The organism is Chryseobacterium sp. GW821-FHT04C04, assembly GCF_059420365.1.
On the sequence record NZ_JBWKTO010000008.1, the window covers coordinates 1 to 115343 of the forward strand.

A 115343-nucleotide genomic window follows, 5' to 3' on the forward strand; every position below is an offset into this window, starting at 1 on the left:
TGTATAATGTATAATGTATAATGTATAATGAAAGGTACACCTATATATAATAGCAGAGGCTTTTTTAAAAACAAATATTTTTTATTTAAGTTTCGGCTAAAGCCAATAAGCTAGTTTTCTTTTTATTAAACGGGTTAAAACCCGTTTCTATTGAATTTTTACAATCTGGATGAATATTTGGATAAGGGTATCATGATTATTCGTTGATAGGATCATCAACCACAGTGAGCATGGATTTGCACAGAGGATGATGGATATAATATATAAGAGAGAAAGTTGATGATACAGAATGCACCTATTCATAACCCAAAACCTGGAATTGTAACCTTAAAACCAAAAAACCGAGCGCGAAAGCCGAAAATCATCATTCATCATTCATCATTCATCATTCATCATTTATAATTTATAATTACACCTCCCCTAGCCCTGATAGGAATGGTTACCCCCGCAGCTTAGCAAGGAGAGTTGGTGGGTTGGAGGGGTTGGAGATCGTTGGCGCGAGGAGTAGGAATGGATAGCAGGAATAGCTCCTAAGAAAGTTTGAGAGTTTGAAGGGTTTGAGAAAATTTGAATGTTTCTAAGAGGAAAGGTATGAAATGAAGTGTTGTTCTTTCCTAAGGGTATGTATGATAATTAAAAGAAACGTTTGACTAATACCTTATATATATAGTATCCTAATAGACATCCGATAGTGTCTGCTACGATATCCAGTGTTTCCATAGATCTCCCTAATCCCATTTCTTCCTGTAGGATTTCAGTAAGGAATGCATAGATAAGGATAATCTGAAAAAAGTATGAGAATTTTATTTTAGGGAATGCGGCAATGAAAGCGAAACCCAGCGCTCCAAATATGCTTAGATGCAATACCTTGTCGATCCCGCTGAACATGAACCAATATTCATTGTTTTCTTCTCCCGGCTTGAGAAGCATATAAGTAAGAAATGCCCAATAAATGGGCAGTATCTTACTAAATATTTTTGAAATCTTATCCAATGATTGCTTTGTAATCGTCTGCAGAAAGTAACTCTGACTGATCTGCCCCATCAGCAATTTCCAATTTGATGATCCATCCATCTCCATAAGGATCTGTATTTAACAGTTCTGGCTGAGCTTCTAATTCTGAATTAAACTCAATAACCTTCCCTGCAATAGGTAAGAATAGATCTGAAACAGTCTTTACCGCTTCTACACTTCCAAAAACATCTCCTCCATTAAGATCATCATCTACAGTATCTATATCTACGTATACGATGTCTCCAAGTTCTCCCTGAGCGAAGTCTGTAATACCGATTGTAGCAACGTTACCCTCGATTTTGATCCATTCGTGATCTTTGGTGTACTTTAATTCTGATGGTGTGTTCATTTTTAAATTTTTATTTTGTACAAATGTATTCAAAAATATAGTAGCTTCAAATATTGGAGATAAAAAAAGTCCTTCAAAACTGAAGGACTTTTAAGTTTGTATCATTTTTAGAATCCACCTCCGGAATCTCCGAATGTAAATGTGGCAGAAATACCTGCTCTAATTGTAGACAGCGGGAATGCTGTGGAAATTTTATACTTTGAGGTCATCTGTTCGTAGAACACTCTCAGGTTCAGATTCTCGGAAACATTGTAGTCTGCGGAAAGTTTGATATTCATCAATCTCTGTCCTCCCGTAACCTGTGCATCATTTAACAGGATATTCATAATGGATGTTTTACTGTCTCTTAATGAAATATCTCCTCTGATATTAAGGTCACTTCCTTTTCCTCTTGTTCCTCTTCCTCGGATATTCGCTGTTCCTAGTCTGAAATTTCTAATAATATATCCAAGTCTTACTACATATTCTGTATTCGCATCTTCAGTAAGAGTCTGGTTTACCAATCCCAACACCATCATTCTGGTTTTGTTATACTGTATCCCGAACTGCATATTGTTTCTCATGGTAACATCTACTCCAATAAGCGGTGAGAAAGATTCTACATATCCCACCTGTGCAAATGTATATGGATTGATTTTGTCCCCGGCATTTTTAATTACATTACCTGCATTATCCACGGTCTGATAGTATCCATTCGGGTTACCATGATAATCTACATTGCTTTGAATTCCTGTTGCGGTATAAGTCGCGGTATAAGCATGTAGAATATCAAACTTCGTGAACTGTCCACTGATCATTGGAATATTTTTTAACCCTGAATACGTAATTCTCCAGTTTGGTAATGGGAATCCTGACTTCTTCGGATTCCCCATTGGTGTCACCGATTTTCCTTCCATCGCTGCTCTAAAGGCAGGGATCAATACATAAGCATTTCCAATGCTATAATGCTGAGCAAATCCATTGTTATCCAATACAGCGCCTGGTCCTCCCAGCTGTTGTGAAAGTGCTCTTGCATTTTCCCTGATCGCCTGATAAACCGCTTGTCCATCTTTAAATGATGTACTAAGAAGCGATGTCGTATTGGAATACGTTATCATTTCGCTGGCAAATGTAAAATCCGTATTAGGAACCCCACCATTGGTATAGTTAAATCCTGTATGTGAGAAGTTACTGTTAAAGGTATGCAACACATTAAGATCTATTCTTAAATCATTCATCGGCACCACTTGTAAATCTGCTCTCAATTCTTTGGTAGACATCCTCACGTATGGATCTGTCATATAATTGGAACCACTCACCCATCCGTTTTCCATCACGGTTCTTCTGATATCAGCCTGTGATCCTAAAAGGAATCCAAGGGTTGGTCCTCCCAATGTCTGTCCTGAACCATACCAGTTTGGAGCTGATAATAATCCCGGAAGTACCGTACCGTTCGTTTCATTATAGCTTACATTCAATTGCTTGAAAGAAGTCAATAAGAATGCAGCGCTTTGAAATGGGGTAAGCTTATTTTTAAATTTATATTTCTTGTACCTGTATCTGTTCTTCTCCCATTGTTTTGTATAGACATTATTCAGAGAGTCCATCTCCTGTCTGCGTTTCTGAAGTTTAGCATTTATCTTTTTGAAATAGTTAAACTGTCCGAAGAACTTAGGAAGATCCGCTGAAGCTGTTGCCTGAATAACATTCGTATTCTGACCCACAGATCCTAAACTTGCTCCCTGATTAGTGTTAGGATCCACAAATCCAGTCAACGAAGTAGATCTTGCAGCCCAGTTGTAAGTAAATCCATATCCTACTTCTGCATCAATGAAATCCAGATAAGGAAGATACTGGAATGGCAATTTATAATTCAACTGTGCTCTGTGGTTATACAATACCGGCCTTCCCGCTCTGAATACATTTCCAAAGATCGACTTGTTGTCCATTGAATTTACATCCAGATTATCATTAAGGGTTCTGGTTGCAGAATTGATTTCCAGTTTTAATGATTTTGTGAAATTGAATCCTAACCCGTACTGCCACCCAAAGAAGAAGTTTCGGTTTCTGATGGCATCGAAATCACTGTTCATATTTCCATTCAGGATCGCCTCCACGTTTCTGAACTCAAGTTCATTGTAATTTCTATCGATTTCAGTTCTGAAAGATAATCTTGTAGGAATTGGATTAAAATTGAATTCCTTCACCCATCTCAGATACTTCGTAGATTTCGCAGTATCGCTGATCATTTTATTGAAAGGTTTGATAACCCACGGTTTGAACGTATAGTTATAATCAACATATCCTCTCAGATATTGTCTGTAATTTCTCTTGGTATAAATATCTCTGAAATAGTCATCGTTATAAACAGCCGTTACCGAAACGTTTTCGATATCGTAAAACTTAGGTTTTTTATTTGGATTTACTCTTTCCTTGTGCATATTCACGACTCCTATACTTCTCTGCTGAGTATACGTTCTCGCTACTTTTTTCAATTGTTCTCTGTTGGGTGCCTTACTGAATTCTACATCGGTATCCAGAGGATTATATTTCGGATCTTCAATGGTTTGTGAGTAAGAATAGTTTAAAGGAATTTTCACCCCTGTTTTTTCAGGAAGGAATTTATCTACATTGATCGCCGTATTAATGCTAAACGCTGATTGAGTAGACTGAGTCCTTTCTGCAGGTTTTGAATCAATATTTCCAAAACCAACGGATGTATAAGAAGCATTGGCATTTACTGTTGCCAGATCTCCCATGTTAAAGTTTAAGCTGGCATTTCCTGCATATCCACCATCATTTTCAATTTCAGAAAGACGGACTTCATTCACCCATAATATCCTTGTAATTCCGGCTCCTCCTCTTACATCTGCATTTCTTACCCCAATCATAATCGTGGTAATATTTCCTAAACTTGGTCTACCTTTGATATAAATATTCTTAAAAGGTTCCTGGTAGGCCGGATCCACTGTTCTGTCGGTAATTTTCACCCCCGATTTATCTCTTCTAATCTTAGCATCTACAAAGTTCTGAACATCAAAATCCACCTCATTTTCCATTGGCCAAATTTCCATAGGAGCTGTTGCCGTTGTAGGTGTCATTTTTAAAGATGATTCATATTCATAATAGTTATCAGTAGCATCACTTCCGAAACGGATAAAGAATTTGGTTTTCTCATCCATTCCTATTACTCTATTCAATGGATCATGAGCATGTACAAAAAGTTTCAACTTTTTATATCTTCTCATATCCAGTGTTGTATTCTTGAATACTCCTCTTGCTTCAGATTTAAGGTCATTTACTTTCATGTAAAGTGAAGCCTCATTTTGCCTTTGAGCTCCAGCATTTCCACTTAATACCTGTCTGTCAATACCTGGAGGCAATACATATGGGGGCTGATTTAAAGCATTCTCTTCAATATTCACACTTCCTACTTCAAAATTCGGATCTACCACTTCTCCTATCCCTTCTTCAGGACCTGAAACAATTGTACTGGCAATTTTATTGTTATATTTTCTCCAGTCTGATCTTACAAGATCCATTGTTCCAAATCTTAAAGTGGATGTTTGGTCGAACCCTGCCAACATTAATCTTGCAAATCTTACATTATTGAGTACCGAAGCATCATGTGTTCCTTCCTGCAGATCATACTTAGATACTGGAATTCTAAATAAGAACCATTTGACATCTGCAGTCTGTCCATTCTGAAATGCTGCTTTTACGGTCTTTACATCAACAATATTGTTTTGCCCTAATGACAAACTTGGCTGATCAAGCTTTACAACATACTGATTATAATTTTCAGTCTGATCAAGGTTGTAATCTTTATTGATATCTTCCGCATCCGGAGTTTGTGAAGCCACATTCAGAGAGTTTGCTTCAGAGTTTCCTTCAGGATTTCTGAAATATTTGTATCGTTCCACAACTGAAGCAGCCTGGCTACCCGTAAATTTATCAGAAAGATAAAATACAAAGTCATCCACTGCCGGGTCAGCAATATTGGTTACCGGGTTTACAAATGTATTTCCGAACCTCATGGCTTCCTGGTCAGAAGTAAGACCATCATACCCCGCATCCTGTACTTTTCTGTCCTCTCCTTCTGTAGAGAAAGCATATAAAATTGGTGGCTGTTTTGGCTGTACCCCCCAGGTCGAATTCGTAGTTGATGATGGGGTACCAGAAGTTGGAAGTCCATTTTCATACTGCATTTTTCCATCTTTCAAAACATCTTCTGATACGTTTCCTAAATGAAGTAAAAGTTTTGGATCGGTCCCCAATGTTTTACCATCCGCATAAGGATCCATCATCCAGAATTCAACGTATTCGATGTTTGAAGTAACAAAGTTTGGAACACTGATGGATCTCATAATCCCTGCCCATCTGCTCTGTGCCTGCTCCGTTACCGGGTTTACATTGTATGGTCCTTTTTCTTTAGGGAAATAAGAGATATCAAAAGTATTGGTAAAGGTCTGTTCCCCTGCAACGAAATCTCTGTTGTTGTAAATCTCCGAGTATTGTACTCTTCTTGAAGCGTGATTGGATACAGACTGAGGTGTAATTCCTGTAGGAGCTTTCCCTCCTACTCCCCAGAATCTAGGGTCGATATTATACCATGTTAATAGTCCTCTTCCATATCCGCTTGTTATATCGTCATTGGCTGGCACCGTATTAAACGGCGGCAGTGTATTTTTTTCCGGTTTTGAAGCCAAGCTCCATGCTGCCGGTTCTTTTAATGATATTTTGGAAGTTGTTTGCTCAAAATCGTCAATATAAGACTGGTTATTGGTCCCTTTATTCAGTCCAGGCATTAAATAAGCTGCTTCCATCTTAAAGTTTAAGTTAGATGGTGCTTCGGTTTTTACCATAGGAAGCTTATTGGTAAGCCTTGTCAGATAAGGAGCCTGATTGTTATACATCAAGTTGATTCCCGCCATGGTATTGTTTACCGCTTCCTGTCCGAAGTTTACTTTCTGGGTCAATGGAGACTCTGAGTAATTGATTACTGTTCCTCCTAAGATAAAGTTCTCACTGAATCGTCTCTCTAAATTTAATCCTAAGAATCTTTTTCTTTGGGTATTAAATGTCAATTGGTTTTCCAGTGAAATATTGATAGCCTGTCCGGACTGTTTTACATTTTCATTGATGATAGTAACTGTCCCCAGCATATAGTCTACGGTATAGTCTACCCCTTCGGTAAGCTGTACTCCGTTTGCTGCTACTTTTACCGATCCCTGAGGCACGTTTACTGCACCTAAAGAAATACCTTGTCCCTGAACTCCTTTATAACGGCCTTCCATTGTATATCTCTGTGAAAGGTTACTGGAAAGAACAGCTTGTTTTTGCTTGGTATAAAGATCCTGGAAAACATATTGAGGATCAAAAGTTCCCCCTAAAACCTTTTGCATATAACTTCCGAAAGGCTGTACTTTGGTAAAAATAACCCGCCCTGTTTCCGGTCTGATGGTAATCCCGTTTACAAAGTCGAATATTCCATCTCCTTTACTGCCATCTTTATTATTCTGGATGTCCCCATTCATATTAAGACGGTCCCAGTTGAATAATTTCAGTAAGTTCTGATCCTTTACAGGCGTATCCGGAAGGTAGTTTACCTTTCCTCCTGTTTTGGGATCTCTGTAGTATACATTCAGGATAAATCCATCCGGTGCTACCTGTCCTGCATCCATAGAATAGATATTCTTCATCATCAGGTCCCACATCGGAGATTGAGTGTTCACTTTATTGTTTACTCTCAATACTTTGGTAACAAGCACAGGGCTTTCTTCAGAAAACTCCCCTACTTTGTATACTTTATTGCTTCCGTTAACGGTATAGGAATATGAAACAGCTAAAAGCTGTTGGTCATTCAATTTTTGATTTAATGAAATATACCCTAGCTGTGGTTGAAAGGTAAATTCGTTAGCATTCAGTTTTCTGGCTTTTGTATTGTATATGAATTGCTCTCCATTATCATAAGGAGTGGGATCTGTCCCAATTACCTGTCCCTGGAAAATAGTACCGTAGTTTTTACCGGCTTCTCTGGATCCTGCTACTGACGAAACTGCATCATATAAACCGTTCAGTGAGTTATCCGGTAAAGTAACACCACCAGGACCTTCTCCAAGGTCTCTGATTCCGATAATACTTTTCTGATAGGCAAGATTACTGTTCCCCTGATCAAGTACCCATACTTCTAATCTGGTAATATTAATGGTGGAATTGATCTGTGGGTAATTAAGTAAGGCATCATCATATTTGTTCAAGAAATAGTGTCCTAAGAAGTAGTGCTGATTTTCTTCATAGTCAATAGCGTTGACTTTAAAGTTATTCATAACACCACCACCCTGTACTACAATATTACGAGCCTCACCCTGCTGTTGGGAAAGGACCACTGTTCCAAATGTTTTTCCTAGCTGGAATTCTGTTTTCACCCCAAACAGTGATTGCGAACCACGGATCAGACTGGTTGAAAGCGGCATATTTACGTTACCAAATTCAACTCTTTTGATGATTTTATCTTCTCCTCCTTCGTTGGGCTTATCTACATTTCCAAGGCCTTTGCTTTGAAGATCTTTCCAGCTTCCTTTTGCCTGCCAAACGAGATTCATTCTGTTTTCAAAAGCAAACCCACTCTGGGTATCATAATTGGCTTTTAACTGCAGGTTTTCCCCTACTTTACCCAATAATCCCAGCTGAATTCTCTGATCGATATCAAAGGTAAAGCTGGTCCTGTTTTGTGGCAGGATCAAAGGGTTATCAATTTTTTGATATAATCCGGCAAAGTCCAAAGATGCATACCCTGAAGGAATAATTTCAATTTTATTACCCCCGAAAATCGTTTCAAACAACCTGTTATTGATCAAAAGTGAAGGAATAAGTCCTTTCTTCCTTGCATCTGATCTGTCTCTTCTGAAAAGAAGGTTGTATTTATCAGATTTCTCCTTATAATAAGCTTTTGTCTGGGTAGCAAGCATATATTCTTTATACTCTTGCGGAGACATCGCTGTAGGAGGGCCTGTTATGGTATTTCCGATTTTAGGATATACATAGTACATCCCGGTTTTTATATCGTAATAGGCTTCGTACCTCGTAGGGTCGGCCACTTCATATTGTTTTCTTATGATCGCTGTATCATTCCGTACCTGCGCAAACGCGCTGACAGACATACACAGAAACGACAGGAACAAAAATATGTTAAGATGCTTACTTTTCGCCACCAAATGTTAAATATTTTTTAAGATTTGTTTAACCAATTCTTCTACCGAGATGCTTGGATTTTGTTTTATTATTCTATCCGCAATCTTCTCGCTCGCCCGCTTAGGAATTCCTAAAACTTCTAATGCAGATAACGATTCTTCCTTAATTTTATTATCCACCATCACAGAAATATTCGCGTTAGGATCACTGAATTTCTGTACTTTATCTTTAAGATCTACGATGATTCTTTCGGCAGTTTTGGCACCGATTCCTTTTGCTTTTTGGATGAGTGCACTGTTGCCTGAAAGTATGGCAGTAGCGATCTCATCAAGGCTTAGTGTTGACAGCAGAATCAATGCAGAAACAGCCCCTACTCCGTTAACGCTAATTAACAGATTGAACATTTCTTTTTCTGAACGTGTGTTAAAACCAAAGAGAAGATGAGCATCTTCACGGATGATCTGCTGGATAAATAAAATAGTCTGCTGATTCAAAACCAGCGTCTGTGAGGTCATCAAACTGATTCCCACGTAGTAACCAACCCCTTGTACATTGATTACCGCATAGGTAGGCGTAAGTTCTTGAACAGTGCCTTGTAAAGAAAATATCATTATTAATTTTTAAAACTCCCAAATATAGCAATTTAAACTAATTAATGTTTTCATTTCACGCGCGAATGATTTTTAACTTAAATTTCAAATAAGAATTCAATGAATTAACATAAAAGCAAAAGACTCCAAAATATGGAGTCTTTTCATGATCACAACACAGTTTAAAGTGTCATTTTTTAAATAAGAAAAATCTGATCAGAGCTTAGTGATTACTACTCATAATCTCAATTTTTAGATTTATTTTTTTTCTCTTCTTTGGGCATCAAGAACAGCAATCGTAGCAAGATTTACGATCTCGTCTACGCTTGAACGCATTTGAAGAACGTGTACCGGCTGTTTTAATCCCATTAAGATAGGTCCTATAACCTGTGCTACTTTCATACCTCTCAGAATTTTGTAAGAAAGGTTTGCGCTTTCCAGATTCGGAAAGATGAATGTATTTGCTGGCGTTGTCCCTAATTTTGAGAATGGATAATCGCTCAGGTGATCCGCGTTCATTGCAAAATCAGGTTGAATTTCTCCATCTACAATCATTTTAGGATATTTCTCATGAAGGATGCTAACTGCTTTAGCTACTTTCTTGGAGGTTTCAGAAATAGCAGCGAAGTTTTCGAAACCAAGCATTGCAATTCTAGGTTCAATAGCAAAAGATTTCACTGTAAATTCTGCCATTTTAGCAATATTCACAAGGTCTTCAGAGGTAGGGTTCTGATTGATGGATGTATCTGCAAAGAAGATAGGTTTCTTTTCAGACAGGATCATCATCATTGCCGCTACTTTGTCTACTCCTTTATCTTTTTCAATAACTTCCAACACAGGACGCAATACTGAAGTATAGTTTTTAGAGAATCCTACGATAAGACCATCCGTATCCCCATGTCTTAGCATTAGAGGTCCAAAATAATCTCTCTGACGAACATATCTCTTCGCTTTGTACTCGTTCATTCCTTTTCTCTGACGAAGTTTCCAAAGGGTTTCTCTGTATTTTTTTCTGTTTTCTTTCTGATCATCATCACTTGGATCAATGATAGGAACATCCAGAGTAATTCCGTAGCGCTCCATCTGCTCTTGGATGTATTTCTTATCTCCTAAAAGGCTTGGATAAGCAATTCCTTCTTCATAAAGAATCTGAGCAGCTTTCAATACATTGTATTCTTCAGCATTCCCAAGGGTAATTCTTTTCGGATTGGATTTTGCACGGCTCTGCATCATTCTTACCAATCTTTCATCTCTTCCCATTCTGTCTAAAAGCTGGTGCTCATACTCTTCAAAATCAGCAATCGTTTTTCTAGCAACACCACTTTCAATAGCCGCTTTTGCTACAGCGCTTGATACTTTTGTGATCAGTCTGTTATCAAATGGTTTTGGAATGAAATACTCTCTTCCAAATTGCATATTTTGAACGTTGTATGCTAAAATTACAGCTTCCGGTACCGGTTCTTTTGCCAAGTCAGCAATAGCATGTACGGCAGCAAGCTTCATTTCTTCATTAATTCCCGTAGCCTGTACATCCAATGCACCACGGAAGATATAAGGGAATCCTAATACGTTGTTTACCTGGTTAGGATAATCACTTCTTCCTGTTGCCATAATGACATCTTTACGAGTCTCAATAGCAAGATCGTAAGCGATTTCCGGATCTGGGTTAGCTAAAGCGAATACGATAGGATCATTATTCATGCTCAACAACATTTCCGGAGTCATCACGTTTCCTTTTGACAATCCCACGAAAACATCCGTTCCTTTTACTGCATCTTCTAATGTTTCAATATCTGTCTGAGCGATGAAGTCTAATTTTTCAGGAGTAAGATTTTCTCTTTTATGATTGATAACCCCCTTACTGTCGCACATCAGAACATTTTCTTTTTTCAGTCCTAATGAAATGTAAAGCTTGGTACATGCGATCGCAGCGGCACCTGCACCGTTCACCACCATTTTCACTTTATCAATATCTTTATTAGCAATCTGCAAAGAGTTGATCAATGCTGCTGCAGAGATAATTGCTGTTCCATGCTGGTCATCATGCATCAAAGGAATATTTAATTCCTCTTTCAGTTTTTGTTCTATATAAAATGCTTCAGGAGCTTTAATATCTTCCAGGTTGATTCCTCCGAAAGTAGGAGCAATACCTTTTACAATCTCAATAAATTTATCCGGGTCTTTTTCATCAATCTCGATATCAAAAACATTGATATCAGCAAAGATCTTGAATAAAAGTCCTTTTCCTTCCATTACCGGTTTTGAAGCTTCAGCACCGATGTCTCCCAGTCCAAGTACCGCAGTACCGTTAGAAATTACTGCTACCAGGTTTCCTTTTCCTGTATAATCGTAAACAGTTTCCGGTTTTTCATAAATTTCCATACAAGGAACAGCCACCCCAGGAGAGTAAGCCAGTGACAGATCTCTTTGAGAAGAGTGTGGCTTTGACGGGATTACTTCAATTTTTCCTTTGGGTTCTGCTTTATGATAATCTAGCGCGGCCTGGCTAAAGTTCTTTTCGTCACGATTGTTGTTACTTGACATAAAATTTTGTTTTTTGTTAAAGTATATATTTAATGTGGTAATCTACTAAGCTTTCAATTGGTTTCTGCACAACATGTCCCACATTTAAATTAAGTTCTGTAGCTACAGAACGTAGTATGTTTTCATAATAATAGGCAATAGAGCCGATGAAATTGATCTCGGCATCTTTTGCTTCCTCATAAGGAAGAACCTGGTATTCAAAGAAGTTTCTCATTTCTTCAAAAACCATATCCTGGAAATAAGGATGATCTTTTCTTTCGATCACAAATTTGGTAAAGTTTGCCAAATAGGCGTTTGGTCTTGGAGTATGATACATATTTCTCAATGCATCTTCTACGGTAAGCTGATAGTCTGCTTCAAATTCTTTGTGAAGGTCTGAAGGCAGTTTTTTCATGAAATATCTGCGTACTAATTGCTTTCCGATAGCACTGCCACTTCCTTCATCCCCAATCAGGAATCCAAGTGAAGGCAATTCAATCTTCAGATTTTCACCGTCAAAAAAACAAGAGTTTGATCCTGTGCCCAAAATACATACGATTGCAGGTTTTCCGCCATATGCTGCATATGCTGCGGCCATCAGGTCTTCCTTTACAATAATTTCTGCTTTTCCAAATACCTTCTGCAGTTCTTCTTCGATGGTTTCACAATTTTTTTTCACTCCACATCCGGAACCATAAAAAAAGACCTTGGTAATTGAATTTTTAACTGATATCAGATTGCTATTCTTCTGGATTTCAGGAGCGATAAGTTCTCTGTTGATAAAATTCGGATTGAAACCTATTGTTTCTGTTTTTAGAAAAACTTTTTTAAAGTCATCAAGTATTACCCAATCCGTTTTAGTAGAACCACTATCTACAATAGCAACCATATTTTAGATTTTAATTTAAGCTTGCTAAATTATGAATTTATCTTCAATTAGCATTTAAAAACAACCTGGAAGCTGTCTAAAATCATTAATGTTTAATCTCTGTTTTTTTTTCATTGAATTGTAAAAGCCAATCTTCTATTTCATCTTCCAGATAGGAAGTCTGTAATACCATTGCATTGATAAAATCATCGGGGACAGGTTCCCCGTTGGAGTTTTCAAGATTCCATAATTCGTTTGACATATTTTCATATTCAGAATACACTCTTTTGAAGCGGGAATTTTCTTTCTCAAGAGCCTCAATATTTTTCTGTTGAAGCTGGAATTTTCTGTATTTGTTTTGACGTTTCATACAAATATTATTAATAATTGGGTCATAAAAAATGGGAGTATATGCTCTTAATCGTGCACTACAAGATAGAAAAAACCATCAACACAAGGAGTTGAAAATGAATTTATTATCAGGTCATTATTACATCATTCTGAATATTAAAATTAGACATAATTTTTATTAAAAAAAATATTTTAACAACTTTTTTCAGTGTTTAACATATAGTTATAAATTTGCATATTCATATTATGAAGTTTTGTAATTATTGGCATTTTAAAACCATTATGAACAATCAGAGTACAGTAAGGTCTTCACCTGCTGAAATATAAACGCGCTCTCACTTCATACAATATGTACACAAATTTTTAGTTTTATATTAATTCAATGAAAGATATACTCATACGCCAGAAACAGGTTTTGTTCTTCATCATCGCAGGAGGACTGAGCGCTATTGTAGAAATAGGCAGCTTTAAGATTTTCAGCACCTCTCTTCCTCATTTCTTTGCAAGGGAAACCAACTTTCATGGTATACATTATCCTTTAAGCAATATTTTTTCTACGAGCTGTGGGATTATCACCAATTATTTTCTGAGTATCTGGTTTGTTTTTGAAAGAGGAAAGCATTCGAAGAAAAAAGAATTTGCTTACTTTATGGTCGTATCCTTCTTTTCAACATTACTCAGCTTAGGATTTTTCCAGATATTTTATAGTTTTATATTTAAAGACAATATCAATTTATTTTTTTATACCTTGAGCCCGGAAATGATCAGTAAAATTGCAGCAATATTGCTGGTTTCCATTCTAAATTATTCGGTAAAAAAGAAAGTAATTTTTAACGGTTAGGCTGTGACAAAAATTTTAAATTATCTATGGAGATTCTGGTTGCTGCTGTTGGCATTTTTTCTGACAGTTACCATTGGAATCCCGGTCTATATTTTATCTTTTAATAAAAAGCATTACAAGTACGGGTATAAACTTGTCAGACTCTGGTGTTTTGGAATGTTCTACGGAATGGGCTTCAGATATGATCTCATTAAACTTTCAGAACAGGAAAAGGACAAAAATATACCGTATGTCTTTATCTCCAATCATACTTCCATCATGGATATTATGCTTACCTGTATGCTATTACCGAATCATCCAATATGTTTTGTAGGGAAGAAAGAACTGGTAAAGATTCCTATTTTTGGAACCATATATAAAAGGATATGTGTCATGGTAGACAGAGCGAGTGCGAGAAGCCGCGCTGATGTATACCGGAGGTGTGCAGAGAAGATGGAGGAAGGCAACAGCATTGCTATTTTTCCTGAAGGCGGTGTACCTGATGACACTTCTATTATCCTGGATGATTTTAAGGACGGAGCATTTATGCTGTCTTCAAAACATCATTCTCCTATAGCTGTTTATACCTTTATCGGACTCAAGGAAATGTTCCCTTTTGAAAACTCAAAAGGCTATCCTGGAAGAGTAAAGGTGTATTTCAATGGAATCATTGAGCCTACAGATTCGCCAAAAGACTTAAAGGCAGAGGCTTATGAGAAAATAAAAAAAACCTTAATCAGGTATTCCGTTGAAAGGAAATAGTTATATTTGTTTGTGAAATCTATAATAAATATGTCAAATTATTCTAAACAAACCAATTGGGCCCAATTCATTCCGTTGGTTACTGTATTCTTCTTTTGGGGATTTGTAGCAGCCAGTAATGATATCCTGATCCCAGTTTTTCAAAAAGCCTTCAACTTATCACAAACTGAAAGTATGCTGGTCCAGATATGCTTTTATGTAGCATATACTGTAGGCTCTTTAATTTATATGGTCATATCAAAAAGCATTAAGCAGGATTTGATCAATAAAATAGGGTACAAAAACGGTCTTATTGTGGGACTTCTTATTTCTGCAATGGGAACCTTATTATTTTACCCGGCAGCCAATATGCATTCTTTTCCGTTAATGATCTCCGGATTATTTATTGTAGGGTTAGGATTCTCTCTTCAGCAGATTGTTGCTAATCCGCTCGCTATTGAGGTAGGTCCTACAGAAACGGGATCTCAGAGATTAACAATGGCTGGGGGAATCAATAACTTAGGAACGACAATAGGACCACTTATCGTTGCATTTGCTATTTTTGGTTCTGCAAGCGCAGCCAATACGGAAGCAAGTATCGAAAGTGTAAAAATACCTTATCTTATATTAGGAGCAGCTTTTGCTCTTGTAGCTTTAATGCTTAAATTTTCTTCCCTTCCTGCTGTAACGCCGACCAATAGTACGGATACAGATGATACAACTCCGGGAGAACACAGAAGTTCAGCTTTCCAGTATCCTCAATTGGTAATGGGAATGATCGCGATTTTCGTGTATGTAGGAGTAGAGGTTTCCACAGCGAGTAACCTTCCTGCTTATATGGAAAAAAACTTAGGATTTGAAACGAAAGAAGTAGCCCCTTACATCTCATTATACTGGGCATCATTAATGATTGGCCGTTGGACAGGTGCTGTAGAGGCATTTGACGTGAACGCAGGCTTCAAAAAGATCTTAAGATTCTTAGCGCCTTATCTTGCATTTGGTGTATTTTTATTCGTAAACGCGCTGGCTCATCATGATCTTTCTCCATTCTATGTATATGGATTTATCATTATTGCGATGATCATTTGTGATATCATGAGTAAAGGAAACCCGGCAAGAATGCTTTTAATTTTCTCATTAGCAGGAATTACAGCTCTACTTATCGGTATGTTCACTTCAGGTATGGTTTCTGTGTATGCATTTACCAGTGTAGGTCTTTTCTGCTCTACTCTATGGCCATGTATCTTTGCGCTGGCTATCAACGGACTTGGAAAGCATACCAACCAAGGATCCGGGTATCTTATCATGATGATTATGGGTGGTGGTATCGTAAGCTTTATACAAGGTTATATTGCAGACATTACAAATATTCACTTCAGTTATATCGTGGGGGTTGTTTGTTTTGCTTATCTTGCATTCTATGCGATCCGTGTGAGTGGGATTTTGAAAGCCCAAGGCATTGATCTGGATAAAGTATCTAAAGGTAATGGTCATTAATATAACAAGGAAAATATATAATAAGAAAAGATTTTGGGCAGGTGTATTACTTGCCCAATTTCTTTTATTTTACGGTTTCTCAAAATCCAACATGATGATTTGTTTTTTTGAAAGTTTCTTTGAGCTTCAGAAAGCAATACATCAGATGCTGTTCTACTGGATTCCGTTTTCTATGGGAGACCTTATCTATACTATATTGGGTGTTTTTATTTTGTATTATATAATCACTTTATTCAGAAAGCAACGAAGAAACGGTTCTATGATAAAGCTCCTGATTATTATTAATATCTTTTATTTTATTTATCAAATCTTTTGGGGGATGCTGTACTTCCAGACTCCTATCATTAAGAAGCTTTCAAGCCAGAAAGAACCGGATGTGGAAAAAGCAAAAAAACTGGCTCTTACCTATCTTGAAAAATGTAAGCTAACCCGACAGTCTGTTCATGAAAATGCTAAGGGAGTCTTTATCATCACAAATCTTACTGCTATACAAAAGGAAATTCTCGATCAGCAGGCTAAATTACCCTCTTATATATCAGATAAAAAAGCAACTCAAATATTAGCTATTAAACCAAGTTTATTCAAGAATGTCATGAGCTTTACCGGGATTTTGGGATATTATAATCCTTTTACCGCAGAGGCTCAATATAACTCTGAATTACCCCCTACTTTCATCCCTTTTACAACCGCTCATGAGAGTTCTCATCAGCTGGGTTTCGCCAGGGAACAGGAAGCTAATTTTGTGGGGTATTTAATAGGGATTCATTCCAGTAATCTGGAGTTGCGGTACAGCACTGAGCTTTTTACTTTAAAGAGTCTTTTAAGGTTCATTGTAGAGGAAGATCCTGAGTTTGTAAAAAATATTCTTCATCATTATTCTCCTGCTATGAAAAAAGACCGTGTTTATGAAAAAAGTTTCGTGTTCAGTCATCAGGGATGGCTTGATGACTTCTTTGGATATACCAACAATCTGTTTTTGAAAAGTAACCAACAGGAAGGCTCAGTCACTTATTCTTACTTCATAGATCTCCTCTTAAACTACGAAAAATAAACAAAAAAAAAGAATCGTATCAGGCGATACGATTCTAAAAACACAAATGATGAAAAAAAATTTATTACCTTGACTTGTTCCCTCATTCAAGGCGATGTAAAAGTACGACATATTTTATAAATACAAAAACATTTCTATCCTTTTTTAAAACTTTATGAAAACTTTATGATTTTTTAAGTTTTTTTGAGTTCATATCGAAACATCATAAATCGCAATTAATCCGAGATACACCGCGAAAAACATCAATTAAACACCATGTAACCTATAAAAAATTTAATAAATTAAACGATTGTTTAAATATATTTCATTGTACTTTATTCGATTTTTCACACTTTTAAAGTTGGAGTTATCATGCCAATTTTACATGATATCTCTAAAATTTGAGTCCAAAAAAACAGAGATATTTGGGTCAGAATGACGACATATATTTATCCTGTTTTTACCACAATTTATCCCTTGCAAAAACGCCCTATATTTTGTTTAAAAGAAGGCTCTTTTTGCTCCCAAAAGTAAAATTTAATGTAAACTTAACTCTGAAAGCTGAAAATATCTGCCTGCAAAAAACGATCCTCCATTTTGTCAAAAACATATCTTCTGAAAATCAGGTATTTTACTTAAAAACTTGTTTTATCAAGAAATAATCTAGCTCTGAAAACAGGGAAAATAAGCTAATTTTAATAAAAAAACATACTAAAAAATTTAATTTTAAATTCAAGTTTTGTAAAATAAAATACTGAGATTCAAATAAAATCTACCAACACCTGTTTATATCTCACTAATAAAGGAGATTTTTTTTTGTATATTTAAAACATCTGTGTATTTTAGATAAAAATATTAACATGATTTTTGACAAACTAATTAACCACCTAAAACTCGATAAACAGGAATTTATTTTCCAGTTCAACTCACATCCCAATTACCCATCTGCACTTGCCTTTAGTGATACACTCAACTTTATGGGGGTAAAAAATGATGCTTATGAACTTGACAAAGAGTATTGGGATGAGCTTCCGGAAGAATTTATTGCCATTGTTGAAAATTCATTCTCTCTGGTAAAAAAGTCAGGAAGCAACTATTCAGTATATTCAGAAAAGGCAAAAACTTTGGGTAAGGAAGAACTTTATACCAAATCAACAGACTTTGTGCTTTTATTTGAAAAAACAGAGAATGCAGAAAGCAAAACAGCTTTCAATTTCAAACCTGTCCTTTATTTGATTTTTGCTGCTGTTCTGGCCTATTCTTTTATAAGCCAAACGATCTATGAAGCCCTGTTCAATCTTCTTTCGTTAGCCGGCGTATATATTTCACTGGAAATTTTCAATCAGAAATTCGGAAATACATCCACTGTAATTGGAAGTATTTGTGGTGGTGGTGCTGCTGCTGCCAGCCAAACAGCCAATTCATGTGATAAAATTATAAAACAGGATAAAACAAGTATTTTAGGATTAAAGTTTTCAGACTTTTCTCTGATTTATTTTGCCGGGCTTGCTGTATTGGGTCTGTTTTTACCCGCAACAGCTTATATTGTAAAAGGATTTACTTTTGTCTCTGTACTTGCCATAGGATATTCTTTATACATTCAGGCATTTGTAGAAAAAACATTTTGTAGAGTTTGTCTCTTGATTATTTCAATCCTTGTAGGACAATTAGTCATCAGTAGTTTATTGTTCGAGAATCTCTCTTTCAGTATTGGAACACTTTTATTGACTGTTATTCTATGGGCGCTTGTTTTCTCTTCTATTATTTATTTTAATACTTTGCTTGAGCAAAAAGAAACGCTTCAGAAATCGAATGCTAAAAACCTTAGATTTAAAAGAAATTATGAGCTTTTCAAAAATCAAATGGAGCAGAACCAAAAAATAGAATTCCAGGATACTGAAACTTTCGCCGTTGGGAAAAAAGATGCTAAGCTTCGTATTTCCATCGTTTCAAATCCATATTGTGGTTTCTGTAAAGATGCTCATAAACTTGCAGAAGGTCTTTTAGAGAAATACCCGGATAACATCTCTTTACAGATGAGATTCAACTACAGCCCTCAAAGAGCTCCCGAAAAATACACTGGTCTTATTTCAGACTTAACTTATATTTATCATAACAAACCTGAAAAAGAGTTTTTACATGCTGTTGAAGAATGGTTTGAAACGAAGGATGAAAGCAAAATCAATGCTCTTTCCGGAGGAAATGTAACATCAGAAAACCTGAACCCACTGGTAGAGATGTCTAAGGAAAATAGTAATGCGGGATTAAGCTTTACTCCGATCTTTATCATCAACGGATATCAGTTCCCTGACAAGTATGATCGTGAAGATATTTTGTTCTTTATTGATGAATTAATTGAAGATGATGAGATTTAGTAAATAAATCTTATGCATTCAAAAATTTCACTATCTTAGGAAAAACAAAATAACCATCTGAAAAGGTGTAAAAGAGTAGAAAAGCGGTGATAAATGGACCTATTTCCGGTTCACCATTTCATTGAATTATAATTGAATTAAAGTAAAAATGTCGTCATGTATTGACGGCATTTTATAATGAGTATTAGTTTTGAAAAAAAAATTTCCTTTTTATAAGCAGCCAGATACCAAAGACTGCGGTCCTACCTGTCTCAGGATCGTAAGTAAACATTATGGTAAAAGTATATCCCTGCAGCAGATTCGTAATCTCTCCGAAACCACACGGGAAGGAAGCAGCCTTCTTGGACTGAGTGATGCTGCAGAAAATCTGGGATTCCGATCAATGGGAGTCCAAATTGACTTCAACACCCTCACAGAAGAGGTTCCATTCCCTTGTATTGCACACTGGAATAAAAATCACTTTGTTGTTGTTTATAAAATTGATAAAAACAACAAGGTATATATTTCAGATCCCAGTTATGGGCTGATTACCTATACACGGGAAGAATTTATCAAATTCTGGATCGGAGAAAATGCAAATGAGAAAACAGAAGAAGGAATTATCCTTATTCTTGAAACAACTCCGGCATTCTTCCAAACGGAATTTGATGCTGAAGAGAGCAAAGCCAGCTTTACTTTCCTTTCCAAATACCTTCTAAAGTATAAAACACTAGTTATTCAGCTTGCTGTAGGACTTTTGGGAGGAAGTTTACTATCCCTGATTTTCCCGTTTCTTACCCAAAGTATTGTAGACGTCGGGATCCAAAATCAGGATATCAACTTTATCTATGTGGTTTTACTTGCACAGATCATGTTGTTCCTGGGAAGAATGGGTATTGAAACCATTCGAAGCTGGATTCTTCTTCACCTTTCGGCAAGAATTAATATTTCGATCATTTCCGATTTCTTTATCAAATTGATGAAGCTTCCAATAAGTTTCTTTGACACGAGAATGACCGGAGATATCATGCAGAGAATAAATGACCACCATAGAATTGAGCAGCTTCTTACAAGCTCATCTTTAAATACATTATTTTCATTGGTGAATCTTATCATTTTCAGTATTGTACTTCTGTTTTATGATTACAGATTATTCATTGTTTATCTCGTAGGAGCGATATTGTATATCGGATGGATCAGCTTCTTTTTGAAAAAAAGAAAAGAACTTGACTACAAAAGATTCTCTCAGGTATCCCAGGAACAGAGTAAGGTAATAGAGCTTATCAACGGGATGCAGGAGATCAAAATGCATAATGCTGAAAAGCAGAAACGATGGGACTGGGAATTTCTTCAGGTAAAATTGTTCAAAATCCGAATAAAATCCCTTTCACTAGAGCAATGGCAATCTGTAGGAGGAAATTTTATCAACCAGATGAAAGATATTCTGGTGAGTTTCCTTTCAGCAAAACTGGTTTTAAGTGGAAATCTTACCTTAGGGATGATGCTTTCTGTACAATATATCATTGGACAGCTCAACAGCCCTCTTCTACAACTTATCGACTTTATCAAACAGACACAGGATGCTAAAATTTCCCTTGAAAGATTGGGAGAAATTCACGACAAAGATGATGAAGAAGACAAGAATGAACAATACGTCACAGATTTTCCAAAAAAAGACATAGAGATCAAAGATATGTCGTTCAGATATATCGGTTCTGATGTTCCCGTTTTTGAAGACTTAAACCTTACCATACCTTATCAGCAGACTACAGCAATTGTAGGAGCCAGCGGAAGTGGAAAAACAACTCTGCTGAAACTCTTGATGAAGTTCTATGATCCGGACAAGGGGGAGATCAGAATTGGAAGTACCAATATGAAAAACATTTCTCCAAGAAACTGGAGAGATCATTGTGGAGTGGTAATGCAGGAAGGATATGTATTCAATGACACTATTGCCAATAATATTGCGGTAGGTGAAGATCATATTGATAAACAAAAGCTAAGACGTGCCGTAGAAATTGCCAACATCAAAGAATTTATAGAAAGTCTTCCACTAAGCTATAATACAAAGATTGGAAATGAAGGTGTAGGAGTCAGCGGTGGTCAGAAACAAAGGCTATTTATTGCAAGAGCGGTATACAAATCACCTGAATACATTTTGTTTGATGAAGCAACCTCTGCACTGGATGCCAATAATGAGAAAGTGATCATGGAAAATCTTGAGCAGTTCTTTAAAGGAAAAACAGCTGTAGTTATTGCCCACAGGCTTTCCACAGTAAGACATGCTGATAAGATCATTGTGCTGGATCATGGAAAAGTAGTAGAAGAAGGAAGCCATGCCGATTTGGTAGATTTAAGGGGAGAATATTACAGACTTGTAAGAAATCAGCTTGAATTGGGAAGCTAGCCAATATACAGCGGAATCCGAAAAGCTTACAGAGTAGGAAAAATAAAAACTAATTTTAATCATGAAAAATCTAAAAAAACTTTCGAGAAAAGATCTGGCATTTGTCAGCGGAGGCGTAGTTATTCCGGACAACAACTGTTGTGGTTCTTGGTGTCTTGGCAGCTGGATGCCATGCCGTCTCCACCATATTGCATGTCCACCGGATGCAGATACTTCACCACCATCGTGGTATGACGGGAATTGCCCATTTGGTTAAATTATATTCCCCATGAAATATTGGGGAAATTTTATCTTAGAAAAATGAAAGAAGACGTTTTAGACAATATTGAACTCCGCTCAGAAAGCGTACAGGATATTCTTACCCAGCCTCCTCATTGGATGATCCGCTGGGGAAATACCGTTATATTTATTATCCTCCTGCTCATTCTCTTTATGAGTTATATTATAAAATATCCGGAATTTGTACCGGCTCCCATTATTGTAACTTCTCAGAATCCTCCAGAGAAAATAGAAGCAAGGACAAGTTCAAAAATTGAAAAAATATTTATAAAAGATCATCAGGAAGTTAAAAAAAATGATGTACTGATGGTCATGCAGTCTGCAGCCAACTATAAAGATATTTTAGAGTTGAAAAAACTGGTAGACTCTATTACTCCTGACAAATTGTACACCTTCCCTATTGCCCAGACTTCAAGTTTTAAATTAGGTGAATTACAGGGGGAATACAACAGTTTTGCCAAGGCATTTCAGGATGAGGCTTTATTTACAAGATTACAGCCTTATGCTCCGGAAAATCTGGCAGCCAATCAGAGTATTTCTGAATACAGGATAAGAATAGCTACCTTAAAACAACAGAAGAATCTTGAATCTATAAAATATGATCTGACAAGGAAAAACTTCAACAGATCTCAGGAACTTTTTAATCAAGGCGTTATTTCAGCGATGGAACTTGAGAATGAAAAAATCAAATTTCTTCAGGCTCAGCAAAACCTTGAAAATCTTAAAATTTCCATATCACAAATGGATGAAGGTATTTCCAACCTTAATAAAACCAAAAGCGGAACTGCCATTAACACAGAAAAAGACAGAATTACATACTCATCACAAACTTTACAGCTCCTTGAGCAGCTGAGAAAGTCTCTAAAGCAATGGGAACTGAATTACCTTGTCATCTCATCTACTGATGGTGTTGCCAGCTTTCAACAGTTTTTTGGTGAGAATCAGTTCGTAAAGTCAGGAGAACCCATTCTTTCTATTCTTCCTAAAAATAAAGAGCAGTTAGTAGGCAGAATGTCCGTTCCCACAGTCAATTCAGGAAAAATAATTCCGGGTGAAAAAGTACTGATTAAGCTCGACAATTACCGATTCCAGGAATATGGGATTATCGAAGGAAAAGTACAGAACATCTCTCTTATTCCCGATGAAAAAGGAAATTATTATGTAGATGTGATTTTACCAAAAGGATTAAAAACAAGCTACAACAAAACGCTTACATTCGATAAAGAACTAAGAGGGAGCGCAGAGATTGTGACACAAGATCTGCGACTGATTGAAAGATTCTTCTATCAAATCAGAAAGCTACTTGGATACCAGGTCTGATAAAGAACCTGTACAAAAAAATAAAAAAGCCGTTTTACAGACTGTAAAACGGCTTTTTTCATGATGGTTTAAGAAGTATTCTTCCAAGACTCTTTTAAAGGAAAAACTATCTATTACAAGCTATCCATTTTACAGATCAATTATGCGCTTTATCCGACCCAACAAGAATATTGATCAAAATAAAATAGTTCTTTCAAAAAAAGCCTATGAGAAATCAAATAAAAGGAATATATTAATTTTCCTTTATTATAAAAAGAATAAGTACTATGGTAAAAAGAGGTACAGACTTTATATCCCTCAATTTTCACTTGGAAAGTCAGAATCTATAAAAAAAAGAAATATTTTGGAAAAATTAGAAGATAATGTTTTCGACCATTCTAAAAATAAAAACCGCAATCATTAATCAATGATTGCGGTTTATTGTAGCGAAGACGGGAATTGAACCCGTGACCTCAGGGTTATGAATCCTGCGCTCTAACCAACTGAGCTACCTCGCCTTTTTGGTGGTGCAAATATAGAAAATATTTCTTTACCTCCAAAATTATTTTAGCTTAAAATATTCCAAAACATCCCCAACATGGTCTGGTTTACTGATTATCTTATTGTTAGCATCTAAAATAAAATACGTCGGAGTTGCATGAATATTGTACAAATCAGTGTAAGTACTGTTCCACCCTCTCAATTCTGAATCATTCACCCAAGGAAAAGCAGCAATTTTTTTAGAATAAGAATTTTTGTCAACATCCAGGGATAGCCCAACAATCTGAATATTTTTTGATTTCAGATCATTGTATTTCTCCAGAAGTTTCGGAAGCTCACTTTCACAATGTGAACATGTGGATGACCAGAAAACAACAACCTTCTTATCTGCCTTTATATCGTATAATGACTTTGCAGTGGTATTAACGGGTGACTGGAATTTGTAATTAGGAAAAGCAGCCCCCATTTCAATGTTTGCATTCGATTTTAATGTAGAAGCAAGCCTGTCATTAATCGTACATTTAAGATTCTTGGCAAGCGAAAGATATTTACTCTTGTATTCATCCATTTCATAAACGTCAAAGATATCGATCAGTTCTGATAATACAGTCTGCCCTCTTGGAGTTTCCACTTTCAAACGATCTAATAGTTTATCAACAGAAGCTGTAACATTAGTATTACCACCTGAGTTCAGATAGTTAACTAATACTGGTCTCAATAATGATGAGCTCTCAAGCATATCACCTGATTTATCCAGAAAGTTGATTATTTCTTCCTGATCTACTTTTTTGGTTGTACCCGCTGAGTTGGATAAGAACTTACTATAATTCGTATTATAATATGTAATGAACGGATGCTGTGCTGCATCAATAGAACTAGAACTCCCCGAAAGTCTGTCAATCTCTGTTTTCAAGGCTTTTCCGAACTCTGTGTTATCTTTATAATATTCTTTGATCTGAGATAAAGCAGGCAGGATAAGCTCTTTCTTTTGTGATCCTTCCTGTTGCTTACTCATCAGAGCATTAGCTTCGTCCAGATAAGTAACATCTTTAACCTTATTATTCTGGATATCCAGCTTAAAGTTGACATTTTTATTTTCAGAAATAAAGCTTACTGTATTATTAGAAACCGGGAAATAAACTTTCATCATTCCCATGTAGTTGCTTGGATATTTAAAGGTCCATGTATTATTCTTACCTTGTTCTTTAGTAACAATAATATCTTTTGAACCGTTTAATGTATATAGAATAGCATCCTGATCTTTAAAATCTGCCGGAGTCTGAATTGTAACCGTAAATTGAGCCTGTAGAGCAAATGCGGCCAAAACAGCAGATAGCGTATAAATCTTTTTCATAGAGTAAAAATAAAAAAACTCTCTGACTAATCAGAGAGTTTAATATTATTTTAATAAAATTTTATGCTTTTACGCTCTTATACTTTTTTGTAAAGTAAACAATAAATCCAATTGCTACAATACCAAGTATATATACATACATATCAATGGGTGCAGGTGCTCCGGTACCATTTCCTCCGTTTCCTCCTCCTCCTGGTGGCGGTGGAGCTGCATTTGCTAAAGATATAACGAAAAGAAAAAAGGCCAATACTAGTTTATTAATAGTTTTCATGTGGTTTATTTTAAGATTTTAGTGTTAACAGTTTCTCCCTTGTCAGAAACGATTTTTACAACATATGAATTTTTAACTGAGCCATCAAGCTCGATTACAAAATCTCTGGATGTTTCAACCGCTTTTTTAGAGATTACCAGTTTACCGCTCATATCATAAACTTGAATATCTGCTTTTTTCCATTTTGGATCAAATCTTACAATGTAATTTGTAATAGATGGATCATACACTACAAGTGTTCTTGAAGCATTAGCTTTATTATTATCTACTGCTAGAGTAATATTGCTAGGTTCTCCATAGTACAAATTAGCTTCCTCATTTGTTACAGCTACAATACCTCCTTGTTTAGCTTCTATTAAATTCCCATTTTCTGCTTTATAATAGAAACCAATGCCTGAAGATAACTGGTGTGCACCAGCTGGAATTAACTCAGTGTTTTCTCTGATCTCGAATTTATAAGACTTCACCTGGTCGTAATAGCTCATTAACTTAACATTCTTACCCTGGAAGTTATTCTCATTAGCTTCGTTAATATATAACCAATAGTTTTGATTGTTAGTATCATACCCACCATTCAATGCTTCTTCATAAGTACCGATAAGATTTTTACCGGCTGAAGCCTGAACCGAAGTTGCAGCAGAAATCTGGTGTCCAGTTGTTAATCCTGGAGAAACAACATAGTATGTTCTGGAAAGTTCGTTTCCATTAGCATCTAGTCCAATCACCCCAAGCTGTTTTACAGTATTCGTTACAGATTTCCCATTAGCACTTCTAGCAGCATTCACATTGTAATCAGTACCTGATGTTCTTGCTGTTGACTTAAATCTTCTCAGTGTATTAAAATTTAAAGTTTGAAGTGAATTATCTCTTAACTTTATTTTAAACGACTGCATAGGTTTGATAACCATTTTATCTAAGTTCACATCTCCAACTGCCGGAGCAACTCCATCACCTGTAGCTATGTAAGTAACTACCTGAGCCCCTGTAGCAAAAGTAGAACCATTAGGAAGTGTAACAATCGTACCCGGATTATATTCAATACCCCAGATATTTTTCACTGCATTTCCGTCAGTTGTTGTACCCCCTTCAGTATATCCAATATTAGCTAAATCTATATTGGTAAGGAAAGGGTTTCCGAATTGATAGAAATTTTGACCAAATGTTCCAGCCCATGGAGTTAGAGTAAACTCAAAACTGTCATCAAGATAAGTATTGTACTTCTCGCTGTATTGGTTTAAAGTATTACCGTTGGTTCCAAATACTACATTAGAAGTACCTACATTAGATTTCCCTGCATTCTGCAATGTTACAGCACCAGCATATGGTGCATATGGTTTACCATTAATATTGAATACAGTTGCCGCACCTGCAGGAGTACTTGGATTCCAATCGTTATTTTTAACCTTAAGCATATAATAACCTGAAGCATCCCAAGTAGTCGAGGTAGGAGCTAGATTCAAAGTGGTAATAGAAACAGCATTAGCATTATCCCATTTAAGAATTGGATTGTCATACCTTCCTGTATTGAAAGTTTTACCAACTTCAGCAGATAATGAATTGTAAGCTTTACCGGAGAAAGGTAAAGCAACTTGCTGGAAATAATTACCGCTACCGTTACTTGTAGTTCTGTATTCTTTCGTTACAACACCAGTAATGTTGGACTGGGATAATCCATCGATGTACAACTGACCATACGTGGAAGTAGCAAAAGAAGCAGGGGTATTAAGTCTTAAAATAATATTTCCACCATCGGTTTTATCTGCACCGGCAGCATCAATTGTTTTAAAACTATCTGTACCAGATCCTACGACCATGATATTTCCATGTACATCCAAAATACCATTGGCTTTTGTTTGTACACCTCCACCGCTATAAACTAGGGTGCCTTCGCTCACATACATATTAGCATTAGTGTCAACATGACATAGTATCTGCGCCTGAACAGAGTAACTAATTGCTAAAAGACCTATAGCAAATAAACTTTTTCTCATTGTATAAATTATTTGTGTGTTAATACAATCTTCACCCGCAAAGGTATTATTTTTTTTTTACAAAAAAAAATAATATTATCTATTAATCAAAACATTATCCTCTGTCAGGACAATATCTTTCTCCTCTCCGATTGAAAACATGTAGTCTTCCAAAACTTTTTCAGTCGTGCCTCTAAGTCCTCGGGCACCTAATCCTTTTTCAAGGGTTTCTTCAACAATTTTTTCAATTGCCCCATCCGTAATTGCCAAATTCGTGCCATCCATTTTGAAGAGTTCTACAAATTGGTTCACGATTGAATTTTTAGGTTCCTTCATGATTCTTACCAAGGTCTCTTTTGTAAGTTTATCGAGGTAAGTGATGATTGGAAACCTTCCTAAAAGCTCCGGAATTAATCCGAAAGTACGAAGATCAATTGCATTAATATTTGTTAATACATATTCGTCTTCATCTGTTTTATTAATTTTTTCAGAGCTGAATCCGATTGCCTGCTTGTTCATTCTTCTTTCGATAATCTCTTTGATTCCGTCAAAAGCTCCACCGGCAATAAATAATATGTTCTGAGTATTCACCTGAATATATTTTTGATCCGGATGTTTTCTTCCTCCCTGCGGCGGAACATTCACAATACTTCCTTCCAACAGTTTCAATAATCCCTGCTGTACTCCTTCTCCGGAAACGTCTCTTGTAATACTTGGATTGTCGGATTTTCTTGCAATCTTATCAATCTCATCGATGAAAACAATTCCTTTTTCAGCTTTTTCTACATCATAATCCGCGACCATCAGAAGTCTGGACAGAATACTTTCAACATCCTCTCCTACATATCCGGCTTCTGTCAAAATAGTAGCATCTACGATACAAAAAGGAACATTAAGTTCTCTCGCGATTGTTTTTGCAAGAAGGGTTTTACCTGTTCCGGTCTCCCCGATCATGATAATATTTGACTTTTCAAGCTCCACCTCTCTGTTTTCGTCCTGAGCGTGAAGCAATCTCTTATAATGATTATATACAGCAATTGAAAGCTGTTTTTTCGCCTGATCTTGTCCGATCACATACTGATCAAGAAATACCTTGATCTCCTTAGGTTTTTTAAGCTCGTCCATGTTGTCCGCAGGTGTATGCCCTGTTTTCGATGCACCGTCTTTTACAATAGCATGTGCCTGCTCTATACAATTTTCACAAATAAAACCATTCTGGCCAGAAATCAGCATCTGCACTTCATTTCTTTTTCTGCCACAGAAAGAACATTGGTTTGAGTTCATATGATATAATATATATGTATATGTTATTAAAGAAAATCGTAAAAAATTACTTTTTTACGATTTTCTGTTTTTTTAAGAATTAATAATTGAGTTTTGAATCTCTGTATATTCTTCGTTCGTTAATTTTAATCTTTCATTTCTAAAATTCATTTCTTCCACCTTGTTTAAAGGGATGAGATGGATGTGCGCATGAGGGACTTCAAGTCCTACAACCGCCACTCCGACTCTTACACATGGAATTGCAGTTTTAATCTTCTTGGCTACCTGTTGGGCAAATCCCCAAAGGTTTTTGTATTCTTCACTTTCAAGATCAAAAATCAAATCCACTTCTTTTTTCGGAACTACTAAAGTATGTCCCTTCACCAAAGGCATTGCGTCTAAAAATGCAATAAAATTTTCATCTTCCGCAATTGTATAGGAGGGAATTTCGCCATTGATGATTTTTGTGAATATAGTGCTCATATTATATAGAAGTTGGATATCAGAAGTTAGAAATAGAATAGGGTATCAGACTATAAAGAAATGTCTAATACTTCAAAAGATAGTTTGTTTCCGTTGGGTAAAGTAATTTCAGCCGTTTCGCCAATCACTTTTCCTAACAGACCTTTTGCGATAGGAGTGTTTACAGAAATTCTTCCTGTCTTCAGGTCGCTTTCGTTATCCGGTACCAATTTAAATACCTGTTCTTGCTGGGTAGCATTATTTTTAAGTTTCACTGTTGTTAAGATTGAAACTTTTGAAGTATCTAATTGGCTTTCGTCTATAATTTTAGAAGTAGAGACAACGTCTTTCAGCTTAGAAATTCTCATTTCAAGCATCCCCTGAGCCTCTTTAGCCGCGTCGTATTCTGCATTTTCCGACAAATCTCCTTTGTCTCTGGCTTCTGCGATCTGCTGAGTAATTTTTGGTCTTTCCACAGTTTCCAACTGTTCAAGCTCAGCTTTCATTTTCTCTAGGCCCTCCTTAGTTACATAGCTTGCCATAATTTTCAAAATTTAGTTTTAGTATAAAAAAATAATCCGACATTTGCCGGACAATGTTTTCGTGTTGTAATCGTTTAACTTTTACAAATATATAAAAATTTAAATTGAAATGAAAAAAACTTTCTCAATCTTATCTATTTTCAGTTTGTTGATTTTCAGTAATTTAACTATAAATTCTTGTGGAAGCAGAGAAGATACAGTGAGCTGCTTTCCCAATACTCCGATCAATGTATCGCTTAATTTAAACCTGCCTGCCTACTATGCTTTGAACAATGTCAACGGTTGGATTTACGTCAATGAGCAGCAGTCCGGAACAAGAGGGCTAATCATTGTCCGAACAGCAAACGGATTTAAAGTATATGACAGGAATGCACCTCATATATGCCCTGATAACAATACAACTCTTGAGGTAAAAGACAATATTGCGATTATATGCCCTCAGGATAACACAAGATGGATATTAAGTACAGGACAGCCAGAGTCTGGTGCTAAAACGTCTCTTCCTCCTAAGACCTATCCTTACAGCTATGATGCACCAAGCAAAACGTTGAATGTTTACTATTAGAATATACAATGAAGATCGTTATACAAAGAGTCTCTGAAGCGAGTGTAAAAGTAGAAGGAAAAATAGTGGGTGAAGTCGGAAAGGGACTCATGCTACTGGTAGGTGTAGATGAAAATGATGAAAAAACAGATGCAGATTGGCTTGTACAGAAGGTTTTAAATCTAAGAATCTTTGGAGATGAAGAGGGAAAACTGAATCTTTCTGTGAAGGATATTTCAGGAGAAATCCTTTGCATCAGCCAGTTTACATTAATTGCAGATTATAAAAAAGGCAACCGCCCTTCTTTCATAAAGGCGGCAAAACCTGATAAAGCTGTACCTCTTTTTGATTACTTTAAAGAAGAAATAGCTAAGTCAGGATTAAAGACAGAAAGCGGAATTTTCGGAGCTGATATGAAAGTATCCCTGATCAATGACGGACCTGTCACGATTGTAATGGATTCTATTACCAAAAACTAATCCAGAGAGATGAAGAACAAAAATATAATCATTGCTTATCTGGCGGTGACTTTAATTTTTCTGTTTGGGATAGTATTAAGTCTGAACCATTACAGTTTTGCCGGATATTATATTGATAAAATAATCAGCTGGCTTTGGCTCGTGATGACCATTTTTATCATCATCTGGTTCTGGAAGAAAAAAATAATCAAGGTATACTTTGGTCTTTTGATATCGGGAATTGTTCTGAGCATTTTACCTATGATGATTCCTTTTTTTGGTATTCTCCTTTATTTCTCTACCATTGGGTGTGAACAGCGAATTCAGCTGGATGATACCTACAGGATGGAAAGAGGCCGGCCGGGAGCATTATACAGGCCACTCATTACGATTTACAAAAAAGAAGGAATCTTTGAAAAACAAATTTCAAGAAGTCCCTATTCAGACGTTATAGAAAAGGTAGTACGACCTTCCCCTGAAACTTATTTAGATGAAAAAAAGCAGTCAATTCAGGAAGCGAAACTCATCAATGTCAACCAGGACAGTATAGGTATTGAATACCGGATTATGAATAAAAAGAAAGTGATTTACCACAAAAATACATTAAACTGGTTTGATGATATATAAAGAGTAAATCTGTACCCCTCAACAATACCATTCAGCGATTCTGGATGGTATTTTTTATGATAAACAGAGGGAAATTTAAGATTGAAATACTATGAATATCATTCTTTAAAAGCCTCACAGATTTTAAAAATCGATAAGGTTTATTATCAAAAAACGATGAAATACCCTACCCAGAAGGCAAAGAAAAAAAAATTAATAATAAATTCACAAAAATGTGATTTGTTTTCATTTTATTATTATTTTTGATGTAAATCAGTTTTGATTTACAACCATTTAACAAAATAGTATGAAAACAAAAATCAACCTTCTCGCATTATTTGCGTTCTGCTCTTCTATGTCATTTGGCCAGGACAACCAAGCCAAAATGGCTAATGATCAAAATTCAGTGATCTATGTATGCTTTTCAAAAGGCATTAATTCAGAGAAAACAGCTTTCAGCAGAAATGCTGATCTGGAGAGATTTTCAAGAGAAAATCATATTTCGTTTAAGTATGATCTGGATTTCACAGACCATAAACTTGATGAAATGGCCAGAAGCAGCAAAGCCATCGGCAACTCCGGAGAATCTGTGGAAAAACTGAAAAGAATTTACAAAGCAGATCTACCGATTCAAAACCAGGAAGCAGCACAGAAAATTATTCAGACTCTGGAGAGATTTCCGGAGATAGAATATGTATCTGTGATGAGCGCCACCCCTATAGAACCCCCTTTGGTAAATGCTTTTGTGGCGACGCCAGATCTTGAAAGCCTGCAGACTTACCTGAATGACAATCCGGGTATTAATGCAAAATATGCCTGGTCAAGAGGGATCACCGGACAGAATATTCGGGTACGTGATGTAGAATATGGTTTTTACAAAACTCATGAAATGCTGACCAACCAAAATTCTATACAACTTGAACCGGGATATTCTCCGAATGCCGGGTTGGCTAATAATAATTATCGTGACCATGGAACTGCAGTAGTAAGTATTTTAGGTTCCATAAAAGATAATATCGGACTTACAGGAGCGGCTTACAATACTTCTGAAATAAAGGGGTACATGGAATGGACCACTGTGGGCTACAACAGGGCTTCTGCGGTGAGCAGATCTATAAACGCTTCCCAGGCCGGGGATATTATTTTATATGAAATGCAGACGGGTGGAAAAGACGGGCAGTATTGTCCTGCTGAGTATGATAAAGTAATCTGGGATCTTACAAAAGCTGCTACTGATTCGGGAATTATTATCATTGCAGCTGCGGGTAATGGAAATCAGAATCTGGATGATCCGTTTTATGCAACCTATAATGCAAGAGGAAACAGCGGTGCTATCATTGTAGGAGCTGGATCTCCCAATACAACCCATTCAAAATTAAGTTTCAGTACTTTTGGAAACAGAGTGGATGTTCAGGGCTGGGGAAGCAGTGTTATGGCAGCAGGTTATGGATCTTATGCGAAATATGACAATGACAACAACAGAACTTATAATTATTTCAGTGGTACAAGTTCTGCTACACCGGTAGTCTCTTCTGCAGCTATTTTGATTCAATCCTTCTATCGCCAAACTACAGGTCAGTATTTGACCCCAGCAGCGATGAAAAACCTTTTAATTTCTACAGGGATTCCTCAGGGAGGAACTGTGACGGGTCAGAAGATCGGCCCTCTTCCTAATGTAAAGAATGCCATACTTCAACTGGAGAGTAAATTTGCAACACCTATTAAAACTTTGGCTGCTTTAGAGGTTAAAATTTATCCTAACCCATCAAGCAATTCTATTGCTATTCATACTACTGAAAACAAAAAACTGGATTTTGAAATCATCAACCTTCAGGGGCGTACCGTGATCAAAAATTCTGTTTTATCTGATGAAAAGATCGATATTTCACAGTTGCCAACCGGACAGTACATTATCAATATCAATGAGGGGCAAAGAAGAGTTGTTGAGAAATTCACAAAACTATAATAGACAAACTTTATATACATTTTACTTCACATCAAACCGCCTTTCAGAATTCTGAAAGGCGGTTTTTTTGTAAATATTTATCCGGTTTTATTTCGCAGGAACACTGCTGAAATTAAGGGCTACCTTGATATTCATATCTGAAGAGGTTTGATTCTTCAGTTCATAAACCGTTCTTACGGTTAATCCTGAACTTTTCACAATTTCATCCAGGAATCCTGTATCATTCAGATCCAGATTTAAACTGGAAGAATTGGCAGATATATTGGAACGTGATGCTATCAATCTTTCTCCCGTTCCGTTGGATGAAACGTATATTTTAATGGTTTTGAATGCACTCAGATTTCCTCCTGAGGGAGATGCAACAGAAATTTTAGCATCTGAAATTCTCACATCTTTGATCTTTGCATTATTATTTCCTCCGAACCATGTCTGTACATTGGTAGCGGTTGCAGTGGAAGAAACTTCTTTATCTGCAGGAACGCCTGTAGAAACTAAAACATTTGTTGTGTATGGAAATGTATTCTGAACCAGTGACTGTACGGTTCCGCAACTTACGAGTACGGCTGATGCAGCTATGGCTGTTAGAACTATATTTTTCATAATATTAAATTTTAAACTTCAGAGTTTAGTTTGCAGAAACTGTACCAAATTGATTTCATCTTATTCTACAGTCACTGTAAAACTTCCCTTAGTATTTCCGGAAGCCATGTTGCTTTTCCCTATAATCAGCCACACCTCTCCTTTTCCGGAAGTATCATATGTAATTTCTCTTCCGAAAGGTCCGTCATAGTCTCCGTTAGGAAGTTTGATCTGGTTGAAACGGATATTGAAATCTTTCTCTTTGGTTGAAATTTTTGCTTTAATATTCGGACGGTCATAGTGAGTCAGTTTTAAAACCAGTTCCTGATCATCTTTTGTAAATTCTTCTCCCAAAGTAAAAGGAAGCTGATTAGCATCGGCAGTTCTTATGATCTGGCCTTCTTTTTCATTTCTCATTACGCCTTTGCGCAAAACTTCTTTAGTGGCCGGAGCGTTGTTAATGATTGAATCTCTTTGTCTCAATGCTGCTGAATCTGCTTTTACAACAGAGTCCGGCATTTCTGTTACGATTGTAGAATCCTTATCCTGAATTGCTGTCACAGCAGGTTCTTTTTTACAAGCAACAATAATCAAAGGGATTAACAATAAGCATTTTTTCATAATATTAATTTTAAGGATGATCAACATCCGTTTGTTGAGCTCATTTAAATGCTAAAATTGTTCCAATTCGTTTAATGATCTATTTTCTCCGGCTGTAATTCTCTTCCATTATTTGTTCCCATCCATTTAAAGGTAAAGTACATAAAGTTCAGCATAATCCCCATCAAAAGCGTAACACCCCATGTTTTGGTATATTCCAGCGGATAGATAAACCGCACTACAATATCGGAGAAAAGACCAAAAGGATTATTGAGGACATCCCAGCTGTTCCACCTCAGAAACCGCCCCAGATACACTCCAAAGCTGCTCATGAAAAGGAAAAAGACAATCAACCCGTTGATGAAGTTTCTTTTACCATAATAATCTGAAAGCCGTTGCTCAATATCATTAAGACTGATAAAACCACAGATCAGCCCCGTCCATGCATAGGAGAGAATTACGATGAGATCATACCAGATCGGGATCGTATTCCTGGCCTTCAGGTGAAAAAGATCAGTGAGAATATAAGGTGAATTGGGGAAAAACAAAATCCAGACTATAATAATAAAGACCAGGGAGATTTTACTTTTGGTGTTAAAGGCAAGAATAAAAGAGCTTAACAATAAAGAAATCCACGCCAGAAAAAGATTCCAGTTGAGGAATAAAAACACTTTTGTATCACTGATATAGTATCTGAAAGCCGAGAGACTGAAACAGAATATAGTCATCAGTATCAATAATATATTGATTTTAAACCTTGAAGATTCTAGGAATTTTCTCATGACTGGTTATTTAAGGGTCTGATAATACATGATCTTTGAAAGAAAACTCTTGGAGGTTTCCATTTTCACTTTACCCTGTAAGGCCTTTTTAAGCTTCTGATCATTTTTTTCATCTGCATATTTCAACAGCGCTTTTTCACTGAAATTAATAGAAGTTAAGTGATAGTTGACCGCAAAATCTTTTCTCTTTATATTCTGGGAAGTAATAAAACCACCCCAATTAAAGTAACTGCACACTAAGATGGTTCCATAAAGATACCAGACCATCATATTCACCAGGAATATATTTCTTTTCCTCTTTTGAATTTTAATAAAGGTTAAAACCAGTCCTACTATTGATAAAAGCAAAAAGGCAAAAACGCCCAGTCTTTTATAGGTAAATGCGTAGTTTACAATATACTCGTAGTTCTTAAGAGCTGCTGACAGTACAAGGATTGCATTGAGGAAAATCCAGATTTTGGCCAATATTTTCAGGAGCCCTGCATTTGGATCAAAATTAAATCCGGATTTAAAGTAAAACATGATCACAAGAATGGCCATTACAATAGACATGATCACTGCATTTACTCTTTCATGCGTTTCTTCTGAAAGCTGAACAGGTGTTTTTACCGCTTCATAAAACTGTTCATAATTGTAAGTGATAATGAAGAAGACCAGTAAAATATTCAGTAAAACAAAAGATATTACTCCGCTCATTCTTTCGGCATCAAGATCCAGAAAAGAGTAGGTAGATTTAGGAGTTTGAGAATCTTTTTGAAAATCATTATCCAAAAAATAATTGTTTTTATAGATCAGTTTTTCTACGGCATAGTTCCAGTAATTGAAGGCAATAAAGAATCCTAAAACAAAAAGACAGAAAACCTGCCAAAGATTAAGATCCAGCTCATAATCCGTAAAAAGAGCTGCAAAGTGGTCGCTTCCCGCAGAATAGATACCAAAGAAAACCGAAACAAGTACAAGTGGAATCAGAATAAAAGCCAATGCCTTCTGCCATAATCCGGGAACATTCTTTTGAGGAATCCATTTATCGAAATTAAAAAAACGACAGAAGGAAGTACAGCAGTTGACAATAAAAACCGGAACAAGAAGAAGAACTTTCATCCTTCTATTTTTTGATTTATACCCCAGCAAAAGAAGCGAACTCACCACCGCCAAAAAGGATGGAAAATCTCCATACCAGGCAAAAGCAATACTGGACAGAACACTTGTTCCAAAAAGAGCATACAGGGTTCCGGTTTTATTTTTCCCAGGAGTTCTGAATAAAGTTAATACAGCATAGACAATTCCCAGAATTCCAAGGTTCAGCCCTACATCCTGATCGTAAAAGACAATGACAAACAGAAGGGCTGTAAGAAATATATAATGATGTGTTTTCATGATATTTAAAGATTTAAAAATTGAAACATTTAATGTGACCAATTATAGAGATTAGGCAATATTCAAGAATAAGGTGAGGTATGTAAGAGCAATAGGAATGTTGAGTAATAATAGAAGTACAGAATTTCCTGAACTTTTCTTTTCTGAGATATCATTCAGATATTCCATGAGTTCATATAAAGTGATCAACAAGTTAATAACTGCAGCAATAACAACATAGTAAAACCCGAATATTATAAGAAATCCTGCCCTTGTAATCCAGAACAAAAGCAATAAACATGTTCCCAGCAAAAAGGAGGTCATGAATGTTTTCTCTCCTAATGGACTGAATTTTATTTTTCCCATCATATCAAGTTTTAATGAAGAACAACAGTTTCTTTTTGTTGAATGAAATCCATTACATGCTCAAAATTCTGCCATAGAAGTTCTTCAAAATTCCAGTGATGAAAGGTTCTCATGTTCTGTCCTTTCTTGTAGGCTCTGATATAAATTTTCACATATTCCGGAAGAATAATTGTTCCTAATACGATTGCCGCCAGAAGGTGTGCATTGAGTTTGCCGTTTCCGAGAAGCAGATACTGCATGGCAATTTCATCTTCGAAGTTGGTTCCACAACCAGTAATTAAGTGGTGTACGTCATGATTTTCCATTTTGGGGATCATTGAAAACCCATGCTTCCTGTAGAATTCACCCAGTTTTCTTCCCAGAGAATCTTCCTGAAATTCCAGCAGTTGTTTTTCATTGAACTGCCATTGTCTTTTTTTCTTTTTAAAGTATTTTCTGTATAATTTCTGTGTTTTGTCATATACAAAAAGTAGAAACTGAACGCGTATTTTTTTCATAGTATATTTATTTAATGCAGACTATTAAGCCCTATGGCTGTATAAAGAATTGCAATGGGTATATTGATCAAAAGAATTCCAATAGCTTTCAGACATTCATTCAATCTTGATCTGTATACGAATCCATAGATCAACAGTCCTAGTATCGCCAGTAAGTTCAAATATGTTCCAAAAATTAGCAGCATGTATCCTCCTATTGCAAATTCTTCCATCTTTGTTGTCAGATATCCAATAAGACACATGCTCCCCAACACCAAACACACTGCAAACAGAGACTTCCCGAGGTATAGAATTTCCTGGCCTTTTACCGTTTTTTGATTTATTATTTCTGAATCTTTCATCATTTTTTTAAATAAGTAATCTAAACAATTAACTTCCGGCAAATGGACTTCCGAAAATCCCTACCGCCAGTTCGATCCAGATCAATGCAAGAGCCAGCAAAATGAAAATACAGATCAGAACTTTCTGACTTTGTTTTTTGATTTTGCTTCTGACCAGATTGATGAGAAAAGCTGTTGTAAAGAGTAAAGCTCCTGCTATAAGAAAATCTGAAGCTGACCAGTTTACTTCTTTAGAAAATAAGTTTCCCAGCAATGGAATACACAGTAAAGCCAATGGGAGAGCGTAAATTGTGAGTGTTTTTTGTTTTTGTGTTATCATTTTATTCATGTTTTATTTTATAAAGTACTTTGTAATTCAAAGTTTATTTTCAAAAAAATATAGGACTATCGTCCCAATAATTTTTCAAGGCCATCTAAATGTTCAGTAAATGCCTGTCTTCCACTCTGCGTTACACGATAGGAGGTTTTAGGCTTCTTCCCAACAAATTCTTTCTTCACTTCGATATATCCTGCTTTCTCCAATGCATTGCTGTGGCTGGCCAGATTTCCATCTGTAATTTCGAGCAGGCTTTTCATTTCAGAAAAATCAACCCAGTCGTTGACCATAAGAACAGACATAATGCCTAATCTTACACGGCTTTCGAATTCTTTATTGAGTTGATTTATTTTGATCATTTTACTTTATCTTGTTTATTCAGCAGTCACTGCTAAAGGCAACATTTATACTTATTCTATTGATTCCGCCATTCAATGGCAAAACCATATCCAATTCCCATTACTTATACTTCTTATGCATAATCAATCCATACACGATATGCAAAACGCCGAAACCAATTGCCCAGAACAGCAATCCCCATCCTAAAAAGAATAAAGAAATAAGTCCTAAAATGATCTCAAGATATCCTAGATACTTTACGTCCGTTAATGTATAGCGTTCTGCAGCTACCAGGGCCAATCCGTAAAAAATCAGAGTAGCCGGAGCAATGAAAACAAAAAGATGATGATAAAGAAGTGCGAGACAAAAGACTCCTCCTGCTACCAAAGGCACTGCAAAGGTAATCAAAAGCCGCTTTGTAGTAGCATCCCAGATTTTCAATCCTTTCTTTTTACTTTTATGGGCAGTGAAAATGTAACCGCTAAGAATAGCAACCACTAAAATAATGCCTCCAATCAGTACCAATTCTTTAACTAAGGCAGGACCGAGAATATTTCTGTCTCCATCAAAATAGCTGATTCCTTCTCTTTGAAAAACAAAATACACATATACAGCTCCAATAATTGCAGTTAAGCCGGCAACAACTCCTGATAAACCGCTTAAGGAAATAAATCTGGAAGACCGTTCCATCATAGAACGGATATGGGATAAGTCTTCGTGATAATTTTTTGAATCCATAAAAAGAACTTTGAATTACAAAGTTATAATTTATTTTTAATCCACCAATTATTTATTTCAAATTTTGAAAATAATTTTTCTGCCGAAAACCTCATCACTTATTTACTCATAGAAATAAAAAAAGAGAACCCTGCCAGCAGCCGGGTTCTCTATCATATATTAAAATCTGTACGTGTTATAATGGATTCTGAACAATCAATGGGTTGGCATTGATTTCAGCTCTTGGAATCAGGAATTCCCAACGTAAATCTGTATTAGCAACGGTCATTACGTTATTGGTAACCACTGACGAATGATTTGCACCCGTTCTGTCCAAACCTTGATTAAGTCTTTTCAGATCCAAAAATCTGAAACCTTCCCCCCAGAATTCCAGCCTTCTGCTGTTAAGAATTTCTGTGATATATGCAGATCCCGTTGTAGTAGCGCCTGCATAAGAAGGGTTTCTGTTTTTTGCAAATACATTGAAAACAGCTTTTGAACCAGCTTCATCTCCTGATCTTGCTAAAGCTTCTGCTTCTATAAGATACATTTCTGCAGATCTCATATAAGGAACATCCACTCTACTGTCTGCCTGACTTGCAGCAAGAAACTTCTGTCCTGTATATGGGAATTTAGAATATGTTGAGGGTAATCCAAGCAAAGTATGTGCTCCGGTAGGATCAAAATTCTTCGTTCTTACATCTGTAGCTGGGAATAATAAAAATAATTTACTATTAATTGCTTTTGGAGCCTGACGAATATTGGTTGAATTAAAGTTCCTTGACATATAAGCCCCAAAGTTTGAGAATGAATCTCCCTGGTCTGCTATAATGGTAGCTCCCCACATCCATTCACCAACACCTGCTAAATTATTAAAGCCGGCAGTATAAGTTGCATTATCCATCAATGCAAATCCTGCACGAGCGGACTGAGCAGCAGTTACAGCGGCAGCATAATTCCCTTGTGTTAATGCGATTCTAGCCTTCAATCCTAAAATTACTTTATCATTAAAATGCGATTTTGTCGCTCTGGTAATCCCTGTAAGTCTGGTCGCTGCTTCATTAAGATCTTTTCCGATCTGTGTATACACTTCTTCTACGGTATTTCTTGCCAAAGGTATTTCATTAGCAACTAATCTGATAGGAACACCAAGCTGTGTATTGTTTATACCCGGGACATATCTTTTACCATAAATCTGAACCAGCATATAATAACAGAAAGCTCTAAATGCATATGCTTCACCAATAGCTGCTTTAATAGTAGTTGCATCAGCAGCATTAGGTGCAGGCACTGAAGGGCCATTAGCTATCACTAAATTTGCATTTCTGATTAATGCATAATAAAACTGATAAGGGTAAAAATCATTGGCCGCATTATCATTTACCTGATCCTGCCATCTTACCGTTGAAACATACCAGCCATTTCCGGTAGATGGGAAAACAAGGTCATCTGCTAAAGCATCCATCATAATCATAATTCCACCCTGTCCATTTTGTCCCTGGTTATCATTTTGTCTGTAATACATATCTCTATGCATCCCATTCACAATTGCCATAAGGTTGGCCGCACTTGAATACGCTGCTTCTTCTGAAGCTGCAGTAGTAGGATCTGTTTCGAGGTAATCACTCTCACATGAAACCATTCCTGTAAAGACTGAAAGAACAACAGCCCATTTTATATATTGTTTTTTGAAATTTTTCATTATTTAATTATTTAAAATGATACATTAAACCCTATCGTTACTACTCTCGCCGGCGTATATCTGTTTGATGCAGTACCATTGAAAGCTTGCGCCGGTTCTAACCCTTTTCTTGCTGTTTTGCTCCATAAATTCTCACCCGAAACAAGAATTCTTAATCCTGACACCCCCAGTTGAGATAAGGTTTCCGGACTGAAACTATAGCTTAAAGTAGCCTGTCTAAATGTAATAAAATCTGAGCTCACCAGCCATCTTGATGAAGCTGTATTCGAGCTTGTATACGTAGAGGAGTTCAATGCCGGAATATCAGTAATCTGGCCCGGAGTTGTCCATCTGTCAAGGATATCTGTACTTAAAGCCCCTCCTTGTGAGTAGCTGGACATCAGTGCTGCATAATTCGAATCATATGTTTTTCCACCTAACTGATAGGTAAACATTGCGGATAATGACCATTGTTTATACGTAATTGATGTTCCGAAACTTCCAAATAAATCAGGAATTGCTGTGCCAGAATAATCATATTTCGCTTTGTTAAAATTGGTAGTCACTTTTTGACCATTCACGGTTCTGATATCAGCAGCTGTTGTATTAGCAAACGCATCAGCAACAAGGAATAAAGGTGAGCCGTCCGCCGGATCTACCCCATACCATTGTCTTAACCAGTAATCATATATTGAATGTCCCACAGAAACTTTCTTTGTTCCATTGATGATTTCCGTTATTCCATTGGAAAGTTCGGTAACCTGGTTTTTAAGGGTAGATGCATTCGCATTGATATTCCATGTGAAATTTGGGGTTTTAATAACATCTGCATTAATGCTGAATTCGAATCCACGGTTATACATTGTTCCCACATTTCGGCTGATGGTATTATCAGGAACTCCGGATGAAACCGGAAGTGGAACCGGGAAGATCAGATCTTCTGTAACTCTTTTATAATATTCTACAGAACCTGTAATTCTGTTATTTAAAAATCCAAAATCAATCCCTAAATCAGTTTGTTTGTTGGCCTCCCAAGTAATGGTAGGATCAGCCAAAAAGCCAAATAAGATTCCAGGCTCCTGAGCATTATTATACCCTAAAGTATACGTACTTTTGTACATGTAATAACTGTCTGTTCTGTCATTCCCTACTTCACCATAAGAACCTCTTAGTTTTAATTCACTGATAAGATTAGAATTGCTTAAGAATTCTTCTCCTTTCAGTCTCCATCCTGCACCAATAGACCAGAACGAATCCCATCTTACATCTTTAGCAAATCTGGATGAGCCATCCCAACGGATAGATCCTGAAAGTAAGTATTTTGATTTATAGTCATAATTCAATCTTGAAAACACCCCTTCTTTTCTGTAATTGTCTGTACGGGAAGTAAGTGTTGCAGGCGTTACAAAGTTGATCAATTCATCATTATCGTCTACAATCTGACCTTTTTTATATCCGTACAGGTATTCATACATGAATTTATAGCTTTCATGTCCAAAAAGGAACTCAAAATTGTGCTCTCCAAATTTTCTTTTGTAGTTTAAGAGCTGGTTCCAGGTAAAAGTTTGTTCAGTAAAGCTGTATTTTTCAGCTGAACCTCCGGGAGCTGCATCTCCGATAATTTTATTTCCATAGGTACTTCTTCTGTTATTTCTGATGTCATACCCTACGTTGGTAGATAAAGTAAGATAAGGATCTACTTTGATTTCAGCGTAAGCTCTGGAAATGATATAATAGTTTTTAGAAAGATCTTTATTTAAAAGTGTTTCCTGAATTACGTTTCTTCCAGCCGCAGCATCAGCACCTCTGGCACTTCCTGCGTCATACACTACATTTCCTGCATTATCATAAAGAGTAGCAAATGTATTAGGGTCATGCGCATAAGGACTGTAAATAGGCCCCATTGTTCTTGTCCATCTGTATGGGTTGATATAAGCAGAATTATTATCCACACCTTCTACAGAGTTGTTTCCGTTAGAAGATACTCCACTGATACTGGTTCCTAATTTCAACCAGCTTTTTACTTGTGAATCTACTTTTAATCTTGCTGTAAATCTTTCAAAATCTGATTTGATAAGATATCCTGTTTCATTGGTATATCCTACTGAAGAAAAATAGGTCGTTGTATTGCTTCCACCACTGTAATTCAATTCATAGTTCTGTCTGAAACCTGTATTCATCAAAGGTTTCTGCCAGTCTAAATCTGTATATTTCAGTTTAGCATCCGGGTTTAAAACGCCATTGACAACTAACTGATGAGGGTCAACATTAAATACATTCGTTTTTAGAACCCCCGGTCCATATTGTGTATTTCCAGTAACCAAAACTATCGAAGCATAATTATTAGCATCTGCAAGCCCTAATCCCGGATTAGATGCAAATCTCCCATTTCTGATAGCTTCCCAGATAAGAGGATAATACTGATACACATTCACTCTGTCATATTCCGGAATTGATCTTCCAATCGCTCCGGTACTCATACTAAAATTGAAGGCATCTTTTCCTTTTCTACCTGATTTTGTAGTAATTAAAACAACACCATTAGCTGCTGCAGAACCATACAACGAGGTAGAGGCAGCATCTTTAAGGATATTGAATGAGGCAATATCATTGGGATTGATGGCGGCAAGAGAACCGGTATATATGGTACCATCCACTACATATAAAGGATTTGTTGTAATACCATACGAACCTATCCCACGGATTTGAATACTTGGTGAACTTCCCGGCTGTCCTGTACCGGTACTTACTTTTACCCCAGCACTGGCACCGTCTAAAGCTTGTCCGATACTGGTAATCGGGCGGTCTGCAAATTGTTTGGCTTTTACTTCGGTATTGGACCCTACCATGGTTTCTCTTTTCTGGCTTCCATAGGCAACCACAACAATTTCATCAATCTTAGTGTCCTGAGGTATTGTGTCCCGTTTCACCTTTTGGGCTTCCACCAGATGTCCTCCTACAAAGAACAGCACAGCAGTGCTTAGTATTAACTTCATTTTCATATTTAACATATTTTAACAGTATGAGAGCAAATATATGTAATAAAAACTGTTAAAAACATAAAGAAAAAGATATTTAATTGAATTAAATATAATTGAATAATGATTTTAATCAATATTGTTTAATTAATTAAAAAAATTCGTTAAAATTCCGTTAAATCAGTTTAAAAAAAACCAAACAAACATTTAAAAAACGTTAAAATATTAACGATTTTAAATTAAAAACACGTTTTAAATACCATAAAATAAAAATAAATAGTAATACCATGAAAATATCCCAATCCTAACATACGTAAAATACAATTGATTTCCGATTCGTTGAAAAATATAAAAATAGGATGCTTATAATAATAAAAAGACATAAAAAAATCCGGAGAAACGCTGTTTCTCCGGATCGTATACTTATTAAAACCCAGCATCTAAAAGAATAAGATTATTTTGCTCTCAATCTTTCTTTAATGGATTCTATATTTTTCTTCGCAGAATCTTCAAGGATAAGGCTTGCACTCATATGGATTCTTGCAGGCATCAATTCATTAAAATGATCTGTACCTTCCCATGAAACCTTTTTTATTAAAGCTAAAGCATCACTGCTTCTTGATGCTAAAGTTTGTAAAAACGTCTCCAATTTCTCGTCCATTTCTTGAATAGAATCTGAAACGGAATGGTAAACATTATGCTGTTCAGCCCACTCAGCGGATCTGAAGTCAGCATCAATAGCCATTGCAGAGAATTGTGACTTTCCGATTTTTCTCTCTACATAAGGGCCGATTACAAAAGGGCCGATCCCAAGATTGATTTCCGTAAGGGCTAAAGCGGAGTCTTTTGTTGCAAAACAATAGTCTGCTCCACAGGCAATTCCTACTCCTCCGCCGGTTGTCTTCCCTTGAACTCTTACTACTACGATTTTCCCACAATTTCTCATAGCATTTAAAACCTTTGCAAAACCACCGAAAAATTGAGTGGAAGCTTCAAGCTCTTCAATAGCTAAAAGCTCATCGAAACTTGCACCTGCACAGAATGCTTTCTCACCTGCACTTTTTACTAAAATAGCTTTAACCTCATCTTTCGCACCTTCTTCAAGGATGGCTTCAGCCAGTTTTTCTAAAATTGCTCCTGGAAGAGAGTTGCTTTTGGGTGTTCCGAAACTGATCTCGGCAATATTATTTTTAATTTCTGATGCTACAAATTCGCTCATTTTTATTTTTATTGGATTCTTACAAAAATACGAAATACAGCTCTTTCTGAGAAACTTAAAAACGATAATTTCCATTATAAATACACCTTGTAAAAGATTGCCTTTACGTAGAAATACGGAGTCTTTAATTTGGTATTTTCTACTCTAGTACCCGAATGCTATTAGTTGTTCCTTTGGTCTAAGAATTAATAACCAAAAGGTGGTATCTGAAAAGCCTATAAGAGAGTAAGAAAATTTAAAACTAAAAAAACTTATTATCATGGACGAGTACATTGGAATCGTAAAATTATTTGCAGGAAATTTCGCACCCAGAGGCTGGATGTTTTGTGACGGAAGCTTATTAAGGATTTCAAACAATTCTGCTTTATTCTCTATTTTAGGAACAACTTATGGTGGAGATGGTGTCACAACTTTCGCATTACCTAACTTAAAAGGACGTATGGCTTTAGGAGCAGGAAATGTAAATGCCAACGAATTTTATCCTTTGGGAGTAGTGGCAGGTACTACACAAAACACACTTTTAGCATCCAATATGCCAAGTATCGGAAGTGGATTTCAGCTGAAAGTAGCTAACAAAAATGCCAATTCATCAACTCCTAGTGCTACAACCTCTATCGCCATTACAGGAAATCAGGTAGGAAGAGACTTTAATGCTGTTACAAGTTATGTAAACAATGCGAATCCTGATACTGCGATTAATGCACAAAGTATTTCTTATGTAGGACAAAATCTACCCGTGAATAATATGCCTCCTTATCTTGGCTTAAATTATATTATTTGCATTGAAGGGATTTATCCTCCAAGAAGTTAATATTTATAATAACCTAAAATTTAAAACCACAATTATGAAAAGCACTACTTTTTTAACCATTTGTAGTCTGCTCATTTCAATTTTTTCATTCGGGCAGACAAGTACAGAGCAATTTGAAACGGAATCGAACGGAAGTACAAGCTTCACCGATAATGGAGTCATTTTCAACATCATTTCACATGTGAGTGTTTTTGATATTCAGGGAAATTTCCCCGGAACAGGCTGGAGCGGAGCAGCAAATGACAACAGATACATTGATAATTCCAACGACACACAATCTCCTCCATCATTCAGTATTAAGACTACTTCCAATTTGTTTAAAGTAAACAGATTCTGGATGTATCTTTCAGCATTAAACCTGGATCTGAATGTATCAGGAAATATTATTGTAACAGGAAAGCTAAGTGGGGTAACGAAATTTACGCAAACAAAAACCACTGGGTTTGCAACCTCATTAGGTACTACAAACGGATATACTTTGATTGACCTGACCAATCTGAATGGGCAAAACTATTCGAACATTGTGATTGATGAGCTTCAAATCACCGCGAACGGAGCATTCAGATATGTAGCTCTCGATGCTTTCACATGGGTAAAAGACAGTAATCTGGTATTGGGTACCTCGGAAACTAAAAGTTTTAAAAGAGACCTGACAGTTTATCCTAATCCAACCAATGGACCACTTTCTATCAATACTGAAAAAGCCAGTGAAGCTAAAATATACAGTATGGATGGTAAAATGCTGAAAACGGTACAAACCCGGAAAGGAAATAATGAAATCAATATTTCAGAGCTTCCAAAAGGAGTTTATATTATCAAAACAGCAACGGAATCTACCAAAGTAATTAAGAACTAATTTTATACAACTTCGCACAAGTTCCACATCCCTATAAAGATTCTAATTCATGAATGACAAATCCCTTAATTGAATGATTAAGGGATTTATTTTTTCAATGCTAAAATGTATTTGTCAATATACAACTGTTTCTCTTTTGATTTGTATTGCTGGATATATCTGGGATGCTCCAGGACGGTCATGGTATCAAAAAGTTTTGCTTCTTTGTTCAACTTTGATATAAATTCGGCGTTCTTTTTACCGAGAATGAAAACCTCTGAGGCATCCAGATTAAGACTGATATGTTTCTTCAGGGAATCAATCATAAAATCTTTGACTGCTTCGAACAGCTTTTTATCATCATAATAATTAGCATTAAGCCATCCGTTTTTTGATTTCCTTACGATAGCCAGCGGAAATGGAGAATTGATATAAATGTCTTTGTAGAAAAGATCTGCACCTCCATATTCTTCGATCATATCATACATAAAAACAGAAGAGACTTCATGAGTACGGGCAGATTCCATTTTTATTCCGCAAATACTTTCCAGCCTTTTTGTATCAGTAAACGGAATTCCCGTAACGCCCGCTCCGTGACGGCTGGGATTGATTCCTATCATAAATTTTCTTTGAGCAGAATCATCATAGTATTTATGATAAAACTTTTGCATGACTTCCATCGTTTCCGGATGATCCAAATACGGATTCAATACCTGAAAACCTTCAGGAAGATCTCCCAAATATTCCAGATTCTTATTGAATCGAACCACTTTATCAGCAAAAGTTTTACTCATATTTAGTTTTTAAGAAAAACGAAATTTTCAGGTTGATCCTCGTCCTCGTCTTCATCACTTAAAGCTAATTCAACATCAATAAATTGAATGTATAAACCACAAATTTCTTCGTTGTCATCATAAGCAAAGTAAACAGGATAGCTACCATCACCAAAACCACTTGCAAACATCGGAATCTGATAGTTGGTATTGGGAACCGTCCAATTGATCCAATCTCCTGCTTTTCTCTGATTGTTGGGATTATCTATATAGCTTTGTGAGAAAAGCTCAGCGAAATAATCATCATACACATTGTCGACCTCTATTTCATCTACAAATTGATCCACAAAAGGAAGCACTTCCTTATCAGTAATACAACCTAAGCCTGCATCTACCCCGAAACCAAAAAAATCATCTTCGGTTATATCATTCAATTCTTCAATCCCTACTAAGGCTTCTCTGTAAATAACAGGCTTTTCTTTGGTAAATTCTACTTTTACAACAGCATATCTGTCCCCCCAATCTTCAGATTTTACCACAGCAATGGTTACAGGAAAATTGCCTTTCGGAGCCTGAATAAAGTAAGGTGATTGATTCCCATTTAGAGAAACCAATGGATCTCTCACCACCACTTTTCCCGAAGGAAGAGAAACAGTTCCAATTTCCATCGTCTCCATTTTCTGCCCCAGAATTTCATCAGAAGTAAAATAGGTTTCCAGGTCTGTAGGACAAACCAAAATATTTTTCACTTCTTCCCATTTTTGCATCCAGCTTTCGTTCATAGTATTATTTTTTTGAATTGATTTCAAATTTGAAAGTAATGAATAAATGTAAAGGCATCAAATATGTCAGAATTTTTAACAAAAGATTATAAAAATAAAGCAACAAACTCCGAAGAATTGCTGCTTTATGTATTGTTTTAAGTTTTTTAATTAATTAAAAGGACTAAGAATCTGCACATATATAACATGCTCTGGCAATGTCTGGCCATCTTCCAGGAAGACAACAGCTTCCGGGAGGACAAGGATTAAGAGCACAAGACCAGTTTGGCCCGGCACCTTTAAGAGATCTCAACTCGTGTCTTGAAAGTTTTTTTAAGTTTTTCATAGTAATCAGTTTTGAAGTTCTCTCCTACTCTATATGCTTTTCGGATTTCGCATAATAAAGTTAGTTATTTTTAATCATATTTTGATCCTTGTTAAGGATGAGTTGACTTTCAAATTAAAATTCGCCATCAAAATCAATATCTAAATTTTTGATTTGACTTTCGATATTGTTTATTGTATTTTGAACTTGCTGAACATTATTGTTATATCTATTTTGTAGAATATTCATACTATTGCCAATATTAATGATGTTCAATTGTTGAGGTGCATGATACTGTGTAGGCTGTCGAGTCTGAGGAGATTGAGAACTATTGGTAGAATAATACTCCCATTGTTTTAATACATTATTGTATTGTTCATAACCAATCATACTTCCATCAGGTATAAAGTATTCATATCTTCTATAGATTGAATTGTACTTTTTACTTATGTTTTGGGAGAAACAAAAGACTCCGAATAGCATACAAACGGTAAAGAAAACTTTTTTCATAAAATGATTTTTAGTTCACCTAGTCCCAACAGTGATGATTAAAATAAGAAAGCGTGGGACTTTGCCCATTCATTCTTACAGAGGCTCTGGTAAGCCATTAGGAAATAAACAGGAAAGCCCACGCCGTATGGCATGAGCATTTCGCTTATTTATCTACTCCTAATTTTTGAATTTACCAGATTCCTGTAAGGTAGTATAAAAAGCAAACGCTTTGTTTTGTCGATATGTTTAGGTCGCAAATATAGAAAAAAGATGTTGCTTATCATAGAGATAAAGTTGAAGATAATAGTGATGATGATGTTAACGATGATACTATGGATAAAGGTGCGGATGATGTTATAGATAAAATTAATAAATAAAGATAGACAGCAACTACTGATTTTGTTGTTGTTGTTGTTGCGAGACAACAACATAGTTCGTATCTTTGCAATAATGAAAAAGAGGGAGCACTTACAAGTTGTAACCTTGATAGTGCTCCTCAGTGTTAATCTTGCTTATCTTTTTTATCCTTATATTTATTAGAGAAATAGTGGATACTTCTCGTAATACTTAATAAGCTTTTTAAAGATTTAACCTCATCAGAGGAAAGGAAATTAACTACACTGTCATAATATTCCGTTAAGAACTCAATAATGTCTTCAAGCATAAAAAAAAGTTTTTAATTTGGGGCAAAACAAAAAAATACACTACAGAACGCCCTTTCCTCTGTAATGTATAAATAAATGACTTATAGTGTTATACTGCAATATAACCTCTAAGTTGACTGGATTTAATTTGATAACTATTTCATATTATTTCTAGGTTTTAAAAATTAGACAATATTCACCCTTCTGAAAGCTATTTTCAGTTAAGGGTATTCTTATTGCAAAGGTATGAATTTTCTATGACATAGAGAAACATTTTTCCATGTTTAACTTAACTTTAACTAAAGTGGTTTTCTTTATCATATTATCATTATACCTCATATACTGTAAAAAAGTGTATAGGCAAATGATCTATCTTTGCATATAATACGAAATAAATTCCAGAAGCGGGGTAAAATAAAAACATAAAGACAGCAAAGTGCTGTCTTTTTTAATTAATAAATGGTGTAACATTGTATGTTAGTACCTTAATTAAATATTCATCCGATGTAATCAATTTTTCTTTTAAATGGAGATTCAATAAGAGCATATGCCTTCTATTTTCTTTATTAAAAGCTTGGGAATAAGAATTAAAAATCCGGGCAAACTGTTTTGAGAAAATATTCTGAGGAGAATGAAGACCTGCTTTTATAGCATCGTCAAAATGTTGACTTTCGACAAAGTTACTCAGTTCAAAATCAGACTTTATCTTAACCAAAAGATGAAAATGATTGGATATGAGACAATATGCATATACATCACAGACAGGAATAAGAAATTCCGAGACTTTATTGAGAAAGAACCTATAATTCCCATCTGATTTGAAAATTGCTTCTCCATTAATGCCACGGTTGTAAATATGGTAAAAGCAATCTGCCTCAATTGGAGTAGTTCTAATATCAGTCATCTTATTTTGTGTTTTTAGACTTTGAAAATATAAAATAATTCTGAATCATTAATTCCCCTTGTCAAGGTTTAAAACCTTGACAAGGGGAATCGTCCATAAAAAGAGTCCCTTTCAGTTTAAACCGAAAGGGACTATAAATTTATATTTTATTTTGAATTAAATCAATCCAAACTGTTGGAAGTGGTGCGTAAAATGCTTTTTGTGCATCAGTTCCCACATTTCTTTATTCAGTTTTCCGAAAACATAATTCATGTGCTCTGCCTGTGGATTTTCTTTATAGTAAATCACAAATTTCTTCAGGTTATCCATGAATGATAGTTTTGCTGCTTCCAGGTTTTTGTGTGTTGGTTCCGGAAGTGAACCATCCTGTGGAAGAAACGGAGCTGTAAATTCTTTTGGCATAGCTCTGTGATTGTAAAGAGAATCCTGCCATTTTTCAAGGTTTTCTTCAGGAGTGAAACATTTTTCTGCTTCTGGTTCTCCAAAGCTTACCAAGACCGCTTTCTCCAAGTGTTCGATCATTTGCTGCGGAGACATTTTACCCCAAAGTGCAGGAGTGCTTTCCGTCAAACCGTTCAAACTTTTTTGAATATTTTTCACATTCAGATCGATGAAAGGGGATTGTTTTGCCACCAATGTCAAAATTGTTGCTACGCAGACTACCTCATCTCTTTGATTTATCACTTCAACCAGCCATTTTACAACACCGGAAGGAATGTTTCTTCCTTTTACCCCTCTGTTAATTTTTTCTTTGGCTGTTAAATAAACAGTAATGGTATCTCCCGCGTATACTGGTTTGAAGAAACTGCATTCTTCCAATCCGTAATTAGCAATGACAGGTCCTTTCTTACCGGAAACGAATAATCCTGCTGCTGCTGAAAGGATGAAATATCCATGGGCTACCGTTTTATCGAAGATAGTCCCCGATAAACTTGTTGCATCAGTATGGGCGTAGAAATGATCCCATGAAACATTGGAGAAGTTTACGATATCTGCATCAGTTACGGTTCTTCCTGCTGTTTCTAAAGAGTCTCCGACTTCTACTTCCTCAAAATATTTCTGGAAAGGATGCTTGTCTGAGAATTTTTTCTCTGCTCCCTGTTGATAAATTTTAGTAATTGCTTTCAGTACATCTGGTGAACCCTGAATAGCTGTTTTCTGCAGGAAGAAATGAAGACCGCTCAATCCACCCATTTCTTCTCCACCACCTGCTCTACCAGGACCTCCGTGCATCAATGTCGGAAGTGGAGAACCATGGCCCGTACTTTCTTTGGCATTATCTCTGTTCAATACAAAGATTCTTCCGTGCTGGGAAGCCATTTTCCATGAAGTTTCGGCGATAAAGTTCTCGTCATGAGAAACGATAGATCCTACCAAACTTCCTTTTCCTCTTTTTGCCAATGCAGCTGCTTCTTCAGCATCTTTATACGGCATCAAAGTAGATACCGGACCAAAGGCTTCTACATCGTGAGAGATATTTTTTTCGAAAGGCTTGTCATTCAGGAATAATTTCGGACTCATAAATGCCCCGTTTTCATAGTCGGCATCTACCAGTTCGTGTTTTCCGTCATAGACAAGTTCTGTTTCTGATTTTAAAATGTCTACTTTTCTAAGAACTTCTTCATACTGCTGTCTTCCCACCAAAGACCCCATTTTGGTTTCTCTGCTTAATGGGTTTCCGATTTTTGTTTGATCCAAAGCTTTAGACAAAGCATTCTGAACATCACCGATTAAGTGCTCAGGAACGATAATTCTTCTGATTGCCGTACATTTCTGTCCCGCTTTCGTCGTCATTTCGTTGCGAACTTCTTTGATGAATAGGTCAAATTCTGGAGTTCCAGGTTTTGCTTCCAATCCAAGGATAGAACAGTTCAATGAATCTGCTTCCATATTGAAACGAACAGCATTTCCAGCGATAGAAGGCATTGATTTCAATTTTCTTCCTGTATGGGCTGAACCTGTAAACAACACAGAGTCTCCGTCTTGTATATAATCCAGAATATTTCCTGGTTCACCGCACACTAACTGAACAGCTCCCTCAGGCAATACTCCACTTTCAATCATGTCCTGGAATACAGCATTCGTAAGGTAAGATCCGAAAGGTGAAGGCTTCACAATAGAAGGTACTCCTGCCAATAATGATGTAGATAACTTCTCTAACATTCCCCAAACCGGAAAATTGTAAGCATTGATCTGTACAGAAACTCCTTCACTCGGCGTTAAAATATGAGTTCCTAAGAAAGTTCCGTTAGCTGAAATTTTCTGAGTATCACCATCCACCCAAAATGAAGTGTTAGGCAGCATTCTTTTTGCTAATCCTGAATAGGTAAAGAACGTTCCGAAACCTCCTTCAATATCCACCCATGAATCCACATGGGTAGCTCCTGTTTTATATGATAAGTCGTAATATTTCTTCTTTCTTTCCAGCAGGTAAAGCGCTACTTTTTTCAACATTTCTCCACGGTCGTAGAAAGTCATTGAAGAAAGGTTTTTATATCCCACTGTTCTTCCGTAGTCAAGAGCCTGTTCAAAATTAAGCCCTTCTGTATCGGAAACAGCTACCTGTTCTCCTGTAACGGCATTGTACAAAGGAACTCCGCTTCCGGTACCTTCTACCCATTGTCCATAGATATAGTTTTTTAACTTTTCCATATAGTTTTTTACTTTTTGCTTAGATTATTCTTTTTAATAAGCTTATCTAAACCTTATAGGCCTTTGAGATCTATAAGGTTTGAACATACATTATTCTCTCAGATAAAAATTATTTCGGCTCCTGATAAGGAAACATTTTCACCAATCCTTCATATAAACTTCTGTGAAGAATGGTTGCGTGATTGTCTGTTTCCATCATTTTATATTCTAATGTCCAGTTTTTCTTTCCTGCTTTTTTCAAAACATCATAGAAAGCTTCAGCATCTTTTATCATTACAGGATGTTCTCCTTTTCCTACAGAAACATAGACAAACTTTTTAGTATCCGGAGATTTTGAAAGTAATGTTCCTGCCTGTTTTAAAAGGCTTTCATCATCCCACCATAAACTTGGACTGATGATAAAATAGTTATTGAACATTTCCGGTTTTTTCAAAAGGATTTCTGTTGCCAAAAGTCCTCCCAAAGATTGACCAAAAAGGTATTTATCTGTTGTTTTAAACTGACTTTCCACATAAGGTTTTAATTCTTTTTCAACGAAAGCAATGAACTTATCAGAGTGTCCCGTTGTAGGATAATCTTTCTGTAAGTCTTTCAAATCCGTATGAAAAGTAAAGTCTCTTTTTCTGTCTACATTAGCAACTCCCACCACAATGGTTTCCGGCATGGAATACATCTGATTAAAGAATTGTACTAATCCTGTCACGTGAATAAAATCTTCGTTCATACTTCCATCCAATAAATAGATCACCGGATATGATTTTGTTTTATCAAATCCTTGTGGAAGATAAATATTCAACGTTCTGTCTTCATTTAATGTTTTGGACTTAATCGTCCTCACTTCTCCTATTGTAAGCGGTTTTGCAGCAACAGCCTGTGCTGACAGCGTACTCCCCACCGCAAACATTATGCTGCATGCAAGTGCAATTTTTTTAATCATATTTAATTGTAATGGTCTTTATTTTATATCATCCCAGATGCTGTAATCCACAATTTTCGTTGGGACCTGCTGAACATATTCTGTAAAAGGTTCACATGGCAGGATAGCTTCTTTTCCTTCTCTCGCCAGCTCCTGATATAATTTTGTTCCTTCTGTTTTCCAGTGAATCATTTCGTCAGAAACATCACGGATCACTTTTGCAGGGCTTCCAACGATCAGCTTTCTTGGTTCACATCTGAAATTGGCAGGTACAAAAGCCAATGCTCCGACGATACTTTCGTCACCAATATAGGCTTTATCCATTACCACGGAGTTCATACCGATTAAGCAGTTTTTCCCAATGTGCCCGGAATGAATGATCGCTCCATGTCCGATATGCGCAGATTCTTCCAGTATGGTTTCTATATTTGGGAAAACGTGAAGAGTACAGTTTTCCTGTACATTGGCTCCGTCTTTAATGATAATTTTCCCCCAGTCCCCACGAATGACTGCATTGGGACCGATATACACTTCTTCACCTATTTCTACGTTCCCAATAATCACTGCCTGCGGATGAATGTAAGCAGATCGTTTTATAATGGGACGAATTCCGTGGTATGAGTAGATGTTCATATTTTTTAATTTGAAAATCTGAGAATGGGATAATTTGAAAATTAATAATGTCTTTAAACATTTTCAAATTCTCAAATTAACTCACTTTCAAATTAATTATACTTTTTCGATAACCATTGCATATCCTTGTCCTACACCGATACATAGGGCACACAATGCATATTTTTTATCTTGTTTTTGAAGTTCAATTGCTGCAGAACCTACAATTCTTGCTCCGGAAACGCCCAGTGGGTGACCGATGGCAATAGCTCCTCCGTTCGGGTTTATTCTTGCATCATCATCTTTCAATCCTAAGCTTCTTGTTACGGCAAGCGCCTGTGCTGCAAATGCTTCGTTGAGTTCAATAATATCCATATCTTCAAGAGAAAGGTTTAATCTTTTCAATAGCTTTTGAGAGGCTTCTACTGGTCCTATCCCCATAATTCTTGGCTCTACTCCTGCTACAGAAGATCCTAAAATTCTGGCTTTTGGTTTTAAACCATATTTTTTAACGGCTTCTTCACTTGCTAAAATCAAAGCAGCAGCTCCGTCATTCATTCCTGAAGCGTTGCCAGCAGTTACCGTTCCTTCTTTTCTGAAAGCCGGACGAAGTTTTGTCAACCCTTCCATAGAAGAAGTAGGTTTAATGAATTCATCTTTTTCGAAAATAATAGGATCGCCTTTTCTCTGAGGAATTTCAACTTTTACAATTTCTTCTGCCAGTCGACCGCTTTCCTGTGCTTTTGTCGCTTTCTGCTGAGACCAAAGGGCAAATTTATCCTGATCTTCTCTGTTGATCTGGTGGATATCTGCTAAATTTTCAGCTGTTTCACCCATTCCGTCAACTCCGTATAATTCTTTCATTTTAGGGTTGATGAAACGCCATCCGAAAGTGGTATCAAACATTTGGCTGTCTCTTCCGAAAGCAGCACTTGGTTTTGACATCACATAAGGGGAACGTGTCATATGCTCTACTCCTCCTGCAATATAAATTTCTCCTTCTCCTGCAGCAATAGACCGGAATGCATTGGCTACAGCAGACATCCCTGAAGCACATAGTCTGTTAACAGTTTCCCCTCCAATTTTATAAGGAAGACCTGCCAGTAAAAGTCCCATTCTTGCAACGTTTCTGTTATCTTCTCCCGCTTGATTAGCACATCCGAAAATAACGTCTTCAATTTCCTCGACAGGAACTTCAGGATTTCTTGCTACTACTTCTTTAATAACAATAGCAGCCAGGTCATCGGCTCTTACTTCTGATAATCCTCCCTGCAGTTTTGAGATGGGAGTTCTGACATAGTCTATGATGTATACGTTGTTCATAAATATTTTAATGTAATAATCCAGTAATGTAACAGGGTAGCAATACCAGATTTATTTGTTTTTATTTCTTAGTTCTAAAACCTTTTCTAAAGTATAGGGTTCATATTTGAAATCCGGTCCGAACATTATTTTGACGATTTCTTCAAAGGTGGTATCAAACCCTGCTTCTTTTCTTCTTTTATTAACATTCTTAAGATCTTTGACCGGCCATACAAAATTCACGAAGATTGTTTTTCCGTCTTTATCTTTTGTCATTTCACCTTTTCCTTGTGATCCATAGATCTGCTCTTTATTTTCATTCATCAGGTATCGGTCTTCCATCATGGCAACCCACGTAAAAGGAATTTCCTTCTTTTCCCCGGCTTCTTTGATGAGTGGAAAATATTTTGCAATTTTGGTTGAATGCTGAATCACATACCATGCAGCATGATTGGTAGGCTCACCCACCAGTGTTTTTCCCGGATAACCATATTGAGAAATAATACGTTCGATTGTCTTCACATTCAGACTATCATGCTCAGCTACCATTTCCCATCCTCTCTTTTCAAATTCTTTTTGATCAATGTTTAAATCTTTCAGGATCTCATTTCGTTTTTCGGGCGTTGTATCAGAAGTATAAAGCATTCTGTATCCCTGATCCATCTTCATGATATCATCAAGTTCTTTTTTCAAAGCTTCGTTCACTTTCTGCTGAGCGTTGATCAGAAGAGTTGAAATCCCGAAAAGCAGTGCAATTATTTTTTTCATTTTGTTTAATCTGGTGCCTGGTTTTAGTTTTTTATAAATCGGTTACTTTCTTTCCGATTTTGTAGACTGTTCCTACAAATTTTGCAATCAGTTCCTGGTTTTGATTGGTAATATGAATGTCATACACGGCTGTTTTTCTCGTGTCATTCACCAAAACACTTTCTGCTCTGAAAACATCGCCTTCTTTTCCTGCTTTGGTAAAATTGATGATACAGTTCAATGCTACAGCGGCATCTCCGGTATTGTTGGAAGAAAATGCCAGCGCTGAGTCTGCAAAAGCAAAGGTAACTCCGCCATGAACTGTCTTAAGCCCGTTAATCATATCCTTCTTAATCGGCATTTCTATTAAACAGTAATTTTCTTTTACTTCAATCATCTTGATATTCATCCACTGGGAAAAATAATCCTGATTGAACATATAATCTGCTACTTGTCTTGGATTCATTTCTATTATATGTTTGTTATTTCTTCATACAGCTCATCGGATAACCTGTCATAAACACTCATGGTCTTACCCAAAATGATTTGTTCATATGAAAGACTTTCTGAGTCTGATGAATTTTCAGAGGGATATGATTCGTTTAAATCAATTCCATTTTCGTTGGCTAATCTTTTGATCAGCTCTTTATATTTTTCATTAAACTTTCCTAATAGTTCTAGCCTTTCTTCACTATTTACAGAGGACGCTTCCTGTGTTAAATACTGTTTCTCAATGAAAAGCCTGGTTTCCAGTTCAGCTCTGAATTCTTCTATATCCATAATATTAATTTGAAAATTAAATGAATTTGAAAATTTGAAAATGAAAACCTTATATCATCAATTTTCAAATTGGCATATTTTCAAACTATCTAATTCATTTTACGAAGTAATGGACTTTGTCTGTATCTTTCTTCCTGATATTCTTCGTAAAGGCTCTGAAGGATTTCGGAGATTTTTGCATACCCGATTTCTTTACCCCAACTTAATAATCCTTTCGGATAGTTTACGCCTTTCTGCATGGCCAGTTCGAGATCTTCATCATTCGCAACTCCTAATCTTTTGGCTTCAACCGCTTCGTTGATCAGCATGGAAATGATTCTTAAAAAGATCTGCTGGTATAATACATCGTCTTTCTGAGCAACAGGTTTTTCTGCTCCTTCGCTGTAATCGTAGAAACCTTTTCCTGTTTTTCTGCCGTGAAGTTTTGCTTCAGACATTCTTTGCTGCAATAGAGACGGCTTATATTTCGGATCGTAGAAATAATCTTTGTAAACAGTGGTTGTTACAGCAAAGTTTACATCAACTCCGATAAGATCCATCAATTCGAAAGGTCCCATTTTGAAGTTCCCCAGGGTTTTCATCGCATCATCCACCTGTTCTGGTGTAGCGATGTTTTCTTCAACAATCCTCAGTCCTTCCCCATAATAAGGTCTGGCAATTCTGTTGACGATAAATCCAGGGATATCTTTGGCAATAACAGGCATTTTCCCCCATTCTTTCATGAGGTTGTATATTTTTTCTGCTAACGTATTTTCTGTTAGTAAGGATGGAATAATTTCCACTAAAGGCATCAATGGAGCCGGATTGAAAAAGTGAATTCCGATGAAACGCTCCGGTTTCTTTAGTTCTGCACCCAGAGAGGTGATAGAAATAGATGAGGTATTGGAACTGATGATACAGCTTTCCGAAACATACGTTTCAAGTTCTGTAAACACTTTGGTTTTAATGTCTTTGTTTTCAATAATCGCTTCAATGACCAATTCACAATCTTTGAAATCTTTCAATTCTGTAGCAATGGAAATATTAGCTAAAATTTCAGTCATTTTCTCTGCCGAAATTTTCTGTTTATCCACCAATTTGGTTAATGTTTTTTCCAAACCTACCGTTGCCGTTTCTACTTGCTTTGCGTTGGCGTCATACACCCAAACTTTGCATCCGTTCGTTGCGGCTACTTGTGCAATGCCGATTCCCATCGTTCCGGCACCGATAATTCCTACATTCATATTTTAAATTTGAAAATTTGAAAATGAGCTAATTTGAAAATTATTTTATTTTTGAGCTTGAAATAATTTTAGACAGAATTAATATAATTTCTTTTAAATCAGATATTAATTTTTCGTTTGGAGATTTCAAATATGGAGACTTTAAGCACAGCAAAAGCCAATATTCTGTTTCATCAGCTTCTTTAGCTGCAATTTTTAATTTATGAATAAAATCTGCCTTACTTTCTGCATTTTGAGCTTCTCTAACATTTGCTCCAATCGAAGTTCCTGATTTAAAAATTTGATTTGCCAAAGGAAATTTTTTAGCTTCGTATAAATCTTCTGAAAATTCAATAATATGTAGTGCAAAATCAAAAGTCTTATTTACAATAATATTTTCTTTGTCATTTCTCATTTTCAAATTCTCAAATTAACTCATTTCAAATTAATTATTTTCCTTTATAATTAGGTTTTCTTTTTTGTAAAAAGGCATTTACCCCTTCGATAAAATCTTCTGTTTCTGCTGCTTCCTGCTGTAAATCTCCCTCTAACTCTAATTGTTCTTTCAATGTATTGTTATACGAATGAGCAAAAGCTTTTTTGGTTAGCTTTATCGCTGCAGTTGGCATATTTGACATTTTTTCAAGAATTTCCATAGATTTTGGAGCAAATTCTTCCTCAGTGAAAACTTCAGCTACCAGACCATAAGATTTAGATTCTTCAGCAGATAATCTTTTCCCTGTAAAAGCTAAATAATTAGCTAATTGCCTGCCTAAAAGTTTAGGCAAGAAATAAGTTCCTCCGGTATCGGGAATCAATCCGATATTTGAAAATGCCTGAGAAAAATATGATTTATCCACCGCTAAAACAAAGTCACAGATTAGAGCCAACATGGCACCAGCTCCTACAGCAGGACCATTTACTAATGCTACAACCGGTTTCTTGCAACGCGTAATCTCTGTTACCAAAGGATTGTAATAGTCTACTACAATTTTTCTGATGATATCGTTATCGTGATGCTCGTTGCCTTGTACAAAAGCATCATCTAAATTCTGACCGGAGCAAAAAGCTCTTCCCCTTCCAGAAATAGCAACACATCTTACTGTTTCGTCTTCACTACATTCTTTAACAAAATCTCTAAGATCTGATAAAGCCGGCTTGGTAAGGGCGTTCATTGTTTCCGGTTGATTAAGATATGCGATTTTGAGCTTCCCGTCAAAATGCGTTTCAATATCGAGTTGTGTATACATAAAAAAATCAATTTTAAATCAGATAAATATAATCATTTAACAGTATATATAAGTAACAATTTAGTAATGAAAAGCCTGAATATTTCAATGCTATACATTATTCATTGTCATTTGTATTTCATGTCTTCAATCTATCCTATATAGGTGTATTATTATAATAGTTATTAAACTTAATATTATCTATATAATCTTCCAATATTGGATTTGTACTACAGTTAAAGAGAATATTCTCTTTTGCTATTGTTTTATGGGTTCTTAAATAAAGGCCTGTTTGCAAATTACTTATCTCATTTCCTGAAACTGTCACTTTACCATCTAAAGAAACACCTACATTTATAATAACTCCGTAGCCAAGACTGTTTCCATAAATTAAATTATCAGAAACAACAAAGCGATGAGTCAGATCATTAACACTCTTATCATCAACCTGAGATGCTGGTGTAAATCCATTTATTACAATTCCAACAAATTTATTTCCTTCATTACCTGATTTGAAGTTATTATTGCTCATTAATACATTCCCAAGCGGAGCAACAATTCTTTTAACCTTAGTTTCAGCATTTTCTGAATAAGCAAAGTATTCGATAACCGGACCAAACATGTCTGAAGCATTATTACCTGATATATTGACTCCCATCATATTTCCTCCCATAACGACCGCTGTTCTTAAACGATGAAATGTATTATTCTGTATATTAATATTTTCCGCAGTAGTACTATCAATCTGACACTGCAAACCTATTCCGTAAGATATTCCATTTACCTCTTCAATAATATTGTTACAAATTGAAATATTTTTGAAGGAGTCTTCATATTCTCTATTCGTTACTTTTGCAGAAGCATTGATAATTCCACTGTCATTAGCAATAAGCTGATGAATATAATTATCTGTAATAACAGCATTTTTTTTAGTCCCATCAAATCGGATTGCCCCCCATGTCGTATTTCTGAAAATATTATTAGAAATAATGAAGTTATTTACATTATCATAAAAATCTATTGCAAATAGCCTATGCGCTCCATCATTATTTCGTCCACAATACTCGAAAACATTATTATTTACAATTACAGACCCGTTATAACCACAATCAAACGCACTTAAACCCGATGGCATTTTTGCAGGATCCGGAGGTAATGGCATATCGTCAGCATCCTTTGGCACCTCATTTTTAAATATATTATTCTCTATGACAAAATTAATCCCGTGTGACTGGCTTATTACAAGATGCTCCATCCTGTATTTCTGGTCCTGAGCTCCACTTTCAAAATAATTATTTTTAACTTTTATTGTACCACCTACTACCCTGCAATCATAAATATTTACTGCTCTAGTATAAAGGTCATAAAAGCTACAATTAAAGATATCAACATTATTTGACAATGTTATAAATATCCCTCCATTATAATCGTTTGGATAATCACTTTGAGAGTAAATCTTTAAATCTCTTTTTTTCTGATCAAATCTAATTCCGTCAATTATAAAATTACTACATTCATTAAAATTGAAAAAATATCCTGAGAAACGTTCTTTACTATCAGAAGTAATCACTGTATGCTGTTTATCACCCAAAAGTTTGAAGCAGTTATAATCATGAAATAAAAGTTCTTTATTTACAATATACTCTCTTGCATCAAACCTCAGTGTTGCTCCTAAATAAGCTGCCATCTTAACTGCTGCTAAAATAATTTCCTCATCATTAGCATATCTTTTATTACATCTATACCATTCTATATTAATGGTATTTTCATGTAAAATAGCTTTATAATATTCTCCGTCTTTTTGAATAAGTACCACGCCATCTTCTGGCAAGTTAGTTCCGGGGATCTTCTGATAGTAAACTTCTTCTCCGGTATGAGGAAATAAATTATTGAATCCATAATCTGAAGGATTACATGTTGATGGAAATTTCTGGCTGTTGCAATTTGTCATAATAAATGTTTTGTATTGATTATTTTTAAATAAGATCATTAAAAAATGATACTGAAGCAAAACTAAGTGCTGCTGACGACAAAACTAGTCGTATCATTTTCTCATTTATTTTGATAATGACTTTTTAATATTTTTAATGACATTTAAAATAATCAAACGGCTCCAGGCAGTCTAAACACTGATAAGAAGCCTTACATAAGGTTGATCCAAATCTGCTGATCTGCTTGGTATGCTCAGAGCCGCAGCGCGGACATTTTTTCGGTTTCCCAATGTGATGTTCGTCTGCTCCTTTTTCGGGAGGTGTGATTCCGTACACACGGAGTTTTTCTCTCGCTTCATCAGTAATCCAGTCTGTTGTCCAGATCGGAAACATCTTGGTCACTACTTTCGCATCCCATCCGTTTTCTTTCATCATTTTGATAATATCCTCCTCAATGGTAAACATGGCAGGACAGGCAGAATAGGTAGGTGTAATGACCACTTCACAGGTATTTTCACCTGTGACCTGTGCCTCTCTTACGATTCCTAATTCCACAATATCAATGACCGGAATTTCCGGATCGGGAATTGTTTTTAATAAATCTAAAAGCTGATTCATATTTTATTTTTTATCAGAATCAAGAATTTCTTTCATTGCATTCTGATAATCCAAATTATCTGTTATTCCGTTGTGATACTGATCTTTTAATACAATCAGGCTATCATCTTTTTTAAAGTTATTTTTAAGTTGTAAAGAGGCTTTATAGTTAATAACCTCATCTTTATCACCATGAAAAATAATTACTGGTGATTGAACGGTTTTTAAATATTCACCAGTTTCAAAATTATATTTTAGCAAAAATGTTGGAAGAAATGAGAATTTTTGACTCATTTCATCTTCTATACTGTAATAAGGTGCCTGTAAAATCAATAATCTAGCATTGTGCATTGATGCTACTTTTGCAGCTAACCCTGATCCTATAGAATATCCTAAAATAATAATTTTATTCTCCGGATATCTTTTCAAAAGTTCTTTGTAAGCAGTCTCAATGTCCGAAAAAAGCTGATCTTTACTATTAATTTTATCTTCGCTTTTTCCATAACCCCGGTAATCGAGTATCAATGTATCATAATCCATACTGCGATATAATTGAGCTACTTCTCCCCAGCTTTTTATTGAACCTCCATTTCCATGAAGATAAAAGATAACTCCTTTGGGATTTTGAGTTTTAAACAAAACTGAACTCAAATGCTTATCATCCCGTGTTGTGATCGGTATTTCTTCAAAATCACCATTAAAATTAAACTTGTAATTTTCCGGCAACTTTTCAGGATAAAAAATAATTTTCTCCTGATAGAAATAGACTCCTACGCATAGCATCACATATGCTATAAGAAAAAAAGCAAGTATTCCCAGAAGCATCTTTTTCATGACCTATTACCAAGTACAACCCGGATATGCTCTCTGCATATACTGAAGTTCACAAAGGATAAATCCGAAATACTCTGTATGATATCCTGTTCTTGATTTTGGCTGCATGAAAGGATTTTCAGGATATTCCAACCCGAAATCTGCAAAATCTTTCTTTGTAATCGCAATGAATTCTTCGTAAAGAGCATCTGCATTCGGAACGATATTCAAAGCAATAAGATCATCTTCACCTTCTGTTTTGGCAAAAAGTCCTTTTGTATATTCCCAGATATTTTCAATAGCTTTCACCAAACGCTCATGGCTTTCTTCTGTTCCCTGAGCAAAAATCTTCATCCAGGAAGCAGAGTGAGTATAGTGATATCTCACTTCTTTCAACGATTTTTGAGCAATCGCCGAAAGTTCTTCATCAGCAGAGCTTGATAATGCTTCGTACATCAGTTTCTGATATACAGACAACACATATACTTTAAGAATGGTGTGGGCATAATCTTCATTCGGAAGCTCTGTCCAGTGTGCATTTACATATTCGTGCTCATATCTTAAAAAGGCTAAATCATCTTCACTTTTACCGTTGTCTATTACTCTTGAAGCATACACATAAAAGTTATTAGCCTGACCCAGTTCATCTAATGCAATGTTTGTTAATGCAATATCTTCCTCCAAATAAGGACCTTCACCGCACCATGCAGATAAACGCTGTCCCATAATGAAACTGTCGTCTGCGAGTTTTAATAAATAATTATATAATGGGTTCATTATTTTTTAATTTGAAAATTTGAGAATTATTTAATTTGAAAATTGATGAATCGTCTTAATTGAAAATTTGAGAATTGTTAACATGGTTAAAGTCATTATCAAATTTTCAAATTATTACATTTTCAAATTATTAATCTACATATTTTTTACGTCGTTTGGAATATCGTAGAAAGTCGGGTGACGGTATAGTTTGTCATCAGCCGGATCGAAGAATGCTTCTTTATCCACCCCTTCCGAAGTCACAATATATTTACTTGGAACCACCCAAACAGAAGTTCCTTCTTTTCTTCTGGTATAAACGTCTCTTGCATTCTGCAAAGCCATTTCTGCTGTTGGTGCCTGTACAATTCCAACGTGTTTGTGAGATAATCCCGGCTTAGTTTGAATAAACACTTCCCACATATCTAAATTTGCCATATTGTAATTTGAGAATTTGAAAATTTGAGAATTAGGTAATTTGAAAATTAATATGCAGTAGTTACATTTTCAAATTAGCATATTTTCAAATTAATACATTAAATTATATTACTTCTTTTTGTTGCTTCTCTGCAAAAGCTGCTGCCGCTTCTTTCACCCAAGAATTTTCTCTTTGCGCCTTTCTTTTGGTTTCGATACGCTTTTTATTGCAAGGTCCGTTTCCTTTTAAGATTTCCATGAATTCTCCCCACGGAAGTTCTCCGAAATCGTAATGTTGTCTTTCCTCATTCCATTTTAGATCCTTATCTGGAATAGTTAATCCTAAGAATTCAGCCTGAGAAACGGTAACATCGATGAATCTCTGACGAAGGTTATCGTTACTTTCTCTTTTTACTCTGTAATTCATAGAGATCTTAGAGTTTGGCGAGCTGTCATCATTTGGACCAAACATCATCAGGGCTGGCCACCAGAAACGGTTTAGCGAAGCCTGAGCCATTTCTTTCTGTTGTTTTGTACCACGGCAAAGCGCCATCAGAATCTCATATCCTTGTCTTTGGTGGAAAGATTCTTCTTTGCAGATTTTCACCATTGCTCTTGAATAAGGACCATAAGAATTCCCCATCAGCATTACCTGGTTCATAATCGCTGCACCATCTACCAACCAGCCGATTGCGCCAATATCGGCCCAACTCAATGTAGGGTAATTGAAAATACTCGAATATTTCGCTTTTCCTTCCAACATATCGTCATAAGTAGCATCTCTATCAGCTCTGATCGTTCCGTTTCCTAGGGTTTCAGTTGCTGAATAAAGGTATAGCCCGTGGCCTGCTTCATCCTGAACTTTAGCCAGAAGAGCCATTTTTCTTCTTAATGAAGGGGCTCTGGAAATCCAGTTGGCCTCCGGCAGCATTCCTACAATCTCGGAATGAGCATGCTGTGAAATCTGACGAACCAATAATTTCCTGTAATCATCAGGCATTACATCTTTTGGTTCTACTTTATTTTCTTCGTGAACGTATTCAACAAATTTTTCTAAGTCCATAATCTTTTAATTTGAGAATTTGAGAATTAGTTAATTTGAAAATTATTTAGAGAAACTGAGAATAAGCTATTACTCATTTTCAAATTTCCAAATCAGCACATTTTCAAATTGAATTAAACATCATAATTAAGCATCACCACATTCGTTGTCGGGTGACATTGGCAGGTAAGGACAAAGCCTCTGGCTACTTCGTCTTCGGTAAGCGCATAGTTTTTCTCCATGAAAACTTCTCCTTCTAAAACCTGGGCTTTACACGTACAGCACACCCCTCCTTTACATGCGAAAGGAACTGGAAGCTGGTCTTTCAATGCTTTATCTAAGATACTCTCTTTTTTAGAATTAAGGTGGAACGAATATTCATCATCATCAATGATCACCGTTACCATACTTTCAATATTGGCAATAGCCTTGAATTCATCGCTCATTTCCTCCGTATTTTCTTCATCTGGAGCGGTAAAGTATTCAAATAATACCTGAATAGCAGGCACTTTTTTATCTTTCTTCAGATAATCAGCGATCCCTTTGATCATTTCTGAAGGTCCACAGATGAAATAAGTAGCTTCTTTTACATCAATATCGATGTATCTTTCAAATAACTGCTCTAGTTTTTCAGCAGAAATTCTTCCTTCAAAAACAGGATCTTCGTGTTTTTCACGACTTACCAAATAAACTACTTTCAGCCTGCCATTAAAATGCTCTATCAGCTTATCAATTTCAGCTTTTCTTAAAATATGATTCATGCTTCTGTTGCTATAGAACAGGTAAGCATTACTGTTAGGCTCCTGATAAAGGCTTTCTTTAATATTGGATAAAACAGGGGTAATTCCGCTTCCTGCTGCCAATCCCACATATGTTTTCACATTGGTCGGGTGATAAGAAGTATTGAAACCGCCCATCGGAGGCATTACTTCCAGGATCTCATCCATATGAAGATGCTCATTGAAATAGCCTGATACTTTTCCGCCTTCAAGCAGCTTTACCAATACTTCCAGCGTATTGCTCTTTTCACTTGGAGCATTACAGATAGAGTAAGAACGTCTTTCTTCATTTCCGTTGATCATCATTCGGAAATTCAGATACTGCCCTTGCTTGAACCTGAACTTATCTTTCAGTTCTTCAGGGACCTCTACCGCTACACTCACTGCTTCGGAAGTATCTTTCTGAACTTTAACTGTTTTAAGTTTATAAAATGAATTCATTATTTTTTAAGTATTCTATTAATTTTTCCACCTTCGCACTTCGGCAAACTGTCCTGGGCATGAATTTTCACTTTCGTAGTGATCCCTACCCGTTTTTTTATTTCGTTTTCTATGCTTTTTCCAAAGTTCCCGACAAAATTAAAATAATCATCGGTATTTGCTTGTATTTTTTGTTCCTCTACCAGTTCATCACCTATTTCGACGTCAATGTCAAGGGCAATGCACATATGTTCTTTTTCAACAGGCGTTAAATAATAATTAGGAACCACTCCTTTTACATAAGAGAACGCATCTTCAATCTGGCTTGGATATACATTGACTCCTCTCACGATCAGCATATCGTCTGCTCTGCCGACAATAGGTTTCATTTTCACCATTGTTCTTTTAGCATGCTCATCATAATAAAGACTGGTGATATCATTCGTCCAATATCGTAAAAGCGGCATTGCTTTTTTCGTTAAAGTTGTAATCACCAACACTCCTTCTTCTCCAAAAGGAACCGGCTGTTTAGTAACCGGATCTAAAATTTCAGGATAAAAATGATCTTCCCATATATAAGAACCTCCTTTTTCTTCGAAATCCTCCATGGAAACTCCGGGACCGATAATTTCACTCAATCCGTAGATATTGGTTGCGTGGACTCCTAATCTTTCTTCAATGTGACCTCTGATAATCTCCGTCCATGGTTCTGATCCTAACACGGCATATTGAAGACTTATTTCATCTGCTGGAATTCCTCTTTTGGCAAATTCATCAGCAATGGTCAAAGCGTATGATGGAGAACAGCAGATCACTTCCGGTTTGAAATCTATAATCAGATCTACCTGTCTTGCTGTCATTCCGCCTGAAATAGGAAGAACACTCATTCCTAACTTTTCTGCACCATAATGAAGTCCTAAACCTCCTGTGAAAATCCCGTAACCATAAGCGTTGTGTAACTGCATTCCTGGTTTTGCTCCTGCGGCATTTAAAGATCTTGCCACTACTTCACTGAAAAGGTCTACATCTTCTTTTGTGTATCCTACCACCGTCGGTTTTCCAGTAGTTCCGCTTGAACAGTGAATTCGCTGAAGTTCAGCTTTAGGAACGGTAAATAAACCGAACGGATAGTTATCTCTTAAATCCTGCTTGTAAGTAATAGGAAGTTTCGTGATATCTTCAATCGACCTTATTTCCTGTGGAGATATTTGCAATTCATCAAATTTCTTTTTATAAAATTCCGACTTCTCTCCCAAATAGCTGATCAAGCTGATCAACCGGCCGGATTGAAGCTGTCTCAACTGACCCAGCTCCAGATATTCAACTGAAAAATCCATAAAACTAACTAACATTTGTTAGGTGTAAATTTAAAAAGATTTTATAAGCTGGCAAAATTTTTATGACTTTTATCATATTTTGAATGATTCTAAATAACGAAAGTAGGCTTCAAATTGCGAATTCTATCATTCTGAACACAGACTGAAAGTCTGCGAACATAGTTCAGAAGTGCAGTGAAGAATCTATTATTAAATACTTGAATGAATCGATTTTCTCTATCTCAAAATAACAGACACAGTATTAAAATTCATGACTAAACAGCATAATTATGAGATTCTTCCTTCGTCAGAATGACAAAAGAAGTGTTTAATTTTTCTGGTTTCCCAATAAACCAAAAAGAAGTTTTTCTCTTATTTCCTCAGTAACTTCATCGGTGGAATCACTGCTTCTTTTAAACCAGAAATAGGAATTATTTAAAGTATGAAGAATAAATCTTGTAGTAAATGATGGTGATTTTAGCTCCCAGTTTTCAGCTTTGTAGATTTCAGAAATCAATTCTTCAACTTCCTGTTGATAATTTTTTCTTAATTCTACAAATTCAGGAAGCCTTTCTTCCAGATGTCTCCATTCATTGGAATAAATATGGGTAACATCACGGTTTTTAAGAACGACTGAAAGGTGTTTATCCAATAATAGATTCAGTTTTTCCCTTGGAGCAATATCTGTATTTTTTACATGCTGAAGCTCATCGAAAAATTCCTGGGCAATGCCAAAACAAATCCATTCCAAAATTTCTTCTTTTGAACGGATATGTGCATACAACGATGCTGCTTTGATATTAAGTTTCGTAGCCAGATCTCTTACCGAGCTTCCCATATAGCCCTTCTCCTTGAAAAGTTCTACTGCTACGTCTAAAATTTTTCTCTGTTTTTCTTTAAGTTCCATCTGTAAAATGCAAAAGTAATTATTCTAAAATAAAAAGCTGAATTTTAACACTTACATTAAAAAAATTCAACCATTTTAAAATCTGCTCATCATCTTTCCCCTTTATGATATGACTATTTGTTCATAGATTTTCAAGAGATAATTGTGAAATCGGAAATTTTGTCAAGTTAAATTTCCGTTAAAAATACAAAATCCGGAAAATTTGTCCATATTTTTTATAAATTTAATAATTGAACAGTTTTTGCGATATAGTCATCGAATAAATGATTAAATAATTGATGGCATTAAGAAACTGAGCCTGAAAATTTAGTTTCTTGATGTTTTTTAAAAGTAAAACTTAATACGAACCATTACCAAAAATATAAAAGATATGAACTTAAACCAATATACTGTAAAATCACAGGAAGCCATCCAGGCAGCACAACAGGTTGCTATGGAATTGGGCAATCAAAGTATAGAACCTCAACATCTTCTTGAAGGAATCTTCCAGGTAGATGAAAATATATCGCCTTTCTTATTAAAAAAATCTGAAGCAGATGCCAATTTAGTAAGAGAGCGAAACCGTGAAAATTTAGAAAAACTTCCTAAAGTACAAGGAGGAAATATTTATCTTTCACAATCGGCCAACAAAGTATTGCTGGATGCTCCCAACATCGCTAAAAAAATGGGCGACGAATATGTGACAATTGAGCATTTATGGTTATCGCTTCTGGAAACCAGTTCTGAAGTTTCCAAAATGCTTAAAGATATGGGCGTAACCAAAAATCTGTTGGAAGGCGCTATTAAAGAATTAAGAAAAGGAAGTAAGGCAACTTCTGCAAGCTCGGAAGAAACCTATCAGTCTTTAAATAAATATGCTAAAAACTTCAATGAATTAGCAGCAGAAGGAAAACTGGATCCTGTAATCGGACGTGATGAAGAAATCAGAAGGGTTCTACAGATCCTTTCCAGAAGAACAAAAAACAACCCTATCCTTATTGGAGAACCAGGTGTTGGTAAAACGGCTATTGCTGAGGGAATTGCCCACAGAATTATCAGCGGTGATGTTCCGGAAAATCTGATGGATAAAACATTATACTCCTTGGATATGGGAGCTTTGATCGCCGGAGCCAAATATAAAGGTGAATTTGAAGAGCGTTTAAAATCTGTAGTCAATGAGGTGACCAAAGCTGATGGGCAGATTATTCTTTTCATTGATGAGATCCATACTCTGGTAGGAGCCGGTGGTGGTGAGGGTGCTATGGATGCAGCCAACATCTTAAAGCCTGCTTTGGCAAGAGGTGAGCTGAGAGCGATTGGCGCTACTACTTTGAATGAATATCAAAAATATTTTGAAAAAGATAAAGCGCTCGAAAGACGTTTCCAGAAAGTAATGGTGGAAGAACCGGATACTGAATCTGCAATTTCGATCCTTCGTGGTATTAAAGATAAATATGAAGCCCACCACAAAGTAAGAATCAAAGATGAGGCAATTATTGCGGCTGTGGAAATGTCTCAAAGATATATTTCAGATCGTTTTTTACCGGATAAAGCCATTGACCTTATTGATGAAGCTTCTGCAAAACTGAGAATGGAAATCAATTCCAAACCGGAAGAGCTTGATGTTCTCGACAGAAAATTGATGCAGCTGGAAATTGAGCTGGCAGCCATCTCAAGAGAAGGCAATCAGACCAAAATTGATCATTTGAAGGAAGATATTGCAAAAATTTCGGAACAGAGAAATGAGATCAATGCCAAATGGCTGAAAGAAAAACAGAAAAGTGAAGATCTTACCCAGATCAAAAAAGATATTGAATCTCTGAAACATGAAGCGGAAAGGGCTTCAAGAGCAGGAGATTATGCAAAGGTAGCCGAAATCCAGTACGGAAAACTTCGTGAAAAAGAGGAAGAGCTTACCAAGATGGAGCTTGAAATGCAGAATCATCAGAATGAGCTGATCAAAGAAGAGGTTACTGCAGAAAACATCTCTGAAGTGATTGCTAAATGGACAGGTATTCCTGTCACCAAATTACTGCAGTCTGAAAGAGAGAAATTACTTAATCTGGAATCTGAACTACACCACCGCGTGGTAGGACAGGATGAAGCAATACAAGCGGTTGCTGATGCGATCAGAAGAAACAGAGCTGGTCTGAGTGATGACAAAAAGCCTATTGGTTCTTTCCTATTCCTGGGAACAACCGGGGTGGGTAAAACAGAATTGGCAAAGGCGTTAGCTGAGTTCTTATTCGATGACGAAAACAACATGACAAGAATTGATATGAGTGAATATCAGGAACGTCACAGTGTTTCAAGGTTGGTAGGGGCGCCTCCGGGATATGTAGGATATGATGAAGGTGGACAGCTGACTGAAGCGGTAAGAAGAAGACCTTATTCTGTGGTCCTTTTGGACGAAATTGAAAAGGCACACCCGGATGTTTTCAATACGTTGCTTCAGGTTTTGGATGATGGACGTCTGACTGATAATAAAGGACGCCTTGTTAATTTCAAAAACTCCATCATCATTATGACCTCTAACCTAGGATCTCATTTGATTCAGGAGAATTTTGAAAACCTTACTGAGGAAAACCAGGATGAAATTGTGGATAAAACAAAAGACGAAGTTTTTGATCTTTTGAAACAAACCTTACGTCCGGAATTCCTGAATAGAATTGATGAGATTGTACTGTTCCAGCCTTTAAGAAAAAAAGAAATCGGAAAAATCGTTCAGTTTCAGTTGAGAGGATTCAATGAGATGTTATCTAAAAGAAACATCATTATGACCTTCACTCAGGATGCCGTAGATTATCTGATGAATAAAGGCTATGATCCTGCTTTCGGAGCAAGACCATTAAAAAGAGTGATCCAACAGGAAGTGTTAAACAAACTGTCTAAAGAGATTCTTGCAGGAAATGTAAATGATGGAGACAGAATCACCCTGGATTATTTTGTAGAAACAGGTTTGGTTTTCAGACCTACCGAACAATAAAATAGTTTTTTTCATATACATTATTTTTGTGAATAAGTGCTGTAGAGAAATCTGCAGCACTTATTTTTTTTCTCTACTTTTAAAAACTAATTTTTGCTGATGTATATAAAGTTAATCACCTTATCATTTTTCTTGATCTCGCTTCTGGTCAACGCTCAGAATAAACTGACATCTCCATTTTCACTCACCGATTATCAGAATATGCGCACAGAATATCTTGATGCAATAAAACATAACCCTGATATTGTTCATGAAGGCAGATTCTATTATTCAAAAAGAAAATTGGATAGTGTAAATATCATAAAGCACGAGATCATAAGACAGGAATTGATCAGAAAAGGAGTTGCTCCATCTGCAATTACCAAGGAAGTACTTCAGAATGCAGAAAGTAACAGACAATATTATCTGCAATATGCCTATTTCACCAAGAATATGAAAGGATATGATTTTTACTATTCTGATGATCCCAAACTGATTCTTTTCAATAATAAAGATTTAACAATAGAATATTCATTTGCAAAAGATATAGACAGTGAATATCTTCATAATAAAAAAATTGCTACAACCAATCAATACTTCAACAGCAATGGACAAATGAAAAGAACCGATTCCTTCATTCTTCCGTCACAGGAAGGAGCTGAAAAAGAGATAACAGGGCTTTCAAAAGAATATAATGTTATTGGAAAAATTTTGTTTGAAGCTGACTGGGAAAAAGACTTCAGACACAGCAAAGCCAAGGTGATTGCAGCCAGTGACCAATTAATACGACAATATATACTTAATAATATCAAAAAAAATAGTGACAGGATAAGCGATATTCAGGCCAAAGAAATGACAGCAAATTATTTAAAATACGCCCAGAAAACCATTCAAAAATTTAAAAATGATGACAAGATTTCTATATGGTTTATAACCTATTGGACGGTAACCTCCCGAATAGAACTGAAAATCAATGACAAAACGCTACAATTAATTGACATCCGTGACTTTAAAATGCAGGAATAGTCCACACTTTTGATATAAAAAATTTTTGGGATTCTTCTTAATAAATTTTTTCTGCTTAATAATTCAACATCCTTTTTTATCCTTATTAAGTGAAATAATATTATATTTACCTTACAAATCAATAACTAATACCAAAATCACTATGAAAAAGCTAAAAAGAAAAGATTTAAAGAAAATCGATGGCGGAATTGAACCACCAACTATAATGTGTGGTGAGGACTGGAGCTGTCCTCCCGGCCTTTGCTGTACAGTGGGATATGTCTGTATGGATTGGAGAAAATATCCTTGTATTTAAAGAACAGGCGGAGAAATATACTTTCTCCGCTTTTTTATAGAGTAAATCTGCGTTTGCTTTCTCTCTCAATTGTTACACTTTACATACAATCCGTAAAAACACGGTAAAAATAACAGTATAATTCCCTATTTACCAATACATTTTCTAGCATATTTTTTACGAGATTTGCATATTAATTGAGTTTTACCGTAAACCATAAGCTATGAATACAGAATCAAACAACCCACTAGAACCTGGAATTATGTCAAACAGTCTTATCCAGGCTCTGATCGACAATTATCGTCAAAACCACCTAAGTGCTATCAACACTGCTTTAGGAATTCAGGATGCTCACTCTATTTGGTTTGACCTTCCAAAATTGAAAAATTTTATTGCTAAAATCGAAGAAGAAGCTGCCAAAGTGAATCCTACGACTTCAGAGGCAGACCTAGGAATCAGATTTTATTATGCAACTTATCCTAAGCAGGAAAACTGGTCTATGATGGACTCTCACCCCGTTCCTGTTCAATATGCAGGAAAGCACACATTAGTGATGATCCCAACCTTGAAAAAAGCCAGTGAAACAGGAGAGCTTGTTGATTTTGATTTTAACCCTTTTCAGGCAAATGGAGAAAATTCAAATTTAGCATTAAATGCGCGTAATATTACTCCATCCGGTAATGGAAATGGCGACGATAATGGTAATGGAAATGGTGGACCTCTGGGCGATGATACAGGTCTTGGAGAAAATAGCGGAACATTGATTCCACCGGCTCCCCCTATGGGCACATCTTACTAATTACCATTCTTAAAAGCTGTATGACTGAGATTCAAAAAATTTTTTCATCATTTATGTATTGGGGAGAAGCCTTTGCCGCTATAATCTCCCTGATTTATTATAACCGTGTAAAAAAGCAACCCTGGAAATATCTGGCCATTTATCTCATTCTTATTTTTCTGTGTGAATCAGCTGTGAAATGGGGAGAAAAACCGCTTAAGATAGACAGAATAAATTTTTACAACTATTTTGTGATTCCATTGCAGTTTATATTCTTTTACTGGCTATATGCAAAAGAATCTCTGAAGAAAGTAAAACTGTTCTACATTCTGACGGGCATATATATTTTAACCTATATCCTCAGGGCACTTTTCTTCCCGGAAAAGAAAGTAGTCTTTTCCTTCAATTACAATGTAGGTTGTTTACTTTTAATGGGCCTTGTCATTATGGAATTTTATAAACAGGTTAATTCATCTGAAATTCTCAATTTCAGTAAAAACAGAATGTTTTATATTAATCTGGGAATAACTCTTTTTTATATCGCCAATCAACCATTTATGACATTTAACTCTCTTCTGTGGAAATATATAGACATTTGGGATATTTATTTTATATATTTCCAGGTTTCAGGAGCAGTTATGTATATTTTATTTGCAAGTTCATTCATATGGGGAAAACAGAGCTCTTAATAACCATTATCTCATTTAATATCTTTTTTTTGATGTTTGTAATAGCGGTATTTATCTATATCCGGAATTACAGACAGAGAAAAAGAGAATATTTAATTGAAATTGAAATGAAAAATGAGCTCCATCAGAGGGAGCTCCTGTCTACCCAACTGGAAATACAACAAGCTACCATGCAGCAAATAGGGCGGGAACTTCATGACAATATTGGTCAGAAACTTACCCTCGTAAGTCTATATGTACAGCAAATGCTTTATGAAAACAAAGTTTCTGAAGCAAGCGAAAGGATTGATCAGGTTTCTCAGATCATCAACCAGTCTCTGCAAGACCTTCGGAGCTTGTCAAAAACATTAACCGATGACAATATCAACCAAAAGGAAATTGTAACTTTGATACAGGAAGAAGTGGACAACACCAATTCCTTCAAAAAGTGCCACGTAAGCTTTGAGCACAATTTTAAACAGCTGGATTTAGGTTTTGTTCACAAAAATGTTCTGCTCAGAATCACTCAGGAGTTTATTCAGAATAGTATAAAACACTCCGGCTGCAAAAATATTTTTATCAGCCTGAATACTTCTGAAGACATCCTTTGGGAACTTGATATTCGTGATGATGGAACCGGGTTTGACACTTCCCAGATAAAATCCAACGGAATAGGCCTCACAAACATGAAAAACAGAGCCGAAATCATAGGAGCCCAGTTTCACATGGAAAGCCAGGAAAATGCAGGAACCCACCTTAATATTATCTTAAAAAAACAGTCATGAAAAAATCAATTGTAATTGTTGACGATCACATACTTATAGCCAAGGCTCTGGAAGGAATTATTGGTAATTTCAATGAATTTGAAGTCATCTATGTGTGTGAAAATGGAAAGGACCTTATCCAGAAACTTGAGGAGGGCAACGCGATTCCGGATATTATTCTTTTAGATATCAGTATGCCCATTATGGACGGATTTGAAACGGCGGTCTGGCTTACAAAAAACCACCCGGACATCAAGGTCATGGCTCTCAGCATGCAGGGAGACGATAACAGTGTTATCAAGATGATCAAAAGCGGAGCAAAAGGTTACCTCTTAAAAAATACCCACCCAAGAGATTTAGAAACAGCGCTTACCCGATTGAATAGTGACGGCTTCTTTTATCCGGACTGGGCTTCCAAAATTATATTCTCTAATCTTAATAAAGAAACTGAATCTGAAATTGCCGTAAGAATTTCCGACAGGGAAAAAGAATTCCTGAAGTATACAGTTACTGAGCTGAGCTATAAGGAAATTGCAGACAGAATGTGCTGCAGTCCAAGGACTGTAGAAAGCTACCGTGATCAGCTTTGTGAAAAACTGGATTTAAAAACCCGTGTTGGGCTCGCTGTTTTCGCTATTAAAAATGGCTTTGCAAACTAAACTTTAATCACGAAAAAAAATCTTTAAAAAAATAAATTTAAACGAAATTTATTCTCGAAAAAAACCATAAAACCATAAAACGACTAATAAAACACATAAATTAATTAAAATTTAAAACATTTTACATAATTATAAATTAAAATCAATAAAACACAGCAATACATATTAATCTCATAAAGAAATTAAAGAAATATTTGCATATCAATTTCAAATAATATATTTTCACAGCCTCAACCAAAATGATTTGATTATGAAAAAACTATTATTTGGAGCCCTCGTGCTCGGCTTAATGACGGCCTGTAACAATGACAACATTTCCAATCAAAATGAAACCCCGGCTAATGAACCAACATCCCCTTCCGGCTTGGCCCAAAGAGGATGTGCTTCTGAAGAAATCAGACAAGAAGCATTGAAAAAGAGCCCCGAACTTCAACAAAGATTTTCTGCATTGGAAACCAATACAGAAAAATTCGCAAATGATCTGAAAGTTGGAAAAGTTCTTGCCGATGGAACAGTAGAAATCCCTGTCATTGTCAATGTAGTATACAAAACTACAGCAGAAAATGTTTCTGATGCAAGAATCGCAGAACAGATTGCAGTATTAAATGCTGACTATTCAGCCACCAATAGTGATGCCAGCAAAATACCCACTGAATTTCAAACTGTAAGTTCTGGTGATACGAAAGTAAAATTCAGACTTGTAAATACTATTAGAAAATCTACTACAAAAACAAGCTGGGCTACTAATGATGATATGAAAAAAGCATCTAAAGGAGGAATTGATGCTACTAATCCTACCAATTATCTAAACATCTGGATTGTAGGGAAAATGACAAGTCAGGGTCGTACAATTCTTGGATATGCTACCTTTCCAGAATCTGCAGGATTATGGAATGATGGGGTTGTAATTGGTGCTCCTTATTTCGGAAAAACCGGTGCATCTTCACCTTTTAATCTTGGAAGAACTGCCACACACGAAGTAGGCCACTATTTAAACTTAAGACACATCTGGGGAGATGCTAACTGTGGAAACGACTTGGTAAGTGATACTCCTACACAAACTACAGCAAATTACGGAAAACCTTCTTACCCTCTATACAATACTTGCAGCGGTGTACAAAGATCTGTAATGTTTATGAACTACATGGATTATGTAGATGATGCAGCTATGTTTATGTTCTCTTCAGGACAAAAAACAAGAATGCAGTCTGTAGTAGCTTCTTCAGGAGCAAGATCCGGATTGAGAGTATATTAATTAAAACATCTTTTTACTTATATTTTAAAATCTATCCTACTTTGTGGGATAGATTTTTTGTACCCATCTTTTAGATTAAAATTCAGGAATACTATTCTATGTATTAGCTCAGGCAATTTATTCACATAAAAAACTATGGAATAATCTTATGTTATTTCATTTAAAAACAAACAATTCAATAAAAAAAACTTAAAATTAGAATAATGCAAGAAAAATATGGCTTTAATTATATTTTTTAAGATATTTCTATGGACAAGTTTTCAAAGAATAATATCCTACAAATTATATAGAATATAAAATTATTTACACTTAAAAAACACACTTAAGCGTGAAATATAAAACAAATTAATGAAATTGATTAAAACTCAATGAAAATCAAGTTAAGTTGCGATAAAAACAACTAAAACAATTATTAAATAAACATTTATCAAATATTTTGCAAAATAACTTGCATATCAATTTCAAATAATATAATTTCACAACCTCAACCAAATTATATTATAACGATATGAAAAAATTCCTATTTGGAGCCCTCATTCTGGGCTTAATGTCGGCATGTAACACCGACAGCTTAAACAATCAAAATGAAACACCTTTGAACCAGGAACCTCCTGTTCAAAGTGCCCTTAAAAGAAGCTGTCCTTCTGAAGAATTGAGAGCTGAAATGTTACAGAAAAACCCTTCACTAAGGCTAAAAGCAGACGAAATTGAAGCCCGTACTCAAAGCTTTGCTGAGAATCTTAAATTGGGAAAAGTTCTCGCAGATGGAACTGTTGAAATCCCTGTTGTTTTTAACGTAATTTATAACACCTCTGCTCAAAATGTTTCTGATGCTAGGATTGCAGAACAAATCGCTGTACTGAATGCTGATTATGGTGCTACCAATTCTGATATTACTAAAATTCCTTCCGCATTTCAGCCTTCTGCTGCAGGTGATGTAAAAATTCGTTTCAAATTAATCGCGACCAACCGCAAGCAAAATTCAAAAACAGGCTGGAAGTCTAACCTGGAAGAGATGAAAAAAGCAAGCACAGGAGGTATTGATGCTACTGATGTAAATAAAAATATGAATATCTGGGTTGTGAATTCAATCCTTGACCAAAATGGACAGGCTGGAACGCTAGGCTATGCTTATTATCCTGAAAATGCAGGACAATGGTATGATGGTCTTGTAATTGGGTATCAGTACATCGGAAAAACAGGTGCTTCAGCTCCGTTCAACTTAGGAAGAACAGTAACCCATGAAGTAGGACACTACCTAAACCTTCCACACCTTTGGGGATCATCTGATACTGGCTGCCAGACAGATTACTCTAATGATACTCCTACATCTCCTGGCCCTAACTACGGAAATCCTACCTATCCTCTAAACAGAGTTTGTGGAGGGGTAAGCCGTTCTCAAATGTTCATGAATTATATGGATTATGTAGATGACAAATCTATGGTTATGTTCTCTGCTAACCAAAAAACAAGAATGCAGGCTGTAGTAGCTGCATCAGGACCAAGATCTGGATTAAGATAATCAACAACGCAAGTTGTAATATTATAAAAATATTAAAATAGTCTATCTCAATTTTTGGGATAGATTTTTTTAATACTTTTACATGATTTAATTTCGCACCACTACTAAGATGAAAAAATTAGCACTAGCATCAGGAATACTATTGCACTTATACTGTATTAAAGCACAGGACACTATCCAAATTAAAACACAGGATACGATCCAAGTCAGAAGTCTTAAAGAAGATCTCGCATTAATTAATTCCGGTTATAGCATTCAGGAGAAAACCCCTTTCTTCAAAAAAGAATGGGTAAAAAAATCAGTGGCTCCTGCCCTGCTTTTTGCCGCTGCTGCGGCAACATGGGGAGAAAAAGAAAATATCCGTGAAGTAAGAAACCGATACCTTCCCAACTTTAAAGTCAAATATGATGATTATCTTCAATATGCTCCTGCTGCTGCCGTTTACGGATTAAAACTGGCAGGTGTAAAAGGTAGAAACAATCTCGGGCGGGCCACTTTATCCTACGGTACCAGCTTAGTCATCATGGCTATTTTAGTCAATTCTATAAAATATACAGCAAAAGTGGAACGTCCCGATGGATCCAAAAACAATTCTTTTCCATCAGGACATGCTGCTATGGCTTTTACCAATGCCAGCTTTCTACACAAAGAATATGGTATGGTAAACCCAGCCTATAGTATTGCAGGGTATGGTTCTGCCGCTATTACAGGGCTTGGACGGAATTTAAATAACAGACACTGGGTTCCGGATATTCTTGCCGGTGCTGGGATTGGGATTATCTCAACAGAGCTCGGGTATTTCTTTATTGATAAAATTTATAAGAACAAGGGCGATAATTTAAGTCTCTTATCCAGAATACAAGGAAACGATTATCCATCTTTCCTTGCCTTAAAGACGGGGACAGCACTAGGAACCACCAACTTCCTGAAGGAATCTGAACTGGATGATAAAAAGCAGACAGGTTTTGAGGGCGGATTGGAAGGTGCTTATTTCTTTTCAAAAAAATGGGGTGTGGGTGCAGATATCACCTTCAGCAGCTTTCCTATTAAATCTCAAAGAATAAACTTTGATGACGGGCAGGATTTTGGTAATCATGAACTAAAAACGCAATCCATGGGCTTCCTGGCTGCAGGTATTGGTCCTTATTTTTCTCATGAATTCTCAGATAAATGGCAGCTTACCTTAAAACTAACCGGAGGATATGCCGCCACAGCAAGTGGAAAAGTATTTGTAAAAGGAGACGATATAGACGCTCCTAACCATGAACTTCAAATAGCCCGATACAAGCCTAAACCTGCTTTCCGCTGGAATACAGGAGCTGCTATGACCTATAAGTTCAATCCTGGTCTAGGGCTGACTTTCTATACAGATTACAATCAGATCAACTCTACGATCCGGTATCACTTCAGTGACGAGATTAAAGAAAGTGCCGAACTGGATGAGGAACTTAATAACATGATTGCTAAAGAAAGAATCAATTATATTACATTAGGCTTAAGATTAACTGCCTATTTTTAAAATAAAAAAGCCTTCAGAATCTGAAGGCTTTTACTTTTATAAATTTTTGCGGTTATTTTCCGGAGTATAATCCATAAACAGATCTCCATCCAGCTGTACCGATTTTATTTTTTTCTTAATAGGAATTACCAGATCGGTTAGTTTCTGATCTTTTTCCCAAACAGAAGGGGAAAAATGCAGTTTCTCGGTAGTCCCATCTTCATATATCAATATTGCATCAAAAGGAATTACAAATCCGCCTACATTCGCTACGTTCACCGTAAGCATATCGTTCATTTGAGATGCTCCTGTTACTTTTAAATCAATATAATTATTGGTATAAAACCAATTCTGGAAGAACCAATTCAGATTTTTCCCTGAACCTGTATTCATAGAGTTGAAATAATCCCATGGCACCGGATGCTTTCCATTCCAGTTGTCCATATAATGGTGTAATGCTTTTTTGAACAGTTCATCTCCTAAATAATCTTTCAGCGCCAGATAAGACAAAGAGGCTTTCACATAGGAATTGTTTCCATATCCCGCACCACTCACCTGCGTACTCATCGTAATTACAGGCTGATCCTGTTCTGTAGACGGATCATTGATCCATTTTTTAACACGGAAGTTTTTATAAAATTCTTTGGCGGCAGCTTCTCCGTTCTCATCAATACCTATAAGATATTCCAGGGTGGTAGCCCAACCTTCATCCATAAATGCATATCTCGTTTCGTTGATTCCCATATAAAAAGGGAAATACGTATGAGCAATTTCATGATCTGCCGTCAATCTTGCATCCTGAAGATCATCAGGAATACTGGTATCATTGATCATCATTGGATATTCCATATCTGCATATCCCTGGATAGCGGTCATTACATTATAGGGATATTCTACTCCCGGCCAGTTTTTAGAAAACCAATCCAGGTTATAGCGCATCCAGTCTACATAGTGTTCAAAATCTTTTGCTCCGTTTTTATATCCGGATTGAACGCTTGCTCTTTTTGTTTTTAACTGAACACTTGCTGCATCCCATACATAATGATTACTCAGTGCAAAGCAGAAATCTGTAATGTGGCTGGCTTTGAACTTCCATATATTCCATTTATTCTGCTGCGTAACTTTCCCGGACCTCATTTCCTGCTCTGTAGCAATATGCATTACTTTATCGCTTTTTAATGAAGCTTTATATCTTTTTAAATATTCCGGCTGAAGTACAGCTTCCGGGTTCAGAAAATCTCCCGTTGCCCAAACTACATAATTTTTTGGTGCGGTAATGGCAAAGCTATAGTCATTGAAATCGTTATAAAATTCCTGCCTGTCTGAATGCTGAAGCATATCCCATCCGTTGTAATCATCATACACCGATATTCTTGGAAAAGAATAGGCTACGTAAAAAGTTTCAGGATCTATCTGACCTTCTCTTCCACTTTGTACAGAAAGCGGATACTCCCACTCTATTTTAACCTCGGATTTTGATTTTGATTTTAAAGCTGTTTTTAATTTTACTTTTTCAACGGTACTCCAATCATCACTATTGATATCATATTTCTCACCGTTCACGATGAAAGATTTAATCTTAAGTCCTGAAGACAGAAAATCCTTAGAGACCACTCCAGATCTTGGCGACTGGGGCTTGTGAAGGTTATTTACAAACCGTATAGCCAGTTCATTCAGATTATCCGGACTGTTGTTTGTGTAGACAATCGTTTCTTTTCCGGAAACCACTTTTGTGCTGGCATCCACTTTCACCTCTACATTATACACTCCTTTATTCTGCCAGTAGCTTTTACCTGGTGCTCCGGAGATATCACGTGTTCCTTTTTCATATGCTTTTTTGATGTTCCTCGGCATATATAGTTCCTGTGCAGACAGTTGCAGTAAAGAAACTGCTATCAGCAATCCGGAAAAAATTTTCTTCATATCGATCTTTTTAAAGATAGGTATCAAAAATAACGAAAATGTGACAGCAGGTGATGATTTCTTTTATAATAATATTTTATTGTAACTGGTTTTATATTAATTTCTTCTATAATCTTTCCTGCTCGGTGGTTTTCTTAATTGTTTTTGCGTTTTTCACAGACTGGTTTCCAAAGTTGAATTTCAATGATAATGTGACTCCCTGCGCATCGGTATAATCAAGGAAATAATTATCCTGGTTTGCATATTTCGTACTCACTTTCTGACCTGTACTTCTGAAAATATCGCTGACTACAAAACTCGCTTCCAATTTTTTATTAAAGAACTTTCTATTCATGACAAAATAGGCAGACCAGACAGAAGAAATCCTGAAGGTTCCCTGTATTCCCGGAGAATAATAACGATGCCCCATTTCCATTTTCCAATCGCTGCTTTTATCAAGCGTAAAGCTGGTGGAGATATTAGAAACCCAGTTCAGGACTTTGTTTTTATACAGCATTCCGTCTGTTCCTTTGAAATAGTTTTCGTTATGTTCAAGATTTTCGGACACGATGATGTTCCACCATGGTTTCACCTGGAAATTTTTGTAAAGACTAGCCCCGAAAGCTTCTCCTTTTTCAATATTGGTAAAATAATAAATCAGGCTGTTGGTAATCGGTTCCTGATAGGATATTTCCATTGAGGGATAAATTTCTTTCCGGTAATACAGATCCAGGTTCCATTCTTTCCATGAATAAGTAAGATTGAGGTTATGTGTAATTGTTGCCTTCAGCTTTGGATCTCCCTGATAGTATGAAAACAGGTTGTAATAAGATTTGGCAGGATTCAACCATGAATAAGAAGGTCTGCTGATCCTTTTTCCATAAGAAAACCCGAATTCCTGCTTATTTTCTGTAGTATACTGTGCATAGAAAGTAGGAAAGAACTTCCAGTAGTTGCTTTTATTCAGTTCATAAGGTTCAGAAACGACGCCTTCAAGATCTGTCATTTCGGCACGAAGCCCTCCCTTGAAGTTCCATTTTCCAATATTGTAGGCAAGTGAAGAATACAGGGCAAAATTATGTTCTTTATAATCAAAAATACTGCTCTTCTCAGGACGGTATTGTAAAACACCATTCTCGTTGTCTGAGAAATCAAGTGTACTGTTTGTCTTTACAAAACTATATTTCACTCCGGATTCCAGCTCCAGCTTTTCACCTTTCCACTGATAATCCAATTGGGTAGAATACAACTGGACATCTGCTTGATTCTGTGTAATGAAGTTATCTTCTTTGGGAGGCTGGCCCGCAAAGTTCAGATAGGTAATTACATTCTGATATTTATCGCTATTATTTCCGGTAAAGTAATTGATCCAGGAAAGACTGCTTTTTTTATTCAGCTTACGATCTATCTGAAAACTCACAGAATTATTGATAGACCTCGATCGGTGATCATTCATTGTCGTGTAATTGGATTCCACGATATCCTGAGCATTATAGATCAGCGTAGGAACATGGTAGGTCCCAAAAGATTTTGGAGAGAAATACCCTGAATAGTTGAGGCTTAGGCTGGTCAAGCTGTCCAACTGATATTCCACATTAAAATTCAGGGTATTTTGGTTAGTGTTTTTATCCTTCCTGTTCATCGTACTCACCCATCGGGTTTCGCTTTCCGGGTAATTCACATAGTCTGTTCCTTCCCGGTAATACGTTCCCATTCCTCTATAATAGCTTCCCATAACGGAAAGTTTATTTTTTTTATAATATTGAGAAAGTCCAAAAACGCCTTTCGCATACTGTGTCTGTATATATTTGGATGAAAGAATCCCGCGGTAGCCTTCAATCTTATTTTTCTTCAGAACGATATTCAGGACTGCACTTCCTGAAGCTTCATATTTTGCTGGCGGATTGGTGATCACTTCTATAGACTTCACCTCATCTCCCTGTGTATTTTCCAGAAGATTTTTGAGTTCATCCCCTGTCAGCATGACTTTTTTATCATTAATGGTCACCAGGATTCCTGTACCTCCTTTTACACTCAGGGTACTATTATTTACAGTCACACTTGGTGTATTTTTTAAAATTTCCCAGGCATTGAGTGATGAAATATTACTGTTTTCAACATTAAATTCCAAACGGTCAACTTTTCTTTTCACCAATGGTTTACGCTTGGTCATTACCACTCCCTCTATTTCCTGAGTTTCTTTTTTAAGGGTTACATGTAACGGTTCAAGCTGCTTCAGATCAATTTTTTTCTCAAATAGAGAATATCCCTGATTTTTGACAACTAGCTTTACATTCTCTTCTATAATATCCTCCAGCACAAAATTTCCATTATCGTCTGTTTTTAATTCTTTGATTAATTTATTTTGAGAATTATAGAGCTCCACCTTTACAGATGAAAGTTTTTCATTATCCGTGTTTACAACAGTTCCTCCAAGTTTTTGTTTCTGGGCAAGAACCATGAGGGGCAGACACAGAAAAAAAAGAATTTTATACATGGCTTATTTTTTAATCCTATCAAACAAAACAATGGTTCTGTTCTATGGGTACAAAATTCCATATTGAAAGGGAGAATCTCGGTTAACGATGGGTTAATGATAGGTTAATGTCTTTTCTTTACAATAATAAAGCCTGAGTTCTACAATTCAGGCTTCAAAATCATTGGAATTTCTTTTTCGGATAATGGTCTGCCCGGACTGGCTGGTATACTGCGAAGATATTCCCCCCCCGTGAAGAATATTCAGAGAATCATTAGCTAAAAATTCAAATTCATAAAATTTCACTTCCTCCGGATTGATATCCAACACCATTTCTTGTTGATCATAACCTGCATCTTTAGGATCAGGCCTGTATTGAAATTCATATATAAAATGATGAGTTTAGGAGTTGATGACTATCCCAAGCAACAGAACAAGAACAATGAATATCTTTTTCATTAAATAATCTTTTAACTTTATAAAAACACCAAAACAACACTAATCATCAGGTTAATAAAAGGTTAATGATAAAAATACTATTTCAGTAGAATGTTAAAGTTTTATCTTTGTTTCAATGATATCCAAGAGTAAAATTCTTATCTCCGTCTTTGCTGCCCTGTTCCTTCTTTTACTAGGAATACAGGTTTATTTTATGTACAAGACCTATCAGGTCAAAGAAAGGGATATCTACAGATCCGTGAATGACGGGCTTACTAACTACACCGATAATCTGGAAGATATCCACGAAGCCAAAGAAACAAAAGATGATTCTCTTCAGCAAATCATCATCAGGTATCATAATAAAGAGATCAACAGAAAGGATTTTTTAAATTATTTCATAGAAAACAGAAAGACAGCCAGAGAAAGACTGATGCATTATATCGACAGCCGTTACCAGAAAGACGGCTATGAAATTTCTGCAAGAATCCGGTATCTCTCCATTGTTCACCTTCCGGACAGTGCTAAAGTGATTACCGAGCCTATTATCATTTTTGAGACAAATGATAAGATTAAAAATCCCCGTATTGCCAGCAACGGAAGCTGGGAAACCTCCACCACCAAAAAAGATGATTCGGATAAAGGTCAGGTTGAAAAAAGAAATACTTTTCTGGTTAAAACCCAGACCGATTTTGAGATTAAAAACATAAAGAGTATTGTTTTCAAAGAGCTTACTTTATTGATCATTTGTTGTGTTATACTTCTTTCCGGTGTTCTTTTGCTTTATATTTTCACGATTAGAAATCTGATCCAGCAGCAGAAGCAGGTAGAAGTTCTCCACACCATTGTGGATAACATTTCACATGAGTTTAAAACGCCTATTGCTACGTTAAAAATAGCTTCAAAAGCATTAAAAAAGGAATGGAATCCGGAAACACTTCCTCTTATTGACCGTCAGATTTCCCGGCTTGAAAGTCTGATGCTGCAGCTTCATAAGGATGAAATACCGGATGAAATGATTGCAATACAACCGGAGGATTGGAACTTTTTTATTGAGGATCTTGCCGTCACTTATCCCAACAAGGATTTTAACCTTGACAATACAATCTCACAAAAGCTTCCTTTTGATAAGAATCTAATGGAGACCGTTATTAAAAATCTTTGTGAAAACAGTGTAAAATATGGTGCATCTGTTGTTAACATAGCTATCAGAAATTCCTCCCAGCAGCTGGAGATTGAAGTCGCTGACAACGGCCAGGGTATGGAGACCAAAGAATTAAATACTATTTTTGAAAAATTCTACAGAATACAGAACAATAATATTCATAACAGTAAAGGGCTTGGACTCGGGCTTTATTTCGTGAAGAAAATCATTACAAATTATGGTGGCAAAATAAACGTTTCCAGCCAGCTTACTATAGGCAGTACTTTTAAAATATCAATTCCTTATGAAAACTAAAATCCTTCTGGCAGAAGACGATCCGGATTTCGGAATGATCCTGAAACAGTATCTTGAATTGGAAGATTTTGAAGTCAGCTGGTTTCAGAATCCTGAAGAGATTGTGCCGTTACTTCATGATGATTTTCCTTTTCAAATAGGAATTCTGGACGTGATGATGCCTAATCTTGACGGCTTTTCTCTGGCTAAAATGATCATCAAGGAAAAAAAGAATTTCCCATTGCTGTTTCTAACTGCCAAAAACCAAAAAATAGACCGCCTGACAGGATTGAAAATAGGCGCCGATGACTATATTGCTAAACCTTGTGATCCTGAAGAGCTTGTTTTAAGAATTAAAAATATCCTGAAGAGAACCCTTCCTCCTGTTTCGGAAAACGAGATCAAGATCGGACAGTTTTCTTTGGATACAACCAAACTTCTGCTGTCACATCCCAATGGCAATTCAAGATTAACCATCCGGGAGCAACAGCTTCTTTTGTATCTTCTGAAACACAACCGCTCTATCATTACAAGAGATAATATTCTGGATAATCTTTGGGAAACCAATGATTATTTTACAGGTCGAAGTCTTGATGTATTCATCAGCAGGCTCCGCAAGTATTTCATTAGTGATCCCGAAATAAAAATCCAATCCCTGAGAGGAATTGGATTTGAAGTCGATTTTCCAACCAACTGATTTTTATAGGGAAAGATTAACAATAACCGGGAAATGATCAGATGGATAAAGTAAATTTTCTCTTCTGTCATTGATGTGTCTGTGAGATTTTATCTTAAAACCATTTGTAAAAATATAATCAATCCTGTCTTTTGGAACTTCATTTACGTTGAAGCCAGTGAACGTTCCTACCGGACCGTAATGTTTGGTTTCTGAGTGATAAAAGGTATCTTTCATATTCTGGGAAAGGATTTTAATTGGCTCCGAATCATCTGTCAGGTTAAAATCTCCGCTCAGGGCTACCGGAAGGTTTTTAGGATTCAATTCTTTGATCTTTTTCAAGATCAGTTCAGAAGATTTTACTCTTGCAACATTTCCTACATGATCGAAATGAAGATTCATCGCCAGGAATTCTTTTTTCGATTTTTTATCTTTAAATATAGCATAGGTACAGATTCTGTTCAATGCAGCATCCCAGCCTTTTGAAGGTTTCTCCGGAGTTTCGGACAACCAGAACGTTCCTGATTTTATAACTTCGAGTTTGTCTGTATCATAAAAAATAGCAGAAAACTCACCTTTTTCTTTGCCGTCATCTCTTCCTACTCCTATATAATTGTAGTTCTTCAATCCGTTTTTAATATCCTTCATCTGCTCCGGAAGCGCTTCCTGCACTCCGAAATAATCCGGATGATAATACGTTAGTAAATCGGCAACATCCTGTTTCCTGTTGGGCCATGCATTGTCTTTATCGGATTCAACATTCAGTCTGATATTGAAACTCATCACGGTAAGGTCCTGTGAAAATCCTAATGCAAAAAGCATCAGAAACATCATTGAAAATCTGAAATTCATATGGTATTTTATCAGTAAGAGACAAAAATAAAACTTCTCTGCGACAGAAAAGCTTTATTGATATGATTATATTGTTAAATTATCTTTTTCTTCTTCTATAGATATAAAATAGTCCTGAAATTCGGTCTCCGAAATCGGCAGCTGACTTTCAAGTTTCATAACCCCTATCGTTTTGTAGTGAGCTACAAGCTTGATTTCTTTACTTTTCAGAAGCACTTCAAGCTTTTTCACCTTTATATCTTTCTTTAAAACGGCGAGATACGTGTTCATAAGTAGACCTGTATTAAACCGTTTCCTATATCTCTGTATTTTATGCCTTCAATAGGCCTGGCTTTGTTTTCAATAAGTTCCCAGATCTCTTTTGCAGATTTATTGGGAAACTGTTCCATATACAATGCTGCAAGCCCGGAAACATGCGGTGCTGCCATACTGGTCCCACTTATGGCATAGTAAAAATTATTTTTGTTCTTTGCATTTTTAGGGTAGGCGCTTACAATATCCACTCCGGGAGCACAAACATTAATATTCCCTCCTGTAGACGGATTAATCCCCGCATTTGAAAATTTCGCAATCTTCATTTGACTGTCAATAGCCCCTACAGCCATGATAGATTTTGAATTGGCCGGCATTGATACGGGTTGTGGAATCTGCGGTCTGCTACTGTCGTTTCCTGCAGCCGCTATAATAAGACAGTTATTTTCCAGTGCTCTTTCTCCTATTGTTTCAAAAAGGACAGAAGGCTGATCATCAAGCTTTACCGGAGATGCCAGCGAAAGAGAAAGTATTCTGAATTTTTTCGTAATGGCCCAGTCTATCGCATCAATCACGCTGCTGGTGGTCCCTATTCCGTTATCTGCAAGCACTTTTGCAATCTTCAAATTACAGTCCTTAGCAATTCCGTAACGTTTTCCGTTATCACTTCTGGTATTTCCTGTGGCAACTCCCGCACAGTGGGTTCCATGTCCGTTGGGATCTCTGTTCCAATCTTCTCCATCTATAAAAGACTTCCCTTCAATTTCTTCAGAGGAAAAATCGGGATGGGAGGTTTCAAGCCCTGTATCCAGAATACAGATATCAATTCCTTTTCCTGTAAAATGGGCATTTTCTAACCCAATAGCTTTCAGTCCCCATTCCATTTCAACAAATGATTGTTGAGGCAAAGGTTTACTGGTGATATATTTTTCAAGTTCAGAAATCTTTTCTGCGAGTCCGGCTGACTGTTTTTTAAGCTCATTAATCAACTGTAATTCATCGGCAGGAAAAAACTCCCGTTCTTTTTCGTAGTAAACAATAGAATTCGATTCATTTTCCACAGCACTTTTCAATTGCTCTTCATCCATATTATCTACTATAAGGATCCCAAGATTTTTGTACAGCACCCCGTTATCCTGATCAATAATTTCATAAGAACGGTTTTCTTTGGAGAGAAATTCTGAGGAAGTAATATTCACTTCCAGTTCTTTCTCTATTTTTTTGAGTGCGGTTTTCTGCTGATCTTTTAGCAAAACGATATATCTTCCGGTTTCCATAATGATCTTTTTTTAAATTAATTTCAGAAATACTTTTTCCAGGATAAGAAAAATATCTTCCGGAATAACGGTCAGTCTGAGTTTCTTATTAATTCCGGATATCGCTGTATTCTGTGCGACCAGTGAAGTCCAGAAGCTTTCAATTTTAGGAATAGAATCCATTTCTTTCAGTTTTTCATCATCCAAAATTCCATTCTGGTATAATGAAACAATGATCCCTGAAATAAGTTCTTCTGCATCCTCTAGTTTTTTGTTTTCCTTAGCCCAAATTTCCATCAGAATATCATAAATACTTTCCATTCCGTTGAATGAAAATCCCCCGAGAAGTTCTCGCCTTCCCGTTGTTATTTTCTCCATTTTTATGGGATTAAAACCTCTTTTGACTGTTGCAATCATATTCATAATTTTCAAAACTTCAGATTCATGGCTGGTACTTCCTTTGCTATGGAAATATTCAAGAGCTTCGTTAAGAAATACATCAAACCGGCCATCAAAGTCAAATGATTTTGACAGATATAAAGCCTGAACTTCATTGAAATGTTCCAGAAGCTCCTTAATTTTCTGTACGGTGTAGTGAATAAGTTGCTGCATTACTCAAAAGTTATCTGTTCTATTTCGTTGCCGTCTTTATCTTTGTATGACACAATCCTGATTCCTTCTTCCTCCATTTCCACATGCAGGTTGATGAATAGCTTATCTTTATCTTCTGCTGCACTTGTATTGGGATCTATGTAGATGTTGTTCAGCTTTGCATTCACCAGCGTATATTTATTCAGTAAAACCTTTGAAAAAATTTCTTTCAGTTCATCAGTCTCTTCTTCCGTGGTTCCGTCTTGAGGCCTGAAGATTCCGGAATCAAGAATTTTGATTTTGTTTCGGAGATCCAGTTTCAGCACTTCATTGGCAGGAAGCTTACCGAATTTCTGATCATTTTTTTCCAGTTTACTGAACAGGGCCTTGAATTCCTCAGTCTGAATCTGTCTTTTTGAAATTTCACGAATATTCAGTTTTTTCTCTTTATTCACCAGGCGGATTCTCTCATTCATTTCTGAAACAAACTGATCCTGATTTAGTTTAAAATTATATTTAGGAGCTGAATCTATATCCGTGATCTTGATCGGGATATCCATCTTTACACTGGGCAGGGCATATCGTGGAACCTTAAAATATTTAAGGTATTCATGACGGGCGTATTCTTTTGCAATAAGAACCGCGTTTTCGTCTGCTTTTTTACGAGCCTGAATTATCTCATTGTTGAGATAATCCAGGTAATCTGATAATTTTATCATTTTTCGTAAAATCTATTTATTGTGAAAGAAGTCCAAGAACTTTTTCAAGCCCAGCAGGCATTTCATCATTGGTTGCCCGTACTTTTACGCCAAGAGAATATTCTTTTTCCACTTTGATTCCCGTACTGGAAGATCTTTTATAAGACACGTCCACTTTGAATTTTACAGGTCCCCATCCACCGGATGCTCCTGCATCGATTTTAAATTCATCACTTACATCTTTGGTAAACGTTGAATTCAATTTAACATTAAAATCGACTTCACAAGATTCGATTCTGAAACTGGGAACATTCAGCAGTCCTATAAAAGGCATTGAGATTTCTACATCACTAGGAATGGTTTTAGGATTGCTTGCACTTACCGCCTCATCAGGTTTAAAATCTGGATTCGGAATATTTTTTTTGTATTTGAATTCTGCCATTCTCAGTTTTTTAGGGCTGGCAGCATTAGCAGGATCTGTAAGCTCGAAACCTACTTCATTAATAAAACTAACAGTGGCAATAGATGCATTAGACTGTGCTTTTACACAGGCATCCAAAGGTCCGCCAATGATGGTAGCAAAATCAATACTTCCTAATTCTGCTGCAAAATCTGCACTGGCAGCGTCTGAAGTTTTGAAAATTTCTTCATCAGCAGCCATTTTACCGGCAATCAGTTTCATAATCTCTGAAGAGGCACCGGAAAACGATTTTTCCCACTTTTCATCATAATTCTTTTTGAAGTCTTCTACGATACCTAACAGTTCTTTATTGGTCAATGCGCTTAATTCTGAAGTCTCAATTCCTGATACTTTTTCATAAACCGCCGGGGTAAGAACTTTTTCTACTCCTGATAAAAGGTCGATTAACTCATTTTTTGTTTTCTTGGCGTGGCTTGTTTCAAGCACTGATTTTAATGTTTCCATGTTGTTTTGTTTTTATATTAATATTGTAAAGCAAAACTACATCACTACCAATCCAAACATTGCAGGAGAACCCCTTCACTTAACCCGGAAAAACACCCTAAAATAAAAAGCCTGAACTTATGATTGTAAGTTCAGGCTTTTATAATAAATATATTTTGATACTATTTACCAGCAGAATAATTCTATGCCGGAGTTTTGCTATTGTTTTCGATATTGATATCGGGAACTACCGAATTCGGATCCAATTTCACCTCATCTATTTCTTTATTAGAATCTACTTTGAATGTCCATTCTGTATTTCTCTTCCACACTTCAACAGGAATTTTCATCGTTTGTACCGTTCCGTCTTTGAATTTGATCTGTACGGTTGTAGGCATTGGCAGCTGACCCATATTTTCAACGGTAATCTGAACTCCGTTTTTAAAATCTCCATTGATATATTTTACGTTTTTAACCGCCTGGTCAATTTTCCATTTATTAAAGAACCATCCTCTCCAGAACCAGCTTAGCTCTTCTCCGGAAACATTTTCCATCGTATGGAAGAAATCCCATGGTGTAGGATGTTTGAAAGCCCACCGGTCTATATACGTTCTGAATGCTTTGTCAAATTTTTCAGGTCCGAGAACGGTTTCTCTTAAAACAGCTAATCCTGTTGCTGGCTTATAGTAGGCCAAAGCTCCGATATTTCTTTCTCTCATATTATCCGGTCCTACCATAACAGGCTCCAGGCTATCCGTCATCAGATAACTTCCTGAGCGCGCAAGATTCGGCTTGGTATAATATTCTCCTTTATTGAAAGCTTCGGTGGAAAGCCCGTTAATGAATGTATTAAACCCTTCATCCATCCAGGCAAATAATCTTTCATTAGATCCAACAATCATCGGAAACCAATTGTGTCCAAACTCGTGATCTGTAACGCCCCAAAGATCTTCTCCTTTGGAATCCATATGACAGAAAACAATTCCCGGATATTCCATTCCGCCTTCATTTCCTGCTACATTGGTGGCAGCCGGATAGGTGTATTCATACCATTTTTTTGAATAATGTTCTATGGCTGCTTTTGTATATTCTGTAGATCTTCCCCATGCTTTTTCTCCGGCACTTTCCGCAGGGTAAGCTGAAATAGCCAAAGATTTCTTTCCACTAGGCAAATCAATTTTTGCCGCATCTAAAATAAATCCGGCAGATGACGCCCATGCAAAATCTCTTGTCTGTTTTATTTTAAACTTCCATGTTTTTGTCCCTGACGTTTTATTTTTACCAATTTCAGATTCAGGGTGAATCATTACTGTTTTATCACTATTTCTTGCCTGATTCCATCTGTTGATTTCTTCTTTGCTGTAGACTTCTTTTTCGTTCAGAAGTTCTCCGGATGCTACTACATAATGATTAGCCGGAACGGTTATATTGGCTGTAATATCTCCGTATTCTAAATAAAACTCCGAAGCTCCAAGGTAGGGTAAGGTATTCCATCCCAATACATCATCATACACACACATTCTCGGATACCACTGTGCCATGGTAAAAATTTTACCATTTTTAGTGTCCTGTATACCCATTCTGTCTGAACCGTAATCAGGAGAAACAAAAGAATATTCAATTTCTATTTTGGCAACACCTCCATTGGCTTTCAGTTCCTTTGGAAGGTCAATCTGCATTCTTGTATCGGTAATGGTATATTTTACTTCCCTTTTTCCGTCAAGTTTGATTGATTTAATCTTGTATCCGCCATTAAATTCTTCGCCATGCGCTCCATTTCTGCTTCCTGAAAGCGGAACAACCCCATTTCCTCTGGAATCTTTCGCAAACAGGTTCTGATCCAGCTGCAGCCAAAGAAAACCTAGTTTATCCGGACTGTTGTTGGTATAGGTAATTTCCGCAGTACCGGTTATCTCTTTTTTATCTTCATTCAGGCTGACATTCAAATGATAATCTGCTGAATTCTGCCAATAAGCATGTCCCGGCTGTCCGCTTGCAGAACGGGTTGCTGTACCTGTCTGCGGATAGAAAAACGGCTTAAATGCTTCTACATAATCATATTTCGGGGTTTGCTGCGCATATACAGTCCCTGAAAATAATACAACTGCAACAGTCGAAACAAGGGTTGGAAGTTTAAAATTCATTTGAAAATTATTATTTACTACATAGGTAAAAAAACTCCCGGAATTGTTACATATCCGGGAGCTTTTTTTAATATAACTTTAACTAGTTTGATTTTTTAGACTTAATCATTGCTTCCAAAGCATCCCACATTTCACTTGGGATTGCTTCAAGCATATTAAATTCTCCTGCCCCCTGAAGCCATTCTCCTCCATCTATCGTAACCACCTCACCATTCATATAGGCTGAGTAATCAGAAACCAGATATGCAGCAAGGTTGGCAAGCTCCTGGTGTTCTCCTACTCTTCTCAATGGAACTTTCTTTTTCATATCGAATTTCTCCTGAAGATCTCCCGGAAGAAGCCTGTCCCAAGCTCCTTTTGTAGGGAAAGGTCCCGGAGCAATGGCATTGAAACGAATTCCGTATTTCGCCCATTCTACAGCCAAAGATCTGGTCATCGCCAAGACTCCTGCTTTTGCACAGGCTGATGGCACTACATAGGCAGAACCTGTCCATGCGTACGTTGTTACAATATTCAATACAGTGCCCGGAGTTTTAGAATCTATCCAGTGTTTTCCTACTGAAAGTGTACAGTTTTTTGTTCCTTTTAGAACGATATCCAGAATAGAATCAAAAGCGGAGTGAGTCAGTTTTTCTGTTGGAGAGATAAAGTTTCCGGCAGCGTTATTCAATAAGATATCAATTTTACCGAATTCTTTTAAGGTCGCTTCTTTCATCGCTTCTACTTCATCCCAGTTTCTTACATCGCAAGCTACACAAAGAACTTTACCGCCTGTTTCATCTTCCAGTTCCTTAGCTGTTGTTTGTAACTTCTCCAGATTTCTGGAAGTAATTACCACTTTGGCACCCAGTTCAAGAAAGTATTTGGTCATCGCTTTTCCAAGACCGCTTCCGCCTCCTGTTACAATCGCTACTTTATCTTTTAGTGCACCTTCGCGCAGCATAGGTTGTGTATATAGACTCATAAAATATTTTTTCTTAAAAATACTAAATATTGAAATGCAATCCTTTAAAATAGGTTGATAAATAATGCTACAAATAACTATTCTTTATATAGAAGCTGTCTAAACTTTTACATTAATGATTTCTCACCACAAAAGGCACAAAGTTTTAAACACTTAAGTTTTTTAGAACCAAACCTTATGTATAAGAAGTACACCTCAGTTTTATGAAAATATTTGATTTTCATCTTATGTGATCTTTTCTCCGGCATCATTTTAAACTTACTAAAATGTTTTAAAATGAAAGCTTTTATGACTTTTGTGGTTTTGTAAAGTTGAGACAACTTTATCATTAAAAAAATAAATCAAATATTCAAAAACAAAATAGCCTGATAACAGGTACCAGGCTATTTTTTATTTTTTTTAAATGATATACTAAGAAGTAACTACTCCTTTGAATGAAAGCGCTTTAGGCGTTTTGCTATCACTTGTTGTAACGTTCACTGTTTTCATAAACGGACCTGCCGCTGCTGCATTAAAACTAGCTTCTACAAATCCTTTTTTTCCCGGCTGGATAGGAGTTTTTGTATAATCCGCTGTAGTACATCCACATGAAGGTGCTACATTTTGTATAATGATTGGTTTTGAACTTGTGTTGGTAAATTCAAATCTGATCAATTTTGGTTTTCCCTGAGGAATGTTTCCTACATCTATAGATTCTGATTTCCATTTAATAGCATCTGCAACCATTTTTACGATTGAAGGTGCATCTGTAGTAAGTACATTCGCATAAAACGGAGAGAATGCTAAAACAGCCAAAAGAGCCGTGATTTTTAATTTTTTCATGAGTATAAATTTTAATATGTTAGAAAAGGATTATCTTCTTTCGATGTAACAAATGTAAAACAGACTATGGTTACAACTTGTTAACCGCTGTCAAACATTTGTTAACGAGTTGTTAATGATAAAAGATAAATAGATATTTTTGGATAATATTGTTTCAGGAAATGAAAATAAAAAAACTCAATATTATAATAACACTGGGATTCGTAGCTATTATCGGGATTTTAATAGCTCAGCTGATGTGGACGCGCCAGGCCTATAATCTTGAAGATAAAAAGTTTAATCAAAAGGTAAATATAGCCTTAATGGAAGTTGCGGAGAAATTATCCGGAGGCAAAACTTCTTATACAGAAAACCCTGTACAAAATATTGCGAATGACTATTATGTAGTTAATATTAACAATGAATTTCATCCCATTGTTCTTGAGTATTATCTAAAAACAGAATTTACACGTTTTCAGATTAATACAGATTATGTATATGCATTATACAACTGCCACAGTGATAAAATGGTGTATGGAAAGTATATGACTTCCCATCAGGAAAGCCCAAGCAATAAGGTGATAAATTTTCCCAAGCACAAAAATCTGATCTATTATTTCTCTATACGTTTTCCTGATAAAACAACCTATCTGATCAGCTCGTTAAGGTTCTGGTATCTCCTTACATTTGCCCTTATTATCATTCTTCTGGTGTATGTTTATTCTATCTATACCATTATTCAACAAAAGAAGTTTTCAGAGCTGCAGCGTGATTTTATCAACAATATGACCCATGAGTTTAAAACACCACTGTCTTCTATACTTTTGGCTTCAGAAGCACTCAATAAGCAGGAAATGGTACAGGAAAATTCTAAACTGCAGACCTATACATTCATTATCATCAATCAAAGCCATAAGCTCAATAATCATATTGAGAAAATATTGAATATTGCAAAGAACGATGCTTCGGGATTGTCTTTAAAACCTCAAAAAATCATTCTCCTTCCCTTTATTCAGGAGATTGCGGACACCATACAGCACAAAAATACAGACCTCAACATCGAAATAGATATTGAAAACAGCACCTCCATAATGGCTGATGAATTTCACTTTACCAATATCATTTACAACATTTTAGATAACTCCATCAAGTATTGTGAGACAAAACCTGTTATTAAAATTTCATCCTATAAAGATTCAAAAGGTTTATATTTAAAGTTTAAAGACAACGGAATGGGTATCCCGGCTAAAAATATTCCTCAAATTTTTGAAAAATTTTATAGGGTACATACCAAAAGAAGCGAGGAAGTGAATGGTTTTGGGCTGGGACTATTTTATGTAAAGAAAGTAGTACAGCAGCATCACTGGAAAATTTCTGTGGAGAATAATGAAGACAAAGGAATTACCACCACTCTTTTTTTTCCGTTTTCAATTTAATCATGGGTAAGTATGGAGAAATCTAAAATTTTATATGCCGAAGATGACAAAACAATAGCATTCCTGGTTGAAGACAGTCTGGAAAGTTATTATGACATCAGCTGCTATTCGGATGGTGAATCTGCACTGGAAGCATTTAACGGTCAACATTTTGACATTTGTCTGCTGGATATTATGATGCCCGGTATGAACGGATTTGAAGTAGCAGAGCAGATTCGCAGTAAAAACTCAGACATTCCGATTATTTTCATTTCTGCAAAAGCTTTAAAGGAAGACAGAATCAAAGGGCTGAAAATAGGCGCTGATGATTATCTGGTAAAACCATTCAGTATTGAAGAACTGATACTAAAGATTGAAGTTTTCCTGAAGCGTACAAAAAAAACGAATACCTCTCCTCTGAAATATAAAGTTGGGCAATATGATTTTGATCCCAAAAATTACACGCTTCAAGGTTTAGAAACCAGTATTACTCTTACCCAAAGAGAATCTGATCTGCTTTTATATTTCATCCGCCATAAAAACCTTGTTGTAAAAAGACAGGATATCCTGAAAGCCATTTGGGGAGACGATGATTATTTCATGGGACGAAGCCTTGATGTATTCATTTCGCGATTGCGAAAAGTATTGGCTGATGAAAAGGGTGTTTTAATCGAAAACCTGCATGGAATAGGTTTCCGTTTTTCCGAAAAAAAATAAATATTGAACGAATTCACGTAAAATAAAACTGCAAATGGTGATTTTAATTAATTTTAAACTTTGAAAATTTGTCATTAATGAAAAATCACAGACCCATTGTTTTTCTGTTTCTATTATTTTTAAGTGTACATCTTAAAGCTCAAAAATTTGAAAAATTAGTACAATATGTCAATCCGCTGATCGGTACCGAAAAGATGGGGCATACTTACCCCGGAGCTACCACTCCTTTTGGGGCCGTGCAACTAAGTCCTGAAACGGATACAATCTCTTATGAACTTAACGGAAAATACAATGGTGACGTTTACAAATACTGCGCCGGCTATCGTTATGAAGATAAAACCATCGTAGGTTTCAGCGCTACCCACTTCAGTGGAACGGGACATTCTGATCTTGGTGATTTTCTGGTAATGCCTACCGTAGGAAAACTTCAGCTGAATCCCGGAACAGCTTCTCATCCTGAAAATGGTTACAGAAGTAGGTTTTCACATCAAAATGAAACCGCAGAGGCCGGATACTATAAAGTAAAACTGGATGACCACAATATTCTCGCAGAGCTGACAGCAACGTCAAGAGTTGGAATTCACCGTTATACTTTCCCAAAATCTGACCAGTCACACATTATCCTTGATCTGATGGCAGGTATTTACAATTATGATGGGAAAAATGTATGGACTTACGTTCGCGTAGAAAATGGAAATACGATCACAGGCTATCGCCAGACTAATGGCTGGGCGAGAACCAGAACCGTTTATTTTGCCATGACATTTTCAAAACCTTTTAAATCATATGGTCAGAAAAACTATGATGAAAAACAAGTATACAAAGGATTTTGGAGAAAATTTGACCAGAATCAGAATTTCCCGGAGATCGCCGGCAAGAATCTGAAAATGTATTTTGATTTTGACACCAATGAAAATGAAGCGATTGAAGTTAAACTGGCTATTTCTCCTGTAAGTCAATCCAACGCTTTGGAAAACCTGGAAAAAGAGGCTGGAAATATGAATTTTGATCAGGTAAAAACTCAAACTCAGAACAATTGGAATAAGGAATTAAATAAAATTGTCATCAAAGGTTCTGATACCGAAAAGACGAATTTTTATACTGCAATGTATCATACCTTTATCAATCCAACTACTTATATGGATGTTAATGGAGAATATAAAGGGCTTGATCAGAATGTTCATAAAGCAGGAGACTTTACGAATTATACTACCTTCTCTCTATGGGATACTTACCGTACTCTTCATCCATTTTTTAATATTATTCAGCCCAAACGAAATAGTGACATGGTAAAATCTATGATGGCTCATTATAATCAGTTTTCTATGAAAATGCTGCCTATCTGGTCACATTACGCCAATGATAACTGGTGTATGAGTGGCTATCACAGTGTAAGCGTGGTTGCTGATGCCATTATTAAAGGAAGTTATGAGGGTGATCCTGAAGAGGCGTTAAAAGCATGCATAGAAACCGCTAACAAAAGAAATTACGAAGGGATCGGACAATATATTGACCTTGGGTATATTCCAGCTGAAAAAAGTGGAACTTCAGTCTCTAATACTCTGGAATATGCTTATGACGACTGGGCTATTGCACAACTGGCCAAACATTTAAACAAAACAGAAATTTATAATCAGTTTATTAAGCGATCTGAAAACTGGAAAAATAATTTTGACAAAACCATTGGATTTATGCGTCCGCGTCTGGCAGATGGAAGCTTTAAAAAAGATTTTGATGTGTTGAGTACACATGGACAAGGCTTTATTGAAGGAAACTCATGGAACTACAGCTTCTTTGTTCCCCAAAATCCGGATGAGCTGATCACGATGATGGGCGGAAAGAAAAAATTTGCATCCAAGCTGGACGAGCTGTTCACCATGCATTTACCTGATGAATTCTTTGCCGATACTGAAGATATTACCCGAGAAGGAATTATTGGTGGATATGTTCATGGGAACGAACCTGCTCATCATGTTGCCTATTTCTATAACTGGGCAGGACAGCCTTGGAAAACACAGGCACAAATCCGCCGTATTCTGGAAATGCAGTATAAAGCTACACCAGACGGACTGGGAGGAAATGATGATGCCGGACAAATGAGTGCATGGTATATTTTAAGTTCATTAGGGTTTTATCCTGTCGCTCCCGGTTCAGAAGATTATTCTATCGGAAGCCCTGCGGTTGATAATGCCGTATTAAATCTGGAAAACGGAAAAACTTTTGAAATTGAAGCCATCCATCAGGATCCAAAAAATGTATATGTTCAGAAAGTACTTCTGAATGGAAAGGAGATCAAAAATTTTACTTTGAAACATTCTGAGATTATGAATGGTGGGAAGCTTACCTTTTATATGGGAAGTAAGGCAAAAAAGTAAAATATTCTAGATGATTGATTAGATGATTGGTTTTAAACATCTGAGTAATCAAGCAGATCTGCGAGAGCTAAAAATAAGTTTTGGCTAAAGCCAATGGAAGATCTATCAATAAAGAGAGCGGGCTTTAGCCCGCTCCTATTGAATCATCGTAATAATCTCCTAATCCGAGACTACATTCTGCAATATCGCTTTATTAATCTCTCGCTTCAAAAAGCAATCTCTCTCCAAATTTCTCCTCCGCAATTTTACCATTATCGTACACCAGATGTCCATTAACAAAAGTGTGAGTAACTTTAGAGTGAAAGTTCATTCCTTCCAGCGGGCTCCAACCGCATTTGTACAGTAAATTATCTTTGGAAACCGTCCAGTCTTCATTTAAATCTACTAAAACTAGATCCGCTTTATAACCTTCTCTCACAAAACCTCTTTTTTCAACCTTGAAAAGAATGGCCGGATTGTGGCACATTTTTTCTACAATTTTCTCAAGGGAGATTTTACCGTTTTTATAGTTTTCAAGCATTACAACCAATGAATGCTGCACTAACGGAGCTCCTGAAGGGCATTTCGTATACACATTATTTTTTTCTTCCGCTGTATGTGGAGCGTGGTCTGTAGCAATCACATCAATTCTGTCATCCAGTAATGCTTCCCAAAGGGCATCTTTATCTTTCTGAGTTTTTACCGCTGGATTCCATTTGATAAGATTTCCTCTTGTTTCGTAATCTTCGTTGGTAAAAGTAAGGTGGTGAACACATACCTCAGCAGTGATTTTTTTATCTTTTAAAGGAATATCATTGCGGAAAAGTTCCATTTCTTTCGCCGTTGAAAGGTGGAAAACGTGAAGTCTTGCCCCTGTTTTTTTCGCAAGCTCAATGGCTTTGGAAGAAGATTTGTAACATGCCTCCTCGCTTCTGATCAGGTGATGAAATTTTACAGGAATATCATCACCATATTCATCCAAATACTGTTGGGTATTGGCTCTGATTGTAGCTTCATCTTCACAGTGAACTGCAATCAGCATTTTGGTATTGCTGAAAATATTTTCAAGCGTTTCCGGATTATCCACCAGCATATTTCCTGTAGATGAACCGAGGAATAATTTGATTCCTGGGACATTTCTAGGATTTGTTTTCAAAACTTCCTCCAGATTATCATTAGTTCCGCCCATCATAAAACCATAGTTAGCATACGCTTTTTGGGAAGCAATCTCATATTTATCGGCTAATAATTCCTGAGTAACAGCATTCGGAACTGTATTAGGCTGATCAATAAAACTTGTTATTCCTCCTGCAATGGCAGATCTTGATTCACTTTCGATATCTCCTTTATGAGTAAGCCCCGGATCACGGAAGTGTACCTGATCGTCGATCACTCCGGGAAGAAGAAATTTCCCAGAACCATCAATGGTTTGGTCTGCATCTTCAGAAATACCGACAGCTATTTTAGAGATTAAATCATTTTCTATTAAGATATCGCTTTCAAAGACTTGTCCTTCGTTGACGATATTTACGTTTTTTATAAGAACTTTCATTTCAATTTATTTCCACACAAAATTAAGATTTTAAGTTTTAATTCACTCCAAAATCACCAAACGAATGCTTAAAGTTTTACATTTGTAAAAAATTTCGACTTTGTACAAAAAACTATTAGGGCAGACAATCATCTATGGAGCGGGGGCTATAGCACCCAGAATTATTTTATTCATCCTGAATCCACTGTTGATCTATAAAATCCCCAATGAAGGTTTTGCGATTTTCACACAGCTTTACGCCTGGATTTCGTTTGTTAATATTATCCTTTCTTTTGGTTTTGAAACAGCCTATTTCCGGTTTTCAGCTGAAGAGGGTAATGAAAAAAGAACGTTCAACACTTCGTTCTGGTTCTTGTTTTCAACCTCTACTATTTTCCTTGCATTGTGTTATTTATTCAACCAGCCTATTGCTGATTATGCAGGATACCATGATAATCCTGAGTACATCAGATGGTTTGCTTTAATTGCCTTTTTTGACAATTTACTGGTAATCCCTTTTGCATGGCTTCGTTTTCATAATAAGCCTATCAAATATTCTGCAGTAAGGGTCGTTCAAGCTATATTCCAGGCCGTTTTTACAGCTGCCCTATTCTTCTGGATCCCGGAGAGTATATCAAAAAGCTTTGGGTTGGACCAAAATGTAGATTACCCGTTCTTCAGTAATTTGGCAGGAAGTGCATTGGGCGTTTTACTGTTATTTCCTATTATATTAAAGGTAAGATTCCAGTTTGTAGCATCTTTGTTTGGCCGGATGATCAAATATTCCTTTCCGCTCATGCTGGCAGGGCTTGCTTTCATGGTCAATGAAAACTTTGATAAATCTATTCAGAGAAACCATATTTCAGATGAAGAAGCGGGTGCATATGGTGGTTGTTATAAACTGGCTGTGCTCATGACATTATTTGTTACCGCTTACCGAATGGGTATAGAGCCTTTCTTTTTTAAACAAATGGATAAAGGCGATGCCAAAAAAACGTATGCTAAAGTAGCAGAATACTTTGCCTTTTTTGCCTGTGCTGTTGCTCTAGGAATTATTGCCAATATATCCTGGCTGAAAGAAGTTTTTATTCCCAATAAATCTTACTGGATTGCTATAGATATCATCCCGATTATTGTCATTGCCAATCTTTGCTTCGGGATCTACTATAACTTTTCCACCTGGTACAAAGTAACCGATAGAACCAGCGTAGGAACTGTTATTTCATGGCTTGGAGCGGGTATCAATATTGCTTTCAATCTTTTAGCATTGAATTATTATCACAGCATGATCGGCTCTGCATGGGCTACTTTCAGTGCCTATGTTATTATGATGATCGTATCCTATCTGCTGGGACAAAAGTACTACCCTATTCCTTATAGAATGAAGAAAATGGCTTTCTTCCTGATATTATTGAGTATCTTTAGTTTCGTCATTGTAAAATATCTCAATTACAACATCATAACAAGTAATCTACTATTTTTAATCTTCACCGGAATTTTGATTTATTCTGAAAAAAACCTGATTTTATCGAGAATCAGAAAGAATTAAACTTTGGTCTTTATTTTGATTATACACAAACCATTGTTATTGTAAACAAATATTTAAAAAGATATAAATCATACCCCACCAAAGGTTTTAATTATTATCTTTAACCGTATATAAAAACAACTAATAAAAACATCTTTTATATAATTTATGAAAATTATTGTTCCTATGGCTGGACGTGGTTCCAGATTACGTCCTCATACACTGACTGTTCCAAAACCTCTTATTCCTATTGCGGGAAAGCCTATCGTACAGAGATTGGTGGAAGATATTGCTAAAGTTGCAGGAGAAAATATTGAAGAGGTAGCTTTTATCATCGGAGATTTTGGTGCTGAGATCGAGAGGTCCCTTATTCAGATTGCTGAAAAGCTGGGAGCAAAAGGAAGTATATATTATCAGAACGATCCTCTTGGAACCGCTCATGCTATAAAATGTGCTGAAGAATCTATGCAGGGAGATGTCGTTATTGCTTTTGCAGACACTCTTTTCCGTGCAGACTTCCAGTTGGATAAAAACTCTGACGGTGTCATCTGGGTGAAAAGTGTAGAAGATCCATCTGCTTTCGGAGTTGTAAAATTGGATAACTATGGTTTCATCACAGATTTTGTTGAAAAACCACAGACTTTTGTTTCAGATCTTGCCATCATCGGTATCTATTATTTCAACAGTGCTGAAAAACTGATGAATGAGATCAACTATATCATGGATAATGATATTAAAAACGGAGGTGAATACCAATTGACAACAGCACTTGAAAACCTTAGAGCAAAAGGAGCTAAGTTTACTCTAGGAAAGGTAAATGACTGGATGGATTGTGGAAACAAAAATGCTACCGTAGAAACCAACAGCAAGATCCTTGAATACGAAAGAGAGGAAATGATGCATTATCCTGCTTCTGCTGTGATTGAAAACTCTTTGATTATTCAGCCTTGCTTTATTGGTGAAAATGTAAAAATCTCCAATTCAAAAATAGGTCCGGGAGTTTCATTAGGAAATAATACAGCAATTGTCAACTCTAATATCGAGAACTCTCTCATTCAGGAAAACACAAGAATCAATCATGGAAATCTTTCCAATTCTATGATCGGTAATTCTGCACAGTATTTCGGGGTTGCCAGAGAAATTTCTTTAGGTGACTATTCCGTTTTAGATTTTCTGTCTAAATAACAATAGAAAATTTTTAACTTAAACAAGATATCATCAGACCACACAAAAGATTTTGTGTGGTTTGGCGTTAATATTGCACCGTATTTTTAATTTAAAGATAAATACATGAAAAATTGGATCCCGTTTCTTTTATTGCTTCTTGCCCTATCGTCCTGTAAGACCCGTACCGCAGCTCAAAACGATACAGATCACACGCGGGACAGCATTAATACGACAAAAGATAATGGACATCCAAAAGATGTAAATGAACCGGTGAGAGAGAAACTCACTTTTTACGAACATGTATTAATTGCACCAAAATTTGAACAGATAAAAATTGACAGTAAAGTACGGGTAGAAACAGGAAGTTTTGTCCCTACACTGGATGCTACCATCTATATTGAAAATGATAAAAAAGTATGGATGAATCTTAGGGCTTTATTCATCAATGCTGCCAGAGGGATTGCAACTCCTGAAGGAATAAAAGGTCAGGATAAGATCAATAAAACTTATATAGACTCCGACTTCGATTATCTTAATAATTTATTGAATGTCAATTTTATTGATTATAAATCATTGGAAAGAATCTTATTAGGGAGGACTTTTGTAAAGATCAATGACAGACAATTTGACCTGACTCAAAATGCCCAGGGCTTCAAAATGGTTTCTAATATCAATCAGAAAATTGTGACAGATGAAAAAAACAGGGAATATAAAATTGCCCTGCAGTACGATACTAATTACGATTTATTATCTGTCAATCTAAAAGATATTTTATCTTCAGATGAGCTGGACGTTTCTTACAGCGACTGGAATGAATATGAAGGAATCCGCCTTCCTAAATATGTTAAAATAATTATAAAAGGCTCAAAATCTAGTCAGATTTTAATTGAAAATACGAAATTTGACTTTTCGAGGATGGAAACACCTTATTCTGTACCATCCAGTTATAAGAAAATTGAGATTAAATGATTAAAAAATTTAGCTTTTTAATAGGTGTTCTGATGTTTGGACTGCACCAGGGACAGCAGAACAAAGAACAGCTGCAGAAGCAGAATGCCGAACTTAAAAAACAAATTGCACAAATAAATTCCGATTTAGCCAAAACCAGAAGTGAATCCAAACTTTCTGTAGCCTATCTTTCCAGTGTCAATCAAAAATTGGTATTGAGAGAAAAAGTATATAATAATACGCAGAAAGAAAAAAGATTCATTGAGGATGACATCTATCTACGTCAGCTGGAAATCAACCGTCAGAATAAAGAACTGGCTGTGTTGAGAAAAAACTATGCTGAGGTTTTGGTGAACGCTTATAAAAATAAAGGGGTACAGAACAAAGTAACTTTTATTCTTTCTGCCAAGAATCTGGGCGAAGGGATACGAAGAGTACAGTACCTGAAACAATACTCCGATTACCAGGATAAAAAAGCGGCTGAAATTACAGATGCTGCCAATCTTATCAAGAAAACCATTGCACAAAAACAGAGCTCAGTAAAAGCAAAAGAAAACCTTCTGATAAACCAACAGAAGGATTTGGCGACGATCAATACTGAACGAGCACAAAAAGAGCAGCTGGTAACTGAATTTAAGAAAAATGAAACCAAACTGACCGCTGAACTTAAGCAAAAACAGGTTCAGTCTAAAGCATTAGAAGGACAGATCAGAGCGATCATTGCAGAAGAGATCAGAATTGCTAAAGCAGAAGAAGAAGCAAGAAGAAAAGCAGAAGCAGAAAAAATACGTTTAGCAAAAATAGCAGCTGAAAGAGAAAAAGCAAGAATTGAAGCTGAAGCTAAAGCAAGAGCAGAAGCCTTGGAAAGAGAAAGAAAGCTTGCAGAAGCAGAAGCTAAAAAAGCAGCTGACCTGGCTGCAAAAAGAGCAGAAGAAGAAAGAAAGCGTAATGAAGAAGCGGCAAGGGCAGAAGCCGGTGCAAGAGATGAAGCCAGAAAAATTGCAGCTAAAAAAGCTTCAGATGAGGCCAATGCAAGAGCTAGAGAAGCAGCTGATAAATTAACTGCTGCAAGAGCCGCAGAAGCTGCCCTTACAAAGAGAAAAGAAGAAGATAAAAAAGCGGCTGAAACGAAAGCTATGACAAGCTATGGAGTTTCCACAGCCAGCGGAAATAGTTTTGCAGACAATAGAGGAAGACTTGGTTATCCTGCAGACAGAGCCGGACAGATCACACACCGTTTCGGAAGACAACCTCACCCGGTTTTCAAAAATATCTCTGAAGACAATACGGGTATTAAAATTGCTGTTCCATCCGGTACCCGTGCTAAATCTGTATTTCCAGGAACTGTATCTTCGGTTGTAGCCAGCAGTGACGGAACCAAGACTGTTATCATTAAACACGGAAGCTACTTTACCATTTATTCCAACTTAGGAAATGTGAGTGTTTCTAAAGGACAGCAGGTTTCATCGGGAACCCCGGTAGGTACAATAGCTCAGGATTTTGATGGTGCTTATACCCTTGATTTCCAAGTATGGAGCGGAAGTACACCAGTTGATCCATTAGGTTGGATTTCATATTAAAAAAAGTGTAACTTTACAAAAATTTTAAGAGATGAATACACTAACTATACTTGCCTTATCTTGGCAGCATATCCTTATCGTGGCGATACTTTTAGTATTACTGTTTGGAGGAAAGAAAATTCCTGAATTAATGAGAGGAGTTGGTTCTGGAATCAAAGAATTTAAAGATGCGGTAAAAGAAGAAGACAAACCAGGTGCTGAGAAAAAGCCGTCTTCCGATAATAATAATTCTTCAAGCAACTAAAATTACTTAGAATTAATGAAATTTACTGAGACTGCATGGAAGGTCTTCAATCAAGCTATTGAAGACTATCACGTGTCTGATGACGTTAACACTCTAATTAGTAACCCGTTCGAAAAAGATAGTTTGGAACGGATTTTGTATGCAAAGAACTGGATTGATACCGTTCAATGGCATCTGGAAGATATAATTAGAGATGAAAATATTGATCCGGCTGAAGCTCTTCAACTCAAGAGAACAATAGACGCCTCCAATCAGAAAAGAACTGACCTGGTAGAGTATATTGACGGCTGGTTCCTTAATAAGTTTGAAAATATAACTCCTAAATCTGAAGCAAAAATAAATACAGAAACTCCCGCTTGGGCAGTAGACAGATTATCAATTCTTGCATTAAAGGTTTATCATATGTCGTTAGAAGCTCATAGAGAATCTGCTTCTGAAGAACACAGAAACAACTGCCAGGCTAAACTGGATGTTCTGCTTACTCAGAAAGAAGATCTGTCAACTTCTATAAATCAGTTGCTTGCTGATATTGAGAACGGTAACGTTAAGATGAAAGTATACAAACAAATGAAAATGTATAACGATGAAAGTCTTAACCCAATCCTTTATCAAAAAGGGCAACAGAAATGAAACGATTAATTTTTCTTGGAGTACTTATCATATTAACATCTTCCTGCGCAACGGAAAAGCTTAACCTTTCTCCGCTGTCAAATAATTTTTATAGTGATACCAAAGGTTCTGATTCCGACAGAGGCTCAAAGAAGAATTTTAATATCAATATTAAAGAGAATGTAAATGCTTCTGAAATTTCAAATATGATCTCTACTTTTCCTAAGTTTAAAAACAACGGATTGAATGATGAGATTACCAGCTTGAAATACAGCCTTCAGAATTATTTATATGCTATTGATGCCAACAATTCTACAGGAAAAGGAAGAGCCCTTAAAAGCTTCGAAAAATCTTACAAAAAAATTCAAAAGCTAAGGCAAAATCTTGACAGAGATGACGATGATGTTCTCAACAGATATCTGGTTCGTTTAAAAACTAATATTTCTGTTATTGAAGATGCTTTACCAGGAAGTTAAAAACTAATCGAACAATCAATGATTAAAATTCAAGCGGAAGCCAATGTTCCTACAGAACACGGTACTTTCCGAATGATCGCTTTCTCCGAAAACGTAAACGACTGGATGCCTCATATGGCGATTATTGCAGAAAATACAGATTTCTCAAAACCAGTTAATGTTCGTTTCCACTCAGAATGTATTACCGGAGAAGTTTTCCATTCAAAAAAATGTGAATGCGGCCAACAGTTGGATGCTGCCATGAAATATATCCATGAAAACGGTGGAATTATCATCTACCTTCGCCAGGAAGGAAGGAACATCGGGATCATCAACAAACTGAAGGCATACTCCCTACAGGAAAAAGGTTTGGATACTGTACAGGCCAATCTTCAACTGGGACTTCCTGCAGATGATAGAAATTTCAGCGTAGCGATTGAAATCCTTAATCTACTGGATGTAAAAGATATCAATCTTTTGACCAATAATCCTGAAAAGGTAAAATATGTAGTAGACAGCAACATTCACCTTAATTCAAGAGTACCGCTACAGATTCCTGCCAACGAAATAAGCAAAGGATATCTGCAAACAAAAAAAGACTTCTTTGGACATCTTCTGGATGACAATGATAACTAATTTTATAAAGTAAATATCAAAAAGCTCCAAAAAATATATATTTTTTGGAGCTTTTTGATTATTCAAATCAATACAGACTTCTTAATTTAATAATATTTCACTAATTAGTGTATTTTTTATAAAATTAATTTATTTTTGCAAAGAAAATTATTCAATTATGAAAAAAACATTATTCGCTATTTCTTCATTATTTTTCGTTGCCTGTGCAAATAACAATGATTTAATTTATTCTCAAGATGAAAATTTAATTTCTAAAAATAATGATGCCAATTTATTGGTAACTAAAAGTATGCTAGCTAAAAATGCTACTGAATCAGTTATAATGGATTTATCCTTTACGACTGGTGTTATAAATGAAAATAGCGGATGCTCATTTACAGATTTAATAGGTCCTCAAGGAACCTATTTTACATCAACAAAATGTTACGGACCGAATCCCATAGAACAAAACGGATATTCAATAAGAGGTTATGGAAAGCCTCGTCGTGTAGCAGCTTATTCAGGTTACTGGAATTGGAATGGTGTTAAATTAAATGCAGAAAATCGTGGTAAGACAATCATCTCAAGAGGAGAGTCCGTTATGGTAAATGACCCATTATCAAATGCAATTTCAATAGAACAATATTTTGAGCCAAACCAAACTTATGAGATTATTGTAACTGCTAACATACAGGATTATATATATACTACTAAACACGATACACACAATTCTAACGATGACGAATATGAAATCGATAGAAGTGAAGCCAGCCCTACATTAGCATTAGAATTATCAGATTCACCGCAAATATCAGGAGATGATCCTTGTGCTACAAGACCAAATGTTGGAAATGGATTCGCTTCCGCTAATTACTATAAAAAACAAAAAACTGAGAAAACAACTCAATGGTCTTATGAAGATAAAACTTATACTTTTTATTTTTCTACAGTAGACCCTAAGAATAGTCTTAAAATTTATTATTTACCTGAGCTATCGCTAATAATACCCGCACCTCATGTCCCGCAAAGTGCATTTAGAATAGATATAAGAAATATAAAAGTAATAAAAAGACCATACGACCCAATTTATTATATTAAAGGTGGAGGTTTTAGAAATTAAAAAATCAAAAGCCCCAAGATTGCTCCCGGGACTTTTTTAATTATAAAAAACTGAAAAGATATTTCTAAATTATTTAGTCTTGATTTTAGACTCGTCAATATTGTAATATTTAATTACGCTCTTGTAATCATTGTAATCTACTGCATTACCTTTAGCCGATTTTGCTCCACCGGTTCCCGTTCCATTAGCCGGAAGAATAAGAACTCTGAAGTTTTTATTCTGATAGTAAGATGGATTCGCTGTTAAACTGAATGTAGAAGTAGAGTTAATATTAATAGTAACACCATTTTTACTGAATTCATTAATATAATCTACAGCATCATTATTGACATTACCTACATAATAAGTATATGGTAAAAGCCTCCAGACAGGAGAACCTCCATTAGTGTCCACCTGCATATAAACAAGTACCATATCTGATTGTACTAATGGGCTCTTAAAACTATCACTCCATCTGTAAAGATTATCACTAACCTTTGTAAAACTAGGACTAATATCAAATGATTGATTAATAGTATCATAGTCTGTACCTTGTACTACAACATCATCTTTGTTGTCACAGCTATAAGCAGTAAAGCCTACAGCACCAAGGAATAAAAACAGAAGTATTTTTTTCATTTCTTATTAAAGTTTAGTTATTATTTATAATGCGTATTCAAATCATATACCAAAAATTACAAAAACTTTGTTTTCATCATTTTTTTAATTGTATTTTTGTTCTTATTCAAAAAGTCATGAAGAAATTATTATATACTTCACTCTTTATTGTTGCATTGATAAGTCCTAAGGTTCATGCCCAGTACCAGCCTAAAAATGCTTCTAAGGAAGATTTGAAAAAGGCTCAGCAATGGGTTGAAAAGACCTATAAAAATCTTTCTCAGGATGAAAAGCTAGGACAACTTTTTATTGTTGCATTGTATACCAATAAAGGAGAAGACTATATCAGCCAGGTAAGAAATATTGTTGCGAATGATAAAATAGGAGGTTTGATTTTAATGCAGGATGATGCCACAAGAGAAATCAATCTGGTCAATGAATTTCAGCAAAAATCTAAAATCCCTTTGATGATCGGTATGGATGCGGAATGGGGATTATATCAAAGAATTGCAACCGCTCACAAATTTCCATGGGCCATGACATTGGGCGCCATCCAGGATAAAAGTCTTGTCTATCAGATGGCAGCAAAAATTGCTGAAGATTGTCACAGAATGGGGATCAATTGGGATTTTGCTCCTGTAGTAGATGTTAATACCAATCCAAATAACCCTATCATCGGTAACCGAAGCTTTGGTTCTGAAGTGAATAATGTCATCAGTTCTGCCCTATCCTATTCTAATGGTCTTCAGGATAACAATATATTAGCAGCCATTAAACATTTTCCGGGACACGGAGATACCAGCACAGACTCACACCTTGATCTTCCGGTAGTTTCTCACAATATAGACAGACTTAATACTATAGAACTGGCACCATTCAAAGCGTTGATGAATAAAGGAATCGGCGGAGTAATGGTGGCCCATTTGTATGTTCCAAGTTTAGAATCAGGGAAAGGAATTCCGGCATCTGTTTCTAAAAATATCATTACCGGATTACTTAAAGATAAATTAGGCTATAAAGGTTTAATCATTACAGACGCGCTCAATATGGGGGCTGTTGCCAATAAATACAAACCGGGTGAACTGGATGCTATGGCATTCAAAGCAGGAAATGATATTATGCTTTTCTCACAAGGTGTTTCTGAAGGTAAGAAACTGATCCAGAAAGCTATTGATAAAGGAGAAATCCCTCAATCCAGAGTGGAGGAAAGTGTAAAAAAGATCTTATTAACAAAATATTTTCTTGGCTTGACTCAATACACGCCAAAAAATCCTGAAAATATCAATACAGACCTGAATAATGATTCTCATACTCAATTGGTACAGAATCTTTATTCCAATGCATTGACATTATTAAAGGATGAAAAGAAATTACTGCCTCTTACAGGAAAACAGATGTATTATGTTCCTCTGGAAGAAGCGCCTTATCAGACTTTTGCCAACCGGCTAGGAAATAATGCCATCATTAAAAAAGCTGGCGAAATTAATACTATTCCTGCAGGTTCTACGGTAATTGTAGGGTTCCATAAGGATAACTCAACAGCTTACAAGCCTTACAAAATCTCAGAAGAATCAAAAAAAGTGCTTTCTGATCTTACCAAAAATCAAAATGTAATACTGAATGTATTCGGAAGTGCTTATGCATTAAAGGATATTGATATTTCAAAAGTTTCAACCGTTCTTGTTTCTTACGAAAATAATGATGATTCAATGAACGCTGCTGCAGATGCCTTAAACGGAAAAACAAAAATATGGGGGAAACTTCCTGTACTTGTCAATGACCAGTTGAAACCAGGAATGGGTATAGAGCTTAATACAGCTGCCTCAGCACACCCTAATAACACAACATCAAAACAACCATAATCTAATGAAAATAGGCATACTTTGCTATCCCACATATGGAGGAAGCGGAATTGTAGCAACAGAATTAGGAATGTCCCTTGCCAATAAAGGATATGAAGTACATTTCATCAGCTCTGCACTTCCTGCAAGATTAGACATCACCAACCCGAATATTTTCTTTCACAGGGTAAATGTTCAGACCTATCCACTTTTCCAATATCAGCCTTATGATATTGCGTTAAGCTCGATGATCTACAGGGTTGTCAATCTTTATAAACTGGATCTTCTTCATGCACATTATGCCATTCCTTATGCATATGCAGCTTTTACGGCCAAACAGATGCTTCAGGAAGATAATAATGATATTCCACTGGTGACTACATTGCATGGTACAGATATTACCCTTGTAGGTCAGCATCCAAGTTATAAACATGCTGTAGAATTTTCAATCAATCAGTCTGATGCTATTACTTCGGTTTCTCAAAGTCTGAAAAAAGATACGCTTCAGTTTTTCAACATCAAAAAAGAAATTCAGGTAATTACCAATTTTATTGATAATTCTGAATTTGATGACTGCTCTGAGTGCCAGAGAACACAATTTGCGAATCCTGATGAAAAAATTCTGATCCACGTATCCAACCTTCGTCCTGTAAAACGTGTAGATGAAGTATTACAGATCTTTAAAAACGTAGAGAAGAAGGTAAAATCTAAACTTATCATCATTGGGGAAGGCCCTGATATGGAAAAGGTAAATCAGTTTCTGGAAGAAAATCCTGAGCTTATTTCAAAAATCCGTCTTCTGGGAAAAGTGAATGATCTTTATAAAATCTTACAGCTTTCAGATGTATTTCTTCTTCCTTCGGAGCAGGAAAGTTTCGGTTTGGCGGCTTTGGAAGCAATGGCAGCTTATACCCCGGTTATCAGTTCCAATGCGGGAGGAATTCCTGAAGTGAACATTCAGGGAGAGACCGGATATCTTGCAGAAATCGGAAATGTAGAAGCCATGAGCAACTACACCATCAAATTATTAAGCAATGATGAACTTTTAGCCAAAATGAAGCAAAATGCGAAAGATCAGGCTATAAAATTCGATTTGAAAAACATTCTTCCTATCTATGAGAAAATGTATAGAACAACCATAGAAAATTTTAATAAGAAGCTGACTAAAGTATAATATTTATATTATATTTATCGTCATACTTATGACGGAAAAATTACTTCAATATCTTTGGAACTTTAAGGTTTTCAAACATTTTGACTTCAAGGATATTGAAGGTAATTCCGTTGAGATCATCCATTTTGGAAAATGGAATAAAAATGCAGGTCCTGATTTTCTGGACGCCAAAATCAGAATCAACGGCTTGCTTCTCGCAGGAAACATAGAACTCCATGTCCGTTCCTCGGACTGGATTTTCCATAACCACTCTCAGGATCCCAATTATCAGAATATCATTCTACATGTCGTTTTTATGCATGATATAGATATTCACCAACTTACCGGAAAAAGCGTCCCTACCTTGGAACTGAAGGATTATATTGATGAAAATATAGTCTCGAAATATGAAAAATTCGTTGATAAAGAAGAATTTATTACCTGTGAAAATATATTCGATACAGAAAAAATCCCATTCTATTTTCATGAAGAGAATATTCTGAAAAAACTGGATGAGAAATCTTCAGAACTTGAGCAGAGTTTAATTCAATATAAAAATAATTTTGAAGCCGTTTTATTTCACAGCTTTGCTTATTCGTTTGGACTAAAAGTTAATGCTCATCTTTTTCGGCAGATTGCAGAAAGTGTGGATTACAGCATTATTAATAAAATTCGTCAAAATCCTCTTCAGCTTGAAGCTTTATTGTTTGGAATTTCAGGTTGGTTGGATCATCCAGATGACGAACAGATGAAAATCTGGAAGAGAGAATTTGAATTCATCAAAGCAAAATTTTCTATTTCAGATCTTAAGTTTCATCCTAAATTTTTAAGATTAAGACCTCCTAATTTCCCCACAATCCGCCTCTCTCAACTGGCAGACCTTTACAAACATCAGAATTTATTCTCAAAGATCATGGAGACCGGAAATACTGATCAACTGTATAGTATCTTCAATTCTATAAAAGCGTCTGAATATTGGGATTCCCATTTCAATTTCGGAAATATCTCAAAAGCACATCCTAAAACGCTGAGTAAAGATTTTATTGATATTCTGATTTTAAACACAGTTCTTCCTTTAAAGTATTCTTACCACAGGCACCATAAGGAAGAGATTACAGATGAAATTATTGAAATGTACAAAGATATTTCTGCTGAGAAAAACACCGTCATTACAGGATGGAAAAAACTGGGACTTAAAATCACCAATGCTCTCGAAAGCCAAAGTCTGATTTACCATCATGCAACCAATTGTGAAACAAAAAACTGTTTAGCCTGCAGTATCGGATTTAAAATTTTAAAAGAATAATTATCCCCGAACAGATCCTATCATTCAAAAAACCTTTATCAAAAAAATTGCTTACCTTGCATTAGGATTCAACTTTTAAATAACAATCTGGAAATGCTGAGTAATATCCGTCATAAAATGGAAAGAGAATGGTTTGGTGTACTGACAAGAATGGGGGCCAAGCTGGGAATTCCTGTATCTAAATTGAGAATTTTCTTTATTTATTCTACTTTTGCCACAGCCGGTTTTTTCTTTCTGATCTACTTGGGATTGGCATTTATGCTTTGGATTAAAGATATTTTCATCACCAGAAGACCCAGTGTCTTTGATTTATAAACTATGGAATTTTTACCGATTACTTCTGCTGAAGATCATAGAGTTCAGGAAATCTATACTTCTTATACGACCACTTTTCCTGTAGACGAACAAAGAGATAAA

The 115343-nt window shown here is 36.1% G+C and carries 106 protein-coding genes and 1 tRNA gene (1 of these 107 running past the window's edge); 42 read left to right on the top strand and 65 right to left on the bottom strand.

Going from position 1 to position 115343, the window contains the following annotated elements:
• Positions 1-633: 633 nt before the first annotated feature.
• The 7 genes from AC07UM_RS22370 to AC07UM_RS22400 form a co-directional block, all read right to left on the bottom strand.
• On the bottom strand, positions 634-960 hold the full coding sequence (locus tag AC07UM_RS22370) for a VanZ family protein (protein WP_494685083.1): 327 nt from the start codon (positions 958-960) through the stop codon (positions 634-636).
• A gap of 25 nt (positions 961-985) precedes the next feature.
• Positions 986-1363: a glycine cleavage system protein GcvH gene (gene gcvH, locus AC07UM_RS22375; RefSeq protein ID WP_047373847.1), complete on the bottom strand. Its 378-nt coding sequence runs from the start codon at positions 1361-1363 to the stop codon at positions 986-988.
• A gap of 107 nt (positions 1364-1470) precedes the next feature.
• Entirely contained in the window at positions 1471-8505 is a 7035-nt protein-coding gene (gene sov / locus AC07UM_RS22380; protein WP_494684980.1) for a T9SS outer membrane translocon Sov/SprA, read from the bottom strand.
• Between the two features lie 57 nt (positions 8506-8562).
• The gene (gene ruvA / locus AC07UM_RS22385) at positions 8563-9147 is read right to left on the bottom strand and encodes a Holliday junction branch migration protein RuvA (RefSeq protein ID WP_103233979.1); all 585 of its coding nucleotides are present in this window, start codon (positions 9145-9147) and stop codon (positions 8563-8565) included.
• A gap of 237 nt (positions 9148-9384) precedes the next feature.
• Positions 9385-11670 carry an NADP-dependent malic enzyme gene (locus AC07UM_RS22390; RefSeq protein WP_494684981.1) on the bottom strand — a complete coding sequence of 762 codons (2286 nt, stop codon included), beginning with the start codon at positions 11668-11670 and terminating at the stop codon, positions 9385-9387.
• A gap of 16 nt (positions 11671-11686) precedes the next feature.
• Positions 11687-12538, bottom strand: a complete 852-nt coding sequence (locus AC07UM_RS22395) for a BadF/BadG/BcrA/BcrD ATPase family protein (RefSeq protein WP_494684982.1) — start codon at positions 12536-12538, stop codon at positions 11687-11689.
• An 85-nt stretch (positions 12539-12623) separates the two neighbouring features.
• A complete protein-coding gene (locus tag AC07UM_RS22400; protein ID WP_124537083.1) occupies positions 12624-12887 on the bottom strand; it encodes a hypothetical protein in 264 nt (87 codons plus the stop codon).
• Positions 12888-13250: 363 nt separating this feature from the next.
• Between AC07UM_RS22400 and AC07UM_RS22405 the strand changes: the two genes are divergently transcribed.
• The 8 genes from AC07UM_RS22405 (at position 13251) to AC07UM_RS22440 (ending at position 23316) form a co-directional block, all read left to right on the top strand.
• Positions 13251-13709 carry a GtrA family protein gene (locus tag AC07UM_RS22405; protein ID WP_494684983.1) on the top strand — a complete coding sequence of 153 codons (459 nt, stop codon included), beginning with the start codon at positions 13251-13253 and terminating at the stop codon, positions 13707-13709.
• A gap of 3 nt (positions 13710-13712) precedes the next feature.
• Positions 13713-14450 carry a lysophospholipid acyltransferase family protein gene (locus AC07UM_RS22410; protein WP_494684984.1) on the top strand — a complete coding sequence of 246 codons (738 nt, stop codon included), beginning with the start codon at positions 13713-13715 and terminating at the stop codon, positions 14448-14450.
• 30 nt (positions 14451-14480) lie between these two features.
• Complete coding sequence (locus AC07UM_RS22415) at positions 14481-15926, top strand: MFS transporter (RefSeq protein WP_494684985.1); 1446 nt, start codon at positions 14481-14483, stop codon at positions 15924-15926.
• 91 nt (positions 15927-16017) lie between these two features.
• Complete coding sequence (locus AC07UM_RS22420; protein ID WP_494684986.1) at positions 16018-16977, top strand: DUF3810 domain-containing protein; 960 nt, start codon at positions 16018-16020, stop codon at positions 16975-16977.
• Between the two features lie 839 nt (positions 16978-17816).
• Positions 17817-19331 carry a thioredoxin domain-containing protein gene (locus AC07UM_RS22425; RefSeq protein WP_494684987.1) on the top strand — a complete coding sequence of 505 codons (1515 nt, stop codon included), beginning with the start codon at positions 17817-17819 and terminating at the stop codon, positions 19329-19331.
• Between the two features lie 190 nt (positions 19332-19521).
• The gene (locus AC07UM_RS22430; RefSeq protein WP_494684988.1) at positions 19522-21717 is read left to right on the top strand and encodes a peptidase domain-containing ABC transporter; all 2196 of its coding nucleotides are present in this window, start codon (positions 19522-19524) and stop codon (positions 21715-21717) included.
• Positions 21718-21778: 61 nt separating this feature from the next.
• The gene (locus AC07UM_RS22435; protein ID WP_494684989.1) at positions 21779-21973 is read left to right on the top strand and encodes a hypothetical protein; all 195 of its coding nucleotides are present in this window, start codon (positions 21779-21781) and stop codon (positions 21971-21973) included.
• A 44-nt stretch (positions 21974-22017) separates the two neighbouring features.
• The gene (locus tag AC07UM_RS22440; RefSeq protein ID WP_494684990.1) at positions 22018-23316 is read left to right on the top strand and encodes an HlyD family secretion protein; all 1299 of its coding nucleotides are present in this window, start codon (positions 22018-22020) and stop codon (positions 23314-23316) included.
• Between the two features lie 423 nt (positions 23317-23739).
• On the opposite strand, the gene AC07UM_RS22445 is transcribed toward AC07UM_RS22440, so the two are convergent.
• From AC07UM_RS22445 to greA, 7 genes are all read right to left on the bottom strand, one after another.
• Positions 23740-23813 (bottom strand) — tRNA-Met (locus AC07UM_RS22445).
• A 44-nt stretch (positions 23814-23857) separates the two neighbouring features.
• A complete protein-coding gene (locus AC07UM_RS22450) occupies positions 23858-25150 on the bottom strand; it encodes a TlpA family protein disulfide reductase (RefSeq protein ID WP_494684991.1) in 1293 nt (430 codons plus the stop codon).
• Between the two features lie 61 nt (positions 25151-25211).
• Positions 25212-25421, bottom strand: coding sequence for a signal peptidase (locus AC07UM_RS22455; RefSeq protein WP_494684992.1), 210 nt, complete (start codon positions 25419-25421; stop codon positions 25212-25214).
• Between the two features lie 5 nt (positions 25422-25426).
• Entirely contained in the window at positions 25427-27412 is a 1986-nt protein-coding gene (locus AC07UM_RS22460; protein ID WP_494684993.1) for a T9SS type A sorting domain-containing protein, read from the bottom strand.
• A 75-nt stretch (positions 27413-27487) separates the two neighbouring features.
• Positions 27488-28675: an ATP-dependent Clp protease ATP-binding subunit ClpX gene (clpX, locus tag AC07UM_RS22465; RefSeq protein WP_124537072.1), complete on the bottom strand. Its 1188-nt coding sequence runs from the start codon at positions 28673-28675 to the stop codon at positions 27488-27490.
• Positions 28676-28747: 72 nt separating this feature from the next.
• Positions 28748-29137 carry an HIT family protein gene (locus AC07UM_RS22470; protein ID WP_494684994.1) on the bottom strand — a complete coding sequence of 130 codons (390 nt, stop codon included), beginning with the start codon at positions 29135-29137 and terminating at the stop codon, positions 28748-28750.
• A 50-nt stretch (positions 29138-29187) separates the two neighbouring features.
• Complete coding sequence (gene greA, locus AC07UM_RS22475) at positions 29188-29658, bottom strand: transcription elongation factor GreA (RefSeq protein WP_103232366.1); 471 nt, start codon at positions 29656-29658, stop codon at positions 29188-29190.
• A gap of 109 nt (positions 29659-29767) precedes the next feature.
• On the opposite strand from greA, the gene AC07UM_RS22480 reads away from it, so the two are divergent.
• The 4 genes from AC07UM_RS22480 (at position 29768) to AC07UM_RS22495 (ending at position 33232) form a co-directional block, all read left to right on the top strand.
• A complete protein-coding gene (locus AC07UM_RS22480; RefSeq protein ID WP_494684995.1) occupies positions 29768-30223 on the top strand; it encodes a hypothetical protein in 456 nt (151 codons plus the stop codon).
• Positions 30224-30231: 8 nt separating this feature from the next.
• Positions 30232-30681, top strand: coding sequence for a D-aminoacyl-tRNA deacylase (gene dtd, locus AC07UM_RS22485; protein ID WP_494684996.1), 450 nt, complete (start codon positions 30232-30234; stop codon positions 30679-30681).
• Between the two features lie 9 nt (positions 30682-30690).
• Complete coding sequence (locus AC07UM_RS22490) at positions 30691-31287, top strand: hypothetical protein (protein WP_494684997.1); 597 nt, start codon at positions 30691-30693, stop codon at positions 31285-31287.
• A 286-nt stretch (positions 31288-31573) separates the two neighbouring features.
• Positions 31574-33232 carry a S8 family peptidase gene (locus tag AC07UM_RS22495; RefSeq protein ID WP_494684998.1) on the top strand — a complete coding sequence of 553 codons (1659 nt, stop codon included), beginning with the start codon at positions 31574-31576 and terminating at the stop codon, positions 33230-33232.
• 87 nt (positions 33233-33319) lie between these two features.
• Here the strand turns inward: AC07UM_RS22495 and AC07UM_RS22500 are convergent, their stop codons facing one another.
• The 13 genes from AC07UM_RS22500 to AC07UM_RS22560 form a co-directional block, all read right to left on the bottom strand.
• Complete coding sequence (locus AC07UM_RS22500) at positions 33320-33832, bottom strand: hypothetical protein (protein ID WP_236851689.1); 513 nt, start codon at positions 33830-33832, stop codon at positions 33320-33322.
• 60 nt (positions 33833-33892) lie between these two features.
• Positions 33893-34432 carry a hypothetical protein gene (locus AC07UM_RS22505; RefSeq protein WP_494684999.1) on the bottom strand — a complete coding sequence of 180 codons (540 nt, stop codon included), beginning with the start codon at positions 34430-34432 and terminating at the stop codon, positions 33893-33895.
• 71 nt (positions 34433-34503) lie between these two features.
• Positions 34504-35193, bottom strand: a complete 690-nt coding sequence (locus tag AC07UM_RS22510) for a DUF1361 domain-containing protein (protein ID WP_494685000.1) — start codon at positions 35191-35193, stop codon at positions 34504-34506.
• A 6-nt stretch (positions 35194-35199) separates the two neighbouring features.
• Positions 35200-36570 (bottom strand): DUF4153 domain-containing protein, encoded by a 1371-nt coding sequence (locus AC07UM_RS22515; protein WP_494685001.1) that lies wholly within the window; start codon positions 36568-36570, stop codon positions 35200-35202.
• Positions 36571-36621: 51 nt separating this feature from the next.
• Positions 36622-36918: a hypothetical protein gene (locus tag AC07UM_RS22520; RefSeq protein ID WP_494685002.1), complete on the bottom strand. Its 297-nt coding sequence runs from the start codon at positions 36916-36918 to the stop codon at positions 36622-36624.
• 8 nt (positions 36919-36926) lie between these two features.
• Complete coding sequence (locus AC07UM_RS22525; protein ID WP_494685003.1) at positions 36927-37412, bottom strand: Coq4 family protein; 486 nt, start codon at positions 37410-37412, stop codon at positions 36927-36929.
• A gap of 11 nt (positions 37413-37423) precedes the next feature.
• Positions 37424-37756, bottom strand: a complete 333-nt coding sequence (locus AC07UM_RS22530; protein WP_494685004.1) for a hypothetical protein — start codon at positions 37754-37756, stop codon at positions 37424-37426.
• Between the two features lie 25 nt (positions 37757-37781).
• The gene (locus tag AC07UM_RS22535; protein ID WP_494685005.1) at positions 37782-38072 is read right to left on the bottom strand and encodes a hypothetical protein; all 291 of its coding nucleotides are present in this window, start codon (positions 38070-38072) and stop codon (positions 37782-37784) included.
• A 65-nt stretch (positions 38073-38137) separates the two neighbouring features.
• Positions 38138-38428: a winged helix-turn-helix domain-containing protein gene (locus AC07UM_RS22540; RefSeq protein ID WP_109739256.1), complete on the bottom strand. Its 291-nt coding sequence runs from the start codon at positions 38426-38428 to the stop codon at positions 38138-38140.
• A 100-nt stretch (positions 38429-38528) separates the two neighbouring features.
• Positions 38529-39146, bottom strand: coding sequence for a hypothetical protein (locus tag AC07UM_RS22545; protein ID WP_494685006.1), 618 nt, complete (start codon positions 39144-39146; stop codon positions 38529-38531).
• 175 nt (positions 39147-39321) lie between these two features.
• Positions 39322-40827 carry a RagB/SusD family nutrient uptake outer membrane protein gene (locus AC07UM_RS22550; RefSeq protein ID WP_494685007.1) on the bottom strand — a complete coding sequence of 502 codons (1506 nt, stop codon included), beginning with the start codon at positions 40825-40827 and terminating at the stop codon, positions 39322-39324.
• An 11-nt stretch (positions 40828-40838) separates the two neighbouring features.
• Entirely contained in the window at positions 40839-43802 is a 2964-nt protein-coding gene (locus tag AC07UM_RS22555; protein ID WP_494685008.1) for a SusC/RagA family TonB-linked outer membrane protein, read from the bottom strand.
• A 436-nt stretch (positions 43803-44238) separates the two neighbouring features.
• Entirely contained in the window at positions 44239-45003 is a 765-nt protein-coding gene (locus AC07UM_RS22560; RefSeq protein WP_494685009.1) for an enoyl-CoA hydratase/isomerase family protein, read from the bottom strand.
• A 259-nt stretch (positions 45004-45262) separates the two neighbouring features.
• Here AC07UM_RS22560 and AC07UM_RS22565 point away from each other — a divergent pair, with 259 nt between their 5' ends.
• Positions 45263-45814, top strand: coding sequence for a phage tail protein (locus AC07UM_RS22565; protein ID WP_494685010.1), 552 nt, complete (start codon positions 45263-45265; stop codon positions 45812-45814).
• A 34-nt stretch (positions 45815-45848) separates the two neighbouring features.
• The gene (locus AC07UM_RS22570; RefSeq protein WP_494685011.1) at positions 45849-46670 is read left to right on the top strand and encodes a T9SS type A sorting domain-containing protein; all 822 of its coding nucleotides are present in this window, start codon (positions 45849-45851) and stop codon (positions 46668-46670) included.
• An 86-nt stretch (positions 46671-46756) separates the two neighbouring features.
• On the opposite strand, the gene AC07UM_RS22575 is transcribed toward AC07UM_RS22570, so the two are convergent.
• The 24 genes from AC07UM_RS22575 to AC07UM_RS22690 form a co-directional block, all read right to left on the bottom strand.
• A complete protein-coding gene (locus tag AC07UM_RS22575; protein WP_494685012.1) occupies positions 46757-47443 on the bottom strand; it encodes an SMUG2 DNA glycosylase family protein in 687 nt (228 codons plus the stop codon).
• A gap of 2 nt (positions 47444-47445) precedes the next feature.
• On the bottom strand, positions 47446-48204 hold the full coding sequence (locus AC07UM_RS22580) for a DUF4241 domain-containing protein (protein WP_494685013.1): 759 nt from the start codon (positions 48202-48204) through the stop codon (positions 47446-47448).
• 163 nt (positions 48205-48367) lie between these two features.
• Positions 48368-48529 carry a bacteriocin-like protein gene (locus AC07UM_RS22585; RefSeq protein ID WP_153816336.1) on the bottom strand — a complete coding sequence of 54 codons (162 nt, stop codon included), beginning with the start codon at positions 48527-48529 and terminating at the stop codon, positions 48368-48370.
• 114 nt (positions 48530-48643) lie between these two features.
• On the bottom strand, positions 48644-49018 hold the full coding sequence (locus AC07UM_RS22590) for a hypothetical protein (RefSeq protein ID WP_494685014.1): 375 nt from the start codon (positions 49016-49018) through the stop codon (positions 48644-48646).
• A 1074-nt stretch (positions 49019-50092) separates the two neighbouring features.
• Positions 50093-50548 carry a transposase gene (locus tag AC07UM_RS22595; RefSeq protein WP_494685015.1) on the bottom strand — a complete coding sequence of 152 codons (456 nt, stop codon included), beginning with the start codon at positions 50546-50548 and terminating at the stop codon, positions 50093-50095.
• A gap of 156 nt (positions 50549-50704) precedes the next feature.
• Positions 50705-53200 (bottom strand): phenylacetic acid degradation bifunctional protein PaaZ, encoded by a 2496-nt coding sequence (paaZ, locus tag AC07UM_RS22600; RefSeq protein WP_494685016.1) that lies wholly within the window; start codon positions 53198-53200, stop codon positions 50705-50707.
• A gap of 109 nt (positions 53201-53309) precedes the next feature.
• A complete protein-coding gene (locus AC07UM_RS22605) occupies positions 53310-54137 on the bottom strand; it encodes an alpha/beta hydrolase (RefSeq protein WP_494685017.1) in 828 nt (275 codons plus the stop codon).
• Positions 54138-54155: 18 nt separating this feature from the next.
• Positions 54156-54749 carry an acyltransferase gene (locus AC07UM_RS22610; protein ID WP_494685018.1) on the bottom strand — a complete coding sequence of 198 codons (594 nt, stop codon included), beginning with the start codon at positions 54747-54749 and terminating at the stop codon, positions 54156-54158.
• Positions 54750-54845: 96 nt separating this feature from the next.
• Positions 54846-56051: a 3-oxoadipyl-CoA thiolase gene (gene pcaF, locus AC07UM_RS22615; RefSeq protein WP_494685019.1), complete on the bottom strand. Its 1206-nt coding sequence runs from the start codon at positions 56049-56051 to the stop codon at positions 54846-54848.
• A 51-nt stretch (positions 56052-56102) separates the two neighbouring features.
• Positions 56103-56798, bottom strand: coding sequence for a DUF6624 domain-containing protein (locus tag AC07UM_RS22620; protein WP_494685020.1), 696 nt, complete (start codon positions 56796-56798; stop codon positions 56103-56105).
• Positions 56799-56829: 31 nt separating this feature from the next.
• Positions 56830-57243 (bottom strand): PaaI family thioesterase, encoded by a 414-nt coding sequence (locus AC07UM_RS22625; protein ID WP_494685021.1) that lies wholly within the window; start codon positions 57241-57243, stop codon positions 56830-56832.
• A gap of 5 nt (positions 57244-57248) precedes the next feature.
• Entirely contained in the window at positions 57249-57557 is a 309-nt protein-coding gene (locus tag AC07UM_RS22630; protein WP_494685022.1) for a hypothetical protein, read from the bottom strand.
• A gap of 89 nt (positions 57558-57646) precedes the next feature.
• Positions 57647-58780, bottom strand: coding sequence for a 3-hydroxyacyl-CoA dehydrogenase NAD-binding domain-containing protein (locus AC07UM_RS22635; RefSeq protein WP_494685023.1), 1134 nt, complete (start codon positions 58778-58780; stop codon positions 57647-57649).
• Between the two features lie 40 nt (positions 58781-58820).
• Positions 58821-59174, bottom strand: a complete 354-nt coding sequence (locus AC07UM_RS22640) for a four helix bundle protein (RefSeq protein WP_494685024.1) — start codon at positions 59172-59174, stop codon at positions 58821-58823.
• A gap of 34 nt (positions 59175-59208) precedes the next feature.
• Positions 59209-60009, bottom strand: a complete 801-nt coding sequence (locus AC07UM_RS22645; protein ID WP_494685025.1) for an enoyl-CoA hydratase/isomerase family protein — start codon at positions 60007-60009, stop codon at positions 59209-59211.
• Positions 60010-60145: 136 nt separating this feature from the next.
• Positions 60146-61939 carry a hypothetical protein gene (locus AC07UM_RS22650; RefSeq protein WP_494685026.1) on the bottom strand — a complete coding sequence of 598 codons (1794 nt, stop codon included), beginning with the start codon at positions 61937-61939 and terminating at the stop codon, positions 60146-60148.
• A gap of 133 nt (positions 61940-62072) precedes the next feature.
• Positions 62073-62537, bottom strand: a complete 465-nt coding sequence (gene paaD / locus AC07UM_RS22655) for a 1,2-phenylacetyl-CoA epoxidase subunit PaaD (protein WP_494685027.1) — start codon at positions 62535-62537, stop codon at positions 62073-62075.
• A 3-nt stretch (positions 62538-62540) separates the two neighbouring features.
• Positions 62541-63242 carry an alpha/beta hydrolase gene (locus tag AC07UM_RS22660; protein ID WP_494685028.1) on the bottom strand — a complete coding sequence of 234 codons (702 nt, stop codon included), beginning with the start codon at positions 63240-63242 and terminating at the stop codon, positions 62541-62543.
• 114 nt (positions 63243-63356) lie between these two features.
• Positions 63357-64106 carry a 1,2-phenylacetyl-CoA epoxidase subunit PaaC gene (paaC, locus tag AC07UM_RS22665; RefSeq protein ID WP_494685029.1) on the bottom strand — a complete coding sequence of 250 codons (750 nt, stop codon included), beginning with the start codon at positions 64104-64106 and terminating at the stop codon, positions 63357-63359.
• A gap of 135 nt (positions 64107-64241) precedes the next feature.
• Complete coding sequence (gene paaB / locus AC07UM_RS22670; protein WP_039364405.1) at positions 64242-64523, bottom strand: 1,2-phenylacetyl-CoA epoxidase subunit PaaB; 282 nt, start codon at positions 64521-64523, stop codon at positions 64242-64244.
• 103 nt (positions 64524-64626) lie between these two features.
• Positions 64627-65565: a 1,2-phenylacetyl-CoA epoxidase subunit PaaA gene (gene paaA, locus AC07UM_RS22675; protein WP_494685030.1), complete on the bottom strand. Its 939-nt coding sequence runs from the start codon at positions 65563-65565 to the stop codon at positions 64627-64629.
• A gap of 113 nt (positions 65566-65678) precedes the next feature.
• Positions 65679-66764 (bottom strand): 2Fe-2S iron-sulfur cluster-binding protein, encoded by a 1086-nt coding sequence (locus AC07UM_RS22680; RefSeq protein WP_494685031.1) that lies wholly within the window; start codon positions 66762-66764, stop codon positions 65679-65681.
• The gene (locus AC07UM_RS22685) at positions 66764-68080 is read right to left on the bottom strand and encodes a phenylacetate--CoA ligase family protein (RefSeq protein WP_494685032.1); all 1317 of its coding nucleotides are present in this window, start codon (positions 68078-68080) and stop codon (positions 66764-66766) included. The genes AC07UM_RS22680 and AC07UM_RS22685 overlap by 1 nt, the downstream gene beginning before the upstream one ends.
• 307 nt (positions 68081-68387) lie before the next feature.
• Positions 68388-68966 carry a TetR/AcrR family transcriptional regulator gene (locus tag AC07UM_RS22690; RefSeq protein WP_494685033.1) on the bottom strand — a complete coding sequence of 193 codons (579 nt, stop codon included), beginning with the start codon at positions 68964-68966 and terminating at the stop codon, positions 68388-68390.
• 370 nt (positions 68967-69336) lie between these two features.
• Here AC07UM_RS22690 and clpB point away from each other — a divergent pair, with 370 nt between their 5' ends.
• The 9 genes from clpB to AC07UM_RS22735 all read left to right on the top strand — a co-directional run bounded on the left by clpB (position 69337) and on the right by AC07UM_RS22735 (position 80375).
• A complete protein-coding gene (gene clpB, locus AC07UM_RS22695; protein WP_494685034.1) occupies positions 69337-71931 on the top strand; it encodes an ATP-dependent chaperone ClpB in 2595 nt (864 codons plus the stop codon).
• Between the two features lie 99 nt (positions 71932-72030).
• A complete protein-coding gene (locus AC07UM_RS22700; RefSeq protein WP_494685035.1) occupies positions 72031-72936 on the top strand; it encodes a hypothetical protein in 906 nt (301 codons plus the stop codon).
• A gap of 497 nt (positions 72937-73433) precedes the next feature.
• Entirely contained in the window at positions 73434-74009 is a 576-nt protein-coding gene (locus AC07UM_RS22705) for a hypothetical protein (protein ID WP_494685037.1), read from the top strand.
• Between the two features lie 20 nt (positions 74010-74029).
• Positions 74030-74677, top strand: a complete 648-nt coding sequence (locus AC07UM_RS22710; protein WP_494685038.1) for a hypothetical protein — start codon at positions 74030-74032, stop codon at positions 74675-74677.
• A 107-nt stretch (positions 74678-74784) separates the two neighbouring features.
• Positions 74785-75441, top strand: a complete 657-nt coding sequence (locus tag AC07UM_RS22715; protein WP_494685039.1) for a sensor histidine kinase — start codon at positions 74785-74787, stop codon at positions 75439-75441.
• Positions 75438-76079 (top strand): response regulator transcription factor, encoded by a 642-nt coding sequence (locus AC07UM_RS22720; RefSeq protein WP_494685040.1) that lies wholly within the window; start codon positions 75438-75440, stop codon positions 76077-76079. The genes AC07UM_RS22715 and AC07UM_RS22720 overlap by 4 nt, the downstream gene beginning before the upstream one ends.
• Before the next feature lie 250 nt (positions 76080-76329).
• Positions 76330-77334 carry a zinc metalloprotease gene (locus tag AC07UM_RS22725; RefSeq protein WP_494685041.1) on the top strand — a complete coding sequence of 335 codons (1005 nt, stop codon included), beginning with the start codon at positions 76330-76332 and terminating at the stop codon, positions 77332-77334.
• Between the two features lie 508 nt (positions 77335-77842).
• Positions 77843-78856 carry a zinc metalloprotease gene (locus tag AC07UM_RS22730; protein ID WP_494685042.1) on the top strand — a complete coding sequence of 338 codons (1014 nt, stop codon included), beginning with the start codon at positions 77843-77845 and terminating at the stop codon, positions 78854-78856.
• A 109-nt stretch (positions 78857-78965) separates the two neighbouring features.
• The gene (locus tag AC07UM_RS22735; protein ID WP_494685043.1) at positions 78966-80375 is read left to right on the top strand and encodes a phosphatase PAP2 family protein; all 1410 of its coding nucleotides are present in this window, start codon (positions 78966-78968) and stop codon (positions 80373-80375) included.
• 36 nt (positions 80376-80411) lie between these two features.
• Here the strand turns inward: AC07UM_RS22735 and AC07UM_RS22740 are convergent, their stop codons facing one another.
• The 3 genes from AC07UM_RS22740 to AC07UM_RS22750 all read right to left on the bottom strand — a co-directional run bounded on the left by AC07UM_RS22740 (position 80412) and on the right by AC07UM_RS22750 (position 85065).
• Positions 80412-82277, bottom strand: a complete 1866-nt coding sequence (locus AC07UM_RS22740; RefSeq protein WP_494685044.1) for a M1 family metallopeptidase — start codon at positions 82275-82277, stop codon at positions 80412-80414.
• Between the two features lie 106 nt (positions 82278-82383).
• The gene (locus AC07UM_RS22745; protein WP_494685045.1) at positions 82384-84753 is read right to left on the bottom strand and encodes an outer membrane beta-barrel protein; all 2370 of its coding nucleotides are present in this window, start codon (positions 84751-84753) and stop codon (positions 82384-82386) included.
• Between the two features lie 147 nt (positions 84754-84900).
• The gene (locus tag AC07UM_RS22750) at positions 84901-85065 is read right to left on the bottom strand and encodes a hypothetical protein (protein ID WP_494685046.1); all 165 of its coding nucleotides are present in this window, start codon (positions 85063-85065) and stop codon (positions 84901-84903) included.
• A gap of 241 nt (positions 85066-85306) precedes the next feature.
• Between AC07UM_RS22750 and AC07UM_RS22755 the strand changes: the two genes are divergently transcribed.
• Positions 85307-86629, top strand: a complete 1323-nt coding sequence (locus tag AC07UM_RS22755; protein WP_494685047.1) for a sensor histidine kinase — start codon at positions 85307-85309, stop codon at positions 86627-86629.
• Positions 86619-87305, top strand: coding sequence for a response regulator transcription factor (locus AC07UM_RS22760; protein ID WP_494685048.1), 687 nt, complete (start codon positions 86619-86621; stop codon positions 87303-87305). The genes AC07UM_RS22755 and AC07UM_RS22760 overlap by 11 nt, the downstream gene beginning before the upstream one ends.
• A 3-nt stretch (positions 87306-87308) precedes the next feature.
• Here the strand turns inward: AC07UM_RS22760 and AC07UM_RS22765 are convergent, their stop codons facing one another.
• From AC07UM_RS22765 to AC07UM_RS22805, 9 genes are all read right to left on the bottom strand, one after another.
• Positions 87309-88136, bottom strand: a complete 828-nt coding sequence (locus AC07UM_RS22765; protein WP_494685049.1) for an endonuclease/exonuclease/phosphatase family protein — start codon at positions 88134-88136, stop codon at positions 87309-87311.
• A 66-nt stretch (positions 88137-88202) separates the two neighbouring features.
• Positions 88203-88406 carry a hypothetical protein gene (locus tag AC07UM_RS22770; protein ID WP_152291063.1) on the bottom strand — a complete coding sequence of 68 codons (204 nt, stop codon included), beginning with the start codon at positions 88404-88406 and terminating at the stop codon, positions 88203-88205.
• Positions 88403-89665 (bottom strand): S8 family peptidase, encoded by a 1263-nt coding sequence (locus tag AC07UM_RS22775; RefSeq protein ID WP_494685050.1) that lies wholly within the window; start codon positions 89663-89665, stop codon positions 88403-88405. The genes AC07UM_RS22770 and AC07UM_RS22775 overlap by 4 nt, the downstream gene beginning before the upstream one ends.
• Before the next feature lie 12 nt (positions 89666-89677).
• A complete protein-coding gene (locus AC07UM_RS22780; protein WP_494685051.1) occupies positions 89678-90256 on the bottom strand; it encodes a hypothetical protein in 579 nt (192 codons plus the stop codon).
• Positions 90256-90954 carry a hypothetical protein gene (locus tag AC07UM_RS22785; protein ID WP_494685052.1) on the bottom strand — a complete coding sequence of 233 codons (699 nt, stop codon included), beginning with the start codon at positions 90952-90954 and terminating at the stop codon, positions 90256-90258. The genes AC07UM_RS22780 and AC07UM_RS22785 overlap by 1 nt, the downstream gene beginning before the upstream one ends.
• Positions 90955-90970: 16 nt before the next feature.
• Positions 90971-91858, bottom strand: a complete 888-nt coding sequence (locus tag AC07UM_RS22790) for a DUF2589 domain-containing protein (protein ID WP_494685053.1) — start codon at positions 91856-91858, stop codon at positions 90971-90973.
• A gap of 182 nt (positions 91859-92040) precedes the next feature.
• Positions 92041-93981 carry a M1 family metallopeptidase gene (locus AC07UM_RS22795; protein ID WP_494685054.1) on the bottom strand — a complete coding sequence of 647 codons (1941 nt, stop codon included), beginning with the start codon at positions 93979-93981 and terminating at the stop codon, positions 92041-92043.
• An 82-nt stretch (positions 93982-94063) separates the two neighbouring features.
• Positions 94064-94945: an SDR family oxidoreductase gene (locus AC07UM_RS22800; RefSeq protein ID WP_494685055.1), complete on the bottom strand. Its 882-nt coding sequence runs from the start codon at positions 94943-94945 to the stop codon at positions 94064-94066.
• A 411-nt stretch (positions 94946-95356) separates the two neighbouring features.
• On the bottom strand, positions 95357-95767 hold the full coding sequence (locus AC07UM_RS22805; RefSeq protein WP_494685056.1) for a DUF1573 domain-containing protein: 411 nt from the start codon (positions 95765-95767) through the stop codon (positions 95357-95359).
• Between the two features lie 161 nt (positions 95768-95928).
• On the opposite strand from AC07UM_RS22805, the gene AC07UM_RS22810 reads away from it, so the two are divergent.
• The 3 genes from AC07UM_RS22810 (at position 95929) to AC07UM_RS22820 (ending at position 100253) form a co-directional block, all read left to right on the top strand.
• The gene (locus AC07UM_RS22810) at positions 95929-97182 is read left to right on the top strand and encodes a sensor histidine kinase (protein WP_494685057.1); all 1254 of its coding nucleotides are present in this window, start codon (positions 95929-95931) and stop codon (positions 97180-97182) included.
• A gap of 12 nt (positions 97183-97194) precedes the next feature.
• A complete protein-coding gene (locus AC07UM_RS22815; RefSeq protein WP_494685058.1) occupies positions 97195-97878 on the top strand; it encodes a response regulator transcription factor in 684 nt (227 codons plus the stop codon).
• Positions 97879-97955: 77 nt separating this feature from the next.
• On the top strand, positions 97956-100253 hold the full coding sequence (locus AC07UM_RS22820; RefSeq protein ID WP_494685059.1) for a GH92 family glycosyl hydrolase: 2298 nt from the start codon (positions 97956-97958) through the stop codon (positions 100251-100253).
• Positions 100254-100446: 193 nt separating this feature from the next.
• Here the strand turns inward: AC07UM_RS22820 and AC07UM_RS22825 are convergent, their stop codons facing one another.
• Entirely contained in the window at positions 100447-101784 is a 1338-nt protein-coding gene (locus tag AC07UM_RS22825; protein WP_494685060.1) for a dihydroorotase, read from the bottom strand.
• A 100-nt stretch (positions 101785-101884) separates the two neighbouring features.
• Between AC07UM_RS22825 and AC07UM_RS22830 the strand changes: the two genes are divergently transcribed.
• The 9 genes from AC07UM_RS22830 (at position 101885) to AC07UM_RS22870 (ending at position 110029) form a co-directional block, all read left to right on the top strand.
• Positions 101885-103312, top strand: a complete 1428-nt coding sequence (locus AC07UM_RS22830) for an oligosaccharide flippase family protein (RefSeq protein WP_494685061.1) — start codon at positions 101885-101887, stop codon at positions 103310-103312.
• 147 nt (positions 103313-103459) lie between these two features.
• Positions 103460-104476 (top strand): sugar phosphate nucleotidyltransferase, encoded by a 1017-nt coding sequence (locus AC07UM_RS22835; RefSeq protein WP_494685062.1) that lies wholly within the window; start codon positions 103460-103462, stop codon positions 104474-104476.
• A gap of 105 nt (positions 104477-104581) precedes the next feature.
• Positions 104582-105427 (top strand): lipoprotein insertase outer membrane protein LolB1, encoded by an 846-nt coding sequence (lolB1, locus tag AC07UM_RS22840; protein WP_494685063.1) that lies wholly within the window; start codon positions 104582-104584, stop codon positions 105425-105427.
• Entirely contained in the window at positions 105424-106986 is a 1563-nt protein-coding gene (locus AC07UM_RS22845; protein WP_494685064.1) for a murein hydrolase activator EnvC family protein, read from the top strand. Before lolB1 ends, AC07UM_RS22845 begins: the two co-directional genes overlap by 4 nt.
• A 31-nt stretch (positions 106987-107017) precedes the next feature.
• The gene (locus tag AC07UM_RS22850) at positions 107018-107230 is read left to right on the top strand and encodes a twin-arginine translocase TatA/TatE family subunit (protein ID WP_103234782.1); all 213 of its coding nucleotides are present in this window, start codon (positions 107018-107020) and stop codon (positions 107228-107230) included.
• A gap of 15 nt (positions 107231-107245) precedes the next feature.
• On the top strand, positions 107246-107860 hold the full coding sequence (locus AC07UM_RS22855; protein ID WP_494685065.1) for a DUF4254 domain-containing protein: 615 nt from the start codon (positions 107246-107248) through the stop codon (positions 107858-107860).
• Positions 107857-108315, top strand: coding sequence for a hypothetical protein (locus AC07UM_RS22860; protein WP_103234784.1), 459 nt, complete (start codon positions 107857-107859; stop codon positions 108313-108315). The genes AC07UM_RS22855 and AC07UM_RS22860 overlap by 4 nt, the downstream gene beginning before the upstream one ends.
• 18 nt (positions 108316-108333) lie before the next feature.
• The gene (ribA, locus tag AC07UM_RS22865; protein WP_124537011.1) at positions 108334-108930 is read left to right on the top strand and encodes a GTP cyclohydrolase II; all 597 of its coding nucleotides are present in this window, start codon (positions 108334-108336) and stop codon (positions 108928-108930) included.
• A gap of 157 nt (positions 108931-109087) precedes the next feature.
• Positions 109088-110029, top strand: a complete 942-nt coding sequence (locus AC07UM_RS22870; protein ID WP_494685066.1) for a hypothetical protein — start codon at positions 109088-109090, stop codon at positions 110027-110029.
• A 69-nt stretch (positions 110030-110098) separates the two neighbouring features.
• Here the strand turns inward: AC07UM_RS22870 and AC07UM_RS22875 are convergent, their stop codons facing one another.
• Positions 110099-110647 carry a hypothetical protein gene (locus tag AC07UM_RS22875; RefSeq protein ID WP_494685067.1) on the bottom strand — a complete coding sequence of 183 codons (549 nt, stop codon included), beginning with the start codon at positions 110645-110647 and terminating at the stop codon, positions 110099-110101.
• A 116-nt stretch (positions 110648-110763) separates the two neighbouring features.
• On the opposite strand from AC07UM_RS22875, the gene AC07UM_RS22880 reads away from it, so the two are divergent.
• The 5 genes from AC07UM_RS22880 to AC07UM_RS22900 form a co-directional block, all read left to right on the top strand.
• The gene (locus AC07UM_RS22880) at positions 110764-112488 is read left to right on the top strand and encodes a glycoside hydrolase family 3 protein (protein ID WP_494685068.1); all 1725 of its coding nucleotides are present in this window, start codon (positions 110764-110766) and stop codon (positions 112486-112488) included.
• Positions 112489-112492: 4 nt separating this feature from the next.
• Entirely contained in the window at positions 112493-113641 is a 1149-nt protein-coding gene (bshA, locus tag AC07UM_RS22885; protein ID WP_494685069.1) for an N-acetyl-alpha-D-glucosaminyl L-malate synthase BshA, read from the top strand.
• A gap of 28 nt (positions 113642-113669) precedes the next feature.
• Positions 113670-114926 (top strand): DUF2851 family protein, encoded by a 1257-nt coding sequence (locus tag AC07UM_RS22890; RefSeq protein ID WP_494685070.1) that lies wholly within the window; start codon positions 113670-113672, stop codon positions 114924-114926.
• Between the two features lie 93 nt (positions 114927-115019).
• Positions 115020-115241 carry a PspC family transcriptional regulator gene (locus tag AC07UM_RS22895; protein ID WP_124537006.1) on the top strand — a complete coding sequence of 74 codons (222 nt, stop codon included), beginning with the start codon at positions 115020-115022 and terminating at the stop codon, positions 115239-115241.
• Positions 115242-115244: 3 nt separating this feature from the next.
• Positions 115245-115343, top strand: partial view of a GNAT family N-acetyltransferase gene (locus AC07UM_RS22900; RefSeq protein WP_494685071.1) — the start only. Its footprint extends 414 nt past the window's final position; 99 of the gene's 513 nt are visible here — the first part of the coding sequence; the start codon lies at positions 115245-115247; its stop codon lies beyond the right edge, outside the window.

Excerpts from the sequence above, each read along its gene's own strand:
- gcvH (WP_047373847.1), bottom strand. The coding sequence starts at position 1,363 with ATGAACACACCATCAGAATTAAAGTACACCAAAGATCACGAATGGATC.
- sov (WP_494684980.1), bottom strand. The coding sequence starts at position 8,505 with ATGTCTGTCAGCGCGTTTGCGCAGGTACGGAATGATACAGCGATCATA.
- ruvA (WP_103233979.1), bottom strand. The coding sequence starts at position 9,147 with ATGATATTTTCTTTACAAGGCACTGTTCAAGAACTTACGCCTACCTAT.
- AC07UM_RS22390 (WP_494684981.1), bottom strand. The coding sequence starts at position 11,670 with ATGTCAAGTAACAACAATCGTGACGAAAAGAACTTTAGCCAGGCCGCG.
- AC07UM_RS22395 (WP_494684982.1), bottom strand. The coding sequence starts at position 12,538 with ATGGTTGCTATTGTAGATAGTGGTTCTACTAAAACGGATTGGGTAATA.
- AC07UM_RS22400 (WP_124537083.1), bottom strand. The coding sequence starts at position 12,887 with ATGAAACGTCAAAACAAATACAGAAAATTCCAGCTTCAACAGAAAAAT.
- AC07UM_RS22405 (WP_494684983.1), top strand. The coding sequence starts at position 13,251 with ATGAAAGATATACTCATACGCCAGAAACAGGTTTTGTTCTTCATCATC.
- AC07UM_RS22415 (WP_494684985.1), top strand. The coding sequence starts at position 14,481 with ATGTCAAATTATTCTAAACAAACCAATTGGGCCCAATTCATTCCGTTG.
- AC07UM_RS22420 (WP_494684986.1), top strand. The coding sequence starts at position 16,018 with ATGATGATTTGTTTTTTTGAAAGTTTCTTTGAGCTTCAGAAAGCAATA.
- AC07UM_RS22425 (WP_494684987.1), top strand. The coding sequence starts at position 17,817 with ATGATTTTTGACAAACTAATTAACCACCTAAAACTCGATAAACAGGAA.
- AC07UM_RS22435 (WP_494684989.1), top strand. The coding sequence starts at position 21,779 with ATGAAAAATCTAAAAAAACTTTCGAGAAAAGATCTGGCATTTGTCAGC.
- AC07UM_RS22440 (WP_494684990.1), top strand. The coding sequence starts at position 22,018 with ATGAAAGAAGACGTTTTAGACAATATTGAACTCCGCTCAGAAAGCGTA.
- AC07UM_RS22450 (WP_494684991.1), bottom strand. The coding sequence starts at position 25,150 with ATGAAAAAGATTTATACGCTATCTGCTGTTTTGGCCGCATTTGCTCTA.
- AC07UM_RS22455 (WP_494684992.1), bottom strand. The coding sequence starts at position 25,421 with ATGAAAACTATTAATAAACTAGTATTGGCCTTTTTTCTTTTCGTTATA.
- AC07UM_RS22460 (WP_494684993.1), bottom strand. The coding sequence starts at position 27,412 with ATGAGAAAAAGTTTATTTGCTATAGGTCTTTTAGCAATTAGTTACTCT.
- clpX (WP_124537072.1), bottom strand. The coding sequence starts at position 28,675 with ATGAACTCAAACCAATGTTCTTTCTGTGGCAGAAAAAGAAATGAAGTG.
- AC07UM_RS22470 (WP_494684994.1), bottom strand. The coding sequence starts at position 29,137 with ATGAGCACTATATTCACAAAAATCATCAATGGCGAAATTCCCTCCTAT.
- greA (WP_103232366.1), bottom strand. The coding sequence starts at position 29,658 with ATGGCAAGCTATGTAACTAAGGAGGGCCTAGAGAAAATGAAAGCTGAG.
- AC07UM_RS22480 (WP_494684995.1), top strand. The coding sequence starts at position 29,768 with ATGAAAAAAACTTTCTCAATCTTATCTATTTTCAGTTTGTTGATTTTC.
- dtd (WP_494684996.1), top strand. The coding sequence starts at position 30,232 with ATGAAGATCGTTATACAAAGAGTCTCTGAAGCGAGTGTAAAAGTAGAA.
- AC07UM_RS22490 (WP_494684997.1), top strand. The coding sequence starts at position 30,691 with ATGAAGAACAAAAATATAATCATTGCTTATCTGGCGGTGACTTTAATT.
- AC07UM_RS22495 (WP_494684998.1), top strand. The coding sequence starts at position 31,574 with ATGAAAACAAAAATCAACCTTCTCGCATTATTTGCGTTCTGCTCTTCT.
- AC07UM_RS22500 (WP_236851689.1), bottom strand. The coding sequence starts at position 33,832 with ATGAAAAATATAGTTCTAACAGCCATAGCTGCATCAGCCGTACTCGTA.
- AC07UM_RS22505 (WP_494684999.1), bottom strand. The coding sequence starts at position 34,432 with ATGAAAAAATGCTTATTGTTAATCCCTTTGATTATTGTTGCTTGTAAA.
- AC07UM_RS22510 (WP_494685000.1), bottom strand. The coding sequence starts at position 35,193 with ATGAGAAAATTCCTAGAATCTTCAAGGTTTAAAATCAATATATTATTG.
- AC07UM_RS22515 (WP_494685001.1), bottom strand. The coding sequence starts at position 36,570 with ATGAAAACACATCATTATATATTTCTTACAGCCCTTCTGTTTGTCATT.
- AC07UM_RS22520 (WP_494685002.1), bottom strand. The coding sequence starts at position 36,918 with ATGATGGGAAAAATAAAATTCAGTCCATTAGGAGAGAAAACATTCATG.
- AC07UM_RS22525 (WP_494685003.1), bottom strand. The coding sequence starts at position 37,412 with ATGAAAAAAATACGCGTTCAGTTTCTACTTTTTGTATATGACAAAACA.
- AC07UM_RS22530 (WP_494685004.1), bottom strand. The coding sequence starts at position 37,756 with ATGATGAAAGATTCAGAAATAATAAATCAAAAAACGGTAAAAGGCCAG.
- AC07UM_RS22535 (WP_494685005.1), bottom strand. The coding sequence starts at position 38,072 with ATGATAACACAAAAACAAAAAACACTCACAATTTACGCTCTCCCATTG.
- AC07UM_RS22540 (WP_109739256.1), bottom strand. The coding sequence starts at position 38,428 with ATGATCAAAATAAATCAACTCAATAAAGAATTCGAAAGCCGTGTAAGA.
- AC07UM_RS22545 (WP_494685006.1), bottom strand. The coding sequence starts at position 39,146 with ATGGATTCAAAAAATTATCACGAAGACTTATCCCATATCCGTTCTATG.
- AC07UM_RS22550 (WP_494685007.1), bottom strand. The coding sequence starts at position 40,827 with ATGAAAAATTTCAAAAAACAATATATAAAATGGGCTGTTGTTCTTTCA.
- AC07UM_RS22555 (WP_494685008.1), bottom strand. The coding sequence starts at position 43,802 with ATGAAGTTAATACTAAGCACTGCTGTGCTGTTCTTTGTAGGAGGACAT.
- AC07UM_RS22560 (WP_494685009.1), bottom strand. The coding sequence starts at position 45,003 with ATGAGCGAATTTGTAGCATCAGAAATTAAAAATAATATTGCCGAGATC.
- AC07UM_RS22565 (WP_494685010.1), top strand. The coding sequence starts at position 45,263 with ATGGACGAGTACATTGGAATCGTAAAATTATTTGCAGGAAATTTCGCA.
- AC07UM_RS22570 (WP_494685011.1), top strand. The coding sequence starts at position 45,849 with ATGAAAAGCACTACTTTTTTAACCATTTGTAGTCTGCTCATTTCAATT.
- AC07UM_RS22575 (WP_494685012.1), bottom strand. The coding sequence starts at position 47,443 with ATGAGTAAAACTTTTGCTGATAAAGTGGTTCGATTCAATAAGAATCTG.
- AC07UM_RS22580 (WP_494685013.1), bottom strand. The coding sequence starts at position 48,204 with ATGAACGAAAGCTGGATGCAAAAATGGGAAGAAGTGAAAAATATTTTG.
- AC07UM_RS22585 (WP_153816336.1), bottom strand. The coding sequence starts at position 48,529 with ATGAAAAACTTAAAAAAACTTTCAAGACACGAGTTGAGATCTCTTAAA.
- AC07UM_RS22590 (WP_494685014.1), bottom strand. The coding sequence starts at position 49,018 with ATGAAAAAAGTTTTCTTTACCGTTTGTATGCTATTCGGAGTCTTTTGT.
- AC07UM_RS22595 (WP_494685015.1), bottom strand. The coding sequence starts at position 50,548 with ATGACTGATATTAGAACTACTCCAATTGAGGCAGATTGCTTTTACCAT.
- paaZ (WP_494685016.1), bottom strand. The coding sequence starts at position 53,200 with ATGGAAAAGTTAAAAAACTATATCTATGGACAATGGGTAGAAGGTACC.
- AC07UM_RS22605 (WP_494685017.1), bottom strand. The coding sequence starts at position 54,137 with ATGATTAAAAAAATTGCACTTGCATGCAGCATAATGTTTGCGGTGGGG.
- AC07UM_RS22610 (WP_494685018.1), bottom strand. The coding sequence starts at position 54,749 with ATGAACATCTACTCATACCACGGAATTCGTCCCATTATAAAACGATCT.
- pcaF (WP_494685019.1), bottom strand. The coding sequence starts at position 56,051 with ATGAACAACGTATACATCATAGACTATGTCAGAACTCCCATCTCAAAA.
- AC07UM_RS22620 (WP_494685020.1), bottom strand. The coding sequence starts at position 56,798 with ATGAAAAAAATAATTGCACTGCTTTTCGGGATTTCAACTCTTCTGATC.
- AC07UM_RS22625 (WP_494685021.1), bottom strand. The coding sequence starts at position 57,243 with ATGAATCCAAGACAAGTAGCAGATTATATGTTCAATCAGGATTATTTT.
- AC07UM_RS22630 (WP_494685022.1), bottom strand. The coding sequence starts at position 57,557 with ATGGATATAGAAGAATTCAGAGCTGAACTGGAAACCAGGCTTTTCATT.
- AC07UM_RS22635 (WP_494685023.1), bottom strand. The coding sequence starts at position 58,780 with ATGAATGTAGGAATTATCGGTGCCGGAACGATGGGAATCGGCATTGCA.
- AC07UM_RS22640 (WP_494685024.1), bottom strand. The coding sequence starts at position 59,174 with ATGAGAAATGACAAAGAAAATATTATTGTAAATAAGACTTTTGATTTT.
- AC07UM_RS22645 (WP_494685025.1), bottom strand. The coding sequence starts at position 60,009 with ATGTATACACAACTCGATATTGAAACGCATTTTGACGGGAAGCTCAAA.
- AC07UM_RS22650 (WP_494685026.1), bottom strand. The coding sequence starts at position 61,939 with ATGACAAATTGCAACAGCCAGAAATTTCCATCAACATGTAATCCTTCA.
- paaD (WP_494685027.1), bottom strand. The coding sequence starts at position 62,537 with ATGAATCAGCTTTTAGATTTATTAAAAACAATTCCCGATCCGGAAATT.
- paaC (WP_494685029.1), bottom strand. The coding sequence starts at position 64,106 with ATGAACCCATTATATAATTATTTATTAAAACTCGCAGACGACAGTTTC.
- paaB (WP_039364405.1), bottom strand. The coding sequence starts at position 64,523 with ATGGCAAATTTAGATATGTGGGAAGTGTTTATTCAAACTAAGCCGGGA.
- paaA (WP_494685030.1), bottom strand. The coding sequence starts at position 65,565 with ATGGACTTAGAAAAATTTGTTGAATACGTTCACGAAGAAAATAAAGTA.
- AC07UM_RS22680 (WP_494685031.1), bottom strand. The coding sequence starts at position 66,764 with ATGAATTCATTTTATAAACTTAAAACAGTTAAAGTTCAGAAAGATACT.
- AC07UM_RS22685 (WP_494685032.1), bottom strand. The coding sequence starts at position 68,080 with ATGGATTTTTCAGTTGAATATCTGGAGCTGGGTCAGTTGAGACAGCTT.
- AC07UM_RS22690 (WP_494685033.1), bottom strand. The coding sequence starts at position 68,966 with ATGGAACTTAAAGAAAAACAGAGAAAAATTTTAGACGTAGCAGTAGAA.
- clpB (WP_494685034.1), top strand. The coding sequence starts at position 69,337 with ATGAACTTAAACCAATATACTGTAAAATCACAGGAAGCCATCCAGGCA.
- AC07UM_RS22700 (WP_494685035.1), top strand. The coding sequence starts at position 72,031 with ATGTATATAAAGTTAATCACCTTATCATTTTTCTTGATCTCGCTTCTG.
- AC07UM_RS22705 (WP_494685037.1), top strand. The coding sequence starts at position 73,434 with ATGAATACAGAATCAAACAACCCACTAGAACCTGGAATTATGTCAAAC.
- AC07UM_RS22710 (WP_494685038.1), top strand. The coding sequence starts at position 74,030 with ATGACTGAGATTCAAAAAATTTTTTCATCATTTATGTATTGGGGAGAA.
- AC07UM_RS22715 (WP_494685039.1), top strand. The coding sequence starts at position 74,785 with ATGAAAAATGAGCTCCATCAGAGGGAGCTCCTGTCTACCCAACTGGAA.
- AC07UM_RS22720 (WP_494685040.1), top strand. The coding sequence starts at position 75,438 with ATGAAAAAATCAATTGTAATTGTTGACGATCACATACTTATAGCCAAG.
- AC07UM_RS22725 (WP_494685041.1), top strand. The coding sequence starts at position 76,330 with ATGAAAAAACTATTATTTGGAGCCCTCGTGCTCGGCTTAATGACGGCC.
- AC07UM_RS22730 (WP_494685042.1), top strand. The coding sequence starts at position 77,843 with ATGAAAAAATTCCTATTTGGAGCCCTCATTCTGGGCTTAATGTCGGCA.
- AC07UM_RS22735 (WP_494685043.1), top strand. The coding sequence starts at position 78,966 with ATGAAAAAATTAGCACTAGCATCAGGAATACTATTGCACTTATACTGT.
- AC07UM_RS22740 (WP_494685044.1), bottom strand. The coding sequence starts at position 82,277 with ATGAAGAAAATTTTTTCCGGATTGCTGATAGCAGTTTCTTTACTGCAA.
- AC07UM_RS22745 (WP_494685045.1), bottom strand. The coding sequence starts at position 84,753 with ATGTATAAAATTCTTTTTTTTCTGTGTCTGCCCCTCATGGTTCTTGCC.
- AC07UM_RS22750 (WP_494685046.1), bottom strand. The coding sequence starts at position 85,065 with ATGGTGTTGGATATCAATCCGGAGGAAGTGAAATTTTATGAATTTGAA.
- AC07UM_RS22755 (WP_494685047.1), top strand. The coding sequence starts at position 85,307 with ATGATATCCAAGAGTAAAATTCTTATCTCCGTCTTTGCTGCCCTGTTC.
- AC07UM_RS22760 (WP_494685048.1), top strand. The coding sequence starts at position 86,619 with ATGAAAACTAAAATCCTTCTGGCAGAAGACGATCCGGATTTCGGAATG.
- AC07UM_RS22765 (WP_494685049.1), bottom strand. The coding sequence starts at position 88,136 with ATGAATTTCAGATTTTCAATGATGTTTCTGATGCTTTTTGCATTAGGA.
- AC07UM_RS22770 (WP_152291063.1), bottom strand. The coding sequence starts at position 88,406 with ATGAACACGTATCTCGCCGTTTTAAAGAAAGATATAAAGGTGAAAAAG.
- AC07UM_RS22775 (WP_494685050.1), bottom strand. The coding sequence starts at position 89,665 with ATGGAAACCGGAAGATATATCGTTTTGCTAAAAGATCAGCAGAAAACC.
- AC07UM_RS22780 (WP_494685051.1), bottom strand. The coding sequence starts at position 90,256 with ATGCAGCAACTTATTCACTACACCGTACAGAAAATTAAGGAGCTTCTG.
- AC07UM_RS22785 (WP_494685052.1), bottom strand. The coding sequence starts at position 90,954 with ATGATAAAATTATCAGATTACCTGGATTATCTCAACAATGAGATAATT.
- AC07UM_RS22790 (WP_494685053.1), bottom strand. The coding sequence starts at position 91,858 with ATGGAAACATTAAAATCAGTGCTTGAAACAAGCCACGCCAAGAAAACA.
- AC07UM_RS22795 (WP_494685054.1), bottom strand. The coding sequence starts at position 93,981 with ATGAATTTTAAACTTCCAACCCTTGTTTCGACTGTTGCAGTTGTATTA.
- AC07UM_RS22800 (WP_494685055.1), bottom strand. The coding sequence starts at position 94,945 with ATGAGTCTATATACACAACCTATGCTGCGCGAAGGTGCACTAAAAGAT.
- AC07UM_RS22805 (WP_494685056.1), bottom strand. The coding sequence starts at position 95,767 with ATGAAAAAATTAAAAATCACGGCTCTTTTGGCTGTTTTAGCATTCTCT.
- AC07UM_RS22810 (WP_494685057.1), top strand. The coding sequence starts at position 95,929 with ATGAAAATAAAAAAACTCAATATTATAATAACACTGGGATTCGTAGCT.
- AC07UM_RS22815 (WP_494685058.1), top strand. The coding sequence starts at position 97,195 with ATGGAGAAATCTAAAATTTTATATGCCGAAGATGACAAAACAATAGCA.
- AC07UM_RS22820 (WP_494685059.1), top strand. The coding sequence starts at position 97,956 with ATGAAAAATCACAGACCCATTGTTTTTCTGTTTCTATTATTTTTAAGT.
- AC07UM_RS22825 (WP_494685060.1), bottom strand. The coding sequence starts at position 101,784 with ATGAAAGTTCTTATAAAAAACGTAAATATCGTCAACGAAGGACAAGTC.
- AC07UM_RS22835 (WP_494685062.1), top strand. The coding sequence starts at position 103,460 with ATGAAAATTATTGTTCCTATGGCTGGACGTGGTTCCAGATTACGTCCT.
- lolB1 (WP_494685063.1), top strand. The coding sequence starts at position 104,582 with ATGAAAAATTGGATCCCGTTTCTTTTATTGCTTCTTGCCCTATCGTCC.
- AC07UM_RS22845 (WP_494685064.1), top strand. The coding sequence starts at position 105,424 with ATGATTAAAAAATTTAGCTTTTTAATAGGTGTTCTGATGTTTGGACTG.
- AC07UM_RS22850 (WP_103234782.1), top strand. The coding sequence starts at position 107,018 with ATGAATACACTAACTATACTTGCCTTATCTTGGCAGCATATCCTTATC.
- AC07UM_RS22855 (WP_494685065.1), top strand. The coding sequence starts at position 107,246 with ATGAAATTTACTGAGACTGCATGGAAGGTCTTCAATCAAGCTATTGAA.
- AC07UM_RS22860 (WP_103234784.1), top strand. The coding sequence starts at position 107,857 with ATGAAACGATTAATTTTTCTTGGAGTACTTATCATATTAACATCTTCC.
- ribA (WP_124537011.1), top strand. The coding sequence starts at position 108,334 with ATGATTAAAATTCAAGCGGAAGCCAATGTTCCTACAGAACACGGTACT.
- AC07UM_RS22870 (WP_494685066.1), top strand. The coding sequence starts at position 109,088 with ATGAAAAAAACATTATTCGCTATTTCTTCATTATTTTTCGTTGCCTGT.
- AC07UM_RS22875 (WP_494685067.1), bottom strand. The coding sequence starts at position 110,647 with ATGAAAAAAATACTTCTGTTTTTATTCCTTGGTGCTGTAGGCTTTACT.
- AC07UM_RS22880 (WP_494685068.1), top strand. The coding sequence starts at position 110,764 with ATGAAGAAATTATTATATACTTCACTCTTTATTGTTGCATTGATAAGT.
- bshA (WP_494685069.1), top strand. The coding sequence starts at position 112,493 with ATGAAAATAGGCATACTTTGCTATCCCACATATGGAGGAAGCGGAATT.
- AC07UM_RS22890 (WP_494685070.1), top strand. The coding sequence starts at position 113,670 with ATGACGGAAAAATTACTTCAATATCTTTGGAACTTTAAGGTTTTCAAA.
- AC07UM_RS22895 (WP_124537006.1), top strand. The coding sequence starts at position 115,020 with ATGCTGAGTAATATCCGTCATAAAATGGAAAGAGAATGGTTTGGTGTA.